This window comes from Chryseobacterium culicis (assembly GCF_900108365.1).
In the GTDB taxonomy this organism is placed as follows: Bacteria; Bacteroidota; Bacteroidia; order Flavobacteriales; family Weeksellaceae; genus Chryseobacterium; species Chryseobacterium culicis.
In genome coordinates this window covers 634,386-749,728 of sequence record NZ_FNWQ01000002.1, presented here as the reverse complement: position 1 = coordinate 749,728, position 115,343 = coordinate 634,386, and the positions used below count along the sequence as shown (strand labels likewise).

Genomic DNA, 115,343 nt, shown 5'->3' with positions numbered 1-115,343 from the left:
ATCTACCAGTTTTCCGTCCCAGACCGAGTGTAAATTGGTCTTCTCCCCGAAATAGGTAACATTAATTTTGTTTCCGCCCAAATCTTCAGCTCTTCCCACGTGAAGTGGCTGCGCAAGATCTCCCATGATGTGAATAAGGAAGATTAAAGCAATTTTTCTGTCTTTTTCAGAAGTGTTTTTATCCTTAATCTGGCTGGAAAGGGTATTTACCTGGGTGTAAAGACTGGGTCCTGCCTGTGCTTTTAAGTTTTGGTCAAAAGCTTTAAAATCAGCCATCGGATCAATATTTACATAATGCCATGATGAAGCCTGTTTCCATACGCCTGTAGTGTCAGATTTGATGAAGTCCGGCCAGTTTGCCCAATAAGCAAGTCGCTCTCTGCCCATCATTTTTTTGATCTCTCTTCTTGCTTTGCGGGAAAGATGGTTTTCTGCAATCTCTGCAATAACTCTGTGCCCGGTTAATCCCCATGCATAAGAATACAGTGAAGAGGCCATGAATGCTAAAATAAGAATTTTAGAATAAATACTTTTCATTTGAATAACAATTTTCAGTCTGCAAAGATACGGCCCGCTTTCGGAATGAGCATGCATTATCCCTGAATTTATTCCATAAGATGTGTTAATAAAATTTAATCTAAATAAAATAGATCACAAGATGGGATGAAAAACGAACAGAAAAAAGGAAAACAGAAGAAAAACGCTTTATCAGTATGAAAGATTTAAACTAAAAAGCATCATCGCAACTTTAAACATTCACCGTCTTAACAATGGCTTTTAAAGCCTAAGCTCCTGAATAGTAGCAGGTAATTTTAAATTTAAAAAACAAGCAAATAGTGGATTTACCGTATTTTCACGGAAATTGTAGTAAATTATTCCTTTTAATGTCAATAAATTATTATTTTTAGGATAAAATTATTGTAAAAATATTTTTTCAAACTTATGAGATATATTATCTTTACAAGTCATAATCAGAGGAAACACTATGTATGAGAATAATATTGTAGATATGCATTACAATAAGCTGCAGACAGATTTCAAGGCTGAAGCTGTGGCGGTTAACCTGTTGAAATACCACCGTGCGGTAAGCAATATCTTCATAGAACGTGTGGGGGTGAATGACAGGGCTTACCTTAAAGATATTAAAAGCATTACCAGCAGTTATCTGGGATTTGATGAGGAAGTATTTACCATAGAGACTTATAGAGAAGGCATATATGACTATCTTCCGGAAGGGCTTTTTCATCCGCCGTCTCTTGGGGCTTCCAGAAAGAATGTAGATACTGTGGTAAGAGAAATACGGAGACAGAAGAAAATTGAAGACGATGCCCGTAAGTTTTTTCGTCCATTTGAACTGGAAGTATTTTTTACGGAGATCAGTGCTTTGCTTAAGGAGTCAGAATTTGATATCACCAGCCCTACGGATTCTTTACTGGAAACGGTAAGTGAGCTTTGGCCCATGATTAAAATGCTGGATAGGCAGAGTGCTTATATTTTTATGCATATTTTACCTTTTTTCCATCAGATCAGAGGAGATAAAAGATGGTTTGAAAGGTGTATGACAGCATTTCTGCAGGTACCGGTAAAAGTAACTTTTTCACCTAATATTATTGATGAGATTGAAAAAAATGATGATTCCATGCTATTGGGAAACTCAAGGTTAGGGGTTACATTCATTCCAAGTGGCCCTCATATGGACGGGCAGAGAAACTGGGTGGTAAATATCGGGCCGATCCCGTATGGAGATATGAAAAAATATATCTCCGGAAGCCCGTTCAGAAATGTACTGAAGGCACTGTATGATTATTTTCTTCCGGTAACGGTAGACGTGGAAGAGAATTTTGTGACAGAAAAGGAAGAATATTCATTCAGTCTTGAGGATGATGAACGAAATGCCAGCCGCCTTGGATACTCTACCTTTCTCTAAATTATTTTATTATATTTACAATTACCAACAAAGTATAAATTCGAAAAGAAACAAATGGAAATTTCTTCAGTAAAAGGTATTTTTTTAAGGTATATCTTAATGCCTTTAATCGCGATTATTATGATGGTTATACTGGGTGTAATCAGGAGAAATAAACCTGCGATCAAAATTAAAGTGATTATTATATACGTGCTTCTGTGCAGCTTATGTCTGGCGGTTCCGGGAGTTTTCGGATTTGCCGGAAATCTTTTTAACCCGTACTGGTATCTGATTGCCCAGGTTATTTACCTTATACTGGGAATTATTCATGTGAATTTACTGCATAAATATTTCAAGAAGCACATTGACTCTCTTGCCATGAGCATTCTGTTTGAATCTATACTTTCTCTGACGTGTATTGCTTTGGGAGGATATTTATTCACCCTGATTTTTAACTGGATGAGCAAAGGAACAGGATATGCCGTAATGGCCGCTACAAGTATGCTGATCTTTGTGGTTCCTATGGTATTTTATTACTGTTATATCCAGTTTATCAGCATTCCTTTTGATATTTATAAAACCTGGAGATATTCACCTGAACAGAAATTACCTGATTTTGAAGGAGCGGATTTTGACAGATTAATGGTACTGAATGTAGAATTAAGTAAAAAACTGGAAGATACCAACCGTTTCAGAATCAAAGCCAAAACACTTCCTACAGGAGTTACTTTCGGAGACTGGTTCTACAGGGTAGTGGATGATTATAACCACAAAAATCCGGGTTCCATCATCCATCTTTCGGATGAAGGAAATGAACCTTATTACTGGATTTTCTATACTAAAAAATCATTTTTCAGTTTCAGAAAATATATAGATTTCGACCACGACATTTCTACAAACAGCATTTCAGAAAATGAAGTGGTGATTTGTAAAAGAGTTATACAGCATGAAGAGGAGGGAGTCGCAAGAAGATCATAAACACAAAAATCTAAAAAGTATTAAACATGATACAGCCTATTAAACATTTTGCAATCAACTGGGTGGATGGGATGAAAGTTTCCCAGAGACATCTTAATGATCAGGATAATTTCTTAATTGATACCATCAGGGATTCCAATTCTCTTGGAATTACTACATATAATTATGGTCTTTTGCCTATTTCCAATGAATTTACAGACCGTACTATTTTTGATGTTCACAACACGGCAACCAATGACGTGCAGCTTGTAATCAAACGTTGCAGCGCCGTTACCATGGCAGGCTACCGTATTGAGCTTACCGACAGAAGAATCAGCGTGAAGTCTTTGGCCAAATCCATGAGTGAAGAGCAGGCAGATGGTGAATATTACATACTGATCTCCGTAAACCCTTTTGATAAGGTACCCTTTGGAGATATTGATCCTGAGGAAATTCCGCCGCGCCATCCAAGTGCACAGCCGAATCACCACATTGAACTTCTTCCTGTAACTTCATTGAACAGCAGCTATTCCGGAGGGAATTATCTTATCATCGGAAAAGTAGATCTGAAAGGAAATATTGCGCAGGTAGATTCCAATTTTATTCCACCTTGTACTTCTGTACAAAGCCATCCTGCTCTGGTAGAATATTACAGCAGCTATGCAAAATCTATCGGAAACCTTCAGCAGTATGCTTTTAAGATTATTCAGAAAGCCTCTCATAAAAATCAGAATACAGCGTTGGCACAGAACGTTAAGTTTCTGTGCACCACGATGGTGAATACTTTTGGAGACATGTATTTCCAGTTCCGAAATATCACACCATGGCAGCCTCCTGTATTTTTGATCGAATCTTTTGCGAGACTGGCGCTTCATTTATACAATTCAACCCAGCTTCTGGTTCCTGCAGAACTGGAAGAAATGCTGAATTACAGCCTGGAATGGAGTGAAATAGCACCTCATACGTTACTGAACCAGCTTTCTATCGTAGCAGAAACCAATTATGATCATCATAACTGTGGTGAGCCTTTGCTTTACATTCAACAGATGTTGAGAAGCCTGGAAATTATTTTCTCAAAACTGAGCGAGCTTGATTACATCGGTCAGAGAAAAGAAAACATTATCGTTAACGAGCAGGAGGTTTCTACAAATACGAACCCGAAAAGAGGGTGGAGTGTATTAGATTAATCCAAACCCTTTCCCATAAAAAAAATCCCGAATTTTCATTCGGGATTTTTTTATGGGAAATAAAAACAGACTATTATTCCGCTTTTTTGTTTTTCTCAAGAAGATCTAACGTATGTTCTACGTGTCCGCCGCCTTTCCATTCATCATGGCCAGGAATTACGAGAACTGCCTGTGAATATTTTGATTTCAGCTTTGCCATGGTTTGCGGCCATTGGGCAACGTTGGCTTCACCGGTGTAGCCCAGATTTTCTGCTGTTCTGCTTTTTACAAGGCATCCGCCGTCCAGTATTTTATATTGGGGAAACCATACAACTACATTATCTGCAGTATGTCCTTCACCGAGAAAATCGACTACAAATTTTTTCCCACCAATACGGTATGTTTTTCCTGTTTCAATTATTTCTGTAGCCATGGCTTTTCCTTCTTTTTTCAACAGTTCATTGGTTTTGGCGGTTGCGTAGGTTTTGATTCCCTTATTATGATAAAAGCTTAAGTCACCGGCTCTGTCTTCATGTGAATGAGTTGCAAATACTGCAATAACAGGAAGATTATGGCGTTTTTGAATGGTATCAAGCAGGCTTTGATACTGCGATTTCTGCCATGGAACATCAAATAAAACAACTCCTTTTTTAGTCACCAGATAAACAGCATTCGCAGAATATTCTTTCCCTCCGAATACCCCGAAAGTTTTATAAACGTAAAAATCAGGTTTAATCTGCGGTTCAATTACAAAATCTCTAACCTGAGCATTAGACAGTTGGCTAAGCAGCATTGAAATCATAAAAAACGGAATGCTTTTCTTCATTTTAAGTGTGATTAATGGTTGGTGTGGGGTTGATTAGTGTAGGACAGTCTATTAACATAAGCATTACTTTATGCTTAAATAATACTCATCCTTTAAATTTTTAATGAAATCTGTGAGCTGTATTGTAGAATTTCGAAGATTATCTCTTCACCAGTATTTTTTCTGTTGCTTTTTTGCTTAGAATTTCTGTTTTGCCATCAATTTCTATCGTCATAGATTTATCAAAGCTTTCTACTTTTAAGACTCTTACTTTGGTATTAAGAAGCAGTTTTCTGTCATTCAGATAAGTGAGAAAAGCATCATCAGATAAAGTGACAGAAGCAAAGGTAACATCTTCACCCGGGACACAGTTGCTGAGCTTCTGCAGATCCTGCGCAATAATATTTCCGTCTTTATCAGGAATTGGTTCTCCGTGAGGATCAAATTTAGGGTGATCCAGAATTTCATCCATTTTATCAAAAAAGAGCTGAGAATGTACGTGTTCCAGCTGTTCTGCAATCTCATGAACATTTTCCCAGCCGAAATTCATTTTTTTAACCAGAAACATTTCGGTAAGTCTGTGTTTACGAACAACCAGTGCAGCTTCACGTCTTCCGTTTTCTGTAACAATTAACGGTTTGTATGTTTCATAGATGACCCACTTTTTCTCCGCAAATTTCTTCATCATGTTATTGACACTCGGCATTTTTACATTCAAAAATTTACTGAGCTCATTAATCGTAACCTTACTTTCATTGTCAACTAAATGAAACAAAGCTTTCAGGTAATTCTCTTCTGTTAGGGTTGTTTTCAAAATGTTAGATGATTTTCATTACAAATCTAACAAAATAAAATGAAAAGTTGGTTCTTGTTATTTTAACTTTTTTTACTTTTACTCTATGAAATTTTCATTCAAAAACGATTATTCAGAAGGGTGCCACCCGAATATTTTACAGGCACTTGTACAGCATAATCTTGATCAGCAGGCTGGCTATGGAGAAGATCAGTATTCATTAAGCGCGAAAACTTTAATTAAAGAAAAAATCAATAACCCGAATTCGGAAGTCTTTTTGGTTTCAGGCGGAACACAGGCTAACTTAATTGTAATTTCTGCAATGTTAAAGCCTTACCAGTGTGCCATTTCTGCTTCTTCAGGACATATTCTTAATAATGAGACCGGAGCTATTGAAGCCACAGGACATAAAATACTAAGTATTGAAACTGCAGACGGGAAATTAAGCCCTTCAGATATAACCCCGATATTAGACGGACACCGTAATATACCGCATCAGGTGATGCCTAAGCTGGTGTATATCTCCAATTCTACAGAATTGGGAACAATCTATCAGGCCAAAGAACTGGAAGAGCTTTCAGCATTTTGTAAGAAAAATAACTTGTATCTCTTCATGGACGGAGCAAGGTTGGGGCATGGTCTGACCGCAGAGATCAGCGATCTTTCTCTGGAAAAAGTAGCGGCTCTTACGGATGTTTTCTATCTTGGAGGAACCAAAAACGGAGCATTAATAGGAGAGGCTATCGTGATTAATAATCCCGCAATCCAGGAGGATTTTGCTTTTAACATCAAACAGAAAGGTGCGCTTTTAGCCAAAGGAAGGCTGTTAGGAATTCAATTTTTGGAGCTGATGAAAAACAATCTGTATTTTGATCTTGCCAGACATGCCAATCAGCAGGCAATGAAAATCAAGAATGCTTTACAGAAAAAAGGCGCTGCATTTCTTTCAGATACCTACACCAATCAGATTTTTCCTATTCTGAATAATGATTTGATAGAAATACTCTCCGAAAATTTTGAATTTTATGTATGGAAGAAAATAGATGAAGAGTCTTCTGCCGTACGTCTTATCACATCATGGAGTACGGGAGACGATGCTGTGGACCGTTTTATTGAAATTATTGAACAGAATTAAAAAAAAAAACAGCCTCTTTACGGGGCTGTTTTTTGTCTTATGATGAATTACTTTTTTAAAGCTTCGCTTACTACTTTACAATCTGCAGGGGTGAGCTTTTGTCCGTCTTTATAGCTTACTTTTTTGTCATCAGCATATTTGGACTGTCCGTCTTCTTCCTTATGATCACCAATTCCTTCTGTCAAAACATTGTCTTTTTGAAGGAAATAGATATCCCTTTTGCTCTTTTTCCCTTCAGAAGTAAATTCATAAGTCAGTTTCAGCGTATCTCCGGATTTGAATCCCGTTACATCTCCTTTTGAGCTGTCTTTTTCGCTGTTCTTATAAGATAATTTTCCGGTAATGGTTCCTAAATTATCATCAATGGATGCAAAAACACTGTCTTTCCCGGTTACCCCGATATAACAGAAAGATTTTGGTCCCAGTGTATCAATTACAGGTTCTTCCACAGCAATGGTGTCTGCTTCTGCTTTAGGAGCCGGAGCTTCTGGCTTTTTATTACAATTAATTAAAAAAGCTGATGCAGCAGCCAATAAGATTAATTTTTTCATATCCTTACTTGTTAAAATCAAATTTCGTATTCCAAAAATAACAATAGTATTTATATATGAAAGAAAATTGTTTATAAATAAGAATAATTTTAATCAGCTTCAAAGAATTATACCTGTTTTAGGCACGAAAAATGATCTACCATGCAAAAATGAATTTAATGAAAAAGCTGGCTAGAGTACTGGGGTACGGGTTATTTATTTTAGGTTCACAATTGATAACCGCACAGGCTCCTGAAAATTATATTTATACTTCCTCGGGAGACCTGCATGCAATTGAAAAAATGATTACGCGGAAAGATATTGGCGGCGTACAGATTGTCTATAACTGGAAGGCTTTGGAAACCTCTAAAGATGTCTATGATTTTTCTGTTATTGAGAAAGATCTGGAATATCTGACAGGACTACATAAAAAACTGTTTATCCAGCTTCAGGACAGATTTTTTGAGCCGCAGGCCAGGTATATTCCTGATTATGTGCTGAGTGGTAAAGAATACGCCGGAGGTCTGGTTCCGCAATATGATAATCCGGGGGAAAATAAGCCTGTTGGAAGCGGATGGGCAGCCCAGCAATGGAATCCTGCTGTCCGGATGAGATTTCAAAAGCTGATAGGAGCGCTCGCCAGGAAATTTGACGGAAAGATTCAGGGGATTAATCTTCCGGAGACAGCGATAGATATTGATATGAAAAAGGACCGAACAGGCTTCAGCTGTGACCGTTATTTTCAGGCTGAACTGGACAATCTGAAGTTTGCAAGAAGTGTTTTTCATCATTCTCATGTGTTGCAGTATGTGAATTTTTTTCCGTGTGAGTGGGAGAATGACCATCAATATATGTCCAGGCTATTTGATTTTGCGTATAAAAACAATATAGGATTGGGCGGACCGGATATTGTTCCGAATAAAAAAGCCCAAATGAAAAATTCCTATCCTTTTTTTAATCAATACAAAGGAAAGCTTTCCCTTGTGGCAATGGCGGTTCAGGAACCGACACTTACGTATAAAAATCCTGCAACTGAAAAACCTTTTACCAAAGAAGAATTTACGGAATACGCAGAAAACTTTCTGGGAGTTCAAATTATCTTCTGGAGTGTGGAATCTCCCTGGCTGAGAGATTCCAAGTAATACTTATACTTTTAACAATCCTCTGAAACCTCTTGCAGCGTAATAGGAATCGGCGCCATTGTGATAGGTAAATACGGTATTATAACGTCTGTCGCAGAAAATAGCGCCTCCCATTTCCCGGATTGCCGCTGGTGTCCTGATCCAGCTTGAGGTTTTCTGATCAAATTTTCCCAATGCCTGTAGATGGCGGTATTGTTCTTCTGTTAAAAGCTCAATACCCATTTCGGAAGCGGTATCAATGACATTATTCTCAGGTTTATTGGCTTTTCTGGCTTCCCATGCCTGATAGTCGTAGCACAAACTTCTGCGTTTCGGGCTTTCCGGGGAACAGTCTGCAAAGTAATATTCATCTGTTTTTTTATTGTAATCTACTACATCGGGTTCGCCTTCTGTGATTTCCATTTCGTGTAAAGACCATAATTTTTCTGGGCTGGCTTCCAGTTTTTGCTGAATTTTTTCCCACTTAAGATCTTTATGACGGTTCATATTTTTTTCAAAACGAGTTTCTAATGTTTTCAAAAGCTCGTTGATTTGTTCCTGGGTTAGTTTCTTTTTCATGTCAAATTTTGTTTTATTGATTGTTGTGTTGTGTTGTGTTGTGTTGTGTTGTGTTGTGGGAAATCGAAGGCGCAAGTTTTGCTAATGAGGGTTTGTTTAAGGCGCAAGGATTTTATCTCCGGTAAAATTTTTGATTTTTATCTTTAAAAATAAATTTATAAAAAAATATGTAAGCTTATCAAAATGCTCAATAGATATTGAGCCGTTAAGAAGGATTTAAGAAATAAAGTATAGTTAAGATCAGTCATTCTGATTTTTAAGCTTAAAGCGAAGCTTATCTTAATGCTCATACTTAATGGTTCAAAAATAAAAGTTTAAAACTTTTGATATTAAAAATTATTGATTAAGAATAGCGATTTTTCTGTCTGCAGGTCTGAAATACCAGGAAATAAGTACTAATACCAATAGTAATACTGCCGGAAAAGTTCTTCCTGCCGTATCACCCACGATAAGATGGGAAATTACAGCGCCTGACATAACGAAGAAAAATCCTGCATAGGCCCATTCTTTCCATAAGAGACGTCCGGGGATTAATATGGCAGTAACGCCCAGAACTTTCCATACCCCAATAATGGTCATCAGGTAAGAAGGGTAGCCGAGATTAGTGAAATTTAGCAGTTCATCTTTACTTTTCAACAGCTGAACAATAGCGGTGGACACCATTCCCAGCGCCATCCAGAGGGTAAATATCCAATAGATGATCTTCGTTCTTTTTTGTAATTGTTGCGGTGTTTTCATGATCGTTTTTTTTTAACATTAGTCTTTTAATCCTATTCCTTCCATGATCTGGGGAATGCATTTTTCAATACGGGCTTCACGGGTTTTGGACTGTTTTGCAGAAGAAAAGTGAAGCAGGTAAGCTCTTTGTCTTCCAGGAGTTAATGCTTTGAAAGCTTTCTGTAATGCCGGATTTTCATCCAGCTTATTTTGAAATTCTTCAGCCATTTCAAACTCTTTTGTTTTCTTCATTTCCACTTTAGCTCCGGATTCTTCTATTTCAACGGCTTCGAACATATAGGCGCGAAGAACCTGCTCCACATCATTAATCTGTTTTACATCCGTAAAACGAATCTGCCGGGCTGCCTGTACATTTTTAGACTGCTGGATGAGAATATGATCAGGGTCTTTCATCAGAGCTCCTTTAAAGAAAAGAAGTGCACAATATTCCTTAAAGCCGTGGATCAGGAAGATATTTTTTCCTTCATAGGTATAACAGGGACAGCCCCATTTTAAATCTTCTACAAGTTCTGTGCTTAATGCAATGGTTCTAAGTTTTTCAAATTCTTTTTTCCATTGTTTGGCTTCATTAAAGAAAAAATTAACTTTTGGATTCATGTTTTTATGATTGAGGGTTTGGTGGGTTTCGGGAGGAGAGTTATTCATCTATTATCTGTTAGCGGCCGCCAAACAGTTCCTGCAAACGGTTATGTGCCCAATTAATACCTTGGGCGAAGGGCATTTTCAGATGCCCGTCTCTATATTCTACCGATTTATAAATGGTCTGAATGGTAATTTTACTTGTTGTATCGGTTAATTTTTCGAATTCTAAAAACTCAATCTGAGCCGGAAACGGAGTGTTTTCCATCTGGAAAGTTCTTACAATTTTTTCGTTCTGAATGATGTCGTGGATCGTACCGTTGGCACTGAAAACCACATCACCTTGCGGGTTGGATGTTTCGAACCGGTAACTTCCGTGCTGCCTGTTTTCAAACTTTGTCACTCTGGTTCCCATCCATTGCTCGAAAAGTTCTGCTTCTGTGTAAGCTTTAAAAAGAAGTTCTACGGGAAGATCAAATTCCCTGGTAATGAAGATTTCCTGTTTTCCGTCTTCGGCCTGAATTTTTGTTTTAAGTTCCATATTCTGAGTTTTCTTGGGTGAGAGAGTATTAGAGTTAGAGGGTTTAGAGTGGGAGAGCTGGGTTTTGTGTTTATTTGGATTGAGTTGTTTTTAAATTACTATTCATTTATCCAATTCATCTTGAAAATCAATACCCCTAAACACGTATCTTGCCTCACGCTTCTCTTTTCTGATAGGCTTTCATTACACTTTCCAGCTTGTTGAATTTTTCATCCCACATTTTGCGGAAAGGTTCTATAAAATCTGCTATTTCTTTCATTTTATGAGGATTAAGATGATAGATAACTTCTCTGCCGTTCTGTTCAGATTTCAGCAGTTCACATTCTGTAAGGATCTGGAGATGCTTTGAAACGGTAGGTCTTGCCGTGTCAAAATTGGAGGCGATGGCTCCGGCTGTCATAGACTGTGTGGCCACCAACATCAATATAGACCGTCTTGTAGGATCTGCGATTGCCTGAAAAACATCTCTTCTTAAATTCATTATGTAGTTATTTGACTACAAATATATGTGTAGTTATTTAACTACGCAAATATTTTATGAATAATTTTGTTTTAATAAAAAAAGCTCAAAAATGTTTTGCCTTACACTTTTGAGCTTTCTAATTTTTACTTTTTAACTAAGAAGTACGCTTACGATCTTACTTCCAGATCTCCGACTATATTGATAGCTTCCTGCAGATAAAGATCTTTTTGCAGATTTTTAACCCATACTTCTGATTTAGTTTTGAACGCGGCATCGCTTTTTTCTCTTTCAATATCCTTTGGATACATGGTGAATTTCAGACCGCTTTCTAATGTTTTTAAAACTTTGAATTTATCATCCTGAACTTTTCTCTGCTGCATCAGATCACTGTATTTTTGCATGCTCAGAGGTACTGTTTTTTCTTTACCCAGATTTTCTCTCCACTGTGCGTATTCAAGTAATAATTTATAATGATCATTTTTAGCCATTCTCTCTGCACTTACTTTCTGCAAAGTCTGGATATTGAGAAGATGCTGTCTGCTGAAATCCGTTCCCGGTATTTTATCCCAGGCTAATGCGTAATCATCATATTTTTCACCGATGTCTCCATACGAGAAAATATCTTTCATAGGAATGTCTGAGCTTACTCCTTTTCTTTGTGTAGACTCTCCGGTGATTCTGTAATATTTCTGAATGGTTAGCTTGATGGAGCCAAAATCTTCCTGGGTATTTAAGAACCTGTTCAGATCTACAAATACCTGCACCGTTCCTTTACCGAAAGAAACGGGAGATCCCATGATGACTGCTCTTCCGTAATCCTGCATTACACCGGCTAAAATTTCTGCCGCAGAAGCAGACAGCTCATTTTGTAGAATCACAAGCGGACCATTCCAGATGGGAGCTTCAGTTTTATTTTTTAAGGTGGTAATTTTTCCGTTTCCGTCCTTCACCTGCACGTAAGGTCCTGCATTCATAAAAAGCCCCAGAATATCTCCAACTTCGGTTAAAGAACCGCCGGAATTATTTCTGAGGTCCAGCACAATTCCCTGTATGTTTTGTTCCTTAAGCTTGATAATTTCTTTTTTAATATCATCGGAAGCATTTCTTCCGTCTTTATCTTCAAAATCAGCATTGAACTTGGGTAAGTTAATGAGTCCGTATTTTTTATCAGATGCGTTTACAACAATACTTTTAGCAAAAGTATCTTCAAGCGTTATTTCTTCACGGATCATGGTTACCTCCTGAATACTGCCGTCTTTTTTCTCTACGGTTAACGTTATGGGAGCCCCCTTTTCACCACGGATTAATCTTATGGCTTCACCGGGAAGCATATCTACTACATTTACCGTTTCACTGTCCGGATTAGATTTTATTTTTAAGATCTTATCACCTTCCGTCAGCTGCTTAGACTTCCATGCCGGCGCTCCTACAGATAATGTCCCGATGTACAGGTTTCCTTTTTTCTCTTGTATTCCTGCACCTATCCCAATAATTTTTCCTTTGAAGTCCGTATCAAAATCTTCTTTGCCCTGCGGTGAATAATAGTTGGTATGCGGATCAAAAATATGAGTATAGACATTGATGTACACCGTAAACCAGTCCATTTTTTTCCTTTTCTTGAACCTGATGAATTTTTCTTCCAGAAGATCTTTTACATTTTCTGTTGCTTTTTTTATCTTTTCTTCCTGGCTCAGAACTTCAGGCTTACTGCTGTTTCCTTTATCTGTAGAATCTTTCATTTTTTCCTCATTCTTCCTGTTCATAGATTCTATTTCCTGCAGGATATTGTATTTCACATATTTCCTCCATTCGTTATACTGCTGCTGCCTGCTGGCCGGTGCATTTTTCAGTTTGGGCTCCAAAGTCAGTATTTCATCTTCTTCCAGATTGATGGGTTTGCTGAAGATATCTTTGGTCATCTGATCAATTTCATCAATCCTTTGATACAATTTATCAACGGTCAGTTGATAAAAGGTCAAATCTCCGGTGTTCAGGTAATCATCCAGTTTGGTTTCATATCTATGAAACTCATCCATATCAGATTGCAGAAAATAGGTTTTTGTAGGATCTATTGATTCAAAATACTGCTTATACACTTCTTTTGAATAGGCATCATTAATAGGCTTTGGACTGTAATGCAGATAAGACAGTACATTCTTTGTATTGACCATGATGATCTGCATCTTTTCTTCGTCACTGTTGGGAGGGCGGAAACCCAACAAGGACATTGAAAGGGGAAGAAGAAGTAAAAAGCGAACGGTTCTAAAATTTTTCAACATATAATATGATTGTGTTCTTATAAATCAGGTGAATGTATGGAAAATATTTAAGTTTTTGTGTAGGAGAGTTTTACGAATTTTCGTAATTATCTCTTTTTATACTGTGCAGCTTCGAAATCGAGAGCTGTATTCATATTTTCATACTATATAAATTAAAAAAAGCCATCTTTGATTACTTCTTATCAATTAACCTCTCCAACTTCTCAATCATTTCCTTCTGCTGCAGCAGCATGCGCTCATAAAGCTCAACCATCTTATCAAGAGGGTTGAAAGTAAAAGTAGGTTGAACATTCACTCCGTTTGAATAGTCGTGTGTATTGAAGGTATTAGAAATAATATTCACCGCCTGCTCCTCATCAAAATTCTCAATCGCTTCTGCGGGAACTTTCAAAATGTGAGCTACCTGCGCCAGAATATCAGATTCTACGGTTTCTTTTTGCTCTAAAAGGGAGATTTTCTTTTGGTTCCAGTCGTCGCCCAGTTCAAAAGCCAATGCTTCCTGTTTGATTCCCAGCATTTCGCGGAAACGCTTTATATTTCTACCCTGATGTATTTTCTTATTTTGCATATCTGTGTAACTCATAATAACAAATATAAAGCTTTAGAACAAAAAAATAAAGCTCTGTTTTAAAATAAATACAATTCTAAATTATCTCTGTTTTGGAATAAATTATCCTTTCCTCAACTGGTTTATCCTCCTGATTATGTTTTGATTTGCTGAAAAATAACAAATATGAAAAGAAAAAGAAGAATGAGCAGCAGCCAATATAATGAACTGCGCAATCGTAACCTTACGGTTTCCCTCAAATCGTTTTCAAGAGCGTATGGCAAAATAGTGTACTTCCCGGAGATAAGAATAGCAGGGAAGTGGGTAGAGCAATGCGGTTTTCGGGCAGGAGAAAAAATACTGGTTACCGTATGCAGAAACCAGATTATCCTGGAAAGGGAAGTAAATTATGGGGAATGAATTTTTTTTGAACCATTAAGAAGAGTAAAGCTTTTAAATAACATTAAGATTCAGATACATTTGAATAAAGCGTTCTGCTTTTAAAATATCTCTGGATATTTCCTTAATACGCTTAACGGCCTAATCTAGTCTTAATGGTTCAAATATTTTACTAGAATTTTTAAACGCAAAGTTTTCAGATGGAGACCTTTATATGTTGAGGAGGCAAAGGATGGGCAAGTAAACTTGCCTGATGAAGCGATGTGGATATTTTTCTTTATTGTTTTATAAAAACTCCGATGTATTTTCCGGCGTATTGTACAACAGAAGTTTTAATATTTTTTTGAGTACAAAAATCCTGATACGCAGAATTGTCGCCAATATCATCACTGATAAATACCGCACCGGGTTTTAATCTTTTATAGATCTGATGGTAAGCCCACATTCTTCCATAGTAACTCTTATCAGAATCATAATGAAAAACATCAAAAGCAGAGACTTTTTTGAAAATTTTAGGCAGCGATTCCCTGTCTGCAAAACGAAATAACTTCCAGTATTTTTTTAGATTTTCAGGAACAACATATCCTACGAAATGATCTCCATCCTGAGCAAGATAGGGCATATCTGAACTGTATAATGTACCATTTCTTTTTTGAAGCGACAGCAGTATTGCTAAAGAAGACCATCCATAAGCTACTCCTGTTTCAAGAACGTTTTGTGCTTTGGTAAATTCGCATGCGTAATAAATAAGCTCCAGAGCACCGGCACCGCCCATTGCAATAGGACATTCTTTTTCTTTTAGGCGTGCTTTTTCCAGAATATCAGCATAGATCTCTCTGAAATGATCTGTATCTATGGAAAAAAGCCTGGAAACGGCTTCTTTTTGAGATACCGCTACGGATGCTGCCCAGATATTGGTTTTTGCTCTACCTTTAAACGGACTTCTTCTATGGATTGTATTTTTAATAATTTTTCTGCCCAGTTCAGGATACAGAGCAGGTCTTTTGAGATAAGCTACAAATGTTTTGATAACGGTGGACATATCACTGATTGTGTTGTGGTTACCAGACAAATGTATTTTTTTTAAATCTATATCAGATTGAGATAGTATTAATTTTCAGAGAAAAAAAGTTTAATATTTTTTAATACGATCATCTGCTGTACATCAGCGAAAATTATTAATTTATTAAACCATTAAATAGAATTAAATTTTAAGTAACGGTAAGGTTTAAAAATAAATTACAATAAGCGATAAGCTTTAGGATGATCTGCAGCTATGCTCTTAATGCGGCAGCCGTTTCCTGATGTAAAAGTAGGAGTTTTTGTTTTTTTCTTTACAGAAATGCCTTTCCAAGAATATATGGAGTACGGCCATAAAAACGGCGATTCTTTTTTGCTTTTTCATTGGGTAGGTATTGGTTTTTATTAGCACACTAAAAAGTGTGTTCTTTGCTTTTTGCAAATGTATAAAATAATTATATAAACAAAAAGATAAATTATGTAATTATCTTGCCGAAAGAGGTGCTCAGGAAATTCCATTATCTTTGTATTCTCAATGTTTCTAAACATAAATCCAATATTATTTGAAGATGAAATTTTTGCTAGACTTTTTATTCCGCGTTTTACAGCTTTTTACAGAACCTTATTTTTTAGCATTTCTTGCAGTTGTTATCATTGCCGTTTTAAAAAGGAAAAATACCCGTAAGAATCTGCGGGTAGGGATCTGTACAGGCCTTGTGCTGATGATTATTTTTATAGGAAACGGTTTTCTGGGGAAATTAACCTCTGTATATCTGCAGAAAAGTTATGCTCATGTATCTGATGCCCAAAAGACGGCTTCTCAGCATCCTGTTATTGTAGTTTTGGGTGGAGGAGTTGTAGATTTTGACAATACGGAAAAGCTGCATACAATGTCTTATTCCAGAATTGTCACTGCCTACCAGCTCTATTACGGATATAAGAAAAATAACCTGCCCTGTAAAATAGTTATTTCCGGAAAGGGAAGGGGCCGTACAAGTGAAGCAGAATTATTCAGTGAAAATTTTAAAAAAATGGGAGTAGCAGATGCAGATATCATTAAAGAAGATAAAAGCATGAATACTTACGAAAACGCAAAATATTCCAGCAGGATTCTAAAGCAGATGGTTCCTTCTGAGATATATCTGGTAACTTCCGGATTTCATATGAAAAGATCCGTTTCTCTGTTTCAGACATTTGGATTGAATCCGGTGCCTCAGGCATCAGATTTTATAGATACTGAAATTACAGTATTCCCGAACAGCTATAATGCTGCATTTACTTTTGTAATGCTGAAAGAGGTATTGGGAATATGGCAGGTAAAGCTGTATAACAGCTTGGTAATGAATGGATAGTGTTTTTATTTACATATCATATAAAACCGGGCACCTATTGTAAGTGCCCGGTTTAGGTTTGGAAAATGGTTTACTTTTTTGTTTTTTTCAAAGAAATTACCGTCTGCAAAACTACAGATGCAATAATAAATACCAATCCAATATAAAAGGCAAGGTTAACTTCTTTGCTTTCTCCAAAAAATAAAAAAGCCATAACTATCGCATACACAGGTTCCAGATTATAAGTTAAATTAACTGTAAAAGCGGGAATTTTCTTCAAAACTTCTGCAAACATCACATATAATCCAACGGTACAAAAAAGCGATAAAACGGCCAAATAAGCCGTGTTTTTCAAGTCAGGGACTATGCTATCTGACTGAAAATAGAGGAGATATACGGGCAAAAATGCTCCCCAGCATAAAGTGCCGGCGATCATCTGATAATAGTTGATGACCTTTGTATCAAAATGATCTACCAGACGCTTGTTGTATATGGTATAAAGAGCACCGAATGCGGATGAAAAAACTCCCAGAATAATTCCCAGCTGATAGGAGGTATCAAAATGAAATATTAAGCTGATTCCCAAAATGGTAAGCATACTCAGCAATAATTCTGACAGCTTGAATCTTTCCTTATCAAGCACAGGTTTGAATACTGCTGTGAAAAAGCTCGTGAGGCAGTAGCATACCACACCGATAGAAATATTGGCGTATTTTATACTTGCATAGAAAAGAAGCCAGTGCAATGTAAGCAGCAATCCTGCTTTTGAAATCTTAATTTTTTCCTGTAAAGGAATTTCTGTTGGAATTTTTAAGAGCTTTAAGATAATGAATAAAATAATGGAGGAGAAGAGGAGTCTGTACCAGACCAATAAACCTTCATTAAGCGTGATCAGTTTTCCGAATACGCCGGTAAAGCCGGCCAAAATTACGGCCAGGTGTAATAATAAATATGATTTTTTCATTAGAAAATGAACTGTAAAAAATTTGGATTACTATTTTTAAGGTGAAGCACAGCTATTCCGGCCGCTGCATCAAGTAACGGCATAGATTGGCTTCAAATGGCATTGAAAATATTAAGGTGCCGGAGGAGGCAGACAGTTCGAGCGGTTCATATTTATCTGTTGAATGTCAAATATAGGAAAATAACGTGTAATTCTACATAAAAAAGACATTAAACTTGTGCCCATCCGGATCTGCAAATACAAAACCATAATAATTTTCTCCAAAGCTTTCAGGCTCTGAAACAATGGTTCCACCTGCTTTTTTTACTTCAGCAGCCCAATCATCAACCTGATTTTTACTTTCCGCAGAAAGGTTGAATATCACTTCATTGGCGCTTTGAGGATCTCCAAATTTCATACTCCTAAAAAACCTGCCTTGTGGCAAGATTTTATATTTTTATGGACTCAGAGGAATTTTAGACTGTGTTTGTATTTAACATAATATAAAGAAAATGAATGAAAGCGTCTGAATAAGGTATGGGTAAAGAAAATTTTCAGAGATTGGATTTTAACACCTTTAAAGAAGGTACACATAATTATGATGAGCCTGAAGAACTTGTAGAAGAACCTGAGGTAAGAGAAATTGTAAAAGGTACGGAAATAGATTTTATCTGCATATTTTATTCTTACGGATATCCGGGGCATTATTTTGTCTGTAACACAAATCCTGATCAAAATAATCCGGCAGTGTACAGTACGGATCATGAAGCTTATTTTTCAGGAAGCCGGAACTAAAGGAAAGTTAGAAGAGTTTCTGGATTGGTTTATGGCCAGAGAAGAGTTCTTAGAAACCGTTACAGGATATTTGGCAGAGAAATATTGAGGATAATGGATTCTGAGCCGCTTACTGTTCTAATTCAGAGAAATTATAAAAATCCTATAATTTATATTATGTTAAATTGTATATTTTTGACCAATCAATTCTGAAGCTTTGACTGGTCATCTTCATGTCAAATTTGATATCCTGCCGCTTTCTCATTCTTTTATGCAAAAATGGCTGAGAATTGCTTCTGAGCCATTTCTGTAAAGTTGATTTGTTTATTTCCCCCCAATTTTATACTTGCGGCGGCGGTAAAATTTCATCACCAAGATCATGAAGAATTTTCTGAACAAGTTGGAAGTCATGTTCACCCGAAGGCTGTACTTGCCCTTCAATTACATCCAGCCCCACAGCCCTTATTAATGTTCCAAAGCCGCTAGGTGATGCCACAGCTAAAGCTTTTAATTCCTGATTTTCAGAATTATTGTGAACCGCATGAGGCGTATTTTGTGGAATAAATAGGTGGTCTCCCGCCTTTACTATACTTTTGCCACCAGGAGTAATGATCAAAGCTTCGCCATCAAGAACATACAATGTTTCCGAATACTTTGTGTGAACATGAAAGGGTGAACGCGATCCTACAGGAAATATTCCTTCAACAAGATCAAAACGTCCCTCTGTATCTTCACTTCCCTGAAGTACAGAAACTTTAGAACCAAATAACCAAAACTGTTTTTTCATATGATAAAAAATTTATTGATAAAAATTATACGTATACCGTTGCTGCAACGGTGTCGAGTTTTTAAACGGGCTTATTCATCGTATTTTTTATAATGCTTTGCTGTAATAATGGCCGCTGGTAATCCTACAAGGATCATATGCCATGCAATACTTGTCAGCGCCAGCCCTATATTAAAAGGTGAAGGAGCAATATGAGTGTTGGGAATGATCAGTAAGTTCATTATTACCCAAAATCCGAAACCATAGATGCAACCGGACGCTATTGGCGACTTACTGAGAAGACGTATTTTAGGATATCCATAAAAATATACCGCTGCAATTATAAATGATGTTATGAGATGAATAACCACTCCTGCCAGTATTTTACTGATGCTCCCGTCAAAAGCTTCTTGCCCGTAAACAGAGCTGGCAATAAACTGGAAAACCTGTATGGGAGTCATTTTAAACCATAAATTAAATACTACGGATGCGGCTAAAATGTCTAATACGGCTACAAGCAGTGTAGAAATCAGTATGGTTTGGAAATTTTTTTTTGTGGTGCTTTCTTTTTGATGTGTTATCATTGTATTGATTGTGCTTATTATTATTATTATTATTATTATTATTGAATCTTTTTATTTGCTTTTGATTTCCTGAACAGGTTTGACAAAAACAACAATTGTTGAAATTTTTCCGTCACGAAAAAGAAAAACATCCTCCCCTGTTACAGAATTACCCAAAGTCCACAATGCTTTTGCTGCACTGTTGAGGAACACCGTATCTTCTGCCATAATAAACTTTTTCCCGGGCATTTTTTGATGAAACTGTTCAATTGCGTTATTAAATTCGGTAATACCTGAATTTTCGAAGTTTGATTCAATAATGCGAAAGTCTGAATTGTAAGTTTTTTCCATCAGCCCTATCCTATCTTTTGAATCCTTTGTATTTAATATTTCAAAATGTTTTTTGATTAATGTGGTGAATATTGTTTTTGTTTCCATAGTTTCTGTTTTGTGTTGCGCGTACGAAGTAAATGGTATCATTGTTAAGCCGATGAATACAGCCAGAGAAACACATTTTCTTTCCAGATTTTGTTGTATGTTTAAATGTTTCATATTATTTTACTTTGAGTTATCATTAAATTAATGACCGATCGGTCATTTTAATTGTAAAAAAAATTATCCTTCCTTTTCCATTATCTTTTTTGTTGATTATTTTTAATTATTTAGTAAGCTTAATTCACCTTGCTGAAATATAAAATACCTACGGCTGGTTTAATTCTTCTGACCGTACTTCTTTTACACCCGAGTAAATTTCAGAACAAATATATGACCAATCGGTCATATATTTGTAAACTGTATATTAATTATTATTGAATTAATGTGATCTTTTCAGCAGGCAGATCAGTGTTTCCCTCATGATCTGTCCAGGATACTCCTGTTACAGAGATTGTATCACCAATTTTATATTGTTTGTAATTTTTTCCGCTGTTCCCGAGGTTATTGATGCTGACAGCAGTTACATATTTTTTACCATTAGAATCGACAATGGTGGCTGTATAACCGTCTTTTCCGTTTTCAATTAAATCTATTACACATCTTACTGCTGAGAAAGACTGTATTGCTAAGTATAATATTACTGCTTTTTCATAATCGCGATTTTGAAAAGTCTTAAATCGTTTTTCTAAACGTCTTAATTTTTGAGCAATACAAAGCATCCTGATAGGTACTTTTTTTATTTAAATGGTGTTGAAATACTGGTGAAACAGTAATAATAAAAACTTTCAAACCACATTACGGTTATCCGTAACGAAGATATAAATCTTTGCCATAAATATGTAAATTATTAGCGACTGTTTGTGTTGCTGGATTAGTAAGCGCAAAAAGCGTTGAAGTTAAAAAGGAAACTAAAGAGATAAAGGCCGTTTCCGAATCAAAGTATCACCCAATCACAATTACTTCATCATGTGGTTATACTCAGGTAATTGAGGTTACTGCACAAGATGATCCACAATGCTGGATAGTTGATGCTCAACAAATGGAAGACGATTGCACTGCTCCTTTTACTAATCCGATTTTGGCAGGAATGTGGCCATAAAACAACTAAAACTTTAAGATGCGTACATACTTTTTAATTTTACTATTACTTCCCTTTGGGTTTGTTTACTCTCAAAAAAATGACAATTCATTGTCCGACATTGAGGTTCAATATGAATACTCTTTTGTTAGAGATACAACAGACACCGACCCAAGCCATAGGTTAAAAGAACTAATGATATTGGATTTTAACCCAAATTCATCAATTTATTACAGTCAGCAATATATGGCCGTAAAAAAAATTTTTGACCAGGCAACTGTTGATGCGATGAATAATAAAAATGTAAATATCAATACAGGTGATTTACCTAAATACAAAATTGGATACACTGTTTATAGAAAAGGTTCACAGATATTTGTGACTGCGAATATAAACAAGGACTTCTTCACATTTGAGAACAATTATTTAAGTTGGGACACTAATTATACAGATGTTAAAACTATACTTGGATATAAATGCAATAAGGCTACAACTAAATTTAATAATAGAATTTATACAGCTTGGTACACAAAAGACATTCCCATATCTGAGGGGCCGTATAGATTCAAAGGTTTAACAGGTCTGATATTAGAAATCAATGACGAAAAGAGTTATCACGCGTTCAAAGCAATAGGTATTGAAAAGAAACAAGTTGAAATCAAACCTTTGCAAAAAGGAGTTCCGGCGACAAGGGAACAATATCTGAAAAAGAAAGAAGAATTTAAAAGTAATCCGTATCCTGAAAGAAAAAATCTTCCCAAGGAAACAAGGGATAAAATGATTGAAGCATTTAAAAAAGATAATAATTCAATCGAAAGCTAAAAAAAGTACCTGTTATGCAGGTGCTTTTTTTTCGGGTTATAAATCTATATTATATTGTTCGCATTTCTCAATTTCACCCATAAAAAGCTCCAAAATCCGCAGATTTTGGAGCTCATATTACAGACAGCTTTTGGGCTTACCGGTTATTTCTTGATTATTTTAGTGAAAATATTATTTCCTTTTAAAAGGTAATTTCCAGATGGACAGCCTGTAAGATCAATATTGTTTTTTCCTTTATTTAAAGTGATGTTTTTAATGATTTTACCAGAGAGATCATACAGATACGCGTTTTCATTTTCAGCAGACTCTACCGTTATGACTCCTGTTGTCGGATTAGGATAAGCCGGCATCTTTGGTTTTGCTGAAACTTCTGCTGTTGATAAATAACACCCGGAATTATAGGAATCTCCGATAATGTTAAAACCCTTGTTAATCAATTGGGCTCTTGCCATAATGGCTTGTGGCGTAGAATATACAAGTCCTGTTGCATCTATTGTTCCTGAGGTGATGGTTGAATTGGTCCATGTTGGATTATTAATGAGTGCAACCAGAAAATTGCTGTAATTTGTACATGATAATCCCGCATTTTTGAATCCGAAATAGATGGAATTCCAGCTAAAATTCTGAAGCCTGATGTTCCAGGTAGAAATATCCTGATTAAAATTCGAAGCACCGTCAAACATATTAAAGCCGTCATAATAACTCACCTTGCTTACATCCCAGTTCCCAATGGGCTGATTGAATGATACTGCCTTTTCAAACATATGCTCAAAATCTGTTACTTTACCTGTATTCCAGTTATTAAGCGGCTGATTAAAAGCGGCTGCATTATAGAAGGTATAGCGGAATGTTGTGGCATTCTTTGTATTCCATGAATTCAGGGGCTGGTTAAAAGCGGCTGCATCAGAGAACATGGACGAGAAATCTGTTCCTGAAATGGTATTCCAAGCAGAAATATTTTGGTTGAAATTTGACGCATTAGAGAACATGCCGCTAAAATCGGTTACTTTCGCTGTATTCCAGCTTCCAATATTTTGATTGAATAGAGTTGCGCTGTTAAACATACCTCTCATATTTGTAATTGTGCTGGTGTTCCAGTTAGAAAATGAGCTGTTCCCGACTAACGAAGGACAATTAAGAAACATTTCCGATATGCTGCTAATTTGTGTGAGATTTGGAGTATCTGCAGCAGTAACATCAAGTTTCGTACAGCTTGCAAATCCCCTGTCGAATTGCTGAAGCCAAATGATGTTTCCCCACTGGCTGACCTCGATAAGCTCCTGATTTCCGCTTGGGCTTACAATACCTGTGTTGGCTCTAAATCCATAAAATAATCCGCTGCCGTTGGAAACCTTCAATTTGTAGGTTGCCTGTACCGGATTTGTATTCGAGGGCGTACCGAAAGAAATTGTAATCGGACTGTTACTGTTAGAAGTTACAGAATTCATGATTCCGCTATGCTGTGGAAAACCTACCTCTTCCCAGCTGATCGTGTAGCTCGTTCCGGTACCTCCAAAAGATATGGAATTATCAATTGTGCCATTGGCATTAGGCTTCCACAATGTGATAAATTCTGTCTGCGCATAGGATATAAAAAAAAGGAAAAGAAAAATGGTTATCAGTTGTTTTTTACACATCGTTTAAAAAGTTGTTTTAAGGTTTAAATTGGTTTTTTGTAAGACAATAAATTTCCCGGGATTCTCATCTTATTTCTAACACGAAGATATTGACGCACAGCGACAAAACACGTCGTATTAAAATTTTTATTACTTTTTTTTACATGTTTTTTGATATAATTTTATAGCGGAATAGCTCAAAAAAAAACAGCTATTATTAGTGATAATAGCTGCAGTTTTTTTGATAAGATTGATCTATATGGATATCCTCACTCCGGCTGAAATAGTAATTCCAGGTAACGGACTTAGAAATTTTAACTGAGAATTTTGCAGTCTGGCCTCAGAGTTCAGCAGATTATTTCCTGTGATATAATATTCCAGATTGCCAAATCCTAAGCTGCTGTCTTTGTATGCCAAACGGATATTCAGCAATGAAAATGCAGGCATGGGAAGTTCCGGGTTAATATTTTTTCCCAAATATTTTTGCTGCAAATAATGATCTAAACTTACATTCAGGCTGAAGTGCTGTATATTTCCTTCAAGACTGAATCCAAAACGGCTTGTCGGCATATTAGGCATATAATCGCCGTCACTCCATTTTCTGATGGAACTGTCAGCTACACTTATATTTCTTACCAGATCATAATAGCCGCCTATCTCCCACTTTCCTGCTTTTCCCAGATCTGCCTTATAAGCCGCCTCCGCTTCCATTCCGTTGATTTCTGTATCATCAGAACGCCATTCTTTCACCAAAAATACTTCTCTGGAAAGCCCTGTGTGGGCAAGATAAATATATTTTTTGTAAAAAGTATGGTATACATTAGCAGAGATCCGAAGATTTTTCAGATTTAAGCCTCCTCCTATTTCAACCGTATTTGCAGACTCCTTATCCAGTCTGTCATCTCCATTTTCTTCAGTAAGAATTGCAAAATGATTATTTCCCGAATAGAGCTCATTTACTTCCGGTGCTCTTTCAGAATGGCTGTATTGTACTTTCAGATATCCCTTTTTGAAAATATTCCATTGAGCGGCGCTGTGAAACTGATGGAGGGTAAAGTCTCTGTCAGTAAGTTTTCCACCGGAAAGTCCGCGGCTTCTGGTGTATTGAGGATCTGCTTCCGCCCTGCGCTGTACATGATCATTTCTATATCCCAGATCCAGCTGGATGAAGGTAAAATCAAGATGCTGCATGGTAAATATTCCGATTTCACGGCTTATATTATTAGGTAAATATCTCTGGCCTCCGGTTCCGTCCATCGCTCTGTACTGTACTTCGAGCCCCGTAGTTCCGGTGAGGAATTTTAATTTTTGCTGTGTAATTTCCAGCCTTCCGTTGTGTTGGTTCACTTCAAACTGATTGGCTCTGTAACGGTCAAGAAGCTCTGCGTTTTTAGAAAATACTCCCATGTAATTCAGCTTAATACTGGAAATTGGAAAATTGGAAAACCTGTACCCCGATTCAAGCATGGCTTTATGGGATAAACTTCTGATATTAACAGGAAGATACTCTATTTTTTGCTGGGGTTTTCCATGAGTGTGTTTGGGAAGTTTAGCAATTGCATATCCCGGTACTCCGAAATAGGAGTAAGAGTTCTGATATGCTCCTCCTGCATAAAAAGATTTGCCAATATAGCTTGTGCCTGCGTAGAATGAATTGCTTTCGGAATGACTATTGGGGATAATTCCGTCTTTAGTTGCCACATAATCCCGGATCCCGTTTACTTCACTTTTATAACGGTCTTTTGAAGGATCCTGACCGGGAATGTACAGGTCATTTTTTGGGTTGGGATAGTTTTTACCGTCTGCAGGATTATAATATGTAGGGCTGAATGTGTAAAGATCATCTTCAGAAAGTTCGTACTCTATCATATGATCCTTAGCAAACTGGCTGATGTAAGGGAAAAGACTTTTGTTCAGGATGCGTCTGGAATCTACCTCTACCTGGCACAAAGACTGCAAAATGCTGTTGAAACCCACCATATCAGGATTGTAACATCTGCTGTCCTTAGACTGTCCCGGAATTCTTATCATTTCCTGCTTCTGATTGCCTGCTCCTACAGTCCAAACCCAGTTTTTAGCGATAGTTCCTTTGGCAGAAAATGCCTGCCTCTGCCCGCTATTGGTTCCACCTTCAAGAAGTCCTTTGAAATTAATCCTTTTATCCGGTACCTGTTTTGCAATGTAGTCGGTTTCAATATCAATGGCTCCGCCAATAGCTTTACCCCCATATAAAACCGATGCTGAATTTTTGTACAGGGTAATGCTTTGGACATTGTTCATTTCTATATCCGTATTAAAATCCGGACTTATTCCCGAAAGATCATTGACGGAGGTTCCGTTTTCCAGTATTTTTACGCGGTTTCCACTCAGACTCCGGATCACGGGAGCTCCGGAATGGGGCCCATATCCCGAATTTTGAATTCCCGGAATTTTACTTAATGTCTCTCCTAAGGTGTTGGATTGAATGAAATCAAGCTTTTTTCTTGAGATATTAACAGAACTGTAATTCGTCTTTCCCTGTATCTCAACAGATTCTATATCCTTTACGACTTTTTTTCCGGGGTTAAGTTTCTGCGCCTTCAGAATGGATGGGCAATACACCATTGTACTTCCCATTAAAAAATAAACGGCCTTTTTCATGTGCATATACTTTAATGATCCGGCAAAGCTAGATAATTAAAACCATTAATGCAACAAAGTTGCTTTAATGGTTTTTCTGAAAAATTGATATTAAAGTATAAATCACTGAATACTAGTACGTATTGTTTTTAACATATATTTTTTCTTCGGCGCATAAAAATGCCGCTCCTTCCGGAGCGGCTGAACTATTACATTAATATTATATTATAAACTCACCTTGTTTCAAAATCCATTAATCAGGATATTTTACTGCATCTGTAAGCTCTATCGGATTGTTGTATTTTTTCAGGCGGGACTGGATGGTTTTTGTCATTTCTCTGAAATCAGGCTTTACCTCCTTCCCTTTTTCATCTATAAATTTTGCCTGTACATTGCTTGATTTCATCTCTCTTAAAGGATCATTATAATAATCTAAAGATACTTTCTGCAACTGTTTCTGCGGAATGGTAAGAGCTCCCTTATACATATTTTCGAAGTCCAAAGTTTCTGTCCTTTTCTTTATAGAATAGAGACTGAACTTATACGAACCCGTAGAATCTTCCATCTCAATAATCAATCCTGGCAGGTTTCGGAAGAGGTAAGGTCCTGCTTGTATAGGAACATCCTGAGTATACCAGGCCTCCCAGGTTCTTCCTTTATATTGCAGCACTGCTTTTCTGCACAGGTATGTATCTATTTTTTTGGTTTCGGGCTTCAGTTCCCAGTTTAATTTTACCAGTTCTTTTACTTTGTAGGTATCCCGGAAATAAAAGTAATATTTAGAGCTTACATTTTCCTCCTCGTTAATCACCAAAAAACTATTATCCCCTATTGCGGGGCCTTTAACTCCTGCAGCTCTGATTGAATCTGCCTCATATTGCTTTTCGGCCAAAAATTTTGATTGATTTCCCTGAACAAAAAGCAGCATGTTTTTGGTAGTTTTCTCCGGGCTTAGAGCATCTTCCCTGTAGGTAAGAAGATAATCAATCCTGAAATTCTGAGCATAAAAAGGACAGGATAGAAAAATAAGCACTAAACTGAAGCTTTTAAAAATTTTATAATACATATTGATTTACATTTAATTAAATTCTGTGGTGTATGGATTATAATTGCAATTAACCGTATAACCGTTTTTGCTTTTTTCAGGAACAAATGTTGTTGTGCAGCAATACCGGAATTCACAAACATTACATGGCTCTATATTATCTCTTTTAATATTCCATAGTTTTGATAATTTTTTTACCGTGTCTGTTTTTATCTTTTCAAAATCATCCAAAATATTTCCGTAGCTGTTTTTATCAGAAACATTATATTTTATATTTCCGTTACCGTCAATAAAGATGGTTTTGAACAATGCTAAATTATAATTTTTTGCCACATTATAAGCGTTAATGCTTATAGCGAGATCATAAAGGTTAAACCGGGTTAAGAATAATTTGGAATCATTACATGTGACATAATTTCTGATAATATCGTCACTTTTTACAGTTTTTTTTCTCGGAGCATTAAACAAGGTGATCGAGGTAATGCGCTTATGATCATAAACTTTTTTATGTATTTTCTGATGGGGCATAGAAAGCGATAAATTAATTACTCTGGAATATTCCAAAGATGATAATATCCGCAAGACCCGTTCCATACAGTCATCACTATCAAAATGCAGGTGCAGTCTTTTAATGCCCAGCTGCTGAATGTTTTTCGCAACGGTGTCCAGGTTAGCATACATATGATCTGATACAATAACTGTAGTAAAAAGAATATCTGATGTATCTTCATTGGTACTTATATCAGACAGCTCGGGAAAAGATGCATTGCTGGAATAAAAAATAAATTCTTTTTTCTCCAGAAAATGTAAATATTCCTTTGCTATTTTATGTCCGTTATATTCTTCAAGAACATCGCTTACCTTTCTTCCTCTGATATCTTCCACAAAATCTATCAGGGTGTTGGGGATGAATTCTATCGTTTCCCTCTGAATATCATATATGGCGCTTCTCTCAAAACCTTTTACCAATATACAGCAGGAAAAAAAGTTGATGTATTTATCTTTATTGTTCTGTATATAAATTGATCCCATCTTTGTATAGTCTTAAACAGTAGATTTCAGATTGATGAATGGCTGTGGTGACTGGCCTGCTCAGGTTATTTCTTCTTGCTTTTTTAGTATCCGGAAATGGATAGATATTTGAAAAAACAACAGGGAATAATTCTTTCTTATGCTTTAATTCTTGTATTAAGCTTTTTTTCATGTGTTCATGGTTTTTAAACAATGTGCAACTTCATAATGAAGGTTATAATTACATGGCAGTGAAGTCATTCTAAACTGCCCGGAAGGATTCACTTCCAGAAAATAATACTCGCCGTCATCAGCCTTGATCATATCTACCGAACCTGTATTCAAGCCTATTTTCTGCATCAGGGCGGTTATTTTCTTATCTACAGAATCCGGGAGATTATAAGACACATATCTGTTGGGACTTTCATAGTTGACCTGCCTGTAATCTGTTTTGGTCTGACTGTCGTTCTGAGAAAAAATAGCCATGCTGTAATTCTTTCCGTTGAGATGGAAAATTCTGAGCTCATATTCTTTGTTAATCATTTCCTGAAATAAGCTTGGAAAGAAATTCTTATAGCTTTTAATCTTTTTCTCGCTTAACTGAGTAGTGAAAAAAAAGAAGGCTTTATCATCAATGCCGATAACTGATCCTTCGTTAATGGATTTTGTGATATAAGGCTGGTTGTAGTTTAAGTCATCAGAATTGTTGGTAATGTATGTTTTAGGAATTTTAATTCCTGTTTCATGGGCTGCCATTAAAGTTCCTATTTTAGTCATGGACTCTAATTTTTGATAATGGTTAAGCCATTTTTTATCCTTTAGAAATTCAAAGAAAATATTTAATGTTGAAATATACTCAGACTCCAGATAATTCAAAAGTTCTATATTTTTTTCGGTTTTTATATTCTCTTTATACCTGTTAAAGAACCCGAATTTTCTAAACCAAACGCATTTGATTTCTGACATATCCACTTTTCCAAAGAAAGAATTTTCTACAATCAATTTAGGTTGTGGCTGTAATTCAACATACATTTTTGTTTTTCCGGTAAAGAGGTCTAAGTCATTAATTCTTATATACTTTTCACCAAGAATCGATAAGTGCTCCATCACCCAATTCGTATCATCATCTTTGGGGGTAGATAAAATTAAAATCATGCTATAATAATTTGAAAAAAACTAGTTGAAGTCGTGATCAGTACTGAGATTTGTTCAGTCTGAAGACTTTTCCGACGGAATTGCAGAAAAGACAAAAAAAGTCACCCCAATAAAATTGAGGTGACCATTTTTAACTTGTTATTACTTACGGTCCCAAGAAGAATCATCAGCTGTACCTCCATTATAAATAAGGGTAATACAGTTGCCTAATTCAGCATCTTGAATCGTAAGATTTTGTAGACCTGCATAAACAGTTTTTAAATCGCCTAATTTTTTACCTTTTAAGGATTCTAGGGATTTCTTAGAATTTTGATTTTCTTTTTTCATGGTTAAAATGTTAAAGATTAAGTCTCAAAAGTATAGAAAAAAATAATACAAAATTAAGGCACTGGTGATTTTTTTATTATGTTAAATGCTTTGTACAAAGGAATTTCCGCTTCAATTCAACAACAGGTGAGATTTTTTTTCGGGTCAGAAAAACAATTTTTAGACACTGAAAGGTGTTCTATTTTAGAACGTTAACCCATGAGTTTTATCATGTAATAATTCGTCTTAATTTTATTGAAATTTTGATTTATTTAGAAGCAAGAAACCATAAAAAAAAATTTTTTGCAAAAGATTTTTTTTTTCATTTGATTACTTTTTTATTAATAAATGTTCAGGATTCCGGGGGTAATTTTGTACATCTGGTAAAATTTCAGAGCGATAATGGTGAATATGGAATCACCAAAATTGAAAGAAACAGCAAATTTTAAATTGAAACCAATCAAAATGACTATAAAACAAGATTTGATAGCAGACCATGTAAATTCTGTTTACGATCTCATATCCCTACAAGAAAGAAGCTGCCCTTTCAGGCAGCCTCGTAATTTTTAATGTCAATGCTTACTTATTAGCAAGTAGAACCGCATTCAAGCAATCTGATGTGGATTACACCATTTACAACACACTGTGTCTGGCATAACGCATTAGTAACAACGGTACCTACACCGCCAACTACTCCACCAACTGTAGAACCTACCCCGCTGACAACACCGCCAACAACAGTACCTACACCGCCGACTACTCCACCAACTACACCGCCTAGTCCTCCGATAAGTCCTCCGATTGGATCTAGTAATCCGTTACCTGAAATAGTTTTTAATTCGTTTCTGTCTAATTTTTTTAAGTTTTTCATAACTATAATTTTATATGATTATTACTTCACGAATATATGAATAATAATATTACAATTGCAAATTATTTTGAATAAATTAATTATATGTTTTTATTATTTAATATTTCATTAATATAAGTGTATTTTAATAAAAATATGGTTTTCACTTATATGTGATTGATTTACTAAATGTTAAAAATAATAACTCAATTTGTGAAATTTAGAGTTATTATTTTCGTATTAATTTATGATTATCAATGATTATTGTTTAATGCGTGTGGTACCTCTTAGTTCAGATCAAAAACAACTCTTCGGGCTGATAAAACTGACGTTTAAAAAGATCAAAATATTCACGCTTTAGCAGGAACTGCCAAAAAATGATTCAAATTTTCTCATATCCTACAGTAAAACATGCCAGAGTGGTTGGTATCGGAATCAAATTTTGTATTTTTGCTGACATACTTTTATCAATGTCAATTTTTTCAAATAATATACGCTTTTTAAGAGCCAGAAGAAAGCTCTCTCAACAAAATGTAGCCGACGAGCTGATGATTTCCAGAGTTCGTTATTCCAAATACGAAAACGGAATTTCCGAACCTCCTATTGAACTGCTGGTTAAAATATCAAAGTATTTTCATGTGAGCATTGACCTGATGCTTTCTGTAGATCTTGAGAAACATCCGGTAGATGAAATGCTGAAACTTCCGGATAACAGGATTGTTCTTCCGGTTGCTGTAGATAATCACGGAAATGATACCATTGAAATTATTCCTCAAAAAGCTTCAATGGGATATCTGGAAGGTTACAGTGATATTGAATATATTGAGAGCCTGCAGCGTATAGCACTTCCTTTTCTTACCAATGGAAAATACAGAGCATTCCCTGCAGATGGTGACTCTATGCCGCCATTCAGGAATGGTTCCTATATTGTAGGAAAATATGTGGAAGGAATCAGTGAACTGAAACAGGGAAAGACGTATGTCTTTGTAACTCTGAATGATGGAATTACCTATAAACGCTTTAAAGAAAAGAAAGAAAATGCCATCTGCGTAAGTGCGGATAACTCTTTTTATGAGCCCTATGATATTCCGTTTGAAGAAGTGGTTGAGATCTGGCAGTATGCTTCGGGAATTTTCCCTGAAGATTTTGAGCCTGGCGAGTATGAAAGCTATAATTTTAAAGAAATGTTCCGCGAACTTAGACAGGACATCCGGGATCTCGATAAAAAGGTTTCCGGACGGCGCCGTAAACAGTCTTAGTATTGGCAGATACTTATACTCTATCGTACTCCTGGTTCTATGAGCCAGGAGTATATTTTTCAGGATTATATCATTTAGAGATGATCAGAAAGCTCAATCCATACGGGGGCATGATCACTGCTTTTTTCCCAGCCCCGGACGTGGCTGTCTACTCCACCGCCCTGCAGACGGGGCTGAAGGTACGGACTCAATAAAATATGATCCAGCCTTATTCCTGCATTCCTATCATAAGCTTTATACAGGTAATCCCAGAAGGTATATATCTTTTCATCAGGATAAAGATTCCGTAAAGAATCCAGCCAGCCTTTTTTCTGAAAGTCCTTAAATGCTTTTCTCACTTCATTTCTGTAAAGCGCGTCATTTTCCCAGCGTTCAGGCTTGTAAACATCAACAGGTTCCGGAATAATATTGAAATCGCCTATCAGTATGGCAGGCAGCTCCATTCTGATAAGTTGATTGGTGCGTCTTTTAAAACGTTTAATCCAGGATAATTTATAATCGAACTTAGGGCCCGGATAAGGATTTCCGTTCGGGAGGTAAAGGCAGCATATAACCATTTGATCTATAATAGCTTCTATATACCTGCTTTGAATATCTTCCGGATCGCCCGGCAGGGACCTTTGCACTTCTGTTATTTCTCTGTCTTTTGCAAGTATAGCTACTCCGTTCCAGCTTTTTTGCCCGTTCCAGATTGCCTGGTATCCCGCTTTGTTGATTTCCTGTACAGGGAAGCGCTCCTGAGGTGCTTTTAATTCCTGAAGGCATACGATATCGGGTGAAGCTTCATTCAGCCATTTCAGTAAAACGGGCAGCCGTCCGTTAACTCCGTTGACGTTATAGGTTGCGATCTTCATATGGTGGTTTTTAGAAAGTCATATTTTTTCAATTATGGCAATAATTATTCCACTATAATGGTTGATTATGGAGTGTTTAAGTGAATGATAATCTAAAAAAAATATTTTTTGATAAATAATTTATGTATCATGAAGTAAAAGTTCAATATATTTGTGAAGCAAGATGTAGTTCATTTATATATTAATAACCCTCAATGAAGCGATATCCTACTTTTTTATTAGCATTATTATTTCCAGTCACGATGTATAGCCAGCAAAATTTATCCGCTGATGAATTGTTTTTGAAGGCCCGCAATACTGCATTTGAACAGAAAGATTATCCGGCATCTATTGCGCTTGCAAGGCAGGCACTGGAAAAATCTCCTGATTATACTGATATTTCGGTTTTTCTGGGAAGACTGTATACTTGGAATAAAGATCTTTCTTCAGCAAGAGCGGTATTTGAGGAACTGGAAAAAAAGGGTGTTCAGGATGAAGACTATTTTCTGGCCTATGCTTCATTAGAGTATTGGAATGATCAGAATACAAAGGCTATTGATATTTTAAATAAGGGGCTTTCCTACCATCCGAAATCGGAGGCATTGCTTCTGCTGAAAGCGAAAGTATATTATGGTATGGATGATTATACGGAAGCGGATAAAGCCGTAACAGCTCTTCTGGCTGTAAATCCTAAAAATACCGAAGCAAGGGCTCTTGCAGTACGAATAAGTGAATTTACTTCTAAAAATGCCGTGGGCATTACCTATAACTACTCCCATTTTGATAAACAGTTTGATGATGACTGGCATATTGTAGGAGTGAGTTATAAGAGAATTACTCCTATCGGTTCTGTGATTCTCCGTGGAAATTATGCTAACAAATTTGCTCAGGGCGGCACCCAGATTGAGCTGGAGGCTTATCCGAGGCTTTCTAAGATGTTTTATCTCTATGTAGGCGGCGGATATTCTGATGATGTGGGCCTTTTTCCAAAATACCGTACCGGAGTTTCTTTAAATGCCAATCTTCCCCATAGCTTTGAAGCTGAGCTGGGCTACCGTCAGCTTTATTTCACGAACAGTATCTGGATGTATACCGCTGCTGTAGGAAAATACTACAAAAACTTCTGGTTTAATCTGCGCACTTATATTACACCGGACAGTAAGAATATCTCACATTCTTATACCGGAACTGTAAGATATTATACAAAAGGGCCACAGGATTATTTTGCTTTTCAGATCGGGACCGGGATAAGTCCGGAGGAAAACCGTAATAATCTTCTTGAAAACGAAACTTTTAAGCTTAAAACCTTTAAAATAGGAGCTGAATACAATTTTTCCCTTCATTCCAATCTGTTCTCTGTAGGAACAATGTATTATAATCAGGAATACAGACCGGGTGAAAAAGGAAATCAGTTTGATCTTACTTTAGGGTATACGAGAAAGTTTTAAAATTTAGATTTCGTTTTTTTCTTAAAATTTACCATTACCGAATCCGGCATCAGTTTTTTAGCAGAATAAAATTTTGCATTCATGCTTTTAAACTGATTGAATCTGCTGTTGATTTTACTTAACGCATCAGCATCATTAGAAGGATCTTCTTCAAGATTTTTCAGGGTGAAAAGCTGGCCGTCATGGAGATAGTAATTTTCAGAAACAAAATCAATAAGCTGATTTTTGCTCTGCATCATAGGAATTCCTGTCTTGCTGATTTCGGAGTCCTGAGAGAACCCTCTTCCTACCCATGTTACAGTAGAAGGCGTGCTAATCTGATAATTATTTCTGTAGTAGGCTAAAATAGAAGGAGCTATATCAAAATGACTTACGGTTTTATTAAAGCGTTTTGCTTCTTTTAACAGTGGTGAGTAGATCAGTAAGGGCACATGAAACCTGTCAATCTTTGACTGTAACGTGATTTCAGGCATACTGTGATCTCCCGTAATGATAAAAATAGTATTTTTAAAATCCGGGCGTTTACTGTAGTTATCAAAAAAGCCTTTGATGGCATCATCGGCATTAAGTACCGAGATCAGCTGATCTTTGTGAGCAGATGCCCATTTTTTCTGTTCAGCAGTCAAAATACCGGAATTCAGCCTTTGATAATACCTTTTTTCATAGTAATTCTTATTGTTGATTAAAAATGGATTATGTGTTGAAAGGGTAAGGATCATATTAAAATAAGGTCTGTTCTGAAGCTTTTGCTGTTGCAGCATTTTTCCCAAAACTGCCTGGTCTTCATATCCCCAGCTTTCTCCGTTATTCGCAGGAAGTTTGCGGTAAGGATTGTTGAAACTGGCTTCGTCTACAATATGATCTATTCCGCTGTAGTCTAAAAATTCGCGGTAGCGGTCAAATGACACATGACCTCCGTAATAAAATCCTGTTTCAAATCCGTTGGCTTTAAGAAGATTGTAAAGATTGAAATTTTCCGGTATTTTTCTCATTTCGAGAAAACCGTTCTTCCCGAAAGGAAGCGAACCTGTCAATGAAGGCAGGGCACCAAAAGTTCTTCCCGCCGAGCTTAAACTGTTTTCCCAATAAAGTCCTTTATGAGAAAGCGAATCAAGATAAGGAGTAAAGTTGCCGATATATCCTTTTGGAGAAGTATAAGCATGCCCGAAACCTTCCATTACAAGGATAACGAGATTGGGAATTTTCTCTGAAGCTGCAAAATAAGGCCCCAAAAAATCCGGGGTATTTTCTTTTCTCCAGAAAGGAAAATTTTTATCAAGCATTTCTGAATTGGTAATAAAATCTTCATTTTCATTCAGAAATTCATTCAGTTCCGGATGGTCACTGATAAAATTATCTTCATTGGACTGAAAGAAATAGGCCCATTTGCTTTTCGCAGCATTTTGGTTAAAATCGCTCTCAGCGGTAAATGTTTTTGACTCCAGGATTGTAGAAGGTATAAAAAAAGCGGCTAATCCTATAATCAGTACTACAATTCCGGGATATACAGATTTTACAGCTGTTTTACCTGCGATCCATATAGGAATAAGAGAAGCTGCAATGAGAATCCCGAGCAGCGCAAAATTTTTAAAATTAAGCATTCCGCTTGCCTGCAGAATCTGTTTCATTTCTTCTGTGCTGTAGTATAAAAGATCTGCCCCCAATACATTATGGGTTTCAGAAAAATACAGGAATAACAGATACTGGATAACAATTATCGCAGGAAATGCCACAATGGCAAGTATTTTTGCCCAGCCTTCCCTAATGAAATTGATCAGGAGAAAAATAATTCCGCTGCAGAAAGCCAGTTTAAGGGCAAAAATTATATTCTCTCCAAAAAGGTGCGCAGCAAGACCTTTGGTGTCAAATGTTGGAAAGGTATACCTGTACCAAAGCCATTCTGCAGTAACCCCAATTAAAAACAGAACAAAGAAAACCATAGCCAGCAGCCCCCATTTTTTTAGTCCGGACTGCAGGATAGCCAGTATTCTTTCTTTTAAAGGCAGATTCCTGGTGCTCTGACTGAACCCCTGCCTTGTCATTTCGCCCCATCCATGAGATTTTTTGAAATAATCTACAAATCCGTTTACGCCGGCTTTTACCACGATAGGATGAAAGTAAAAAGGCTCAGAAAAGGCTGTTATAATAAGTGCGAGAAAATCTTTTCTTTTGGTATATACCTGATGGCTTACAAGGTCTACAAGGATTGCATAAATGGAATAAAGAAATCCCATTGAGATGACCAGCGCAAAGAGAACCATGAAAAAAGGCCAGTTGATAATTCCCAGTACTAAAAAAATGATAAAGATGATATAGCCTGAAAATTCGATAAGCGGACCCAGAAATTCAAAGAAAAACCAATAGGGAAGACTGACCATGCCTAGTTTTCCGTATTTGGGATTGAACATTAGTTTTCTGTGCTTCCAAAGGGTTTCCATTGTTCCGCGCATCCATCTGTTTCTTTGCTTTTTCAGAATATCTTTTGTTTCCGGAACTTCTGTCCAGCACAAAGGATCAGGAATAGTAAGCACTTCGTAGGGCTCATTCTTTTCTTCCATGTACTTTCTCATCCTTACTACCAGCTCCATGTCCTCTCCTACTGTATTTTTATCATAGCCTCCGCATGCCAGCACAATTTTTCTGTCAAACACCCCGAAAGCACCGGAGATCAGGATCAGTCCTGAGGCCCGTGACCATGCCATTCGGCCAAGAACAAAAGCTCTTATGTATTCCAGTGCCTGTGTTCTTCCCAATAGGGTTTTAGGCATATTAACACTGATAACTTTACCATTTTCCACCACGCAATTATTGGCCAGCCGAATCACACCGCCACAGGCAATGAATTTTTTATCGGTCTGTTCCAGCATAGGTTTTGCAAGTTTTAAAATTGCATCCTGTTCCAGAATACAGTCTACGTCAATACACACCAGGTATTCTCCTGAAGAAATATTGACTCCCACATTCAGGGCATCTGCTTTCCCTCCGTTTTCCTTATCCACTACAATCAGCTTTTTAAAGGCCGGATTTTTACTTTTATAGATTCCCCGTACGGACTGGGTCTCTATTTTTCCCTGAATAAAATACGCTACAGACTCAAGCTCATAAGCTTCCACAAGTTTCTGCATGGAATCATCCTTACTTCCGTCATTGACGATAATGATTTCCAGGTTATGATAATACAGCGACAATAAGGAACGAACGTTTTCTACAATGGTCATTCCTTCGTTGTATGCGGGGGCAATAACACTGAATACCGGAGCATTGGGATTAGCGGCTATAATGCTGTAATCCGTAAAGGTGTTTTCTTTTTTATAGCGGAGGACAGCACCAAGTGCATAAATTCCTATCCATCCATAGATCAGGGCTACAGCGGTTCCGTAAATGAGAAACAGCCAAATAACAACTTCATAAATGATGTGTGAGAATTCTAACATATTCTTTCCTGCAGTGCGTATTTAATAATTTGAGTTAATTCTTCAGAGGTAGTTTCTTTTCCGGAAATTTCTTCCATATATTCCTGTTTATCCAGTGAGCATAATGCTTCGGCAGCATAAACTTTAATAGATGAGTCGGGATTATTCAGGAGCTGGTCTTTAAGGAAATCCGTACAGCATTGGTCTTTGGACTTTTTCATGACTTTAAGAATTTCTTTCTGAACTTCAACAGGCTGATGGGAGTATACTTCCATGAGATGAACAATCGTTGAAGCGTTTTCCAGCGACAGTAAAGTCTGTACTGCCTGTACCCTTACATCTACTGAAGGATGGCCCAATAAATCAATTACTGTAGGATAAAGAGAAAGGATCTGAAATTTTCTTAATAATTTAAGGGTGAAGATAACGACCGAATCATTAGAACTTTCCATCCAGTTCCTGATAAGATCACCAGAGTTTTCCGGAATGCTGGTGATTGATATAAGCAGACGGAGCTGCTGCCATTCTGATATTCTGGAGGAAATACTGCTGAGGAAATGAAGACCTTCAAACCCCTTGAAATTCACCAGCGCATATTGTGCCTCCTGGTAGACCTGTGCTGAGGGATGTGTTAAAAATGAGGCTATTTTCGGCAGTGCTTCTTCTGCGTTCATTGCTGTAAGCTCCTGTATTCCTCCTGCAATTAAATGTTCTTTTTTTTGATTCAGCTTTTTGGACGCGTCTTTCTGCAGGTTATATTCCCTGAACAGATTTGTAAGTTTATTCTGTGCAGCTCCGGAAAATTTTTTCTCAGATTCTGCCAGTTTCTGGAGGAATAAATTCCTGAATAAAGGATTATCGGATACGGCCGAAAAGCTTTGATCCGCAGGCACTTCTTCTTCACCGTACACAATCACTTCTGAAATTCTTTTATTGATCATTCCTGACCATTTTGAAATATGAACAGATTCCCGGTACTGATAAAAGCTGTAGATCAGTACAATAATGATCAGCAGGAGTACCAGCGAAAGCATGCCCAGAAAGACGAGGAAAAGAAAATGTACAGAAGTGGTGAGAAACATGCGTATCGTTTTACTTTACAGAAAATCTTTTTATTCTTAATATCAATTCATTCGGGCTGAACGGTTTTACGATAAAATCGGCCGCGCCGAGGTCAAAAGCGTTCAGTACCACTTCTTCCTGCCCCATACTGGAAAGCATGATCACAGGTATTTGCTTGCCCATGGTTTTAATGGCAGAAAGTATTTCTATTCCGGAAGCAAAAGGCATCATAATATCCGTAATAGCGAGATCTACCTCCTGATTTTTAAGAGTTTCAATTGCATCTTTTCCGTTACGGGTAAGAATGACTTCATGCCCTTCTTTTAATAATTTGTGCTCTATCGTTTTTAGAATCAGTTCATCGTCTTCAGCGATTAGAATCAACATAGTTTTAGTTTTTTATGGTATTAAATCTTTAATTAATTGTAGTCCTGTGGTTATTTCCCGGGTAATTTCCTGTTCCATGGAAGCAAAGTCCATCGCAGGTTCTGCTTTGTTTTCCCAATGAGCAGTGCATTCCATAAGCTTAATTAATCCTGCAGTTCCTGCAGTTCCTTTGAGCTTGTGAAGCACGGATTTTAACGAAACGGCATCTTTTTCGGCAGTCAACTTTTTAAGATTCTCTTCAGCCTGTGCCAGCTCCTGTACCACAAGGTTTAGGAATATGTGTCTGAAATCTTCATCATCATCGCCAATGTGTTCATTCAGAAGTCTGATATCGAGATGCTTTTCGTGATCCTGATCCGGGAAATTTTCCGAGGAGCCATTTTTATTCACCATGTATTTTTTCAGCATTTCCAGCAGGTCATTCTGCTTTAGAGGCTTCGGAAGAAAATCGTTCATCCCGGAATTCAGGCATTTTTCTTTTTCACCCAGCACATTTCCTGCCGTTACTCCAATAATCGGAATGTGAGAATAGCCAGGCAGCAGACGGATTTGTTTTGTTGCCTCAATACCATCCATTACCGGCATCTGAACGTCCATTAAAATAATGTCGAACATTTTTTCTTTGCACTGTTCCAATGCCTGTAGGCCGTCTGTAGCTTCTGTAAGAACGGCTTCCGGAACCAGTGAACGCATCATTCTGTTGTTCAGAACCATATTTACAGGATTATCATCCACCAGTAAAACCTCTGGTGATTTCATCAATTCGGATATTTCATTTTCCGGCTGCTCATGGATGATTTTGATCTCTTTTTCTGTATTCTTCACTGCCTTTCTCAATGTTTTATAGAGCTCTTCGGATTTGATAGGCTTCAGCAGGAAATACGAATTGTCTTCCTGACGGAAAGAATTGATGAGATCATGTTCTTCAGATGAGGTATGAAGGATGATGAGAGGTGAAAGCTCATTTTGTTTGTTAAAAAGTTCCCTGATTTTTTCAATCGTTTCGATCCCTGAAATAACAGGCATATGATAATCCATCAGAATCACATCGAACCGTTCTCCGGCCAACAGTATCTGAAGCGCTTCCATTCCATTGGCAGCCAGCTTTGAATCAATATTTTTGTAGGCGAGCATATGTTTGAGAATAATTCTGTTGGTCTCATTATCATCCACAATAAGGACCCTGTTTATTTTCAGGTCTTCCTCCTCGCTACGGTCTGTTGTCTCGTATGGAATCTGAATATCAAAGAAGAAAACAGAGCCTTTTTCCACTTCACTGATGAGGGAAAGGCTGCTTCCCATATATTTCAGAATGTTATTCGAAATGGTAAGCCCTAGGCCGGTTCCGCCATAACGTTTACTGATCGAGCTGTTTTCCTGGGTAAATGCATCAAAAATATGCTGTTGCTTTTCTTTGGGAATACCAATTCCGGTATCCCGTACAGAAAATCTCAATGTAATATTTTGACTGCTGATATTCAGTTTTTCTACTTTAAGTTCAATTTCTCCCTGTGCTGTAAATTTTACCGCATTTCCCAGAAGATTGATCAGGATCTGCTTCAGTCTTGACTCATCTACCCAAATGGTTTCAGGAAGTCCCTGCTCTATATTTAGCAGCAGCTCTATGTTTTTTTTCTGTGATTGGTAGAGAATGACATTGATTACCTGGCTTACAATATCATAGACATTAGATTTTTCAACCAGAAGATCCATTTTTCCGGATTCAATTTTAGAAAAATCCAGAATATCATTGATGATGTTTAAGAGATTTTCCCCGGATTCATTGATGTAATTGAGGTACTGTGACTGTATTTCGTTTAACGGAGTTCTGAGCAGCAAATCAGAGAAACCGATGACCCCGTTCAGTGGTGTTCTGATTTCATGGCTCATATTGGCTAAAAACTCGGATTTTGCCTTGTTGGCCGTATCTGCCATTTTTTTAGCATTCTTAAGCTCTTTGTTAATCCTTACGGATGCGGTAATATTTTGTGCAGAGACGATGATTCCACCAATGACATCATTGGAAAGGTACCAGGGAGTAACCTGTATATTATAATGCTGAATGACTTCCCTGCCAGGAATCTCTATGGCCATGTCTTCATTTCTGTAAGCTTTTCCTGCCAGCGCATCCTTATATATTTTTATCCTTTCGTCCGGTACATTGGGCGAAATTTTAAACATGTTCTCTCCAATAAGCCTGATGTCGTTCATCTGGAATTCATCTTTCCAGCTTGTGCTTACAGAAAGGTAATTCAGATCCTTATCAAACATCGCAACGGTTGCGGGAACGTAGGTCACGAATGACTGCAGCATAGCCTCTTTGGTTGCCAGCTCAAGATAAATATTTTTAAAAGTATTAATATCCTGTATGATCCCGAACACTCTGGTACATACTCCTTCTTCAAATTCCGGGATTCCTTTTACTCTTACCCAGATCATAACGCCGTCATTGCGTACAAGCTGTAGTTCTTCATCATAAGGAATACCTTCGTTTACTGCTCTTTCAAATAATTTTTTGAGCTTTTCTCTGCTGTTTTCCCTGTAAAAGCCCAGTGCGTTTTCGAGATCGGGCTGAAATGTTTTATCTATTTTATGAATATCCCTGGTAGACTGTGACCAGGTTACCGTATTGTTTTTAAGATTGACTTCCCAGCCTCCCACCTGGGCTACAGCGCTTGTCTGTTCCAGCATTTTTTTGGTATGAATGAGATCCTTTTCAAGACTCATCCTTTCGGTAACGTTCAGTGCGGTGCTTACTACATAGGGATTTCCTTCCTTGTTGATTTCCACTAGGTTGTGGTACATCCAGATTACTTCTTCCCCTCCCTTGGTTTTCAGGATCATTGTTCCCAGATCTTCCTTGTTTGCATTAATCCTTTCAAGGTATTTTTCAAGCAATGGCCAGTTTTTTTCGGGAACAAGATCTTTTAAATTCAGTTTTTCCACTTCTTTTGCAGAATACTGAAGGGTTTCTCTTCCTTTTTCATTCACAGCAATGATATTTCCTTCCATATCATGCATGCTCATCAGTCCAATGGCATTTTCAAAGAAGCTTCTGAAACGGCGTTCGGAGCTTTCAAGCTTTAGCTTTTCTTCAATCCGGTTTGTGATATTAATTCCGAAACAGAAAATTTCAGAGTGATTCTGATTCATTTTCAGCGACCACTCCACAATGATGGTCTGGTTATCATCAATATTGGTGGAAGTGGTAAAAGTTGTCTCTTCATCCGCATTGGGGAGATTTTCAGACACTACCTGCAGCTGAGCGTTACGATTGCCCAAAACGTCCAGAAGATTGCTGTTGATAATCTGACTTCTCTTTAATTGAAATGCTTTTTCAAAGGCAGGATTGGCATCTTTCAGTATGAAATTTTTGTCCAGAACGCAGATCAGATTATTGGAAATGGTAAACGTTTGCTGAAAATATTCTGCATGGATGTTTTTCCTTTTTCCCATGAGTATTTTCGTGATGGCTTCTCCAATTTTTTTCAGCGTTGATATCTGTTCTTCTGTAATAGTTTTGGGTTTATAATCAATAACACAGATGGTTCCCAATGCAAATCCTTCATCATCAATAAGGGGTACACCGGCATAAAAACGGATTCCGCCAGCCAGAATAATTGCGTTATCAGAAGATCTTTCATCCAATAAAGTATCATTTATGATGACAATATCTCCGCTTGCAATAGAATATTGGCATACTGTATTTTTTCTGTCTACAAAATCCAGGGCTAAGCCTACACAGCTTTGAATGGTCTGGGTTTCACTTTCCATCATGGCAATAAGGGATGCCGGGCAGTCTGTTACCAAGCATGCTGTTTCAGCAAAAATATCTAACTGGGGATCTTTTTCCAGATTTAAAAGATCAAAAAACTCCAGTTTCTTTATTCTATCTTCTTCATTATCCGGAAGTGGGTACTTCTTCATAGGTTATTTCATCGGTTAGAGATTTTATTTCTTAGTTATTAAAAAATGATAATCAGTTACTTAAAACTAAATTTTATTACTGAAGATTATTCCTTTAATAAGTTAACCAAAATACGAAATAATTTGAATTATATTGAAGTAAATTTTACAATAAAGGTATATGTATGATTAATTCGAATAATTGCGGATGAATTTTGAATGTCGATATAAATTCAGATCCTAAATGACGAAAAAACAAGGCGGACATAATCAGTCCGCCTCGCATCTCCCAAATAATTAAATATGAAAAAATATGAATGTTTATACTGTACAGGCTTTCAGCATGAGGTCATGCAGATCTGTATTCTTAATAAAAGGCTGTAAAAGTTCATTACCGGGGCCGTAGGCGGCTACTTCAACGTAATCTCCGGAATGATCCATGCTGATCCATCCTACAGCGTTTCTGCTTTTCTGAATTTCTGAATACAGCTTAAAAGGCAGTTTTTTATAATTGTAAAGTCCTTCTTCCTCTTTTTCGAGGCCGTTATAAAAGCTGAGAATATGTTGGGCTTCATTATCATTCAGGATTATTTTATTTCCTTCATAAATCCAGTCTTTTACCGTCTTCAAAGAATATTCTTTGTGAATATTGTTAAGAATATATTCATTGGTATACCGGTAATCTGCAATACTGTTGAAATTTTTTGTAGCATCATTTCCATAAATTGTTCCAGGATTGGCATTTCCATGGTCTGTGGTGATGATCACTAAAGTATTTCCGTCTTTTTCTGCAAAATCCATTACCGTTTTGATCGCATCATCAAATGCCAGCTGATCATGAATGAGTGCCGCCACATCGTTGGCATGGGCGGACCAGTCTACTTTTCCGGCTTCTATCTGAAGAACAAAGCCTTCAGGATGATCTTTCATCTGATTGATGGCAGTATTTGCCATTTCAGCAAGAGTCGGAGTATTTTTCAGATCAGGGAGATGATATCTGTCAATACTATAAGGCAGTGCTCCTGTACTGAATATTCCTAACAGTTTTTCTCCTTTCCTGATATTTTTCAGATCAGCTTGTGTTTTCAGGATTCTGTATCCTTTTTGAAGATAGACGGAATAAAGATCTTTTTTATCTTCTCTTTTGGCGGGATTGAAAAACTCGTCTCCGCCGCCTAAAATTACATCCAGCTCCAGATCAGCATACATTTCAGCAATTTGAGGTTCAGCATTTCTTTTCGAAGAATTGACACAGAATCCTGCAGGAGTGGCATGAGTAATGGTAACCGTAGTTACACATCCTGCTTTTTTTCCTGCTTTTTTATACTTCTGCCATATAGGAAGATGTCTTTCTCCGTTAGGACCCACATTAAGAGTCCCGTTTTTTACTCTTATCCCACCTCCGAATGCCGAACTGGCGGCGGCAGAATCTGTTACAACAGAACTTGCCGAAGCCGTATCCATTAAAGCGCGGCTTACCTTTCTGTCATGATACAAATTTAGCCAGCTGCTCCCCTTTCCTAAAATATTCCGTGAATACAGATCAGCCATTGAAAGTGTTCCAAGGCTCATTCCGTCACTTACCATGAAGATGATATTCCTGGCTTTTCCTTTCTGATGGAGTTCACTATTTTTCCCGAAGCTCCAGAGATCGGATGGTGATAAGGTCAACAGCCCTGAAAGTAATGCTGAGCCTTTTATAAATTTTCTTCTGTCCATATTGTTTTCAAAATAAGGCTGAAAGGTATTGTATTTTAATTTTTATTGAAACTTAGTTGCATTAATTTAAGGTTAAATTTAAATATGCTCCGGGAAAGGATCTTCAAAAGGTGTTTTTTGATCAAACAGTTCCTTTTCTGAATCATCAATAAGACAGTATTGAAGGTCTGAAAGCATTTGATCTTTATCTAAATTCTGTCCGATAAACACAAGCTCATTGATTCTGTCACCCCATGTTTTGTCCCATCTGCTTTCTATAAATGCCTGGTTTTCTACAAATGAAGGATATTGAACGCGATGATTCAGAGGCATGCTGCACCACCATACTCCTGCTTTTTCAAGCCTGAAAGAACCTCCTGCCTGAGAAAAATTCAATGCATCACCAGGCCTTGAAGCCAGCCAGAACAATCCTTTAGCCCTGATGGCTCCTTCCGGATAATGATGATTCAGAAATTCCCAAAGCCTCATGGGATGAAATGGCTTTTTATCCCTGAAAACCATTGAACTTATACCGTATTCTTCCGTTTCCGGAGTATGATGATCAGACTGTAATTCTTTTTGCCAGCCTGCTGAAGCCTGTGCCTGATCAAAATCAAAAAGCTTTGTATTTAAAATCTTTTGAGGGTCAATTTTTCCGAACTCTGAATGCAGCAGAACCGCCTCCGGGTTCAGTTTCTTTATCGCTGCAGTTAAAAACCCCAGTGTTTCAGTATCTATAAGATCTGTCTTGTTCAGAACAATTACATTGGCAAATTCGATCTGATCGGTCAGCAGATTTACAATGGTTCTGTAATCTCCTTCCATATCCGTAAGATGGCGGTCCACCAGCAGTTCACCGGAACCAAAATCTTTTATAAAATTAAAACAGTCTACCACCGTTACCATTGTATCTACGTAACTGAAGCGGGAAAGATCTATTCCGCTTTCCTCGTCAATATAAGTAAAGGTTTGAGCCACAGGAATCGGTTCGCTGATTCCTGTACTTTCTATAAGCAGATAATCGAAGCGGTTTTCGTTTGCCAGTCGTTCCACTTCCACCATGAGATCTTCCCGGAGTGTGCAGCAAATACATCCGTTACTCATTTCAACAAGCTTTTCTTCTGTCCTTGAAAGGGTATTCTGATTTTCAACAAGGCGGGCATCAATATTGATTTCGCTCATATCATTTACAATAACCGCTACTTTTAATCCCTCTCTGTTATGCAGGATATGGTTGAGTAAAGTGGTTTTACCAGCTCCCAGAAAACCGCTGAGTACCGTTACAGGAAGTTTCTTTGTCATGTTTTAATGTTTATGATTTTTAAAATTGATAATATGGCCGGTAATGAGGCCGGCAGCCCCCACATAAATCAAAGGAATATGAACTTCAAAAATGAAATCGGTGAGTATAGAAATGAAGATCAGGGTTATGGATATCCAGAACAGAAATTTTAACCAGCGGTTTTCCATTTTCTTTGTTACTCTGAATACTACTGCGGCCCCGATAACAAGGAAGGCCAAATCTATATAAGGATTGTGTGATATTCCCAATGGAACAATCAGCAATAATGGAAATACAATACAATGAATCAGGCATAAAACAGCAGCGGAGATTCCTACAGCATCAAGAATTTTTGATTTCATAATAGTATGGATTAATTTTTCTTATCGTAACTTTGTTGCAAAAGTAGACATAAAAAATTAAATAACGCAACTTTGTTGCATTAAAATATGAAACAGGTTAGAAATACACATGCTAAAACTGAGATTTTGAACCTTATCAATGGTTCAGATGTGGCCCTTACCCATTCTGATATTCAGAAAAAACTGGGAGATCTGTGTAATAGAGTTACTATTTACAGGGTATTGGAAAGACTTGAAAACGAAGGTGCTATACACAAGATCGTCAATATAGACGGTGTGGTGAATTTTGCCAAGTGCAGCGGGAAATGCACCCACGAACAACATTTTCACAATCATGTTCATTTTAATTGTAAAGAATGTCACTCCGTGACGTGTATTGAAAATGCGATTCCGGAAATCAGTTTGCCGGAACACTTTATTGCACAGGAATATAATTTTATCATCAGTGGTATATGCCCGAAATGTGCTGATGCCTAAAAATACAACAGGCAGAAAACAAAACTGCTTTCTGCCTGTTTATTTTTTTTTATAAATTATTATAATGCAGAGATATAGACCTCTATTTTGGTTCCGTCATAATTGAAGGTACCGTCAGAATTTCTTTTGCCTAGCACCCATTTCATATCTACAGGCACATTCCATGCAGAACCTAATGAAAATCCGTTGACAGATCTTATTTCATTTCCTTTTCCCGTGGTAATGGCGGAATGAAAGAAGGTCTTATCAATAAGCCTGTAGAAACCAATAGCTTTTCCTGCCGGAATGGGAGTGTATCCGTCCCATTTTTCTCCTGCCGGATAATTGAATAATGTTAACCACTTTTGTCCTGCAGATTCCGCAAGCTGGCCAGGACTTATTCCGGCACCGCGCATATACAGTGCATAAGCTACTACATCATGACAAACTCCATTATTGTATTTGGAAATATTTTCCTCCCCCGAGAGAATGGCATGAGCAACAGGTGCCCTTTCTGATTTGGATAGCTGAGCCTTTCTGGCTCCTTCCGGTGTAATAAATGACATAGTGTAATATTTTGTTTGGTGAGGTAAAGATACAGCTTTAAAATTTAATCACGATTGCAGGAAATTTAGGATGTTATTTACTTCGGCTTTAGCCCGCCTCTCCTCATAAAATTAATTACAGCTTTTCTAACAATAGAACATACACTCGTAGCTGAAAAGCTTTCCGTCTTTAAACGTAAAAATAAAAAGTCCGGCATCTCCATTCTGGATATAATACTGGTGCGGGGAAGCAATCCAGCGTGAAGAGAGTAAATCGCCGAAACGCATCACAAAGTTCTTTTCCTCATAATGGGAATCCATGCGTTCATTTCCTAAAACTACCGCTTCCCCATTGCTGAAGGACATTTTATAAATACTTCCGGAAACTTTTCCTTCATATTCTTCAAAAGCTATAATCATGTCAGAACTTTTATAGAAATATTGAGGTTCCCAGCCGCACTCAGGGGTGTTGGGAATATCTTTTACTTTCTGCATCTCCAGCTGTTTTGCCTGGAGATCTGTAATTTTCCCGTCAAAAAGTGGTGTATTCTTCCATAAAAAATGCATGTTTAATGCTTTCAGCTTCTTTTCGTAGACTTCTGTTTCAGGCTTTTTTGCCAATTGCTCTGCCAGAATAAGTTCAAAATCAATATCTACTTTTGGGTTTTCTATGCCTGCCTGGGTGTAAGATTCTTTCCAGTACTGTAATGCCTGTTTAAGGTTTTTATCCTCAGTCCATGCCATTTCACGTAATCTTCCTGCCTGAGCCAGTTCTTTTTCCTTGTTTTTACCCTTCACGGACAGATATTCTTTCAGAACTTTATCATAAGTGAGTTCGTTTCCTAGATACTTCATTTGAATATACTCGGGATTTTCGTGGAAATGATCACCCACATATACCCAGCCATCCTGATATAAAGGAACATAATCAATACAGACCATTTCATTTAGGGCTGCTCTTCTCGTTGCTGAGCTTTCTGTAGTGGGAGCCTTTCTAACACGGAGTTCAGATACCTGCACATAAAAATGCGGGCATTGATACCCCTGTGATCCTCTGTAGAAATACTGTTCGGGCTCACCAGCAGACTTCTTACCCCGCATGGATTTCTGGAGCGGCTGGCGGTCTATAAAACCAATATCTCCATTGCTGACCTGTACTTTGTATTGGGTTTGGGTAGAATCTAAAATATAAACGGGAGCTTCCGTGGAAAATATTCCCATAATATCTTTATTTTTTCCGTTTTCGCGATAAAGATGTCCCCATTCTGAGGTGTAAACCGGTTGAGCTCCGGCACTTTGAGCCTGGATATTGTAAAAAAAGCACTGGAAAATGCCAGATGCCAATAGTATCTTGTTCAGCATATTGTATTGGGTGGCTGTAAAATATTTATATTTTTTAGCAGTTAGGTTTATTAGTTATCTCTTCAAAAATAATCAAAAATAAGAGTTGGTCCTAAAGTTATTGTTATTCAGAATGGGTATAAATTCCATCCTAATCAACTGCTTCCGTTGGGTAGCGTAAATAAAAATACTATTTTTATCGCCCAAAAAAGTAAAGATTCAATATGCCAACTGATGCTTCTCATAAGCTGATTCCTATGACAACTTTCGTGCTGGAATATTATTCGCATGAAGGATATGCCGATCTTCAGATTCTGAATCTGATGAACAATTATGCCAATTTTTTAAAGAAGCGTTTGACTCTTGGAATGTTTGTTCCCGTGGATAAAAAAGGAAATATCCTGAAAGAACCCAAAAACTATTCTGAATGGAAATCCCTGGATCATAATAACGGAAAAAGAACCGATACTACTGGTTTTGAAGAATATGCCGAATATCAGAAAGCGGAGCAGAACTGTATATTTGAAGCATTCAAAGTAGATTACAACGGATATTCAAAAGTGAGAATTGTTACTGAATATGACCCCTCAATTGAATTGTCTTTTAATAAAAATGATCTGATCCCTTCAGGATTTAATGATGTAGAATCACTTACTGTTTTTGATGATATTTTTTTAACATCCAGTGCATTAAAAGCAATAGGAATCCTCAGGTAAAATGGGATTTAAATTACTGTTTTTCCTACAGATTTCTTTTTAAATTCTGAAGGAGACATTTCTTTATAGGCCCTGAATATTTTATTAAAATGACTCGCATCATTAAAGCCCAGCTTATCTGCAATCTCACTGATGTTGTAATGACTTTGGAGTAAAAGTTTTTCTGCTGTTTTTATTTTCTGCTGCATAACATGCTGCTGTACAGAGAAGCCTGTTTGCTTTTTGGTATACATACTGATATAATTGGGTGAAAGCATAAATTCTTTGGCAAGATTTTCAATTTTCATTTTATCTGCATCCAAAGCATTGACATTAATATAATACAGGATTCTCTCTATTCTGCTTGCATTTTGTACAATCCACTTTTTGGTGCTGGCATTCATGATGTTTCGGATCATGATGGTCATAATCCCTGAGAAAATATCGGTGGTAATTTCTTTATTATACGTGTTCTTGTGACTGAATTCGTACAGAAGAATCCGGGCAAGCTGTAACAGGTGTTCCCTATCTGTTTTATTTTTAATCACTGATTCACAGACGAAAGAATGATCTTCCATCAGCAGCTGAATTACTTTTTTGAGCTCATTCTTTTTATTAGACAAAAGATTTTCCCAGATATACTGCTCCGTAAATTTAATATAAATGAATTTTGTTTTGCTTTTAATAGAAAATTCATGACCGTCGCTGGGTCTCAGGAAAAAAATATCTCCTTTTTTGTAAGGAAAAGTAATACTGTTGAGATGATGAAACCCTTTTCCATTTTCGATAATCACCAGCTCATAAAAGTTATGATTGTGATATTCTATATCCCAGGTTTCCTTTTCAACAGTGAAAACATTAAAAGAATTGAAATTGACAATTCGCTTCATAAAAAGAATGGATTTTTACAAATTTACCATTAATTTTTACAATAAATTATGTTGGTTTATTGATGAACTTTGTCCTGTCAATATATTCAAAATGAAACACATAAAACAATCCGTACTGCTGGTTGCTTCAGCAATCGTTTTAATGTCCTTTTCTGATCTTCACAACGGTGATAAAACAGATAAAAAGCAGCAGCATACACCACAGGTCTCAACTAAAAAGTACTGGCCTAATGGAGCTCAATTGGTTATTTCCGTGTCAATGCAGTTTGAAACAGGAGGCCAGCCGGAAGGTGCAGAAAGCCCTTTCAGCGGAACTCCCCTCCCTGCAGGACACCCCGATCTTCCGGCAGAAAGCTGGTATCGCTATGGAGCGAATGAAGGCATTTACCGTATGCTGGATTTATGGAAAAAATATAATATTAAAGTAACATCCCACGTAGTAGGAACAGCTGCCGAAAGGTATCCTGAAGTGGCCAAAGCCATAGCCAACGGAGGGCATGAAATTGCAGCCCATGGTATTGCCTGGGACCATCAGTGGAATAAAAATTATACTGATGAGCTGAATTTTGTGAAAGAAGGTGTAGACGTTGTTGAAAAGATTACAGGTCAGAAAGCTGTAGGTTATAACGCCAACTGGCTCAGAAGAAGTCCGAATACCCTTCAGGTATTACAGGAACTTGGGTTTCTGTATCATATCGATGACTTAAGCCATGATGAGCCTTTCATTACCAAAGTAAACGGGAAAAAATTGGTTGTCATTCCTTATACCTTGCGTAATAATGACATTGTCAATATTGAAGGGAAACACTGGAGCCCTGATCAGTTTCTGGCACAGCTGAAATTTGAATTTGACCAACTGTATGAGGAAGGAGCATCAAAGAGAAGAATGATGAGCATCAGTTTTCATGACAGAATTGGCGGAACTCCTGCCATGGTACATGCAATGGAGAAGTTTATTAAGTATGTCAAAGCAAAGCAGGGTGTCGCTTTTATGAGAAAAGATGACATTGCTAAAATGATAATGAATGATCCCAATACTCCTGTTGACAACAGTGAAGAAAAATATAATAATAAGTAATGAAAACGGAGGCTTGATATGTGGTTACAAAGTACTTTTATAAACTATATAACCCACAGCTTATGCTTCTGTCCTCCATCCAAAAACATCTCTATGAATACAAAAAATACAAAAACAGCCTATTTTTTCCTTCGTGTATCTATGGGAATCAATTTCCTGGGACACGGTTTGGTTCGTCTCGTTAAACTGCAGGACTTTGCATCGGGAATGATGAAAGGTTTTGAAACAAGCTGGCTTCCCCAGCCATTGGTACATCTCTTTGGAGTCACCCTTCCCTTTCTGGAATTTTTTATCGGATTACTGTTGACCATTGGTTGTAAAACCCGTATTGCTGCAATAGCCGGAAGTTCTCTGATTATCCTGTTGCTTTTTGGAAGCAGCACTGTAGAAAACTGGGAAGCAATGGGCATTCAGATGATCTACGCAGGATTATTTTATATTCTGATCAGTAGAATGAATGACAATTATCTGGCTTTGGACAGAAAATCATAAAAGAACATTGTAAGAACCGGGAAAGTAAAGAAAGCGAAAAAGAACTCTGATATTTTCGTATTGTGATCTTTATTTTTCCGGTTTTTCCCGTTATCTGAGATTATGTTACATCTTTCATAGATTCAGCTACCCTGTTTTTATAATTATGCCCGAATTTTGCATCATCAATAAAAGCAACTGAAAATATTCTGTTTATTTTCAATGCAATACATCACCTTAAAATAGAAAAAAGATGCAAACTATACTGGGAGCCAATGGACAGATTGGCGAAGAACTGGCAAGAGAACTGAAGAGAAATTATACTTCGGACATCCGTATTGTCAGTAGAAATGCCAAAAAAGTGAATGATACGGACACTATTTTTTCCGCAGATCTATCAGACAGAAAAAAGGCGGTTGAAGCAGTAAAAGGAAGCGAAATTGCTTACTTTACCCTGGGTCTTCCTATGGATACGGAGCTTTGGGAGAAACAGTTTCTGAACATCATGAAAAATGTTATTGAAGCCTGTAAAATAAATAGTACCAAGCTGGTGTTTTTTGATAATACCTATATGTATCCTCAAAGTAATGAGGTTTTAACAGAAGAAACCCGATTTGATCCTGTGGGAAGAAAAGGAAGAGTAAGAAAGCAAATGACAGAAATGCTTTTAAAAGAGATGGAGGCCGGAACAATAGAAGCTGTTATTTGCAGAGCACCGGAATTTTATGGTCCCGGAAAAACACAGAGCATTACGAATAGTTTTATTTTCAGTGCCATTAAAGAAGGTAAGAAACTGAAAGTCCCATTGAGAGATGATAAGCTGCGAAGCCTTATCTGGACACCTGATGCCAGCCGGGCAACCGCTTTAATCGGAAATACTCCCGATGCTTACGGGCAGACATGGCATTTACCGGTAGATGATCATCAACTGAATTATAAAGAATTTATAGCACTGGCTTCTCAGATGTATGGAAGAGAATTCAGGTATTCAGTTATTCCGAAAATTGCTTTTACAATAGGATCTTTATTCAATAAAAATGCAAAAGAATTATTGGAACTGCTTCCAAGATATCAGTATGATAATCTGTTTGACGATTCAAAATTCAGAAAAAGATTTCCCGGATTTACGGTAACTCCATACAGACAGGGAATTGAACAGATCAAAAAAGAACAGCCTGCAGAAGGATAATCCTGCTGAAATAACTAACTTAGAGACAGAAACATCCAGACGAAAGTCTTTAAAATCCTACTCCTGCTGAAGGGATGAAAAATCAAAGAATTTTGACGGGGTGGTAAAAAAAGATAGACAATGAAGGCTCCTGAAAAAATAACCTCCATCACCGCATTACACCAATACCTAAAGCTGAAAAAGCCTTCCCATCCATTGGTGAGCGTGTTTGATTTTAATCAAGTACATGTAGATCCGGAAACCATTCTGAGTGCGGTAACCACAGATTTCTATGTCATTTCCCTTAAAAAAGACTGTGCAGGAAGATGCAGATACGGACAGCATTATTATGATTTTGAGGATGGAATCATGTATTTTATTGCTCCCCATCAGGTTCTTCATTTTGAAGACATTCTGCTCTCTGAGGTGAAAGGAAATGTACTTGTTATTCATCCTGATTTTCTGCACGGATATCCTTTAGCCCGCACCATAAAAGATTATGGCTATTTCTCCTATATGGCTAATGAAGCCCTGTATCTCTCAGAAAAAGAGGAAAAATCTGTAACGGACATCATAAATAATATCAGCAGAGAGATAGAAACCAATATGGATGGTTTTACCCAGGATTTATTGGTCTCCAACATAGATTTGCTCCTAAAATATTGTGACAGATTCTACAACCGCCAGTTTTTAACCCGGAAAAAAGCGAATCATGATCTTTTAACCCAGCTTGAAGCTTTACTTGATGATTATTTTAAAAATGAAAAACTGCTGATTAACGGCATTCCAACAGTACAGTTAGTGGCTGCACAGATGCATATAAGTCCTAATTATCTGAGTGATATGCTGAGAGTGCATACCGGGCAGACAACACAGCAGCATATTCAGAACAGAGTGATTGAAAAAGCAAAGGAGATGCTGTCTACCACCGGAATGTCTGTTTCTGAGATTGCTTACCGTTTAGGATTTGAACATCCTCAGTCTTTTCACCGTTTATTTAAAAACCAAACTACAGTTTCTCCACTGGAATTCAGAAAATCTTTTAATTAATGATCCCGCGATGAAAAATATCTTATTAATTGTAACAAACGTAGATCAATATGCCAGCGGCCATCTTAAAACCGGAGTATGGCTGAGCGAACTTACCCATATTTACGAATCAGCAAAAACAAAAGGATGGGCAATTACCATAGCTTCTCCTAAAGGAGGAAATGCTCCTGTTGATCCGGAAAGCCTGAAACCACTCGTACTTGATACGATTTCAAAAAAATATTATGAAAATCCGGAATTTATGAACGAACTGGCTCATACAAGAAGTCTTGATGAGATAAAGGATAAATCTTTCGACTGTATTTATCTTACAGGAGGGCACGGAACGATGTATGACTTTCCTGACAATGTAACTTTACAGGAAATCCTCAGAAATCACTACGAAAATAATAAAGTGGTAGCTGCAATCTGTCACGGTGTCGGAGGCTTACTGAATGTACGGCTTTCAGACGGAGAGTATATGATTAAAGGCCGGAATATCACTGGATTTGACTGGTTTGAAGAAACATTAGCCAGAAGAAAAAATGAAGTGCCCTTTAATCTTGAAGCAGCTCTTAAGGAGCGTGGTGTACACTACAAAAAAGCACTGATTCCTATGACCTCCAATGTGGTGGCTGATGGCAGTCTCATTACAGGACAAAACCCTTTCAGCTCTAAAGAAATGGCTAAAGCAGTTGTTTCTGAGTTGGAGAAATAGAGATTCAGTTTGCGTTGATTGAGTAAAGGAACATTAATATCTTAAAGTATTAAAATAAAAAACGCAAAGTTTTAATGGTTTCAGATTTTTACTGAAAATGAGTAATGACATTGTCAATAGACGGCATCATTGATTTTCCCCTTTGATCCTCAAACTCAGGTAAAACATTAAAATCTTTGCGTTTAATTAAAACACACCTTTTTCCGAAGGTTTATGATAAAATTGATTTTGTTATGGTAACAAGACTCATCAGGATCACCACTATTCCTACTGCCACAAACATTTTCTTTGTCGGAAGTTTGGAAGTAAGCATAGCAGAAAACGGCGCTGTGAAAACACCACCCAGCAAAAGTCCTAAAACAATATTCCAGTGATGAATGCCAATTGTAATAATAAATGTAACAGCACTTGTGATGGTCAGTAAAAATTTGGCAACGGTAGAACTTCCTACTACATAACGGGGAATTCTGCCCTCCTTAATCAGTGTTCCGGTTACCAGTGGACCCCATCCGCCTCCTGCAAAAGAATCAATAAAACCTCCTGCCAATCCTAATACCCTGAGATTGGTTCTTCGTTTGGTTTTAACTCGTCCTGATTTTTTATCTTTGAAGGCGTTTCTCAAGATATTAATCCCAAGATATAACGTGTAGCAGGCAATAATGGGCTTAACAATATGAGCGTAATGTTCGCCATAATGAGACAAAGTCAAAGCCCCGATTACAGAACCTACAACAGCCAGCGGGAATAATACCCATACCATTTTTTTGTTGACATTTCCCAGTTTGTAATGACTGAAGCTTCCAGCTGCCGTGGTAAAAGATTCTGCAGAGTGAATACTTGCACTTACAACGGGAGGCGGCACATTCAACAGTAAAAGAATAGTAGTACAGATCACACCATAGCCCATGCCCATAGATCCCGCGACAATTTCTGCCATAAAACCGGCAAACAGCATCCAATAAAAAATATGTCCGTCCTTATTTAAAAAATACTGAATATCACCGGCAAGATTAAACTGGTATACCACAAGTCCGAATAACCCCAAAAGAAGCAATACTCCTATAATGGCAAGGTAAATATTGGCTTTTCTCTGTGCGGTTTTGGTTATATTAATCAGCTTTTCAATTTCTCTATCAGGTTTTGAGGAAGCCTCTCCGTCAGACAGATATGCTGTCGTGATTTTGTTAAGTTCTTTTACTTTATAATTAAAATCCCCTGTCAGCTGATTTCTTATATGCTGCATATTATCCAGGACGTGATCCATTTCATCAGGAATCACTTCTGTAAAGGTTTCCCGTAATCTTTTAGCAATGGTAGGAGATTTTCCATTGGTGGAAATCGCAATTTTAAGACTTCCTTTTCTGACAATGGAACCTAAATAAAAATCGCACAAATCCGGCTTGTCTGCAATATTGACCAGTACATTTTTTTTCTGGGCCTTTTCTCTGATTTCCCCTGCTAATTGAATATCATTGACCGCAATAATAGCAAGATCGGCACCATTAAAATCATGATCATCATATGCTCTTTCATGTAAGATTATATTAGAAAATTGATGTTGTAAGGTTCTCACTTCGGGAATAATCTCTTTTGCTACCAGTTTAATAGAAGTTTCCGGTGAATTGCCCAGTACAGATTCCAGTTTTTCGAGAGCAACCTTGCCGCCGCCAATGATGAGCAGGGAAAGATTTTCAAGTTTTAAAAATATGGGATATAATGAATTGCTCATGCTGATTACAGTTTTAAGTCATAAGTAAAAGCGAGATAATATAGCCCTCCGATTTCAGGACCCGCTGCATACTGGTAATAACGTCTGTTCAGAAGATTGGTAGCCCCTATTTTAATGTTTGCACGAATTTCCGGAAGCTTCCAGGTGGCCTGAGCATCAAGGGTGTAGTATGCAGGAATTGCTCCGGATGCTAAAGGACTTTCCCACATAAAACCGCTCTGCCATCTTGCCACAAGGGTAAATCCTATATTTTTAACAATCTCCCTGTTTCCTACACTTACATTCACCATCCATTTCGGGGTATTGAAAGCGGTGATAAATAAATCTGAAGCATTGTTAGAGGCAAGATTATTATAAGAAACATTCGTATTTACATTATAGTTTCCTGTGATATTATAACGGATTCCTAAAGAGGTTCCATAGCTTTTGTAGGTACTGTTGCTGTTGGTATACACCCTGTATCGGTCCTGTTTGCTTCTGTCAAGCATTGCAAGTACAGCAGCATTGCTTCCTACCTGACTGTTTTTTGGAACAGCCACTTCTACCTGTCCAAGAAATCCTTCATAAATGTTGTAATAGAAATCCCAGTCAAGCACCAGCTTATTATTGAAAAAAGTTGACTTATACCCTACTTCAAATGAATTGATTTTTTCCGGCTGTAATTTCTGCAGACTGGCTACGGTTAAAAGCTGCTTGTTATCCTGAGCGGCCTGAGCCTGGGTTTTTCCCGCATCTATATCTTTGTTCACTGCTGAGGTAAACTGATCAATGGAAGCCAGCGTATAGGAATTTTCCAGATAGCCCAATCCGTCATTTACTTTGGAAAGGCCGCCTACCCTTCTTACATTTCCGTTATTTACAAATGATAAAGCTTCAAACAGTGATGGAAAACGGTAGCCGTTCTGGAATGAAGCTCTGAAATTATGTTCTTTAACCGGAGAATAAACCACACTGATTCTCGGGTTCAGTTTCGCTTCAAATTCCGGATTTCTGTCGATACGTAAAGCAGCATTGATTTTTAATTTATCATCAAAGAAAAGCTTGGTAATCTGTGCAAAAGCACCATATTTCTGATAAATAACATCTTTTCCAAAGGTACCGTTGGCTAAAGGAATATTTCTCTCATTAACAGGACGGTTAAAGTCAACAAAATTGTTCCCATCCGGAGTAATACTGTACAAACGGTAATCTACGCCTGCAAGAAGATTGAAGATTTTCACAAATCTGCTGAAATCATAAGTAAGTTCCCCCTGATAAAAGCGGGATTTCTGCTCAAGTTTTGCTCCTCCCGTTGACGGAGCCCCTGCTACCCCTCCATTCGCGGAATCCCAGTTATTGATTCCGATAATGGTATTTTTGAGCTGCTCAAAGGCTTGCGTTCCCGGTACAGCTCTGTTCTTATCTGCTTCCTGACGGGCTAAGATGAATGCGTCGTTAAGATTGGCACCTGCATTCAGGTTGTTCTGAAGGGCGGTCTGGAATATATTTTTCCAGTTGGTATTGGAAAGATTGGTGAGATCAAGGTTATCTGCCAAAGGTTTAAGATTGTAGGAATCTCCCGTGTTTTCTATAGATACATACGCTCTGAAAGTCAGTTCTTTTCCCGTCAGCTCTATCTTGTGGTTTTGAACAGTAGCGTTCTGCAGACGGATTTTATTTCCTCTTTGAAAAGTTCCGTCCAGTAAGCCGTAACGATACACATAAGAAGTTCTCCACTGATCTCCGAAACGGTAGTATAATCCAGCATCAAACTTAATATTTTTCACATCCGGACTTACCAGGTCTTTCTCCAGATAGCCTGTTCTTGAAACGTTGAATGTAGTAGGTTTCCCATTGTAATCCACTTTTACAGCGACACGGTTGTTTCTTTCGTCACCGTATTTATTCCAAAGGTCTTCTGCCGGATTATTGGCCAGTGCAAAATTAGGATTGGCTGTAACAAGCGATCCTGAATTCTGATCCGTCAGGTTATTGGAAATCCAGTCTGTACCGCTGAAATAAGAGGCATTGACTTTCACTGCAAAGTTTTTATTGATCACCTTCGCAAAACGGATAGCACTTTCTCCCAGAGAACTTATTTTGTGGTTAACATTGTCTACATGATTCACTCCACCTCTGAAATAAACACTTATTCCTTCAGAGGTAAACGGATCTTTGGTCTGTAAGCTTGCCAGTCCGTTGATGGCATTCATTCCGTACAGGGCTGAAGCGGCTCCCGGAGTGACTTCCATAGATTGGATATCCAGCTCAGTAGGTCCTATGGCATTTCCAAGAGGTACTCCCAACGTTGCCGACTGTACATCTACTCCGTCTACCAATTGCATAAAACGGAAGTTATTAGGCGAATTAAATCCCCTCGAATTAGGAATTTTCAACGTAAGACTTGAGGTCAAAAGCTGTAATCCTTTTACATTTTCAAGTGTTTCATAGAAGGATGCTGCTGGACTTTCTCTGATGGTTTTAATGTCAATTTTTTCGATGGCTATCGGCGATCTTAATATCTTTTCCGGAACTCTGGAGGCCGAAATTACCACATCGTCTATGATCGTGTTCTGAGGGTTCAGTCCTACGGTTATTTTGTTAGACGGTGAAAGGATTTCTACCGTCTGACTGGTGAAACCATCTTTCTGAATGACTACCCGGAACGGAATGGTAACTCTGGTTCTGAGCTTAAAATTACCGGACTGATCCGTTAATGCAGTATCCTGAGTGTTTTCAATCTGTACTTTTACGGAGTCCAGGCCTTTGCGTGTACCTGTATTTTTGATGCTTCCGCTGAGCTCTATAAGCTGCTGCTGGGCTTCTGCCAGGTTAAAAAATAGAAATGTGAATGCGATAATACCCGCTTTTGGCAGAAAATTTCCCTGCTTTTTGTTTTTCATTTTGCTTCATTTTTTAGGTTGAGAATGAAGCTGTCTGAATTTTTTACTTCTATGATGAAAGTCTTCTATATTAGTTAATATTACAATTGGAGGGCTTAGAATTCCCCTCTTTTGGAGGGGTGGCGAAAATTCAAAGAATTTTTGACGGGGTGGTTTAAGCCATTAATAGTATTGCTGACTTCCATGATTTAAAAACTTCAAACAGCTTTGTTTGTATTGTTATTTTAAGAATCAACAACACATACACATTCGTCTGCCTAAAAGAAGTGGTTGAGTTTTTTTGTTTTTTTTCAGATCATCATGAAAATTAGCCATATAATTAATTTAAGGTGTGTAAATAACGGTATGAAAAATCACCAAATGTTTCTTCTGCAAGTCTTTTCTGTACATATATTCCGAAAAGCTCATCCAGCGTGGTCAGAATTTCTTCTTCGCCAATGTTTTCTTTAAATTTTGTATTCAGTCGCATTCCTAAGCGGTCTCCACCGATGTGAAGATTATATTTCCCATAAGCGGTGCCCACAAATCCGATTTCAGCATTGGGAGATCTTCCGCAGCCGTTTGGACAGCCGGTCATACGGATGGTAATATCTTCTTCCAGCAGTCCATATTTTTCAAGAATAGGTTCTATTTTAGTCACCAAAGAAGGTAAATAACGCTGTGCTTCCGCCAAAGCCAGCGAACAGGTGTTCAGGGCCACGCAGGCAACAGAGTTTTTACGTAAGGCACTTGCTCCATGGGTATACTCTGAAATTCCGTGTTCTTTTAAAATATTTTCAATTTCAGGTTTATCTTTTTCCTCAATATCAGCCAGAATAAGGTTCTGGTTGCAGGTAAATCGGAAATTGGCTTTACCCGTCTGTGCGATTTTTAATAATCCTGATTTTAAAGGATATTCTGCGGTGTTAAGGATTCTTCCGTGCTCTACAAATACCGTATAGAACCACTTTCCTTCATGATTCTGAATCCAGCCATAACGGTCTTTTCTCTGTTCAAACTTAAATTCCCTGGCAGGTTCAAAGCTGAATCCTGTTCTTTTTTCTACTTCTGTTCTGTACTGGTCGATACCCAATTTATCAATCGTGTATTTTAATCTTGATAATTTTCGGTCGCTTCTGTTTCCGAAGTCTCTTTGTACGGTGATGATTTCGTAGACTGCTTTTAATACTTTTTCTTCGGTATCCACAAATCCAAGGATGGATGCAAGACGGGCGTAAGTGGCTTCATTTCCATGAGTGGCTCCTAATCCACCTCCTGCAGCGATATTGTACCCTACAATTTTATCATTTTCGATAATTGCGATCAGGGCAATATCATTAATGAAGACGTCCACATCATTATTGGGCGGAACAGCTATTCCTATTTTCAGTTTTCTTGGAAGGTATCTGTCCTGATACAATGGATCCTCTTCGGCTTTACGGTCTACCAGAAGTTCGTCATCAATCCAGATGTCATAGTAAGCTTTGGTTTTAGGAAGGCACATTTCGCTGATTTTACCTGCCAGTTCATAAGCTTCCTGCTGCAAAGGCGATTCCGAAGGATTGGCAGTACAGGTTACATTTCTGTTAACATCTCCACAGGCCGCTATAGAATCCAGATGCTTCAGGTTGAAGCTCTGAATGGTAGGTCTTAAATGAGATTTTAAGATACCGTGGAGCTGAATGGTCTGTCTTGTCGTTACTTTAATGGTGCCCGTAGAATGATCCTCTGCTGTTTCATTCAGTCCTACCCATTGTTCAGGAGTTAAAAAGCCGCCGGGAAGCCTTAATCTGATCATGTAAGAATACAGCCATTCCAGTTTTTTGGAGACACGCTCTTCCCTTCGGTCTCTGTCGTCCTGTTGGTACATTCCGTGAAATTTGATCAGAGTCTGGTCATCTTCCCTTATGGCTCCGGTAAATTGATCAGCAAGGCTCTCTTTTAAAGATCCTCTGAGCCCGTTGCTGCTGGTTTTGATCCTTTCTACCGGTGAAAGGTTTTCTTTATCATTGTTCATAACTGTTTTCTTTAATTTTTACGAATACTTCTTTAATACACATCTTTAGCATATCTGCCGCTCATCTCCATATCTTCCAGATACAGCACGGCGTCTTCTCTGCTGCGTTTTCCTTCATTCTGAATAATGGTAAGAAGTGTTTGTTCTACATCATAAGCCATGGGTTCTTTGGCTCCGCATACGTACACCGATGCTCCGCCTTCCAGCCAGTAAAATACTTCCTGAGCTTTTTCTTCCAGCCTGTGCTGAACATATACTTTCTCAGCGGTATCTCTTGAAAAAGCAAGATCTAAATGTGTTAAGCTGCCAGTTTTAAGAAAATCCTGAAGTTCTGCCTGGTAAAGAAAGTCTGATACAAAGTTTCTGTCGCCGAAAAAAAGCCAGTTTCTTCCTGCTGCACCTGTAGCATCACGTTCCCAAAGAAATGATCTGAAAGGTGCTATTCCTGTTCCCGGACCGACCATGATGATATCTTTATTTGCTTCCGGAAGTTTGAAATGTCCCGCCTCCTGAATATAAAATTCTATTTCTTCTCCTTCTTTGAATTCGCTTAGAAAACCACTGCATAATCCGTTGTGTTTCTGATGATCAATAAAGAATTCTGATTTGGCAACAGTAATATGAATATCCGTATCACCATGAGCTTCCACAGAGGAAGATATTGAGTAAAGACGTGGGGCTTGCGCTGTCAATATCTGAATGATGTCTTCAAACTCATCTGCATTTTTTACCGGATAAATCCTAAGCAGATCAAGAAGGCTTAATCTTACTTCCGGGATGGAATGTCCCGTTATTTTTGCATATTGAGCCACCACGGATTTAAGGAGATAACTGATATTAAGATGCTTGTGCAGAAGTTCTTCTACAGCATCTGTAATTTTTGTTGTTTCTACCTGTTTCTTTGGATCAATTCCTGTGAGAGCAATAATTTCATGAACTACTTCCTTTGAATTGAATGGAATCACTCCCAAAGCGGCACCAGGTTGGTAGGCAAGCGCTTCTTCGGTTTCAATTTCAATATGGTAAGTTTCTTTTTCAGACGTAATATCATTTAGATTGATGATGGCTGAAACTTTTCCCAGATATTTCTTTCTTCCGGTAGAAGCCTTTGGAGCTGAAGTGTTTTTTGTACTCTGACCAGCATTTTTATTGACAGTGTCTAATACATGCTCTATCCAATGAGAAGCTTCCTGCTCGTAATCAATATCACATTTTTTTAATGGAATAATACGCTGAGCACCCAATATTTCAAAACGCGAATCTACATCTTCTCCGGTTTGGCAGAATAAAGGATAGCTGGTATCTCCCAAAGCCAATACCCCATATTTTAGTCCGCTGAGATTTATTTCATTTTCATAAATATAATCGTAGAACTTTTTGGCAAGGGCTGGCGGTTCGCCTTCTCCCTGAGTGCTGATGACTACAAAGAAGAACTCTTCTTTAACCAAATCTTTAGGCTTGTATTGGGAAAGGTCTGCCAGTTTTACCTGAAGTCCTTTTTTCTTCACGATACCTGCAAGGGCTGTAGCGAGTTTTTTACTGTTTCCGGTTTCCGTACCGTATGCCAGCGTTATTTTTTTTACCGCATTCTGTGTAGTACTACTCGTTTCCTGTGGCGGCAGAACGGCTGTGAGTGACGATCCTCCTGCAATTCCGGCCAGATATCCACTGGCCCAGATGGCTTCTTCTCTGGAGAGATCTGCGGATATTTGTTTTAGTACGTTTAATTTAGTTTCAGACAGCATATTCAAAGAAATTTTGAGTGGTTGGGATGAGACTTCCGTTTTCTACTGATTTGAAATAAAGACCTTCCTGCTCAGCATTTTTGAGCCATGAAAATTCTTCATGGAGGTTCACAACTTTACCCACCACTACCAATGATGGGGATGCAAAGTTTTTATCTCCGAATTTTTCATTAAAATCATCAAAGGATGAGGTATATACCTTTTGGAAAGGGGTTGTAGCCTGTTCAATGACTGCAATTTTTTTATCACTCGAGATCTGAAGTTCTTTCAGCTTTTCAACAAGTGGGGTAAGATTTCCTTTAGACATATAGAAAACAAGGGTATCATCAGTCTGGGCAAGTTCTTTCCAGTATTCCTCACTTACGATCTCTGATTTATAATAAGTCAGAAAACGGACGGATGTGGAATATCCTCTTGCTGTTAAAGGCATTCCTGCAAAGGCTGCAGCCCCTAAAGCGGCTGTAATTCCCGGAATAATTTCGTAAGGAATATGATTTTGTTTTAAAGCCTGCAACTCATCCAGAATATTGGAAAATATGGAAACGTCTCCTCCTTTCAATCTTACAATAGTTTTATTCTGACGGGCATACTCCACCAATAAAGCATTGATATGAGACTGAGGGGTGGAAGCATTTTTGCTGCATTCTTTTCCTACATAAATGATTTCTGTGTTTTCATTAACGTAGGTTTCCAGAATTTCCGGGCTTACAAGACGGTCGCATAAAATGACGTCTGCTTCTGCGATAGCTTTTACTGCTTTTACAGTGATGAGGTCAGGATTGCCGGGCCCTGCACCGATAAGGTAGACCTTTGGTGATTTTATATTTGTTTTCATTGAAGTAGGTGTTAATTAAGGATTTAGAAGAGTCCTTCTACAGAAAGGTATCTTTCTCCGGTATCATAATTAATGGTAAGGATTTTAGCGTTTGGCGGTATTTCCGGTAATTGTTTGGCGATGGCTGCTAAAGCGGCTCCTGTAGATACCCCTACAAAAAGTCCTTCTTTTTTAGCGGCATTAACAGCGTATTCATAAGCTTCCTCCTTGCCTACTGTAATCACTCCATCTAAAAGGGTAATATCCAGGATAGAAGGCACAAACCCGGCTCCCAATCCCTGTAACGGATGCGGTGCAGGGCTTCCTCCGCTTAGTACGGGGGATAGTTCGGGTTCTACAGCAAATACCTTTACATCAGGATATTTTTCTTTTACCGTTTTTGCGATTCCGGTAATGTGTCCTCCGGTTCCTACTCCTGTAATGATATAATCGAGTCCGTCCGGAAAGTCTTTTAAAATTTCCTGAGCGGTGGTTTCTATATGTACTTTTACATTGGCAGGATTGTCAAACTGTCTCGGAATCCATGAATTGGCAGTTTCTTCAGCCAATTCATTAGCTTTTTCAATAGCGCCTTTCATTCCTTTTTCTCTTGGAGTAAGCACAAATTCAGCACCGTAAGCTTCCATAATTTTACGGCGTTCTATACTCATGCTTTCCGGCATAACAAGGATGAGTTTGTATCCTTTTACAGCGGCTGTCAAAGCAAGTCCTATTCCCGTATTTCCGCTTGTAGGCTCTATAATGACGCTGTCTTTATGTAATAATCCTTTGGCTTCTGCATCTTCAATCATGGCCAATCCGATTCTGTCTTTAATGCTGCCGCCAGGATTGTTTTTCTCAAGTTTGATCCAGATTTCATGATCTGAACCGAAGAGCTTATTAATTTTTACGACGGGCGTATTCCCAATCGTTTCTAATGCATTCTGAAATTTCATATCAATGTACTTTTTATTTTTGTTTTTTTAGATGACAAAGGTTAATGATTCCGGTAAGGAACTGTTATCCTTTATTTTTATTTCGCTTTTATGGTAAACCAGAGAATTTGCAGGAACATCCTGTGTAATCCATACATTTCCTCCTATAATGCTTTCTCTTCCGATAGTGGTCTGCCCGCCCAGAATGGTTGCTCCCGAATAGATAATCACATCATCTTCTATATTGGGATGCCTTTTCTGATGGGCTTTTTCTTTGGAAACATTCAAAGCTCCGAGGGTGACTCCCTGATAGATTTTGACATTGTTTCCGATAATGGTTGTTTCTCCGATCACTATTCCTGTTCCATGATCAATAAAGAAAGACTTTCCTATCGTTGCTCCCGGATGAATATCAATTCCGGTTTTACTATGGGCGTATTCTGAAATGACACGCGGTAAAATCTTCAATTCCTGACTCCAGAGCTGATGCGAAATACGGTAAACATATGTGGCAAAAAAGCCCGGATATGCCAGGTACACTTCTTCCAGAGAATCAGCAGCAGGATCAAACTCTACAATAGATGTAGCATCGAGAACCAGCAGGCTGTATAATTCCGGTAAAGCTTCAAAAAAATTTCCGGCCTGCTGCTGAGCAAGGATTTGATCTCCTGTGACCGTATTGATAAGTTCTGAAAGTGTTTCCTGCAGGGTTTCAAAATTTCGTTTCAGCTGATCTTCCGTATTGTCATTCTGAGGCAGGAAAAGTGTTTCATACAGATCCTTTACCCATTTTTTGGTCTTTATTTTATCAAAGAATCCATGACTATTATTTTGTTTGGTCTGATGAATTCTTTGTATTAATTGATCGGAAATTGCCATTGTTTTATTGAATTATACAGGCCGCTACCGTTGAATTGGACGTTTCATCCACCAAAATAGCCGAGCCCGTTGTTTTATTATGGGTAAAGCTGTCATACACCAGCGGCTGTGCCGTACGGAGGGTAACTTTTACAATTTCATTCAGTTTAATTTCTCCATCCACCTGTTCTCTGACAAGGGTATTGACGTTGATCTTGTAGTCTACCTCTTTTACCACTGCTTTTACCAGTCTGCTGTTTTGCTGCAAAAGGTATTTATTGCCTGGCTGCAGCGGTTTCTGATCCAGCCAGCATAACAAAATTTCAAGATCTTTTTCCACCGCCGGAATTTGTTCTTCCGTAACAAAAATATCTCCCCGGCTGATATCTAAATCATGATCAAGGTGAATAACGGCAGGCTGTCCCTCAAAGGCTTCTTCCTTCTCTATACCATTAATCTCAATTTTGGTAATTTCAGTAACCAGATCTGCTGGAAGAACGTGGATTTTATCGCCTTTTTTGAATTTTCCGCTTAATATTTGTCCGGCATATCCTCTGTAATCATGCAGTTCATCAGTTTGAGGACGGATTACGTACTGTACCTGAAAGCGGTTTCCGTTATTTTTTTCTTCATTGATTGTTACTTCTTCAAGGTATTCCAGAAGAGAATTCCCTGCGTACCAGTCTGTTCTTGAAGATTTTGAGACGATATTATCTCCTTTTAATGCAGAGATCGGAAAGTAACTTACGTCATTCAAACCCAGATTTTCTGCAATTTTCGAATATTCTGATTTAATGTTTTCAAAAACTTCTTCGGAATAATCTACCATATCCATTTTATTAATGGCTACAGCAACCTTTTTCAACTGTAATAAAGAAGCGATGATGGAATGTCTTCTGGTTTGCTCGATTACTCCTTTTCGGGCATCAATCAGAATAACCATCAGATCTGAGTTGGATGCTCCTGTGATCATATTACGGGTATACTGCACATGCCCGGGAGCATCAGCAATGATAAATTTTCTTTTTGCTGTTGAGAAGTAGCGGTAAGCAACATCTATGGTAATCCCCTGCTCTCTTTCTGCACGCAGACCGTCTGTTAAAAGGGCGAGATCTACTCCGTCTTCGTTTTTATTTTTTGAATGCTTTTCAAGGACTTCCAACTGGTCCTGCAAAATACTTTTGCTATCGTAAAGCAGCCTGCCGATAAGGGTACTTTTACCGTCATCTACGCTTCCTGCTGTTATAAATCTTAATATGTCCATTCGATTGTAATTATAAATAATGAGTAATGGGCAATGAGTAATATTGTGCTGTTTAAGAAGTAAAAGTTGTTTTTCTACTACTTATTATTCATCGCTGATTGCTTATCTAAAAGTATCCTCCTTTTTTCCGGTCTTCCATCGCGGCTTCTGTTACCCTGTCGTCTATTCTGGTCTCGCCGCGTTCTGATATTCTGGTTGCTACAATTTCTTCGATTACGGCATCTATTGTTGTGGCATTGGATTCTACGGCTGCTGTGCAGGTCATGTCACCTACGGTTCGGTACCGGATTTTCCTGGTGGTAATAATATCTTCCGGATCTAAGACTACATGGGAGGAATTGGCAAGCCACTGTCCGTTAAAGTCGATTACTTCTCTTTCATGAGAGAAATAAATGGAGGGGAGCGCAATTTTCTCTCTTCGGATATAATTCCATATGTCAAGCTCTGTCCAGTTGCTTATCGGGAATACTCTCACATTTTCTCCTTTGTGAATTTTTCCGTTGAAAATATTCCAAAGCTCAGGCCGCTGAAGCTTAGGATCCCACTGCCCGAATTCATCACGAACGGAGAATATTCTTTCTTTTGCTCTTGCTTTTTCCTCATCTCTTCTGGCACCTCCAATGCATGCATCAAATTCAAATTCTTCAATCGTATCAAGAAGTGTATAGGTTTGCAGCCAGTTTCTGCTTGGAAATTTACCTTTAGCCTCCGTCAGCTTTTTGCTTTGTATGGTATCTTCTACCTTCCTCACTACGAGATTGACATCTAGCTGTTTTACCAGCTGATCCCGGAAATCCAATACCTCCGGAAAGTTATGCCCGGTGTCTACATGAACAAATGTAAACGGGATTTTCCCATGAAAGAAAGCTTTTCTCGCAAGATGGGCCAGTACAATGCTGTCCTTTCCTCCGCTGAATAATAAAGCCGGACGTTCAAACTGACCTGCTACTTCTCTGAATATATAGATAGATTCTGCTTCAAGCTGATCTAAATAGTTTAATTGATGTATTGACATTTTTTTATTTTTTATTGATGAATATGCAGACCGCATTCTTTTTTGCTGGCATCTTCCCACCACCATCGGCCAGCTCTGAAATCTTCACCTTCTTTGATGGCTCTGGTACACGGTTCACATCCTATGCTTACAAACCCTTTCTTATGAAGGTGATTATAAGGTAAATGATGATCCTTTACATATGCTGTTACCTGTTCCGTAGTCCAATGAAGGATGGGATGAAATTTTATGATCTTATTATCCGGATCCCATTCCAGTTGAGGCATATTCTGTCTGTTGGCAGAGTGTTCCGCTCTCAGACCGGTGATCCATACTTCGTACCCTTTCAGTGCTTTTTTTAAGGGATGAACTTTCCGGATGGTACAGCATGCTTTCCTCTTCTCTACCGACTGATAGAATGAATCAGGACCATTTTCTGTTACCAGCTTGCTAAGCTCTTCCATATCCGGATAGTAGGCTTTGATGTTCTTTTTAAAGAAGGCCTTTGTAGAAGCCCATGTTTCATAAGTTTGTTCGAAAAGTCTTCCCGTATCCAGGGTAAATATTTCAATATTTAAATCTTTTATCAGATGAGTGATGACCTGATCCTCATAACTGAAACTGGTTGAGAAGATTACTCTACCCGGAAATCTTTCAGTCAGTATTTGCAGTGCATTGGTTTGAAAAGAAGCCTCCTGAGCCTCTTTTACAAGATTTTCGAATTCATTTTCCAGACTGTTATTCATTTTGAATTGAGATTTAAGTTTTGCAAATATATATAAAATTCTATAACTCCTATCAAAATGGTAGAATTTAAATAAAAAAAATTTTATTCCTTAGCGATAAACTTAGTAAGAGTAGCCTCCATCATGCTTGTTCTGGTCTTTTCACGAACAATCATTAATTCTTTTCTCAGATAGCAGACTGCTTCGTCCACACAATCGTCACATGCTTCATAAAAATTTAGGGAAACGCACGGTGTAAGTGCAATAGGTCCATCGAAAATACGGTAAATGTCTGCCAGTGAAACCTCATCAGGTGATTTCAGAAGGTAGTATCCCCCTACTTTACCCTGTTTGCTGTTGACAAGTTTGGCTCTTTTAAGTTCAAGGAGAATTTGTTCCAGAAATTTTTTGGGGATGTTTTCGTCCTGTGCAATAACGGAAGTCGGCAGAAAGCCCTGGTTATAATTCCTTGCTAATCTGACCATTGCTTTAAGCGCATATTTGCAACGTTTCGACATCATAATTTCTGCAAGTTATGATAAATTATCTGATAAATGAAATGTTTTATAGTGAAGAAGCACGAAGTGGATGTTTGAGAACCACCCCGTCAAAAATTCTTTGAATTTTTACCACCCCTCCACAGGAGGGGAATTCCCGGTCTTTCATTTGTAATATGAGACCTGTTTACTCTTTCTGTAAAATAAAATAAGCCAGCTCTCTGTCTTCTCGTGCAAGATTTTCAGTTCTGTTGAAGCCACTTTTCAGAAGTACTTTTTGAGATCCGATATTGTCAAGATCGGTTACAGCCACAATATCTTTTTGGTGATTAAGAGAGGAACAGTATTCAACAAGTGCTTTACATACTTCTGTTCCGAGACCTTTTCCCCAATAGTTTTCTCCTATGGTATACCCTATTTCTATTTGTTCCGGGTTGTCCAGGAATACTCTTGCAAGACACATTCCTACAAAATCGTGGTTTTCAGCATTAAATATTCCCCATCTGCTGAAGGATCCTTCTTTATAATCTGCCAATGCTTTATCGAACATTTCTTTGTATTCCTCCTGGGTTTTGTACGGAAGGTACCGGGTTACATTTTCATTTTCGAAAAGATGAGAGAATAAAGGGAATTCTTCCGGAGTAAATTCGCGGATAATGATGATGTCGCTTTTATAGTACATTGAAATGGCATAATGAAATTAGGCAATACGATAAAATTACATAAATAAACTCAGAACCCATCATAAAAATCTAAACTTTCTTGTAACAAAGAAGTCTTTCAGCGATACAAATCGTACATTAAACCTCTAAATAAAAAACTATTCCTACTATGTTTTCAGCAGCCACCTATCAGGAGAGAAGAACCGTATTACAAACCAATGTAGAAAACGGAATTCTATTGTTTTTGGGAAATATAGAAAATCCCGTGAACTTTGAGCATAATCCTTATTATTTTCGTCAGGACAGCACGTACCTATACTATTTCGGAATTCAGGAGCCGCGTATAGCAGCAGTTGTTGACATTGATGAAGATAAGACCATCATTTTCGGCGATGAATTGAGTATTGATGATATTGTGTGGATGGGCAGACAGGAAACCCTGAAAGAAAAAAGTCTGAAATCTGGAGTACAGGAAATCTTGCCATATACGGAACTGTCTTCATATCTTGCAAAAGCACTGGCTTCAGGCAGAAAAGTGCATTATCTCCCTCCCTACCAGTCTGCCAATAAAATTTTGCTTTCAGATCTTCTTGGAATTACAATTTCAGCCTTACAGCCTTCTGTAGAAATGATTAAAGCTGTTGTAAAGCAGCGTTCTGTTAAAGAAACCCGTGAAATTGTACAGATAGAAGAAGCCGTTACAGTTTCTAATGAAATGCATTTGCTTGCGATGCGACTGGCCAGGCCGGGAGTAAAGGAATATGAAATTGCCAATGCCATTCAGTACCTTGCAGCCAATAAAGAATGCCATATGTCTTATCCTCCCATTGTAACGGTAAACGGAGGTATCCTGCACAACCACTACCGTCTCAATACCATGAAAGACGGAGATCTTTTCCTGAATGATTCAGGAGCGGAAACTGCAATGGGATATGCCGGTGACCTTACCAGAACGTTTCCTGTAGGCAAAGCTTTTACAACCAAGCAAAAAGAAATGTATGAAGTCGTTCTGAATGCTTTTAATAATGCCCAGAGTCTTTTGAAGCCGGGCGTTCGTTTCAAAGACATTCACCTGAAAGCAGCCCAGAATCTGGTAGAAGGTCTTATTGAGCTTGGATTAATGAAAGGAAATGCTGAAGAAGCGGTCAAAAAACACGCTCACACCCTGTTTTTCCAGTGTGGGTTAGGACATATGATGGGTCTTGATGTACATGATATGGAAGATCTTGGAGAACAGTATATCGGCTACACGGAGGAGGAACCTAAAGATACCCAAACATTTGGATTGAAATCTTTACGTTTAGGAAAAGAACTGGAATCCGGATTTGTGGTAACGGTTGAACCGGGTATCTACATGATTCCTGATTTGATTGACATGTGGCAGGCTGAAAGCAGAAATGCAGACTTTATTAATTATGATAAAGTAAATGAATACCGAAATTTCGGTGGAATTCGCGTAGAAGATGACTTTCTGATCACAGATGAAGGGTACAGACTCTTAGGAAATGGACTGATTAAGACTGTGGAAGAAATTGAAAATTACAGAGCCGAATACTTGGCTTAATAAAAATTCCCCGGTGCAATCCGGGGAAAATAAGTGTCAAAACCTATAAATTTTTATAGTGGTGTAAAATGATGTAGTTTAAAAGTAACAATGCATGTGCCAAATTAATCACTAATTTATGAAATGTGATTTTTGTGGTACCTTTTCTATGTTATATTTCTGATAACTTCTATTTTTATAAGATTATTATTACATTTGAGTGAATAATTTCTAAAATCATTCATGAAACTACCACGCTCCTATTATTCCAATCCCGACGTTCTCTTTATAGCGCAGGATCTTTTGGGAAAAGTACTTTTCACTGAGATCAATGGTGAAACTACGGCCGGAATCATTGTAGAAACAGAAGCCTATTTTGGCGTACATGACAAAGCTTCCCATGCTTACGGAGGCAGGCGTACAGGCCGTACTGAAACATTGTACAGTGAGGGCGGAGTTTCTTACGTGTATCTATGCTACGGAATCCACCATCTTTTCAATGTTGTGACTTCTGTGCAGGATGAGCCTCATGCAGTTCTGGTAAGAGCGATAGAACCTTTGATCGGCAAAGAAATTATGGAATTGAGACGAAATATGCCCGCCACTAAGCCATCCATTTCTGCAGGACCGGGATCAGCATCCAAAGCATTGGGAATAGACCGGTTATTCAACAGGAAGGATTTAACGGAAAACGAGATATGGATTGAAGACCATGGTATTTCGTATTCATCCGACGAAATTATTGCAGGCCCCCGTATTGGTGTTGCTTACGCACAGGAAGATGCTCTTTTGCCGTGGCGTTTTTTTGTCAAGGGAAACAAATATGTAAGCAAGCCCAATAAAGCATAATCAGGATTTGTAAACCGAATCATAAAACGCTTTATAGTGCGTAATGAGACTATCAAGAGAAAAACCACGGTTTAAGCCGCTGGTATTAGGCAAAACCCAAACTTTTGATCCACAGAAATTTTCAGGCTGTTCGCCCCAGGTAATTTCTTTCTTTTTAGAAAAAGCTTGGTAGGCCGCCTTGCCAAGAAAAGCAATATATTTCGGTTGGCTGGCTGTAATTTTTGATTTAAAACTTTCCAGAGATTCATCAAATTCTTCCTTAGCAAGCTCATCTGCACGGGAGGTTGCTCTTGCCACAGCAGTGGTCAATCCATATCCGAAATCCAGAAGAGACGTGTCATTCACCGCCTCTATTTCATAAGGTGTAAATCCTGACTGATGGAGTACTTTCCAAAAACGGTTACTCCTTCCTGAAAAATGATGGCCGTCATTGGATGATTTCAACCCGGGATTGATTCCACAGAAAATAACGGTAAGGTGTGGTTTAATAATATCTGTCAGCATAATTGATGTGAAATTGATACATTCGTGAAAAATGTGTTGGTAATTCTAATAGAAAACGTTTATTTTTTCCGGTCTTTGCTGTTGCATTCAGAGATAGAAAAAGAACAGCAAATAAATACTGTTCTCTACATTATTTGAAATTCTATTATCTTAATTCTTACTTAAGTTTTTCTCTTATAAAATCTTCAAGCTGCTTACCGTGAAGGTTTTTTGCTAAAATAATACCCTCGCGGTCAATAATAACATTAAAAGGAAGTTCATCTACCTCATAGAGTTTTGCTACCGGGCTTTTCCAGAATTTTAAATCGCTGATCTGTATCCAGTTGATACCAAACCTGTCAATTGCTTTCTGCCAGCTTTCCTTATTCTTGTCTAAAGAGACTCCCAGAATTTCAAACTGATTGTTTTTCACCTGTTCCGAATAAGATTCATACATCGTTTTCAGCAGGGGCTGTTCCTCTACGCATGGAGCACACCATGTTGCCCAGAAGTCAATCAGAACCAGCTTACCTTTTAATGCAGAAAGAGAGAATGAGGTGCCATCTGCCCTGTTCATTATGATTTCCGGAGCTTTTTTTCCTATTTCTATTGTATTTTGAGCAGTGGCAGATCCTGAAAACAGGCTAAAAAACAGGATGGTACAGAAGGTCTTCATATTAATCATTGGTAGGGTAATCTTTATCCAGCCAGTCTGTTTTAATATTTTTCGGAAGATTTAAAAGCTTCGCATTTTTGAAGCCCATTTCCATAAGTAACGCAAAAGCCGGACGTATATTAGGGCATTTTACAAAAGGACAGCATCCACAGTAAATCACAATTTCTCTGTTCTTAGGAATATCTCTAAGATAATTTCTTAGTTTTTCCAGATTTTCAGGTTCATGGGTCGGTCCAATATCTACAGAACCTTTGATGATAGCTTCAGGGCCAACTGAGATGATCACCAGATCTTTTGTTGTATGCTTTTCAATTCTGGAGGCCAGTAAAGCAGGGTCCATAAGCTGGCTGTCTTTCCACGGATCCTGTTTTTGCTGTGCCTGGCTGAAAACCGAACAGACCAGACATGCCATGATAAACAAATACTTCATACTTCTATTTTTCGCAAAGATAAGAGGAAAAGTTTAGAGTTCATGGCTGAATTGCTGTAAGGATGTGTATTGATTTTTTAATATGTAATCCGGTAACAAATAATTTTATACATTTATAGAACGTATTGCTGAATAAAAACACTTTTAACAATGGAAGAAAGATTCCAGCCTGATGCCATCATCATCGGAACCGGACTGGCAGGGCTTACTGCTGCCATGGAAATTACAAATAGCGGAAAAAAAGTACTGCTGTTGGATCAGGAAACGGAGCAGAATATTGGCGGCCAGGCTTTCTGGTCATTCGGAGGATTATTTCTGATCAATTCGCCCCAGCAAAGAAGAATGGGAATTAAAGATTCCTATGAGCTGGCATTACAGGACTGGAAAGGAACTGCCGGATTTGACCGTCCGGAAGACTACTGGCCCCGCCAGTGGGCTGAAGCTTACCTGAAATTTGCAGCTGGTGAAAAGTATCGATACATTTCCAGACTGGGGATCAGACTTATGTTTATGGTAGGCTGGGCAGAACGTGGTGATGGTTCGGCTACAGGTCATGGAAATTCCGTACCGCGTTTTCATGTCAGTTGGGGAACCGGTACGGGCGTAGTAAAACCTTTTGTGGAAAAAGCTTATGAAGCTCAGCAAAAAGGGCTGCTTCAGATGAAATTCAGACATCGCGTCACCGAACTTACAGAAGAAAACGGGAAAATAAAAGGGGTTAAAGGAGATATTCTGGAAAATGACACGCAAGAAAGAGGAGCTGAGACCAACAGAAATATCATTTCCACTTTTGAATACACCGCTCCGAACATCATCATCGCTTCCGGAGGAATTGGTGCCAATCATGAGCTGGTAAGGAAAAACTGGCCGGAAAGGCTGGGAAAAGCACCTGAAAATATGATATGCGGCGTTCCTGCTTATGTAGATGGGAAAATGATTGGCATTGCAGAAAATGCAGGTGCTCACATTATAAATCCAGACAGAATGTGGCATTACACAGAAGGCTTGCAAAACTGGAATCCTATATGGCCAAACCACGGAATCCGTATCCTGCCGGGACCATCTTCCTTATGGTTTGATGCCAAAGGGAAACGGCTTCCCGCTCCTTTTCTTCCGGGATTTGATACATTGGGAACTTTAAAATATATTCAGGAAACGGGATTTTCCTATTCCTGGTTTATTCTGACCCAGAAAATTATTAAAAAAGAATTTGCGCTTTCCGGCTCAGAACAGAATCCGGATATTACCAATAAAGACTACCCTCTTTTTCTGAAGCGTATTTTTGGTAAAAAAGCCCCTGGTCCTGTAGAAGCTTTTAAAGAGCACGGAAAAGATTTTATTGTATCAGACAATCTGGAAGACCTTGTGAAAAGAATGAATGAACTTGCCGGAAATAAACTTTTACATTATGAAAGAATAAAAGCTCAGATTGAAGCCAGAGACAGAGAACTGGACAACAAATTTTCTAAAGATACTCAGGTTAATTACATCCGGAATACCAGAAATTATTTAGGGGATAAATTAGGGCGTGTAGCCTCTCCCCATAAGATCTTAGACGCTGAAAACGGGCCTTTGATCGCTGTACGTCTTAATATTTTAACCCGTAAAACATTGGGCGGAATAAAAACCAATCTGAACGGTCAGGTATTGAGAGAAGATGACAGTATCATTGAAGGGCTCTATGCTGCAGGAGAAGCGGCGGGCTTTGGAGGAGGCGGAATGCATGGCTACAGAGCTTTGGAAGGTACTTTTTTGGGCGGCTGTATTTTTTCAGGAATGAAAGCCGGAAAATACATTGCGGGATTATAAACTTAATAATATGGTTGGGTATGAGCAGTTATTTTGATGAAAAAGTTATCTGGATCACAGGAGCATCATCAGGCATCGGAGAAGCGCTGGTAAAAAACCTGGCAAAGAGCAGCAATGCAAAGATTATTCTTTCGTCCAGAAAAGAAGAACAGCTTCATTCGGTGGTTGGGAAAGCTGGTTTGAATAAAGATCGGTATGCGGTAATCCCTTTAGATCTTAAAGATTATAAAGAAATGCCTTCCGTTGCAGCAAAAGCAATGGAGCCGTTCGGAAAGATTGATATTTTGATTAACAATGCCGGACTTTCGCAACGTTCGTTAGCTCTAGAAACGCATATTGAAGTGGATAAACAGCTTATTGATATTGATTATATTGGTACAGTAGCTCTTACAAAGGCTGTCCTACCTTATATGATCAGAAATAAAGGAGGACATATTGCTGTGGTGTCCAGCCTTATGGGAATATTCGGAGCTCCTATGAGAAGCGGATATGCAGGTGCCAAGCATGCTTTGCATGGTTTTTTTGATGCATTACGGGCAGAAGTATTCAGTCAGAACATTAAGGTTACCATCATTTGTCCGGGTTTTATACAAACTGAGATTTCTATTAATGCGGTTACCGGAGACGGTTCGTTGCAGGGAACAATGGATGAAGCAACAAAGAATGGAATGCATGTCGCTGTTTTCGCCAAAAAGATGCTCTCCGCCATTGAAAAACAGAAAAAGCAAAAAGCCATAGGCGGTAAAGAAGTACTAGCCGTCTATCTGAAGAGATTCTTTCCGGATCTACTGGCGAAGATAGTCCGTAAAGCTAAAGTGGTATAAAGAAAAAAGCACCATTCAATTATGAATAGTGCATTTATAGTCCATTAGCAGCATCTGTGGATCTCTCTATCAACCTCCCGGAACCTGTGCTTTCTCATAGATCAGTCCTTCATTTTTCAGTTCTTTCCAGAAGTCAGAAGGAATATTGGTATTGAGAGCTTTCATATTATCTTTCACCTGTTCAGGCTGGCTGGCTCCGGGAATGATGGATGCAAATTCATCAGAAGCCAATACGAAGTGAAGCGCTGCATCAATAAGGCTTATATTATATTTTTCTGCAATGGAGGATATTTTTTCCCGTTTCTCATACATGCCTTTTGGAATTACATCCTTGTAATTATAACGTTCCCTGCCTGCTATGTATCCGGAATTATATCCTGCTCCTGAAACTAGCTTTACACCTGCTTTCCGTACTGCGGGAAGAAGTCTGTCCACAGCATCTTCATGCTCAAGAATTGAATATTGGGTTGCTGAAAGACAGATATCCGGATCCGCAGACTGAATACAATCCAGAATAGGCTCAATTTTATTAACGCCCATTCCCCATGCTTTTATCACGCCCTGGTCACGGAGCTCGGAAAGAATTTTGAAAGCACCCTTTTGGGCCTGTTCCAGAAAGTAAGGATAGCGGTCACCTACCTGATCTTCAGACAGATCATGAATATAAACAATATCAATATGACTTAATCCTGTTCTTTCCAGACTTTCTTCTATAGATTTTTGTATAGCATCCGCGGTGTAATCATGAAAAAAATCGTAGTTAAGAGGATTCTTCCACATGGTAGGAGGTACATCGGATTCAGGAACCTGATGGAAAAGCCTTCCCACTTTAGTTGAGAAAATAAAATCATCCCGGTCTTTATCTTTAAGAAAGTTTCCAAATCTCCTTTCACTTTTGGTAAGTCCGTACCATGGAGAAGTATCATAATACCGGATCCCAGTGTCCCAGGCACTCTGTAGAATGTCGTGAGCCTGTTCATCTGTAATATTTTCAAATGCGGTTCCTATTGCTACACCTCCTATTCCAAGTCGGTGCTTTTCTGTTAAAATGTGTGATTTCATACGTGAATATTTAAAGTGTTGGATGATGGGTAAAATACAAACATCGTGCTGTCCCGGAATAAAATGTTAAAAAGAAAATAGGTGCCGAAGAATGAAATTCTCAGTGAGAGCGTACTGTAAGGCGATACAGTTACTTTTTACATTATGTTAAATATTTGTTTTATAGCTCTTTTGGTCTTGTTATTGAATGAAATTCAGTACACCATTTGAAATAATCACATATGAAAAAGCATATTCTAATCGTAGGAGGAGGATTTGCGGGCATTAACCTTATCAAATCGCTCAAAAATGACAAAAGGTTCAGAATAACCCTTGTTGACAAGAACAATTATCATTTTTTTCCGCCACTTATCTATCAGGTAGCGACTTCGTTCATAGAAGCTTCTAATATCAGCTATCCTTTCAGAAAATTGTTTTCAGAGAATAAAAATGTGAAATTTCACATGGGAAGCCTGCTCAGGGTGAATCCTGAAAGCAGAACCATTGACACTGATACCGGAACTCTCAGCTATGACTATCTGGTGCTGGCATTGGGAACCGAATCTAATTTCTTCGGGATGGAAAATGTGAAAAGATGTGCCCTTCCGATGAAAAATATAGAAGAAGCGCTTTACCTGAGAAATCATATCCTGCTGACGCTGGAAGAAGCTGCCAGAAATAAAAATATTAAAGAAGCCGAAAAACTTCAGAACATCGTTATTGCGGGAGGCGGTCCTACAGGAGTAGAATTGGCAGGAATGCTTGCGGAAATGGGAAAATATATTGCCCAGAAAGAATATCCGGAAATCAAACTGGGACTTTCCAATCTTTATCTGATTGATGCTCTACCTACCCTGCTTTCACCGATGAGCCAGCTTGCTCAGAAAACAGCTTATGAAAAACTGAAAGAATTAGGCGTAAAAATTCTTCTGAATGTTTCCGTAAAAGATTACACAGACAATAAGGTGATCTTAAGTGACGGAAGCTCTATAGAAACCGAAACCCTGATCTGGACTTCAGGTGTTATTGGCAAAGAAATTCCTGGACTGCCGGAAGAAACTATAGGAAAAGGCAGAAGAATACTTGTAGATGATTACAATAAAGTGGTTGGAACTGCCAATATTTATGCCGTAGGAGATCTGTGCCTGATGCTGTCTGAAGAAAAATATCCTAAAGGACATCCACAGCTCGCCCAGGTTGCCATTCAGCAGGGTAAGAATCTGGCAGCTAATTTTAAACGGATAGAAGATGGTAAAGTCCTTGAGCAGTTTCGCTATCATGATAAAGGAAGTATGGCTATCATATCCAAATACAATGCAGTGGTAGACCTTCCGAAACATTCCTTTAACGGTTTTACGGCATGGCTTACATGGCTTTTTATCCACATTATTCCGCTGGTAGGGTTTAAAAATAAAATTCAGCTGGCTGTAGACTGGTTTAGATTATTTATTACCAATAATCCGTCCATCAGGCTCATTCTGTTTCCGAAAAGAAATACAGGAAACGGATAACGATAAAAAATAAAAACACTTAAATTGATCATATTATGAAAAATCAGAGAAGACCTCCTTTTTTTGGAGAAACAGTAGTGATTACGGGAGCTTCAAGCGGTGTCGGCAAGGCTGCGGCAGAAGCTTTCGCAGAGCAGGGAGCAGATCTTGTATTGGCAGCCAGAGGTGAAGAAGCCCTTACGGAAACTGCAGAATTATGCAGAAAACTTGGTGCCGCGGTCATCGTTGTTCCTACAGATACTTCTGTTGCTGAAGAAGTCCAGAACCTTGTAAAAGAAGCCCTTGAATTCACAGGAAAAATAGATTATTGGGTCAATAATGCGGGAGTGCTTGCATTTGGTAAATTTGAAGAAATTCCAGTAGACGTAAATGATCAGATTGTGAAAACCAATCTTTTGGGGTATATGCATTCCGCACATGCGGTGCTTCCTGTTTTTAAAAAGCAGAAAAGAGGGGTGCTGCTTAACAATATTTCAATCGGAGGCTGGATGCCTGCGCCGTACGGAACAGCTTATACAGCTTCTAAATTCGGAATCCGCGGAATGGTAGAAACCCTGCAGGGGGAAGTATCAGATTTTCCGGATATTCATATCTGTGCGCTTTATCCTGGTTTTCAGAAATCTGCCGGGATAGAACATGCTGCTAATTATTCAGGAATTAAGCTCAGTACCCCTCCGCCTTCTTTTGATCCCCGTCAATTGGCTGATGCTATTGTAAAAACAGCTAAAAATCCTACTGATGCCTCTTATCCGGACTGGTCAGCGGTAGTTTTTAAAAACCTATATGAAATATTCCCGGGAGTGATCCGCTATGTGTCTTCTGCAGGAATGAGAATGGTCATGAAGAAAGCCAATAAAGAGGAAAATACATCGGGAAATACCAAGAAGCCTTCTGACGGAAATATGAGCATTGACGGAAAGACATTATTCTCTTTTTCGAGGAAACCGCTAGTACTGGCAGCCGCCGGAGTCATTGGAATACTGGCTGTTGGAGCGCTTTTTTCGGGAAAATCTAAAGAAATAAGATAAGACTGATAGAAATAAACAGTCATCAGTATAGTATGAAAAAGGAGTGATTACTATGTTTTTTTGTGATATATTTCATAAATTTACGCAACTGTATCAAATCTGATGGCAGCATAAAATGTTTCGGCGGTGAAAATTCACAACAAAAAAAAATACCTCAGTTTCCTTAAATTTAAAAGAGATTTCCAGAAATACGGATTAGAAAAAGCGCGCAGTTATGAGCTTATTCTGCACTGGCTGAACAACAGGCTGAGCAGAAATCAGTTTCTTGTTCTTTCGGGAATTCTGGTAGGCTGTACAGCTGGTCTGGCAGGAGTGATTCTGAAAACCCTGGTACACAATATTCATTATTTCATTACCAATAAGGTTCATTTTGAGTATCAGATATTATTTTATATTGTTTTTCCTTTTTTGGGAATTGTTCTGACTACGATGATCGTTCTGACAATATTTAAAGGTCAGGACCGTAAAGGTATCGGAGCAATTTTATATGAAATTGCCCAGAATTCCAGCATTGTGGCTTCCGTTAAAATGTATTCTCAGGTCATTCAAAGTGCTGTAACCGTAGGATTGGGAGGGTCAGCAGGACTCGAAAGCCCTATTGCGGTTACCGGAGCTGCCATTGGCTCCAATTATGCACAAACCTACAGACTGAGCTATAAAGAACGTACTTTACTGCTTGCTGCAGGAGCTACTGCAGGTATTGCATCTGCATTCAATGCTCCTATTGCCGGGATTATGTTTGCTTTTGAAATTCTGCTAACCGGAGTCGTTTTTACAGATTTTATTCCATTGGTGGTTGCAGCTGTCTGCGGAAGTCTTTTGTCAAGGATTTTACTTCAGGAAGATGTTCTTTTCAGGTTTTATACCAGAGATCCGTTCAATTATAAAAATGTTCCGTATTATCTTATTTTAGGAATTGTTACAGGATTATATGCCCGTTATTTTGTTATTATTTCTCAAAAAGTTGAGCATTTTATAAAGGGTCTTCAGCTGTCGAAAATGCGTAAAGCAATGTTTGGCGGTGCTGTACTTTCCCTGTTATGTGTTCTGTTTCCTCCTTTGTTTGGAGAAGGCTATGAAACGGTAAAGGCTTTTACTAACGGAAATACCTACTCTATTATCGAAAACAGCTTTTTCAGATATTTTGAAATCGGAGACTGGACGATTATCGTCTTTTTGGTTCTGGTATTGCTTTTAAAGGCATTTGCAACATCATTTACCATATTCAGCGGCGGGAACGGCGGAAACTTTGCTCCTTCCCTTTTTGCAGGAGGAACTTTAGGGTATTTGTTTGCATTGGTTTGTCAGCATATTGGTTTCACGGACGTTCCGGTAACCAACCTTGTACTGGTTGGGATGGCGGGTGCCATGAGTGGTGTGCTATATGCCCCGCTTACGGCTATATTTCTGATTGCAGAGTCAAGTTTTGGATATGATTTATTTATCCCGTTGATGATAGCCTCCATCATCTCTTATCTTATTGCCAAATGGTTTTCCCCGATTTCTCCGGAATTAAAATCATTGGCCGATGAAGGAAAAATATTCACGAATAAGCATGATAAAAACCTGCTTTTTGCCTTAAGGACCGAAGATTTTATTGACAAATATTCACAGACTATTAATGAAAATGCTTCCGTTACCGAACTTTTTGAAATGGTGAAAAACGGTGATAAAAATATCTTTGCGGTAGTGGATGAAAGCAGAAAACTGAAGGGAGTTCTTACGCTGGATGATATAAGACCTTATTTATTCAATAAAGAAATTGAAAATTCTCAGACGGTAACCCAGATCATGAAAGCTCCGCCAGCTGTTCTTCACCGAGAAAATAAACCTCTGGATATTCTCCAGACCTTTGATGATACGGGAGTTTGGAATCTTCCGGTAGTGAATGACAGCAATGATTTTATTGGGTTTATTTCGAAATCATCAATATTAATGAGCTACAGACAGCTTCTGAAAGAATACTCCGATTAATATTAAAAACAGAATATAACAACTGGAAAACTGAATTCCCATCCTTTGGAGGGGTGCCGAAAATTCAAAGAATTTTTGACGGGGTGGTTAGCGTTGCCAAATAACAAAAAAATCCGTTCATGGCTGAACGGAATTTTTTTAGTCTATACTGAAAGTTGAAAAAATCAGTTGCTTGCATTATTCAGAAGATCAATATCCTCCTGATCCAGAACAAGTTTTGGCGCATTAAATAGTGTTTCGAGCTGTGATGCGCTGGTCGCACTTACAATGGGTGCTGTGATCAGTGGGTTGGAGAGAAGCCATGCCAGCGAAACTGTTCCCTGATTGGTATTGTGTTTAGCGCTCACCTGATCAAGTGCTTGTAAAACTTCAAGCCCTTTTGGATTTAAATATTTTCTTACTCCTTCACCTCTGGCACTTTTTGCAAGATCTTCTTCATTGCGGTACTTGCCGGTTAAGAAACCTGCAGCCAGAGACCAATACGGAAATACGCTTAAGCCAAACTCTTCTGCCAAAGGCGCATAATTTTTTTCAAAGCCGTCTCTTTCCATCAGGTTATAATGCGGTTGTAAAGCAGCATATTTAGGAAGATTATTTTTTTCAGCAGCTTCAAAGGATGCTCTCAAACGTTCCGGAGATAAATTGGAAGCCGCAATATAGCGTACTTTTCCGGCTTTAATAATCTCATCATAAGCTGAAAGGGTTTCTTCTACCGGAGTGGTATTGTCATCAAAGTGCGTATAATAAAGATCAATATGATCCGTCTGAAGCCTTTGCAGAGACTCATCTACAGATTGTAAAATATGTTTTTTACTGATATCATAACCATGCTCTTTAGTTTCTGAACCTACTTTCGTTGCCAGAACAATCTCGTTACGGTTACCTCTGCTTTTCATCCATTTTCCGATGATCTCTTCAGACTGTCCGCCCTTTCCGTTCACCCACCATGAATACGTGTCTGCAGTATCTATAAAATTAAACCCGGCATCGGTAAAGCGGTCTAATATATCAAATGACTGTTTCTCATCCAGCGTCCATCCAAAAACATTTCCTCCAAAATTAACCGGCGCAATCGTTAAATCAGTGTTTTTGATTTTTCTTTTTTCCATAAAAATAATGTTTACTAAGTGAACTCTAAGGTAAGGAATATTAACCTACAGAGAGATTTAAAATGACCATTCCGGCTATAGTTATTATAAATGGAAATGCTGATGCTCCCTGAAATTTTTGGTTAAAACTTCCTGAAATGCACAAAGATGAAAAGTAAAGAACCAATTTCTTTTTTGCATACTCTATCTACAGTGAAATTGACTGAGGTTCAAAACGTTCCTGCTTCTTAAAGAGATCTGTTGTAATAAAACCTTGCGCCCTGATGCATTATACCGTAATTGATGCTAAAAATAAAAACAGCCCATGTAAAAAGCTGTTTTTATTATCTATCAATTAAAAAATACGGTTATTTTTCAACCTGTGGAATCTCAATAGCGGTAAGCTGAAGCCTGTATTCCTCTAACTGCGGGTTGATTGTGGATAAACCGTTGCTGAAGTATGATGATGCTTTAAAAAGCTCATGATAATAGGCAATTCCTTCGAGAACATTTTTCCTGAAAGCATTCCATTTTTTGGTCTGAGAATGGGTAATCTGTACTGCAGATTCTGAAATCTCCTTTTTCAGGTAATCCACGTACATTTTCAATTCGTTGATGAACATATTCGGGCGCTGGCTGTCGGAAATAATATTGGTATTACCATAAATATGTTGTACCATTTCCGAAAGAGAAACTTCTTTGTCAAAAAATGCAATATTGGGTCCCGGGCAGATCACTACGCCCTGCTTCTCCCCTTTAATTTCAAGATTTTGCTCCAGGTAAGCAGAGTTTACAAGTCCAACACACAGGCAGGCTTTATCGGTAATTTCTGATTTTCTTTTATTGAATTCTTTTTCAGTTAAATTTTCCCTGATGCCGGACAGCTCTTTCAGTTTGATATCCTGATATTTTCTGGATGCGGTACAGGTTCCTTCCTGAGAAAATTCTTTGTTTAATGCCAGAAGTTTTTTGGGGCATGAGCTTCCATATTTGCCTTTTGCTTCTTTTTGATGCTTCAATACATCATTAGATGTTCCCTTTACGGTATTGAACGGCACTCCTAACGGCGAAATATTGCTCAGATAAAAATCCTGCTCTTTAGCTTGTAAAAGTAAACTTCGGGTTTCTCTGTCCACAGAAGTTGCTTCCGGAACCAGTAAAAAAGGAGAGCCCCATCCTACGCTGTCTACGTTGTAATAAGCCAGTAAAAACTCATGCTCTTCTGAAGTTCCCACTCCCCCCTGAACGGTAATTTTCATTTGTAACGGCTCATGAACAGTGGGTTTTCCCTTTTGTTCCAAAGCAGCCGTCATTAAGGCATGAGCAGATTGTATCAGATCGTTTTTTTTCTGCTTAAATTCTTCCATAATCGGCCCAAGAAGCATTCCTTCGGTAGCAAAGGCATGGCCGCCGCAATTTAATCCGGATTCTATTCTGTATTCAGAAACCCATAATCCTTTTTTAGCCAGGAAATTTCCCTGAATCATAGCAGAACGGAAATCACTTACTTTAAGAATGATCTTCTTTTTGATCTTACCATTTTCATCCGGGAAAAAGTCATCAAATTCTTCCATATAGCTGTACAGACGGGGATTCATGCCTGCGGAAAGCACCATTGATGATGATAATTTGCTATTGGCAAAACCACGCAGTGAAGCATGCGCATCGTTATACATCACAGGAAGCTGCTCATTATTCTGATAATTGTCTTTATCTACTTTCGTCATGATATTGACGTCAATACTTCCCGGTTGTATAGTTTCAATAAAGCTTTTGATCGTAGAGCTCCAGTTGCTGTTTTGAATCAGATTTTGAAGGCTGTTTTTAAGATCTGAGGTATTGGGAAGCATAGCGATGAAGTCTTTCAAAGCCTCTTTATTTTTGCTGATTTCCTGTTTGAAAGATTCAAATTTTTCATTCACGATATCATCTACCATATCCAGATAAGCTGTCACTCTTTTTGCTCTGTAATCCTCTGTTCTTGTTGAGATCCCGAAATACTCAAGGTTGAACTTTTGGCTGTAAAAGTTCTTCATTTTTTCCAGAATTTCATCATCAATGATAGAGATTACGGAAGAAATTCCATACTGAGCAACACGAATAGGGCTGTCTATGGTGTAAGCCAGTCCCATTACCGGAATATGGAAATTGTGCAAAGGTTTTTTTGTCATAAAGTTTTGATAAAAGTTCTTTTGTTATTCATCTAAAAATCCTTTACAACTATTCACTTCCTAAAAATATTATTTTAAAATGAATTATGCATTAAATAGTATTTGTCAATATGTAAAACATGTCAAATGTCATGTTTCGCTCTTCATTAACGCAAAATAACAATGATTCGGGTGCTTATTTTGAGAAGGCAAAGAAGTTTATTTTTAGTCATAATCATAAAAAAGACCATTCGAAAGAATGATCTTTTTTATTGATATAGAATTTATTTAATACTATTCTGCTTTGTTTTTAAGCATCATAAGAAGACTGTAAGCTCCTTTCTGTACAATTTTCTTATCCTTTAAAAAATCGGCTTTTAAAATCTCTGTAAACTGGTCATCTGAAATTCCGGTTACTATGGGAATCATTTTATAGTTAAATTTTCCCAGGTCTTCAAAAACATAATTTTTGTTTTCAAAGGAAACTACCGCTTCGTTGGGAAGGCCTTGTGTATAACGGCTGCTGATATTCACTTCGGCATTTACGTACATTCCTTTTACCAATTCAGTATTCACAGAAGATAATTTGGCGATTGCCGTTGCAGAACCTCTGTTTTCAATACTCGGAACTACACTGACAATTTTGGCATTGAACTTTATTTCGGGATTTTGATTGTTGTATACCAGAATTTCCTGTCCTGCTTTTACATCATTCATATCATTTTCAAAAATCTTTAGCTCTAAAAGTAATCCAGCCGGATTAATCAGCTCAAACAAAGTGTCTGCGGGGTTGATATACTGTCCGTTATTGACGAGAATTTTGCTTACAAAACCTGTAAAGGGAGCGTAAATATTGATTTTACTTCTGATATTTCCTGTACTCAGGCCTTTTGCATTGATTCCGATGATTCTCAGCTTTTCTTCAAGCCCTTTTAAGGTGGCATTAAGTGTAGAATAATCAGCCTGAGCAGTCTGCATGGTTTTATCGCTGCTTGCTTTGCTTGTATTCAGCTCTTTCTGACGGTTGAAATTCAGTCTTGCGGCTTCAAGCTGGGCTTTTGTCACCAGATAATCCTGCTGCAGCTGTATAAACTGCGGATCTTCTACCACAGCAAGCACCTGGCCTTTGTTGAAATGGCTTCCGTTAATCACATTAATAGACTTGATGTGTCCTCCCATAATACTGGAAACCGAACTGATGTGCGATGGCGCAATTTCTGCTTTTCCGTTCAATCTTATCAGTTTTTGCATATTCCTGTTCTGAATAGCGGTGGTTGTCAGTCCTACTGACTGAATCTGTTTTTCTGTAAGATGAACGGAGTTTTTATTATTTTTAGAAAACTTGGTGTTTTCATACACTGTTTTTTCCTCTTTTTTACCTGAACATGAAGATAAAGTAAGGATGAAAGCAAGGCTGTATAGGGATATATTCCTGAAATGCATGATGGTATTATTTTGAAATTAAGAATTGAAGTTCAGCTCCGATCTGATTGAGCTTTTCCAGCTGGTCTATATAATCTGACTTGGTTTTTACGGCCTGATTTACCAGTATTACCCAATCCAGATAGTCTATTTCTCCCGCTTCTATCTGTTTCTGTGCTGTTTTTAAAATAATTTCAGATGTTGGGAGCTGTTTTTGTTCATAATTTTCAATGATGCGCTGTTGGTTCATGTAATTATTCAACTGCTGATTCAACCTGTTTCTGAGCTCAATTTCTTTTCTCTGATACTGATTTTCCGAGATGGCAATTTTAGCCTGTGCTGCTTTTGCCAAAGCCCTTTGTCCCTTGGTAAACAATGGAATTCCTACACCTACCTGAACCGAATTAAACCTGTTATTGTTGATGTTTTTCATACTCTGATTGGTGTATCCGACAAGAAGGTCCGGAAGCAGTCTGCTTTTTTCAAGCTGTACTTCTGCCTCTCCTACTTTGATTTGCTGCTGCAGATATTGAAGCTCAGGATGCTGCTTCACCATTTCTTCCGAAACCTGAAGGCTAATATTCATCACAGGCTGATCGGCGACGGGCTGATAAGGACTTGCGGACTGTAGTAACAACTGAAGCTGAAGCTTTGCGATATTCAGATCATTTTCAAGCGAATTGAGCTGTACCTTTACCTGCTCTTTCTGGATTTCAGCAGTGGATTCCTCCAGAATATTAGCCTCTCCTTTCTTTAGTCTTAATCCAGCCTTGTCTGCAAAATTATTATACAGCTGACTGATGTATTCCAAAACTTTTTTCTTCTCCTGAAGTACCAGTATTCTGTAAAAAACATCTGTAACTTCTTTGGTGAGCTGCGTTTTGGTCAGATTCTGACTGATAACACTGGCAGACCATTCAGCATCCAGCATTTGTTTTCTTTTTGAATATACAGTCGGAAAGCTGAATCTTTGAGAGATTCCGAATGAATTATCGGTTTCCTCTCCCTGAATCTGTCCAAAACCACCGGTAATTTCCAGTTGGGGAATATCAAGATAACTGGCTTTCAGTTTTTCCTGATAATCTGATACCAACTTTGAGTTTTTAAGCGTACCATTCTGCTGGTATGCTTTTTCCAAAGCCTGATCATAAGTAATGTTTTCCTGAGCCTGATTGGTTCCGAAGGATAATAACAACAAGAAAACAGACAGTTTTTTATAGTTAAGTTTTTTTGAGAATTTCATTTTATTTTTATTAATATGTTCAAACAGGACGTATAAAATTGGAAGGACAAAAAGGGTTAAAAGGGTTGCAAGCATCAACCCTCCGATAACAACAGTTGCCAAAGGTCTCTGTACTTCGGCTCCTGCACCGTTGCTGACCGCCATGGGAAGAAATCCTAAAGAAGCGACAAAAGCAGTCATCAAGACCGGGCGGAGCCTGATTTTTGCCCCTATAAGCACAATTCTGCTGGTGTTGGTTATTCCATTATTTTTCAATCGGTTAAACTCTGATATCAAAACAATTCCATTAAGTACGGCAACTCCAAACAAAGCGATGAATCCTACCCCGGCACTGATGCTGAAAGGCATTCCTCTTAACGCCAGAAAATAGATACCTCCAATTGCAGATAGCGGAATGGCTGTGTAGATCAGCAGACTGTGTTTTACAGAACCGAAAGCAAAGAACAGTAGCAGAAAAATCATTACTAACGAAACAGGAACGGCTATGCCTAATCTGGCTTTGGCTTCATTCAGATTTTCAAAGGCACCTCCATAAGAAATGGTGTATCCCGGTGACAGTTTGAGACTTTTACCCGCTTTTTGCTGAAGCTCTTCTACGATGCTCTGAACATCTCTTCCTCTGGCATTAAATCCTATAATAATTCTTCTTTTGGTATCCTCTCTCTGAATCTGATTCGGACTGTTTTTAAGTTTCACTTCAGCAAGTTGAGACAATGGAATCTGCTCTCCTGAAGGTGTAGGAACGAGAAGATTCTGAATGCTGGTAATGTCTTTTTTATATTCATTATCCATCCTTACAACGATATCAAATTTCTTCTCACCTTCATACAAAGCACCTGCAGTCTGGCCGGCAAAGGCCATATTGATGACTCTGTTGATATCTGCTACAGAAATATTGTATCGTGAAAGCTCAGAGCGGTTATAATCGATCACAACCTGCGGAGCACCTACTACGGGTTCAATATAAAGATCCTGAGCTCCTTTTACGGTATTGATAATGCTTCCCATCTTTTTTGCATAAGTGGCAAGGCTGTCCAGGTCTTCGCCGTAAATTTTGCATACCACATCCTGTCTGGCTCCGGTCATCAGTTCATTGAAGCGCATTTGGACCGGAAACTGAAAGCTGGTTGTAAGTCCCGGAATAACGCTTAATGCTTTACTCATTTTATCAGAAAGCTCAGGGAAGGATGCTGCTGAAGTCCATTCTTTTTTAGGTTTCAAAACAACAATCATATCTCCGGAATCCATCGGCATAGGTTCAGTAGGAATTTCGGCACTACCGATCTTCATTACCACCTTTTCCACTTCAGGAAACTGTGTTAAAAGAATGTGTGCGGCCTGTGTGGTTGCTTTCTTGGTTTCACTGATGTTACTTCCCTGTAGTACTCTCATTTCAACAGCAAAATCGCCTTCTTCCAAAGACGGAATAAACTCCCCTCCCATTCCGGAAAGGGTGAAAACAGCGCCTGCAAACAGAATGAATACACCTGCAATAATAGTTTTTCTGAATTTCAGGGCTTTTATCAGCAGCTTTTGATGTCCGCTTTCCACTTTGCCCATGACGCGGTCTGAAATATTCTCTTTTTCTTTTTTCTTTCTGCTTAATACCAGTGCGCTCATCATCGGAATATAAGTCAGGGAAAGAATAAATGCGCCAATCAAAGCAAAAGCAACGGTCTGAGCCATAGGCTTGAACATCTTTCCTTCAATTCCCTGAAGCGTAAAAATCGGAAGATAAACAATTAAGATGATGATCTGTCCGAAAACGGCACTGTTAACCATTTTTGTGGCAGAACGGGAAACCTGGTCATCCATCTCTTTTTGACTGAGCATATTGTCTTTACCAAAATACTTTTTATGGGCAAGCTGATGCAGCACGGCTTCTACAATAATAACAGCTCCGTCTACAATAAGTCCGAAATCCAATGCTCCCAGACTCATCAGATTTCCTCCAACCCCGAAAATATTCATCATAATAATGGCGAAAAGCATGGCTAAAGGAATCACAGAGGCTACGAGTAATCCTGCTCTGAAATTTCCCAAAAATAAAACCAGAATAAAAACAACAATTAAAGCTCCTTCCATCAGGTTGGTTTTAACGGTACTAATGGTGTTGTTCACCATTTTAGCACGGTCAAGAAAGGGCTCAATCACCACGCCTTCCGGTAATGATTCCTGAATTTTTTCCAGTCTTTGCTTGATATTTCCGATCACTACATTGGCATTTTCTCCTTTCAGCATCAGGACAATTGCTCCGGACACTTCTCCGGTATCATTATAAGTCATAGCGCCATACCTTGTCGCATAACCAATCTTGACAGATGCTACATCTTTTATATGAACAGGAATACCATCTTTGGTTTCCGCTACCTGAATGCTTCCAATATCTTCTGTACTTCCCAGAAGTCCTTCGCTACGGATAAACAGAACGGTTTCTTTCTTTTCAATGTAGGCACCGCCAGTGTTCTGATTATTCTTTTCCAACGCTGTAAAAACATCATTGATGTTGATGTTAAAAGCTTGTAATTTATTAGGGTTAATGGCAATTTCGTATTGCTTCAGTTTTCCTCCGAAACTGCTGACATCTGCGACACCTTTAGTTCCGAGAAGCTGCCTTCTGACCACCCAGTCCTGAATGGTTCTCAGTTCAGTTTCATCATACACATTTTCGTATCCTTTCCTGGCTCTTACCACATATTGGAAAATTTCACCCAGTCCGGTTGAAATAGGTCCTAATTCAGGCTTTCCGATTCCGTCCGGAATATTATCCTGAACAAGCTGCAAACGCTCCTGAACCTGCTGACGTGCCCAATACACATCTGTATTGTCATCAAAAACTACAGTCACTAACGAAAGTCCAAAACGTGAAAAGCTTCTAAGCTCTTTAATTCCGCTAATGTTACTGGTAGCCTGCTCAATAGGAAAGGTTACAAGCCGTTCTATATCAGCGGCCCCATAAGAAGGAGCTGTAGTGATGATCTGAACCTGGTTATTCGTAATATCCGGCTGGGCGTCAATAGGAAGTTGGGTGGTTTCATAGACTCCAAAAAGGATGAGTGCCCCTGTAAACAGAGCAATGATGAGTTTATTCTTTACAGAAAACTCAATGATTTTATTTAACATGGAAAAATAATTATTGATAATCCGGAATGCTTTACAAAGCTGAAATTTCTCTGCAACTCAAGCCTTCAAACAAAATGTCTTCAGTCAATTTAGTTCAGATGTAAGCATTCATACAATGCATTACGGATTCATTGATAGGTAACAAGAATAGATTACTTTAAGTATAAAACATAAAGCAGTAATTTTCAATGTAAAGGTTGGTTAAGAAAGCCGCGGAGGCTGGAAAATCTGGGAAAGATATTGATTGGAGAATCCTTTTTCCTTGTAGATACTGCATTTCTTTGAAGCAGTAATTTCCTTAGGTTTTTGTATTTCAAATGAAAGTTCGGGAAGCTGCGCGTGCACCGTTAATACGATTGGCGGATTGATAAATGGCAGTTTTTGATCAGAATCCCAGTCGGAATCGTGTTTGTGATTATCATAGTGCTCTATAACAAACTCTGAAAAGCTTCCGTGATATTCCATAAAGTGCTCAACAAACATAGGTACCTTCAGTACTTCCCCCGCATTGGTGGTAGCCAGTACATACATCATTGAACATAATATGGAAAACCATTTTAACATGGATGCAAATATAAGGCTTAAATTTTTCCTGAGGAGTCTCAGATATTAATTTTTTGAGAATTTTAGCCAGTTTAAAAGCAGTTTAAATAGATAATAACTCTTCGTAATCATGTTAGATTTGTCAAACAAAAATCAAAGCCTTGATTTCAATCTGCTCAATGTCTCCTGCAATAAAGGTGGCAATACATCCAAAAGCTATTGATGAAAAGGCCAGGCTTAATCCCTGTCCGGATATAGCCCCGGTTACTTTTTAAAACGGAGTTCTTACATGATCTTTATCTACAACAGATGGAAGTTTTGCTGTAGAAAACCAGCTGAAAAGTGGAAGCAGCGCGATTAAGACAAAAGCCGGCAGAATATTATATTCTTTACTCAGTGCAATGCTGACTGGTGCCCCAGTAGCTATCCCGGCATACATGGCAATGCCATTTCAGGTCATTACTTTTCCGGAACTGGAAGCTCCTGCTAAGCTTATTCCCCAGGTTAATGCTCCGGTAACCAGAAAGCTCTCACCGATCCCATGAATGATCCTTGCCATCACTAAAACAGCAAGTGCCGCAACCGGGTGGGCTTTCAGTAACAAAAAAGGCAGAAAGTTGTCAGTCGATATTTAGAAAACCATCAGTAAGCTGTTTCCACTGCATTTTGGCAGTTCCCATCATGCCTCCGGCGGCAATGGCAAGATTTCTTATAATATCAAGAACGTTAGCATTGAGATTGGGTCTTTCATTTCTTCCGTACACTGCAGCTTTCAGATGGGCAGGGTTTCTGGAGATCATAAAAGTAGAACTGGACGCAGCACTGTAGAAATGTGCGATATGTTTACTTTTTTTATGCTGAGGATTTCTGGAGGGCCTGCAGATCATTGATATGCTTTCCGAAAAGCTGTCCTGATAGAAACACATATCCGTGATTTCTACCCAATCATATCCTTTGGCTTCAGCTTCTCCGGGCCCCGGTATGTCAATCCGGATAAAATCTCCTTTCTGAGGTTCACGGTCTACAGCATTTCCATTGGAGTCATAGAGTTTAAATCCGGCAAACTCCTCACCGGAATACTCTTTCCATTTATTGACTGAAAAGAATCGCTCTTTCAATATTTCAAACTTCAACGGAATCAATTCCTGCCTGAACAGCATTCTGCTTTCCGTATCATGGAAACCACCGAATTTTTGTGTAGGAACTCCCTTGAATGTTTTTGGACCCATGCAATTATATGTTTTGGAAAAACTACTACAAAAACCGTACTGATTTTATGCGCAGAGTCATAAAAATGCTAAACACTTGTTTGATTTTAAGCCTAAATAAGCCTTATTTCAGGAATAATTCACTTTTAGTGAATTTTTAATTCAACGGAAAAAACCGCACACAATTCATCAGATGGCGAATTATCTTCAATAGCGGATATTTTTATACAAAGAATTCAATAATCTTAAAAAAAATTAAAATCATTTAAAGAATAATTATTTTTAGTTAAAATAAATAATTTTTAAAAAAAATGAACTTATAGTGTCTTGTATAACGGGATTTTTGCTTATATTTGTGAATCGAAATAATTTTTTTTCATCATTTGTGTTTTTTTAAGGTCTTCATTCGTGGAGACCTTTTTATCTTCAATAATCCCATAATTGAATATAGCCTATGGAAGTGGAATATGAATGCAAATGTGAAATATTCTGCTTTTTAATTGCTCTCATTGCTTTTCAACAAAGGAATGCTGGAAGTTTTAAGGGGTTGATAAATCTCTTTTTTACTTTTTTTTAACCGTTTCTGTATATACTGTAAACTGCGGTCAGATTGTTTTAACGAAATCTGTGGGGCGGAACTGCATTACAGAATAAAAACTTCTGGTGTATGCCTGCACACTTTTGTACCCAACATTGTACGCAGTTTCAGAAACAGTGAGATTACCCGAGCTTAAAAGTTCCAGACTTTTAATGATGCGAAGCATCTGCTGGTATTTAATTAAAGTAAGTCCGGTTTCTCTTTTGAAAATACGCTCGAGAGTACGGAGAGACAAAAGTGCTGCATCACTGAGGTCTTCCATTTTAATTTCATGCTGATAATGATTGTGAAGGTATTCCATGACTTTGATCAGACGCTTATCCCTTGGAACACTGATATGAAGGGTAAGAGAATGCTCTACAAACCTGGGAAGCTCATTGAAAAGAGCCTGCAAAAATAGATATTCGTCCTGATCTGATGTCATCAGTTTAGACCATTTTTCTGCATATTTTATCATTTCCTTTAAAACGGGCGGAACAGAGAATACATTTACTTCCTGATAAAAGTGCGCTTTTGTGCTTACATCTGCAAACATGATCATCAGTTTGATCTTTTCAGAATGCGAATTGGTTTTATGGACAGCAAGAGGAGGAATCCACACTGCATGGTTCTGTGGAAGAAGGTATATTTTTTCTTCTATGGTGATATACTGGAAGCCGCTTTCTACATATACCAGCTGACCTTTCTGATGGTGATGAAGAATATCATCATGAACCCAGTTTTCTTCAAACCATACGAAATAGGGTTTCTTCAGTTCATCTATTGCTACCATTTCATTGCTTTGCATGTCGTTTCAGGTTAAAACTTTGGCAAAATTAAACAAAATTACTGTGCTAATTTTGTGCAAAAGTTTTTATTATGATGAAGAATGAAGTAAAAAAGAATGCTTCGTATGTTTTATTAATCATTAATGTTCTGGTGGTTATACTAATCTCCAGTAACCTCCGGTCACCCATTGTTGCGGTTGCTCCGGTACTGGCAGAAGTGAGAGATGCTTTGAAGCTGGATAATTTTCAGGTGAGTCTGCTGACTTCTATTCCTTTATTTATGTTTGCCTCATGTTCGGTATTGGTAAGCCGTTTTTCTAATAAATTGGGAATCAATAAGCTGCTGATGTATTCTGTGGTTATTTTAAGCTTCGGACTGTTTCTCCGGATTACAGGATCTCTCTGGCTTTTGTTCTTAGGGTCAGTATTGATCGGTTTAGGAATATGTATTGGAAATGTGGTCACACCGGGATATGTGAAGAATAATTTTCCTAAGCAGATTGCTCTTATGACAGGAATTTTTGCAGTATCTATGAATCTTACCGCGGCTTTAGCTTCAGGATTCAGCCTGAAGATCGGGGAACTGACGGGTTTTGGATGGAAAGGTTCTCTCGGAATCTGGCTTGTGATTGCTGCTCTGGGTTTTCTGGTTTTATCATTAGAATTTATTTGCAATAAAAGAAGCCCTAATCAGTCCGCAACTGCGCTCAGTACTTCGGATTTTAATATGTTTAGATCTGCTCAGGCATGGAATATCAGTGTTTTTATGGGATTACAGTCTCTATTCTACTATTGCCTGGTGGCGTGGCTTCCCTCATTTCTTGCTGATTACCATATGCAGGGGGAAAGCGGCGGATGGGTATTCTTTGTGATTCAGGTTACGATGATTCCTGTAACGTTTTGCTGCCCGATTATTGCCAGTAAAATGAAAGATCAGCGGTGGATGATTCTTTTTATATGCGCATTAATGTTTGGAAGTACAATGATGTTTGTCTTCCTGAAGTCCCAGTGGATCTATGTGAATGCTGTAATGATAGGAATTTCCAATGGTTTGTCTTTCAGTCTGTCTATCCTGTTTTTCTCTACAAGAACGAGAAGCAGTATCAATGCGGTTAAAATATCAGGAATGGCGCAGTCTGTAGGTTATGTGATTGCGGCATTCGGGCCTCCGCTGTTTGGAAAGCTGCATGACTGGGATGTGTCCTGGAACAGCTCATTCTATTTATTAAGCTGTGCAGTACTGCTTATGCTGTATTTCGGATTGAAAGCTGCCAGAAATAAGCATGTGGAAGATTAATAAACTGCCGGATTTTTACAAAAAAAGGATAGAATTCTCTTCTATCCTTTTTATTTTGGAGCTTTGTATTCAAAAACTAAAAATAAAGTTCCACTTCTTCTCCGTCATCCAGGATCAGACATTTTTTCTCAAGTCCATTTTCAAGGATCTGTTTTCTGGTATACTTCCTGTCTTCCCTGCAGTGGCTTACAGCTTCCAGATGGGTTACCCAAACAGTAGACTCCGGAGCGTATGTACAGACTTTTATAATGTCTTCACTCGTCATAATAATAGGATCTCCTACGTCAAAAGTAGCAGCTCCCCCCGCTACAATGATGTGCTGCGGCTGATGTTGATCTATTTCAAGAGCAATTTCGTCATACCAGATCGTGTCTCCTGCAATATAAACGGTTTTGTTATCTTTTTTAAAAACGAATCCATTTACGATTCCCATTTTCTCTCCGATTTCTCCGGTTCCGTGGCGGCCTCTGGTGGTAGATATTTCAATGTTATTCCATTGCAGCCGGTCATGTACGGTTATGATATTCGTAAATCCCTGTTCTGCTATGTGATCCGCAATGACATCGGAGCAAATGATGGGTATATTTTTATCTAAAAGTTCTACAGCATCTTCATCCCAATGGTCAGGATGAAGATGGGTTACAGCAACGGCATCAATCCTTTTTAATTTTTCATGTAATTCTTCTCTGCTGAAAGGCAGCTCTACAAGGGGATTCAGTAATTTACTTTCTGTCATAGGCATTTTTCCCCTAGACCCTTTTTTTCCAAGCATTGGATCTACAAGGATGGAAAGTCCATCTAAATTCAATACCAATGTAGCATTACGCCATAATTCTAATTTCATTTTGAGTATTTTTGTTGAACAAAGATATTACCTGGTAAGAATAAAACAATCGAAGGTTACCAAAATGTTAACCATAAATATTCATTTGACTGATGAATTTTGAAGAATTTAAAAACTGCGGATTAAGAAGAAGCCTGAATATCCTTTCAGGGAAATGGAAACCTCTGATCCTTCATAATCTTTTTGAAGAAGATCAGGTGCGTTTTGTAGAACTTTGGCGGAATATGCCGCGTGTTTCCAAGAAAGTGCTGGCAGAGCAGCTGAAGCAGCTGGAAGATGATCGTATTATTGAACGGATTGAAGTTTATAATTTTCCGCCGGAAGTATATTACAGGTTAACGGAAAGAGGGCAAAAGCTGGGACCTATTCTTTTTCAACTTCATTCGTGGGGAAATGAACTGGGATAAAACGATTTAAATTTTATTTATATCTTGGCGAAAATTTAAGTGTATAAAACTAATACCGGATCTTACAAATGAAAAGAATGATTATTTTGATATCCTGTGTGCTAAGCGCATGGGTAAGTGCACAAACAGCACCAACGCCAACTGTTCAGCGATCAAACACCACATCCCGCGGACTTACAGTCAGTTCCAGAAAAGGAACGTTAATTGAGAAAAAAATCATCAATCTGGGAAGGTTTAAAAACCTCAATATCCAAAAAATTATAACGAAAGATGTTTCAGATAATGCATCAGAAACCTTATTGGGAATGATGTATGAGTATGAAACTTTTGATGAAATTTCAAAAAAAACACTCACTATTGATAAAAATGAATTAGGAAAACTGATTCAGGCTCTTCAGTATGTAGAACAGAAAGAAAATGACAAGACCCATCAGGAAATTAAATACAAGTTTGTTACCATGAGCAATATTGAATTCGGAAGCGTTTATCGTGAAAAGGTTTCATTATGGGTTCATTATATAAAAATTCCTTCTCATTATTTGAATCAGAATATACTGGAATTTACTAAAGATGAACTGAAAGAATTGATTGCTATTCTGAAGAAAGCCGAAACGGAACTTTAAAAATAGGTGTGCCGGCATTCAATATGAAAACCTAATAGGTTCCCAGAACCTATTAGGTACATTTAAAAAAATTAAAAATAATTATCTGAAGAGGATCATTTTATCTGAACTGATCCAGAACTTCCGTTATATTCTGATAGACAAAATTCAATTCTTCTGAGGTAATGCAGTACGGCGGTACGAGATAAATGACATTTCCCAGCGGTCTCATGATAATCCCTCTCTGTAAGAATTCATTATAAAGCTTCTTCCCTATTTCATTGAAATACGAAGTATCGTTCCCGGTTTTAAAATCGAAAGCTAAAATAGTTCCGATCTGTCGAACCTTTTCTACATGAGGATGCAAAGCAAGTGCTTTTACAAACTCTGAATGCTGATGAGTGATGCGGTTGATATTCATTTGAGTTTCGGTGGTGAGTAATAGTTCCATACTGGCAAGTGCTGCTGCACAGGCTAAAGGATTGGCGGTAAATGAATGCCCGTGAAATAAGGTTTTGTAACGGTCATCAGAAAGAAAAGCATTATAAATTTCATTGGAGCAGGTGGTGATTCCCATGGGCATGGTTCCTCCAGTCAGTCCTTTTGAAAAACACATGATATCAGGTTTTTGCGTAAGATAGTCTGCTGCGAAAAGCTTGCCTGTTCTTCCAAACCCGGTAAAAACTTCATCCTGAATCATAAGAATTCCTTCTTCCCTGCAGCATTTCATCAGCTGGCTTAAGTCTTCTGCTTTATACATCAGCATTCCGGCCGCCCCCTGAACCAGTGGTTCGTAGATAAAACAAGCTACTTCCTCAGCATGTTTTTTAATCTGTGTGCGTAAACTTTCCAGGTTTTCAGGATTGGGGGTATCAATAAAAATAACTTCAAATAGCATGCTTTCGAAAGGTCTTGTCCAAAAGCTTTTTCCACTTACGGACATGGCTCCGAAGGTATCTCCGTGATAGGCATTTTTAAAAGCTAAAATCTTTGTTTTCTTTTGTCCCTTATTATAGGCAAACTGAATACACATTTTCAAGGCGACTTCTACTGCGGTAGAACCGTTGTCCGAATAAAAAACTTTTTCTTGGCCGGCAGGAAGCAACTTCAGTAAATTTTCTGAAAGCTGTACAGCAGGCTCATGGGTAAACCCTGCAAAAATCACCTGTTCCAGCGTATTCAACTGCTCATAAACACGTTGTGCAATATGAGGATGAGAATGACCGTGCAGCGTTACCCACCATGATGAAACGATATCCAGATATTGTTTCCCTTCATGGTCATAAAGATACACTCCTTTTCCTTTTACAATAGGAATAATGTCATCGGCGGTTTTCATCTGTGTGTAAGGATGCCAGTTTACCCTTTTATCTCTCTGCTGCAGGCTGATCTCTTTTGTCATCGTATTCATAATTTGATATAAAAAGTTAATGAGTGATAATTTTTAATTTCAACGCTGGGATCGCTAAGTTATTCAATTTGCATCCTGTTGTTTTGCTTTCGAAAAGCCGTTTCACTCAGCAATTAGAAAAATTCTTCCTTGCTGAATAGAATGCTTTTACGAACGGAATATTTTCAGAATTAAAAATTTTCGTTGCGAAACTTAGCGTTAAAAACTAATCATATACTGATATGAAAATTGAAATGAGTGATGGAATTGGATTTTACAATAATTTAGTTGAATATGTTGAAATGTTGGATTGACCGCAAAGGAACAAAGTTGTATCATATACTGCGAATATTTTAAGGCGCAAGAATATTTCGACTTCGCTCAATATTAGATTTTCAGCAAGGAATGTTTTATAATTTTCCCGTAGATTTTTTATATCATGTGTTTAATTTACACAATCTGCAATAGATAAAAATTTGCAATGTTAAATTTTATCGGAGATAAAATCCCTGCGCCCTCAAATAGTACTTACTACAAAAGGTTTTGCGTCTTTGCGTTTTCCAACTTGTACAGCAGTTTATAAAAATTCAAAAACCAATTTTATAACAAGCGCTATAATAACAATAATCCAACTCATCACTCATCATTTATCATTTATAATTCATAATTATCTAACAGCATGTTTCTTTTTTCATCATAGGTTTCAGTCCTAAAGTCTGAAGCATCTGCATATCTTCAGATACGCCGGGATTGGGCGTTACCAGTAGCGTTTCCCTTTCTCCTGTGAAAATGGAATTGGCTCCAGCCATAAAGCACCATGCCTGTTCTGTTTCTGACATTTCAATACGTCCGGCACTCAATCTTACCATGGAAGACGGCATTACAATTCTTGCTGTAGCAATCATTCTCACCATTTCCCAGGTATCTACTTTTTCATTATCTGCTAAAGGTGTTCCTGCTACTCTGGCCAATGCATTGATGGGAACGGACTCCGGATGTTTTGGCATTGTTGCTAAAGTGAGAAGCATTGAAATTCTGTCTCTGTGGGTTTCACCCAATCCGATAATCCCTCCGGAACATACGGTGATTCCTGCTTTTCTTACGTTGTTAATTGTATTGATTCGGTTGTCAAAAGTTCTGGTGGAAATGATCTCTTCATAATACTGTTCGGAAGTATCAAGGTTGTGATTGTAAGCGTATAATCCGGCTTCCTGAAGTCTTACCGCCTGTTCTTCAGTAAGCATACCCAGTGTGCAGCAAACTTCCAGCCCTAATTCGTTTACACCTTTTACCATATCAATTACTCTGTCAAAATCGCGGTTATTACGAACTTCACGCCATGCTGCTGCCATACAGAATCTTGAAGATCCTGAATCTTTTGCTTTTTGTGCGTGGGCAATGACGGTTTCAGTAGGCAGTAAAGCCTGTACTTTTATATTGGTGTGATAACGGGCTGCCTGTCCGCAGTACGAGCAGTCTTCCGGACATCCGCCGGTTTTAATGGATAATAAAGTGGAAATCTGCACTTCAGACGGGTCATGCCATTCACGGTGTACGGTTGCAGCTTTATAGATCAGTTCCATCAGAGGAAGATGGTAAATTTCCTCGATCTCTTCTTTAGTCCAATTGTTTCTTAATGTGGTTGTATCCATTATCCTATTTTTGTTATTGTTAATTGCTTGGCAGCATTTTGTATAGATTCTTTATCAGTAGTCCTGATTTCTGGGATTCTTATAATTTGTGTTTCTTTTTCGATAAAACTGCAGATTACCCTTTCTGTATCTTCGGGAAATTCTCCGTTAAGAATTAAATAATTCAGCTGTATTTCCCTTTGCCGTAAAGCGATGATCGACAGCAGGCTGTGATTAATGCATCCTAAATAGTTTCTTACTACCAACGCTGCCGGAAGGTTGAGCTCTTCAATAAGATCTATCATGAAAGTGGTATCCGATATCGGTACCATAAGTCCACCGGCCCCTTCTACAATCAGCGGGCTGGATGTTTTTGGGAGTTGAAAATCATTCAGACTGATGGTAATATTTTGTGCTCTTGCGGACTGATGGGGTGATGCAGCCAGCTGTAAACGGTAAGTTTCCGGGTGGCAAAATGCGGTATCTGTCCATGCTTCGATCTTATGACTATCTGTATAGTGAAGATCTCCGGACTGTATGGGTTTCCAGTATTCTGTTTTAAAATGCTGAACCAGAACGGCTGAACAGACTGTTTTTCCTATTTCGGTTCCTATTCCTGTTATAAATAATTTCATTTTTATTGTGATTCGGGATTCGTGTTCCGGGTTTTGAATGTTATTTCTTTAGTTTTCAATAAATTCCTTTAATAATTTCTGTCAGTTTTACAATTTCCTCTGCTGTATTAAAGCTGTGGAGACATATTCTTAACCGTTCACTTCCTTCTTTTACTGTTGGGCTGTATATAGCATAGGTTAAAAATCCTTCTTCGGATAAATTTTCCTGTAATTCTTTCAATCTTTGGTTATCCGGTATTATAATAGCTTGAACCGGGCTTGTTTCGGCGGATGGCGATGGTAGGTTTTGGCTTCGGAAAGTTTTGATATTGTTCTGAAGCTGAATGGCCAGGTGATGATTTTGATCTAAAAACTCATACCCTGTTTGGATACTCATCCACTGAAAATCCTGTGCTGATGTCGTATAAATGAACGGACTTGCAAAGTTGATCAGGTAAGACTTTACCGTCTCATTACACAGAATTGCTGCGCCATGAGTTCCTAGAGCTTTTCCGTATGTTACAACAGCTGCTAAAACCTGATGCTGCAATTGATATTTTTCAATCAGTCCATATCCGAACACTCCGAATGCATGGGCTTCATCAACAATCAAAGATGCCTTATATTCCTCTGCAATGGATGCAATTTCCTTGACAGGTGCAAAATCTCCTTCCATAGAGTAAAGACTTTCTATCGCGATATAACAATGACTTTCCTGTCTTTTTAAAATGTTTTCAAGATCTTCAATGTCATTGTGCTTGAATTTCATTTTTTTAGCATTCGAAAGTTTACATGCATCATGTACTGAACGATGAATCTGTTCGTCAACAATAACTACATCATGACGGCTGGGAAGTGTAGAAAATAAAGCCAGGTTGGCATTATATCCCGATGGAAAAAGTAATGCAGACTCAAACTGTTGTTTTTGAGCAATCTCATTTTCCACAGAAACGGCAATATCACTGTTTCCGCTAATCAACCTTGAACCTGTGCTTCCGGAAAGCAGCTGGGGGTTATCCATTACCTTTTGCAGCAGCAAATGTTGGAGTTCCCTGCTTTTTGCAAATCCGAAATAATCATTGGAATAGAAGTCTATCCCATCGGATGGAAGCCGTAAACGTCTCAAGGTTCCCTGTTCTTTTCTTTTATCAAGAGATTCCTGAAAATGGGAGCTGTTACTAAGCATAGTTCAACTGAGCTACTTCCTGCGTAATTGCACTGATCCACTCCTCATGCAAAGCTTTTTCAATTGCCAGAATATGGTCTGCATGGTGTTTCCAGGCTGATGAAAACTCATTAAGCTGATGGATCATTTCTTCCAGATGTCCTTCTTCTTCCAGAATAATAGATTTTACCATGATTTTAGAAGAAGCTTCTGTAAGTACCTGCTGATATACCGGATAAAGCTCATCTGCACGAACTTCAATAGCATACGTTACAAAAAGATAGGCTGCATACTTTATATCAGTTTTATCAAGATTAAAAGCTTTCTGAAGGTACCTGCAGGCTTTCATATCCAGCGAATGAAGGTACTGGCTGGTAGCAACGGGTGCCAGAAGTTCTGTACTTTCGTAGGTTTTGCAGAGTTCAGGATCTATTTTTCCGATTTGTTTTTTTAAATAATAAGCATGGCGGTGTTCTTCCGCAGCGTGTTTCAGCTGGATTTGAGAAACCAGGGTTGGATGTTCACATTTTGATATTTTTCTTGCACCGGCATTTTCCATAAATGAAAGCGTGTTCAGCCATCTGGCATGGGTGCTTCCATCCTGTACAATTCTTTTTAACAGATGATGAAATTCCATAGATTTTTATTTTGATCTCAAAAGTAGTATATTGCCGGATGGTTGTATGGTGCCAGTTTTGATATTATGGATAGTCCGGTTAAAATTCCCTACGAAAGTTTTATAAAAATTGATAGAAATTCAGAGACTTCTATCTATATGCAGATTGCCAATCAGCTCATCAATGCTATTCAGAGAGGCTTTTTGCCTTTCGGCACAAAGCTTCCGGGAACAAGAACATTCAGTGAAATGCTGGAAATCCACAGAAATACAGCAGTTGCCGTGTACGATGAACTGTCTGCGCAGGGCTGGACGGAAAGTTTACCCAACAAAGGAACATTTATCATTGGAAAGGATCAGGAAAAACCTGTAAAACTGAATGATTTTGAGCAAAAAAACCTCCAAAAATACCCGGTTTCCACTGGCTTTTCGTTCAAAACTTCTAATATTCTGGATAATCCTTTTGAACATTCGGACTGTGAGTATGTCTTTAATGATGGGGTGCCGGATATCCGTTTAACGCAGATAGGACAGCATTCCCGGTTTTACAGTTCTATTCTGAAGCGTAAATCCAACCAAAAAGCATTGGGACACTACAACCATGATGGAAGCGAATTTTTTAAAGAACATTTGTCTCAATATCTGAATCTTTCGCGTGGACTTCCTATTTCTAAGAATAATCTTCTTATTACCCGCAGCACCGAAATGAGTATTTATATTGTTTCCGAAATTCTTCTTTCTGCCGGGGATATCGTATTAGTGGGAGCTTTAAGCTATTTTTCCGTTAATATGATCTTTATGAAAGCCGGGGTTGATATTGTTTCTATCCCTATTGATGAGGAAGGAATTGTAGTGGAAAGCGTACGGGAAGCCTGTAAAAAGCAGAAAATCCGGATGCTTTATCTTACTCCACACCACCACTATCCTACTACTGTTGCTTTGAGTGCTCAGAGAAGATTTGAATTACTTGAATTGGCCAACGAACACGGATTTATTATCCTGGAAGACGATTATGATTATGAATTTCATTACGACAAAAGTCCGATTCTTCCGTTAGCCAGTGCAGATACCAGCGGAATGGTAATTTATATTGGTTCTTTCGGCAAATCTCTGGCTCCGGGGTTCAGGACAGGATTTATTGTTGCGCCTGAGAATCTGATGACAGAGATGCGTAAATATCTCGGAATTATTGACCGTCAGGGTGATATTCTGATGGAAAGGGCCCTTGGAGAAATGATTGCAGAGGGGGAAATCAACCGATATCTGAAAAAGTCTTTAAAAGTATATCAGGAAAGGCGTGATTATTTTTCTGAATTGCTGAAAGAGAATCTGGGTGATTTTATAACGTTCCAGAAACCTTCCGGCGGCCTGGCCATATGGCTGGAATGGAATATTCCTCTGAATCTGATGCAGCTGAGCCGGAATTGTGCAAAGGATAATCTTTTCATTCCTAAAACACTCTTGTATCAGAATAAAGGGATCACGGCCATGCGTCTGGGATTTGGAGATCTTAATTTTGATGAGATGAATAAAGGGATTGAAGTTTTTTCGAAGAATGTGAAAGAATTGGTTGGGTAATTAAATTTCTCTCAGATTGAGGGATTTTGCAGATTTTTTATAGATACTTATAAAGTTTGTGAAAAATTATATCTTATTTCTTGCTGAAAATTTCACATTGAGCTAAGTAGAAATATTCTTGCGCCTTAAAAAAAATACAAAGAGATTAAAAAACTTGCGCCTTTGCGTTCCAAAACTAAGATACTCTTCTGATCAAAGTTTTTTGGAAATCGCAAAGGCGCAAGTTAAATTATAATACTTTATTTTAAGACGCTAGGATTTGATCTGCGATAAAATTGATGCTGGATATTTTTATTTTTGAATGAAAAAGTAAAAGGGTTATCTCAATATTCAAATGATTTGACTTTTGTCATTGATTAAGTCGAATCTTCGATTTCTGATGAAGGAAGAATCTCAATAATATTTTTTATGAGATTCTTCACTACATTTCTGAACTACGTTTTCAGACTTTCAGTCTGTGTTGAGAATGATACTTTTGAAATAACCTCTTCTCCTTATTAATGATGAGTAGGAAAAACTATTTTGTTTTTCTTATGTTTTGGTTTCTTTTTTTTCTTATTCAAATAGATGATAAAACCGGTAATCGGGAGTGACAGAGCGATCATTGCTGCCAGAAAATAGATAATTCTGGTGCTCAGTCCCAGGATGCTTCCGGTGTGAAGATCATAATTTCTTTCTCTTAATGCAGTTCCATATCCGATATTTTTGTTTTTATAAGATTGGGATTTTACAATCTTTCCTGAATATTGATCAAATGTAAATTGTTCATTTCGATACTGCCTTCCGTCATAAGTCAGCTCAGCATAATAGGTTCCTTCTTCCGATCTAGGAAAATTCACAAGGGCTGATTTCTTGTCTTTCAGTCCTTTTTCCATGGTATTTCCGATGAGATTGAGAACATCTTTACGGTTTGAAAATTCCCCAGAAGGGATGGCACTTTTGGCTTTCTTTTCTGTGGGAATGTTTCCGTTCAGTGTGTTCTTTACCCATTGGTCTACATCTTCAAAGCTCCATATCAATGCGGAATAAGAGATTAAGAGTAAAGGAATAATGGCATAGAATCCCAACACATTATGAGCGTCATAATTAATCCTTTTCCAATTGGCGGATATTTTAATGAAAAACATACCTTTCAGCATGGCTTTACTCATGTTGCGGGGATACCATATCACAAGTCCCGATAAAAGGATGACAGCAAATATCAATGTGGAATAGCCGGTAATCGTTTTTCCTATTTTCTCGCCCAGCAGAAGTCTTCTGTGAAGATCCAGTATAATTTCAAAGAAATCCTTTTTGGCATCTTCTGCTTCCTGTACTTTTCCGGTGTAAGGATCTACATAAATTCGATAATAATAAAGATAAGTTCCCCAATACGTCCATGCTTCGTTATCCATTTTTAAGGTACGGAATATATACGTTCGTGAGGGATCAGAAGGTATGACTACCCTTTTGACTTTCAAATCTTTTGGAAGTGCTTTTTCTGCTTTTTCCGTAAGTTCAGCCAGTGAAAGTTTTTTTCTTCCGATGTTTTCAACGTAATATCTGTTGGGGTGAACAATATGTTTTAGTTCTTCTTCAAAAGCCAGGATACATCCTGTAGCGGCCATGATTACAACAATAAGCCCGGACGTTAGTCCGAGCCATAGATGTAACTGATAGGCAATTTTTCTAAACCTCAGCTTCATTGTTAAAATTTAAAGCTTACCTCAGCAACAAAATTACGGGGCATCTGAGCGACCACCACTCCCTGCCCTGCAAAGTACTGTACGTTGCCCAGGTTATTCATTTTAAACCCTAATCTGTATCTTTCCTTTTCAAGAGAAATGGAAGCGTTCACTAAAGTATAAGCCGGGAATGCAAACTGTCCGGTAACGGTCTTATTTCCGGTAATCTGTTTTCCGACACGGTTGACTCCGAAACCAACTCCAAGTCCCTGAAGTCCTTTGATTGGAAGGATATAACTGATCCATGAATTGAATACATTCGCAGGACCTGCAGACTCAGGACGACGCCCGTCTACCGCCGGATCCGCTTTTTCGTATCTGCTGTGGTTATAGCTATATCCGGCCATAATATTTAATCCCTGAACAGGATTCATGATGGTTTCTATTTCAATTCCTTTACTTCTCTGTTTTCCGTCCTGAACAACGATGTTGTATTCTTTTCCGTCACGGATTACACCGCTTCCTCTCTGAATATTATCCACAAGAATATCATAATATCCAATGGTGAAATTAATTTTGTTTCGCCACATATTTCCTTTAATTCCCACTTCCCACTGATTCGCCATCTGAGGTTTCATCTCACCGCTAATGTCCGGAAGCTGCTGTGCAACAGGGGCTGTATAGCTGAAACCATTCATGTAGTTACCGTAGGCAGATAACTGATCTTTCAGGATCTGGTACACGATTCCTACTTTGGGAGACCATGCGGTCTGATTAAAATCACCGGTTCTGGTATTGGTGCTCAGGTTCAGCTGTCCCTTACTTTCGTAATGATCCATACGTAAGCTTAAAAGCGTAATCAAACGGTCTGTAATATAAGTAACGTTTGAAATATAAGCTCCATAAAGGTTTGATGCAGAATTATTTCTTACCAGAGGAGCTGTGGAAGTCTGGATTTTCTGCAGCACAAGATCTCTGGTGATATTGGCATAACCTGCTAAAGTTTGCCCGTTGATATTATCATACACCACAATCGGGGAATGGTTGTTGTTGATGGTCTGATTTAAATAATCCAATCCGATCAGCACTTTATTTTTGATGCTTCCAATTTTAAATTCACCATTAAAGTTCTGCTGGATACTGGTAGAAGAAGCTTCTGAATTCTGCCACTGTACATTACGTTCCAGCATCGCGTCACTGGTATTCCCTCTGATAAACTGATATTGATATAATCCTTCTGTTTTTCTGAAGTTTCTTGAAAGCAGGGTTTGTGAAGTCCATTGATCTGAAATTTTATAATTGGCCTCAGCTTTTACGTTGATAGATGGTGCCTTTAAAGTGATATCATTATTGGAATACGATTTTTTCCAGTCGAAGCCTAATTCATCCGGATTGTGGGCGAAGTAAGGTCTTGTTCTCGCAAGGAAAATAATCGGTGTATTGGTTCCCTCATAATTGTAGATCTGAGCGCCTAAGCTGAATTTCAATCTGTCATTTACTTCATAGCTGATGGTAGGAGCCACAAAGAATGATTTTCTGAACTCAGAGTCTCTGAATCCGTTTTGATACTGATAAGCGGCATTCAGACGGAATAACATTTTTCTGGATTCTGTCATTGGGCCGTACACATCAGCGGTCACACGGTTCAGGTTATAGCTTCCCATCAGATAAGAAGCTTCTCCTCCGAAATAATCTTTCGGTTTTTTGGTCACAACATTAATTAAACCTCCGAAAGAAGTTACAGCGCCTCCGTACAGTGTTCCTGAGGGGCCTTTAATCACTTCCAGGCGTTCTATATCAGCAGGATCTATTTCTCCATTGGTAGTCGCAGGAACACCGTCTACCATAGATACCTTGGTAGGAAATCCTCTAAGGCTGTAGTAAAAACTTCCGTCTCCGGAACCTCTTCCCGGACTACCCTGCATTTTTACCATACCCGGAACGTTTTTCAGTACTTCCGAAATATCGTAAGTAAGCTGTTCCTTCATGATCTGCTGGTTGATGCTGGTATAAGCCTGTGGATTTTCAAGTGTTTTCAAAGGCATTTTTGCCACTGAAGTACTGTCTTTATCCAAAAATTTATTTCTGCTCACTGCGTATACGGTAATTCCTTCAATCACATTATTGTGTAAAGGAGCGTAGATTGCAGGGATTTCATAGACATCTTTCTGAATTTGGATGGGCTCCCTCATCAGTTCAATGTCATTTAAAACCACCTGAAGCGTATATTCTCCAGGTGGCACATTTTCAAAGTAATATTCTCCTAAATTATTGGTTTTTGCCTGATAAGACGTGTTGACAAGCCTTAAAACAGCGTTTTTTACCGGTGCTTTTTCAGACAGCATGATTTTGCCATGAATTCTGTCGCCCTGCTGTGCAGAAAGCGAGTTGGAAGATAAAGCAAGACCAAGAAGTAATATAAGGGTTTTAGATGTTTTCATGCTGTAAGTTTTGTAACAGGGGATAGTTTATTTTACCGTTTTGTGATAATGGGAATGATTCTATACGTTCTGTGCGTACATATTGCGGGTTGATGCGCAGTTTATTTTTAATGGTTTCGGTGATGATCTGAGGATCTATTTCCGGATTGTCATACAATACCACGATTTTTTTATCATGGGCATTCAGACATACGAAGGTATTGCCCTGCATTTCATTTTTAAGGATAAATTCTACCTCATCAAGATTGAGACGTATGCCGAAAAGCTTCATGATCCGTTTTATTCTTCCTGTGATGTAATACATTCCGTTTTCACCTTTTCTGGCGGTATCTCCGGTATGCAGTACGGAAGGCTGTTCGTAGGTAGCAAGATCCTCCAGCTTATTGGCATAGCCTCCGAAAATACTGGCATGAGAAAAGAGCAATTCATCCGTTTCAGGATCAATTTTGAAGCTTCCTCTTTCCACCACATTTCCGATTGATGTTTCTTCTTCCAGCAATCCTTCCGTAGTAAGGTAAGCCATTCTTCCTCCTGCTTCAGTCTGTCCGTATTGTGCAAAGAATTCTTTTTTAAATTCATGGCAGTAAGAGAAAATCGTTTTTCTCAATTCAGCGTTAATCACTCCTCCGGTATGGGTAAAATACCTAAGACTTGGAGAATCTTTTCTGAAAAATCCTATTCTGTTCAGGTTTTCATAAAGATAGGGAACTCCGCCCAACGTACTATAGCTGTACTCCTCCATTTCATCCCAAAATGCTTTCTGCATAATGTCTTTATCTGTACACACGATTCTTCCGGCGCGCATACAGTTGGTGGTGAAAATAGAGAATCCATAGACAAAGTTGATCGGAACATTTAAAGGAACCACATCCGTTCTCTGAACCGGCATATACTGAAGGATGCTCAATGCGTTCTGATAAAGACTTTCATCAGATAATTTTACCAGTTTCGGAACACCAGTTGTTCCAGACGTACTCAAAAGGATTTTGATGTCAGGATGAATGGTAACTTCACTCCTATAATCATCCTTTGCAAAGATGCTGATGTTATCTGAGAATGCTTTCAGACTGTATCCTTCAATAGCATCTCTCTGTGGATCAAAGATGTATTTCGGACGGTACTCTGCCTCAATACGTTCTTTGAATTCTTCATGCAGTTTCTGTCCCAGTACCGCAATCGTGTGGGCTGTTCCGTAAAAATTAAGCAGCACCTCAATGCTGGACAGCTGATTGTCATTGTACAGAAAGAGCAGCCCTTTTTCTACCGGGTTTAAGCCTAAAGACCGGTGCAGTGTTCCCACCGGTATTGTTGTACCGGTGGAAGCATCTGTAAACCCCAAGTTCTTATTGGCAATTATATTTTCTAAAATTTTCATAGGCTTAGTTTTCTACGAATACTTCGTATTTTTTCATTTTTTCGCGAATCTTTCCGACGGTTCCCATCTCCAGAATATCATTAAAATCAAATTTGATCTGATAAAACTGTTCAAGTGCTTCTACGATCAAAAGGTGAGACATAGAATCCCATTCCGGGATTTCCTGATACGTTAGCTGCTCATCTACCAATTCTTTTTTTATAGCAATGGCAGAGGCGATAATTTCATAAAATTCTTCTGTAGTGTTCATTTTAAATTTTTATAGTTTTCCATTTTCCATTTTTAAAAATCATGAGGAATAGCACAGCCAAAACAATTTCCGAAGAAACGATAGCAGTAAATATTCCTTTCAGTTCCCACTGAAATCTTACGCCTAAGAGATAAGCCAGCGGAAGCTGAATCACATAAAACATCACGAGGTAAAGCAGGGTAACCTGCAGAATATTTCCTGCCGCATTCAGAGCACGGCTGATCACCATAGTAAATCCTAAAAGCAGATATGCCATAGATACCACATGGATGTACTGCACCGCATATCTGGCGACCTCCGGTTCTGTGGTAAAAAATTTCACCACATATTCCGCAGCAATCTGCCAGAATAGAGCTACGAGTACCAGATACGTCATATTGATAGTTCCGGCTCTCCAGACTGTTTTTTCAGCACGTTCAGGCTCTCCGGCACCCAGATTCTGACCTGTAAGAACTCCGGCAGCATTTCCTATTCCCCAGGCAGGCATCGTAGCTACGGAAGCAATACGCTGGGCAATGATATATCCTGCAAGCGCTGTCGTTCCGAAAGTGGAGATGATCTTCACCATAATCAGCCAGCTGGATGTAGGAATGATGTACTGAACCAATCCCCCAAAAGCAATCTTCAGAATCTTTTGCAGTAACGGAATGTCAAGCTGAAAAGGAACTCTGATGCTGATGCTGGTTTTTCCAGAGATAAAAATAAATGCCTGATATAAAACACCTAAAAGCCTCGATAAAACTGTAGCATATGCCAATCCCATCAATCCGAAAGCAGGAATAAATCCTAATCCGAAAACAAGGACCACTGCAAAAATGATATTGGAAATATGGCAGATCCAAAGTGATTTCATGGCAATATCGGCATCACCGGCCCCTCTGAAAAGTCCATTGACAGACAGACGGAGAATTACAAGCCCGATACTCAGGAAGACCAGTCTTGAGAAAGAAATTCCATCCGTTACCGTACTGACATTGATTCCCAGAAAATCAACAATTTCTGATGCGAAAAAGCAGGAAATCCCACCAATAAGCACTGCAAAAAACAGCGCCAGCAAGATGATGTATTGGGCGGTTCTTCCCATTCCTTCTTGATCTTTTTCACCCGCTCTTCTGGCGGTAAGGGTTGCTGCAGCAATTCCCAAACCTACGGCAATGGCATAAGCGAAGTTGATGTAGTTATCGGTAATTCCCACAAGACCAAGAACTTTGTCGCCTAATTTTGCAATAATCAATAGATTGACACTCACAAAAACAGATTCCATGACAAGTTCCATCACCATGGGAATAGCAAGACTAAAGATGGAACGGTTGATACTTCCGGAAGTCAGCTCAACTTTCTTTCCGGCTATGGCTCCATACGTAAAAACCGCTCCTTCTTTTAGGATATGCAGGAATTTCCTCATACTGCTGCAACTGAATTTTTATTGGCAATCTGATACAGCGGATTAGGCAGTGCTCCGTCTTTTCTCGGAATGGCAAATGCTTTGTTTTCACTGTAACCGTTATTTTTCAGACGCAGACTGTTGATATAGAATCTTTTGAATGCCGGCACGTACAGGTCATACTTTTCGTAGCGTTCCTGAAGGTGGGTATTCTCAGCTTTATAATTTTCTACACATTGGTGAACCAGTTCCCAGAATGTTTCTTCATTAAAGTTGGAATAGGTATGTAGCGCATTCGACAGGTATCTGAAGAAAGCATCAAAAACTCCCAGCAAAATAAACAATGGAATATTTTCTTTATTGGAAGACTGAATCAAACCATCTGCAAGGTGTGCGGGAAGTTTTTCTCTGGCTTCTGTGGTAAGTACAATATCATCCACAAAATCTTTGATGACGATTCTCTTCGGAACTCCGTTCTTCAGAACCACCATTATGTTTTCTCCGTGTGGCGTTACACATAATGAATGCGTGTAATAAATGTGTAATAATGGGGTAAGGTAAGCATCAAGATAGCTTTCAATCCATTCCTTGATACTCACACCTGCTTTTTCAGCAAATGCCTGAACCAATGGAACTCCATTTTCATCTACATACAGTAAAGAGGCCATAGTTACCATTTGTTCGTCTTCTTTCAGATAATTTTCAGCACTTTCTCTCCATAATGCGCCAAGGAATTCATTATACTGATAAGGTACGCCGGCAATCGCTCCATACTGTGGATGCAGATACGTGATGGCAGCTTCTTCTCCCAGGAAAATAGTTTCTTTATTCTCCAGATAAGCATCATCTTTAATTAAGCCTTTTACCCAATCTGTAATAGCCGGAGCAATTTTCATCTGCTTAGGTGATAATCCTCTGATATTCCCTGTGCTCAGAATAGAAACAGCGGTTTTCAGGTATCTTTTTTTAGGATGATTTACATTGAATAAAGTACGGATACTCTGCTGCGGACTGTAAGTATCGCTACCCTCACCCAATTGGATTAAAAGTCCTGAAGCAATATCTCCCGCAAAATGAATCTGAAGCTTATGCTCCCACTGCCATGGATGTACAGGGATAAAATGATAATCTTCAACAACTTTTCTTTTGCTCAATAGCTGCTGCTGAAAATCATTATATAGATCCTCTCCTATTTCAGAACGGTAAAACTCATCTCTGTTAATGTGTTCCAAAGACTGGAATGATGATCTGCTTTTATGCGAAGCCAGCCAGATCACTTTCAAATTTTCATCGGCTTCAGGGGCAAATGTTTTCAGGTCTCTTGGAGAAAAACCTAACCGGCTTTTGTTCACAATGACCCACGGATGTCCGGTCATATTGTGCTCCACCGTCTGATAATCTGCATCCGCAAGCTCTTTTGAAGACATCACTCCTCTTGATAAGATTAAAGCATCACAATACAAAGTATGCAGTAATTCTTCCGTATATCTTGCAATGGTATAAGGATCCAGATCGAATACAGACTGCATTTCCAGGAAGAAAGCTGCTACATCTACTGAAGACAAATCTTCACCGTTTTCTGTTTTTGTAATGCTGTCTTTATCAATATGCCAGTAATCCATCATTCTTTCCTGTCCTCGGAAGCTGTAGATAATATTTTCAACTCCGGTTTCAAGGGTAAAAACAGTGTATCCGTTTTTATTTTCAAAGGTTACTACAGGTTTCAGAAGCTCTTCGTGCATCAATTCTGCGATGGTTTTGGCCATTAGGTTTCTGTTGGCCTGGTTCCAGTTTTCCTGGCTTACTGTATTTTTTAAGTGGGTGTTCATTTTTTGATTAAATTTTGGCAGTTGGTAAATCAGCATATTTTTCTACATCGAAATCCTGGAAAGCAATTTTCTTTTCAATTTTATAATGCTCTCTTCCCAAAATATCATTGATGATGTAGGAATTACGGTACGCAGCCATTCCAAGATCTGTAGAAATATAGCTGTGGGTATGAACTTCGGCGTGAAGTACATAGATTTCACCGGCGTTGTGGTCTATTGAATAATTTCTGTTGACATCAAACAATCCGCTGGAATCTCTCTTGATTCTATCCTGAATATTCTTTAAGAAGGCAGGCTCATGGTAACGGTATCCTGTTCCCAAAATCAAGTAATCAGCTTCCTGGTCATAAGGTACTTCCTGTTCCAGTTGGGTAAACTCAAGACTGATGAAATCCGGATTGCTGTAGTCTACTCTGTTCAGCTGGCTGTTAGGAATAATTTTAAGATTAGGATCAGCGTTGTCAATATTCAGATCATAAATAAAATCGTAGATATCATTGATCAGATCATAATTGATTCCTTTAAACTGAGCCTGCTGCTTGCTTAAAATCGTTTTCCTTGCAGATTCACTTCTGTTGTAGAAATATTCTACGTAATCAGGGGATGTAAGTTCCAGGGTCAGTTTAGAATATTCCATAGGGAAAAATCTGTCCGGACGGGAATACCAACCCAGATGTGTTTCTTCGTTCCTGTTTTGAAGCAGGTCATAAAAAACTTCTGCTGAACTCTGGCCCGAACCGATAATCGCTATTTTTTTACCCTGAGACAAAAGCTCATCTTTTCTATACAGATAAGAACTGGTGTGAATAACACGGGAATCATCCTTCGGAATAAAAGAAGGAATATATGGCTGTGTCCCTGTTCCTAAAATCAGTCTTTCCGTTTTGAAAACCGTAGTTTCTTTGGTTTTGGTTTGAATCGTAGTTACATGATATAAACCCTCTTCATACGTAATATCCACCACCTGAGTAGAAAAACGGCATTGCGGAAGCTGTTCAATTACCCATTGGCAGTAACGGTTGTATTCTTTTCTCGGAATGAAAAAATCTTCTCTGATAAAAAACTTATACAGTCTTCCGGTTTCCTTCAGATAATTCAGAAGGCTTAAAGGATTCGTAGGATCCGCCATGGATACGCAGTCACATAAAAATGGTGTCTGCAGGGTTACATGGTCAATCATCAGTCCCGGATGCCAGTCGAAACCATCTCGCTGGTCCAGGAAAAGGGTTTTCAGTTCCGAAATCGGATGGGATAATGCGGCAAGTCCCAGATTGAAAGGGCCTATCCCTATTCCTATTACATTGTATACGGCTTCGTTAGTCATTTTTTGTGATGTTTGTGGTGATTTGTACCTCTTTATTCTGTGGAAATTTTTCCCAGTACCATTCTCTGTAACAGAAGTTCAGATTGGCTTTTTTATGAGGCATTTCTATTACTTTATCTACTTTGAAGCCTACATGGGCTTTATTCATCATAGAAGCAAGCGAGTCTACAGATCCTTCGCCTACCATTTTTCCTACCTGTGGCTGTGCAAAAACATAGTCAACCATAGATTGAGTAGATGGGGATACAAATTTCTTTTTAGGATCAACTGGTGCAATGAACTGGTGTGTACCGTAATCAGTAGGCAGAACATCGTAATAATCACCTACCATATCTCTGCAGGCCCAGTACACCTCAATATTACATGATGGTTCATCATTTCCTGCGATGATATAGCTGTGCGCTTCATCACTTGGAAGCATCAGCCTGTAATACGTTTCCAGCTCATCAATAGGCCAGTTCATCTGCCAGATTTTTACGGCATGTTCGCGGTTAAACCATTCATGAAGCATTTCAAGGTCATTTTCCAGATCTATAGGACGCATGCTCATGGTCACATCTTCTTTCTGGAAGTATCTTTTAAAGAAAACTTCTGTTCCCTGCGGATTG

The 115,343-nt window shown here is 38.3% G+C and carries 105 protein-coding genes (2 of these 105 cut by a window edge); 29 read left to right on the top strand and 76 right to left on the bottom strand.

The genetic code is table 11. From position 1 onward, the window contains the following. On the bottom strand, positions 1–537 hold the 5' portion of the coding sequence (locus BLW74_RS09710) for a S1/P1 nuclease (protein ID WP_089692604.1). 255 nt of this gene lie to the left of the window's left edge; only the first 537 of its 792 coding nucleotides appear in the window; its start codon is at positions 535–537; the stop codon falls past the left edge of the window. A gap of 448 nt (positions 538–985) precedes the next feature. Here BLW74_RS09710 and BLW74_RS09705 point away from each other — a divergent pair, with 448 nt between their 5' ends. The 3 genes from BLW74_RS09705 to BLW74_RS09695 are packed head-to-tail and all read left to right on the top strand — an operon-like array spanning position 986 to position 4,050. Next, a complete protein-coding gene (locus BLW74_RS09705) occupies positions 986–1,927 on the top strand; it encodes a type VI secretion system baseplate subunit TssG (RefSeq protein WP_089692220.1) in 942 nt (313 codons plus the stop codon). A gap of 54 nt (positions 1,928–1,981) precedes the next feature. Then, the gene (locus tag BLW74_RS09700) at positions 1,982–2,884 is read left to right on the top strand and encodes a TssN family type VI secretion system protein (protein ID WP_089692219.1); all 903 of its coding nucleotides are present in this window, start codon (positions 1,982–1,984) and stop codon (positions 2,882–2,884) included. Positions 2,885–2,910: 26 nt separating this feature from the next. Further along, positions 2,911–4,050, top strand: coding sequence for a hypothetical protein (locus BLW74_RS09695; RefSeq protein ID WP_089692218.1), 1,140 nt, complete (start codon positions 2,911–2,913; stop codon positions 4,048–4,050). A 73-nt stretch (positions 4,051–4,123) separates the two neighbouring features. On the opposite strand, the gene blaIND is transcribed toward BLW74_RS09695, so the two are convergent. Further along, entirely contained in the window at positions 4,124–4,855 is a 732-nt protein-coding gene (gene blaIND / locus BLW74_RS09690) for an IND family subclass B1 metallo-beta-lactamase (protein ID WP_089692217.1), read from the bottom strand. 139 nt (positions 4,856–4,994) lie between these two features. Then, complete coding sequence (locus tag BLW74_RS09685) at positions 4,995–5,648, bottom strand: metal-dependent transcriptional regulator (protein WP_089692216.1); 654 nt, start codon at positions 5,646–5,648, stop codon at positions 4,995–4,997. A gap of 85 nt (positions 5,649–5,733) precedes the next feature. On the opposite strand from BLW74_RS09685, the gene BLW74_RS09680 reads away from it, so the two are divergent. Then, complete coding sequence (locus BLW74_RS09680; protein ID WP_089692215.1) at positions 5,734–6,762, top strand: threonine aldolase family protein; 1,029 nt, start codon at positions 5,734–5,736, stop codon at positions 6,760–6,762. 47 nt (positions 6,763–6,809) lie between these two features. Here BLW74_RS09680 and BLW74_RS09675 read toward each other — a convergent pair whose 3' ends face one another. Continuing rightward, positions 6,810–7,313, bottom strand: a complete 504-nt coding sequence (locus BLW74_RS09675; protein WP_089692214.1) for a hypothetical protein — start codon at positions 7,311–7,313, stop codon at positions 6,810–6,812. A 158-nt stretch (positions 7,314–7,471) separates the two neighbouring features. Here BLW74_RS09675 and BLW74_RS09670 point away from each other — a divergent pair, with 158 nt between their 5' ends. Beyond that, positions 7,472–8,434: a hypothetical protein gene (locus BLW74_RS09670; protein WP_185116348.1), complete on the top strand. Its 963-nt coding sequence runs from the start codon at positions 7,472–7,474 to the stop codon at positions 8,432–8,434. Between the two features lie 3 nt (positions 8,435–8,437). On the opposite strand, the gene BLW74_RS09665 is transcribed toward BLW74_RS09670, so the two are convergent. The 7 genes from BLW74_RS09665 to BLW74_RS09635 all read right to left on the bottom strand — a co-directional run bounded on the left by BLW74_RS09665 (position 8,438) and on the right by BLW74_RS09635 (position 14,175). Continuing rightward, positions 8,438–8,992 (bottom strand): DUF4256 domain-containing protein, encoded by a 555-nt coding sequence (locus tag BLW74_RS09665; protein ID WP_089692213.1) that lies wholly within the window; start codon positions 8,990–8,992, stop codon positions 8,438–8,440. Between the two features lie 336 nt (positions 8,993–9,328). Beyond that, positions 9,329–9,730, bottom strand: a complete 402-nt coding sequence (locus BLW74_RS09660) for a DoxX family protein (RefSeq protein WP_089692212.1) — start codon at positions 9,728–9,730, stop codon at positions 9,329–9,331. An 18-nt stretch (positions 9,731–9,748) separates the two neighbouring features. After that, positions 9,749–10,327: a YdeI/OmpD-associated family protein gene (locus BLW74_RS09655; RefSeq protein ID WP_089692602.1), complete on the bottom strand. Its 579-nt coding sequence runs from the start codon at positions 10,325–10,327 to the stop codon at positions 9,749–9,751. 58 nt (positions 10,328–10,385) lie between these two features. Beyond that, positions 10,386–10,850 carry an SRPBCC domain-containing protein gene (locus tag BLW74_RS09650; RefSeq protein ID WP_089692211.1) on the bottom strand — a complete coding sequence of 155 codons (465 nt, stop codon included), beginning with the start codon at positions 10,848–10,850 and terminating at the stop codon, positions 10,386–10,388. 154 nt (positions 10,851–11,004) lie between these two features. Beyond that, on the bottom strand, positions 11,005–11,331 hold the full coding sequence (locus BLW74_RS09645) for an ArsR/SmtB family transcription factor (RefSeq protein ID WP_089692210.1): 327 nt from the start codon (positions 11,329–11,331) through the stop codon (positions 11,005–11,007). Positions 11,332–11,480: 149 nt separating this feature from the next. Further along, complete coding sequence (locus BLW74_RS09640) at positions 11,481–13,592, bottom strand: carboxy terminal-processing peptidase (protein ID WP_089692209.1); 2,112 nt, start codon at positions 13,590–13,592, stop codon at positions 11,481–11,483. Between the two features lie 172 nt (positions 13,593–13,764). Continuing rightward, positions 13,765–14,175, bottom strand: a complete 411-nt coding sequence (locus BLW74_RS09635) for a helix-turn-helix transcriptional regulator (RefSeq protein ID WP_089692208.1) — start codon at positions 14,173–14,175, stop codon at positions 13,765–13,767. A 150-nt stretch (positions 14,176–14,325) separates the two neighbouring features. Between BLW74_RS09635 and BLW74_RS09630 the strand changes: the two genes are divergently transcribed. Continuing rightward, complete coding sequence (locus BLW74_RS09630; RefSeq protein WP_089692207.1) at positions 14,326–14,559, top strand: SymE family type I addiction module toxin; 234 nt, start codon at positions 14,326–14,328, stop codon at positions 14,557–14,559. 256 nt (positions 14,560–14,815) lie between these two features. On the opposite strand, the gene BLW74_RS09625 is transcribed toward BLW74_RS09630, so the two are convergent. Further along, positions 14,816–15,580 carry an O-methyltransferase gene (locus tag BLW74_RS09625; RefSeq protein WP_089692206.1) on the bottom strand — a complete coding sequence of 255 codons (765 nt, stop codon included), beginning with the start codon at positions 15,578–15,580 and terminating at the stop codon, positions 14,816–14,818. Positions 15,581–16,127: 547 nt separating this feature from the next. Here BLW74_RS09625 and BLW74_RS09620 point away from each other — a divergent pair. Further along, positions 16,128–16,910: a YdcF family protein gene (locus BLW74_RS09620; RefSeq protein ID WP_089692205.1), complete on the top strand. Its 783-nt coding sequence runs from the start codon at positions 16,128–16,130 to the stop codon at positions 16,908–16,910. Between the two features lie 70 nt (positions 16,911–16,980). On the opposite strand, the gene BLW74_RS09615 is transcribed toward BLW74_RS09620, so the two are convergent. Further along, positions 16,981–17,853: a DMT family transporter gene (locus tag BLW74_RS09615; RefSeq protein ID WP_089692204.1), complete on the bottom strand. Its 873-nt coding sequence runs from the start codon at positions 17,851–17,853 to the stop codon at positions 16,981–16,983. A gap of 193 nt (positions 17,854–18,046) precedes the next feature. Beyond that, positions 18,047–18,250, bottom strand: coding sequence for a VOC family protein (locus tag BLW74_RS09610; protein ID WP_228424848.1), 204 nt, complete (start codon positions 18,248–18,250; stop codon positions 18,047–18,049). Between the two features lie 143 nt (positions 18,251–18,393). Between BLW74_RS09610 and BLW74_RS09605 the strand changes: the two genes are divergently transcribed. Then, complete coding sequence (locus BLW74_RS09605) at positions 18,394–18,627, top strand: hypothetical protein (protein WP_139265721.1); 234 nt, start codon at positions 18,394–18,396, stop codon at positions 18,625–18,627. 319 nt (positions 18,628–18,946) lie between these two features. On the opposite strand, the gene BLW74_RS09600 is transcribed toward BLW74_RS09605, so the two are convergent. The 4 genes from BLW74_RS09600 to BLW74_RS09585 all read right to left on the bottom strand — a co-directional run bounded on the left by BLW74_RS09600 (position 18,947) and on the right by BLW74_RS09585 (position 21,089). Beyond that, positions 18,947–19,393 (bottom strand): cupin domain-containing protein, encoded by a 447-nt coding sequence (locus BLW74_RS09600; protein ID WP_089692202.1) that lies wholly within the window; start codon positions 19,391–19,393, stop codon positions 18,947–18,949. 71 nt (positions 19,394–19,464) lie between these two features. Then, positions 19,465–19,956 carry a hypothetical protein gene (locus BLW74_RS09595; RefSeq protein WP_089692201.1) on the bottom strand — a complete coding sequence of 164 codons (492 nt, stop codon included), beginning with the start codon at positions 19,954–19,956 and terminating at the stop codon, positions 19,465–19,467. A 51-nt stretch (positions 19,957–20,007) separates the two neighbouring features. Next, positions 20,008–20,373: a hypothetical protein gene (locus tag BLW74_RS09590; protein ID WP_139265720.1), complete on the bottom strand. Its 366-nt coding sequence runs from the start codon at positions 20,371–20,373 to the stop codon at positions 20,008–20,010. A 368-nt stretch (positions 20,374–20,741) separates the two neighbouring features. Next, positions 20,742–21,089, bottom strand: a complete 348-nt coding sequence (locus BLW74_RS09585; protein ID WP_089692199.1) for a hypothetical protein — start codon at positions 21,087–21,089, stop codon at positions 20,742–20,744. Positions 21,090–21,487: 398 nt separating this feature from the next. On the opposite strand from BLW74_RS09585, the gene BLW74_RS09580 reads away from it, so the two are divergent. Beyond that, positions 21,488–22,270 (top strand): GLPGLI family protein, encoded by a 783-nt coding sequence (locus tag BLW74_RS09580; RefSeq protein WP_089692198.1) that lies wholly within the window; start codon positions 21,488–21,490, stop codon positions 22,268–22,270. Between the two features lie 143 nt (positions 22,271–22,413). Here the strand turns inward: BLW74_RS09580 and BLW74_RS09575 are convergent, their stop codons facing one another. From BLW74_RS09575 to BLW74_RS22225, 8 genes are all read right to left on the bottom strand, one after another. Continuing rightward, positions 22,414–23,907, bottom strand: coding sequence for a BspA family leucine-rich repeat surface protein (locus BLW74_RS09575; protein ID WP_089692197.1), 1,494 nt, complete (start codon positions 23,905–23,907; stop codon positions 22,414–22,416). A 234-nt stretch (positions 23,908–24,141) separates the two neighbouring features. After that, entirely contained in the window at positions 24,142–26,526 is a 2,385-nt protein-coding gene (locus tag BLW74_RS09570) for a TonB-dependent receptor (protein WP_089692601.1), read from the bottom strand. A 232-nt stretch (positions 26,527–26,758) separates the two neighbouring features. Next, positions 26,759–27,571 carry a GLPGLI family protein gene (locus BLW74_RS09565; protein ID WP_089692196.1) on the bottom strand — a complete coding sequence of 271 codons (813 nt, stop codon included), beginning with the start codon at positions 27,569–27,571 and terminating at the stop codon, positions 26,759–26,761. A 12-nt stretch (positions 27,572–27,583) separates the two neighbouring features. Beyond that, the gene (locus BLW74_RS09560; protein WP_089692195.1) at positions 27,584–28,582 is read right to left on the bottom strand and encodes a hypothetical protein; all 999 of its coding nucleotides are present in this window, start codon (positions 28,580–28,582) and stop codon (positions 27,584–27,586) included. Further along, positions 28,554–28,754, bottom strand: coding sequence for a hypothetical protein (locus BLW74_RS09555; protein WP_089692194.1), 201 nt, complete (start codon positions 28,752–28,754; stop codon positions 28,554–28,556). Before BLW74_RS09555 ends, BLW74_RS09560 begins: the two co-directional genes overlap by 29 nt. After that, a complete protein-coding gene (gene gwsG, locus BLW74_RS09550; RefSeq protein WP_089692193.1) occupies positions 28,751–29,716 on the bottom strand; it encodes a grasp-with-spasm system ATP-grasp peptide maturase in 966 nt (321 codons plus the stop codon). Before gwsG ends, BLW74_RS09555 begins: the two co-directional genes overlap by 4 nt. Before the next feature lie 141 nt (positions 29,717–29,857). Then, positions 29,858–30,043 (bottom strand): hypothetical protein, encoded by a 186-nt coding sequence (locus BLW74_RS09545; RefSeq protein ID WP_089692192.1) that lies wholly within the window; start codon positions 30,041–30,043, stop codon positions 29,858–29,860. Positions 30,044–30,608: 565 nt separating this feature from the next. Further along, on the bottom strand, positions 30,609–30,893 hold the full coding sequence (locus tag BLW74_RS22225) for a bacteriocin-like protein (RefSeq protein WP_139265719.1): 285 nt from the start codon (positions 30,891–30,893) through the stop codon (positions 30,609–30,611). A gap of 449 nt (positions 30,894–31,342) precedes the next feature. Here BLW74_RS22225 and BLW74_RS09530 point away from each other — a divergent pair, with 449 nt between their 5' ends. Then, positions 31,343–32,131: an XRE family transcriptional regulator gene (locus BLW74_RS09530; protein ID WP_089692600.1), complete on the top strand. Its 789-nt coding sequence runs from the start codon at positions 31,343–31,345 to the stop codon at positions 32,129–32,131. Between the two features lie 74 nt (positions 32,132–32,205). Here BLW74_RS09530 and xth read toward each other — a convergent pair whose 3' ends face one another. Continuing rightward, positions 32,206–32,985 carry an exodeoxyribonuclease III gene (xth, locus tag BLW74_RS09525; protein WP_089692189.1) on the bottom strand — a complete coding sequence of 260 codons (780 nt, stop codon included), beginning with the start codon at positions 32,983–32,985 and terminating at the stop codon, positions 32,206–32,208. Positions 32,986–33,179: 194 nt separating this feature from the next. Between xth and BLW74_RS09520 the strand changes: the two genes are divergently transcribed. Beyond that, positions 33,180–34,412 (top strand): YaiO family outer membrane beta-barrel protein, encoded by a 1,233-nt coding sequence (locus BLW74_RS09520; protein ID WP_089692188.1) that lies wholly within the window; start codon positions 33,180–33,182, stop codon positions 34,410–34,412. Here the strand turns inward: BLW74_RS09520 and BLW74_RS09515 are convergent. From BLW74_RS09515 to BLW74_RS09485, 7 genes are all read right to left on the bottom strand, one after another. Beyond that, complete coding sequence (locus tag BLW74_RS09515) at positions 34,409–37,846, bottom strand: sulfatase-like hydrolase/transferase (RefSeq protein ID WP_089692187.1); 3,438 nt, start codon at positions 37,844–37,846, stop codon at positions 34,409–34,411. The genes BLW74_RS09520 and BLW74_RS09515 overlap by 4 nt on opposite strands. Continuing rightward, positions 37,840–38,907 (bottom strand): HEAT repeat domain-containing protein, encoded by a 1,068-nt coding sequence (locus tag BLW74_RS09510; RefSeq protein ID WP_089692186.1) that lies wholly within the window; start codon positions 38,905–38,907, stop codon positions 37,840–37,842. Before BLW74_RS09510 ends, BLW74_RS09515 begins: the two co-directional genes overlap by 7 nt. Before the next feature lie 10 nt (positions 38,908–38,917). Then, entirely contained in the window at positions 38,918–39,274 is a 357-nt protein-coding gene (locus BLW74_RS09505; protein WP_089692185.1) for a response regulator transcription factor, read from the bottom strand. Positions 39,275–39,286: 12 nt separating this feature from the next. Beyond that, positions 39,287–43,201 carry a response regulator gene (locus BLW74_RS09500; RefSeq protein WP_089692184.1) on the bottom strand — a complete coding sequence of 1,305 codons (3,915 nt, stop codon included), beginning with the start codon at positions 43,199–43,201 and terminating at the stop codon, positions 39,287–39,289. A 300-nt stretch (positions 43,202–43,501) separates the two neighbouring features. Further along, a complete protein-coding gene (locus BLW74_RS09495; protein WP_089692183.1) occupies positions 43,502–44,899 on the bottom strand; it encodes an alkaline phosphatase in 1,398 nt (465 codons plus the stop codon). Between the two features lie 78 nt (positions 44,900–44,977). Next, a complete protein-coding gene (locus BLW74_RS09490) occupies positions 44,978–46,180 on the bottom strand; it encodes a GTP-binding protein (protein ID WP_089692182.1) in 1,203 nt (400 codons plus the stop codon). Positions 46,181–46,183: 3 nt separating this feature from the next. Then, positions 46,184–46,522 carry a MerC domain-containing protein gene (locus tag BLW74_RS09485; RefSeq protein WP_089692181.1) on the bottom strand — a complete coding sequence of 113 codons (339 nt, stop codon included), beginning with the start codon at positions 46,520–46,522 and terminating at the stop codon, positions 46,184–46,186. A gap of 87 nt (positions 46,523–46,609) precedes the next feature. Here BLW74_RS09485 and BLW74_RS09480 point away from each other — a divergent pair, with 87 nt between their 5' ends. Further along, on the top strand, positions 46,610–46,999 hold the full coding sequence (locus BLW74_RS09480; RefSeq protein WP_002979333.1) for a Fur family transcriptional regulator: 390 nt from the start codon (positions 46,610–46,612) through the stop codon (positions 46,997–46,999). Between the two features lie 59 nt (positions 47,000–47,058). Here the strand turns inward: BLW74_RS09480 and BLW74_RS09475 are convergent, their stop codons facing one another. Further along, positions 47,059–47,544: a hypothetical protein gene (locus BLW74_RS09475; protein ID WP_089692180.1), complete on the bottom strand. Its 486-nt coding sequence runs from the start codon at positions 47,542–47,544 to the stop codon at positions 47,059–47,061. Between the two features lie 126 nt (positions 47,545–47,670). Continuing rightward, positions 47,671–48,885, bottom strand: coding sequence for an SH3 domain-containing protein (locus BLW74_RS09470; RefSeq protein ID WP_089692179.1), 1,215 nt, complete (start codon positions 48,883–48,885; stop codon positions 47,671–47,673). A gap of 203 nt (positions 48,886–49,088) precedes the next feature. Between BLW74_RS09470 and BLW74_RS09465 the strand changes: the two genes are divergently transcribed. Next, positions 49,089–49,580: a hypothetical protein gene (locus BLW74_RS09465; protein ID WP_089692178.1), complete on the top strand. Its 492-nt coding sequence runs from the start codon at positions 49,089–49,091 to the stop codon at positions 49,578–49,580. Positions 49,581–49,588: 8 nt separating this feature from the next. Here the strand turns inward: BLW74_RS09465 and BLW74_RS09460 are convergent, their stop codons facing one another. Beyond that, positions 49,589–50,449 (bottom strand): AraC family transcriptional regulator, encoded by an 861-nt coding sequence (locus tag BLW74_RS09460; protein ID WP_089692177.1) that lies wholly within the window; start codon positions 50,447–50,449, stop codon positions 49,589–49,591. A 91-nt stretch (positions 50,450–50,540) separates the two neighbouring features. Between BLW74_RS09460 and BLW74_RS09455 the strand changes: the two genes are divergently transcribed. From BLW74_RS09455 to BLW74_RS09435, 5 genes are all read left to right on the top strand, one after another. Beyond that, positions 50,541–51,527, top strand: a complete 987-nt coding sequence (locus BLW74_RS09455) for a polysaccharide deacetylase family protein (protein WP_089692599.1) — start codon at positions 50,541–50,543, stop codon at positions 51,525–51,527. A gap of 93 nt (positions 51,528–51,620) precedes the next feature. After that, entirely contained in the window at positions 51,621–52,019 is a 399-nt protein-coding gene (locus BLW74_RS09450) for a DoxX family protein (protein WP_167358406.1), read from the top strand. A gap of 232 nt (positions 52,020–52,251) precedes the next feature. Then, positions 52,252–53,187, top strand: coding sequence for an NAD-dependent epimerase/dehydratase family protein (locus BLW74_RS09445; RefSeq protein WP_089692175.1), 936 nt, complete (start codon positions 52,252–52,254; stop codon positions 53,185–53,187). 120 nt (positions 53,188–53,307) lie between these two features. Further along, positions 53,308–54,216 (top strand): helix-turn-helix domain-containing protein, encoded by a 909-nt coding sequence (locus BLW74_RS09440; RefSeq protein WP_089692174.1) that lies wholly within the window; start codon positions 53,308–53,310, stop codon positions 54,214–54,216. 10 nt (positions 54,217–54,226) lie between these two features. Beyond that, positions 54,227–54,913, top strand: coding sequence for a type 1 glutamine amidotransferase domain-containing protein (locus BLW74_RS09435; protein WP_089692173.1), 687 nt, complete (start codon positions 54,227–54,229; stop codon positions 54,911–54,913). Positions 54,914–55,124: 211 nt separating this feature from the next. On the opposite strand, the gene BLW74_RS09430 is transcribed toward BLW74_RS09435, so the two are convergent. The 12 genes from BLW74_RS09430 to BLW74_RS09375 form a co-directional block, all read right to left on the bottom strand. Further along, entirely contained in the window at positions 55,125–56,642 is a 1,518-nt protein-coding gene (locus tag BLW74_RS09430; protein ID WP_089692172.1) for a TSUP family transporter, read from the bottom strand. Between the two features lie 5 nt (positions 56,643–56,647). Next, positions 56,648–59,524 carry a TonB-dependent receptor gene (locus tag BLW74_RS09425; protein ID WP_089692171.1) on the bottom strand — a complete coding sequence of 959 codons (2,877 nt, stop codon included), beginning with the start codon at positions 59,522–59,524 and terminating at the stop codon, positions 56,648–56,650. A 319-nt stretch (positions 59,525–59,843) separates the two neighbouring features. Further along, a complete protein-coding gene (locus tag BLW74_RS09420; protein WP_089692170.1) occupies positions 59,844–61,520 on the bottom strand; it encodes an NADPH-dependent assimilatory sulfite reductase hemoprotein subunit in 1,677 nt (558 codons plus the stop codon). 32 nt (positions 61,521–61,552) lie between these two features. Beyond that, a complete protein-coding gene (locus tag BLW74_RS09415; RefSeq protein WP_089692169.1) occupies positions 61,553–63,265 on the bottom strand; it encodes a diflavin oxidoreductase in 1,713 nt (570 codons plus the stop codon). Next, the gene (gene cobA, locus BLW74_RS09410) at positions 63,255–64,100 is read right to left on the bottom strand and encodes a uroporphyrinogen-III C-methyltransferase (protein ID WP_089692167.1); all 846 of its coding nucleotides are present in this window, start codon (positions 64,098–64,100) and stop codon (positions 63,255–63,257) included. The genes BLW74_RS09415 and cobA overlap by 11 nt, the downstream gene beginning before the upstream one ends. A gap of 23 nt (positions 64,101–64,123) precedes the next feature. Beyond that, positions 64,124–65,035, bottom strand: coding sequence for a cysteine synthase A (gene cysK, locus BLW74_RS09405; RefSeq protein ID WP_089692165.1), 912 nt, complete (start codon positions 65,033–65,035; stop codon positions 64,124–64,126). Positions 65,036–65,062: 27 nt separating this feature from the next. Beyond that, complete coding sequence (epsC, locus tag BLW74_RS09400; protein WP_089692163.1) at positions 65,063–65,893, bottom strand: serine O-acetyltransferase EpsC; 831 nt, start codon at positions 65,891–65,893, stop codon at positions 65,063–65,065. 4 nt (positions 65,894–65,897) lie between these two features. Beyond that, positions 65,898–67,136, bottom strand: a complete 1,239-nt coding sequence (locus tag BLW74_RS09395; protein WP_089692162.1) for a sulfate adenylyltransferase subunit 1 — start codon at positions 67,134–67,136, stop codon at positions 65,898–65,900. A gap of 106 nt (positions 67,137–67,242) precedes the next feature. Next, positions 67,243–68,151, bottom strand: a complete 909-nt coding sequence (gene cysD, locus BLW74_RS09390; RefSeq protein ID WP_262487319.1) for a sulfate adenylyltransferase subunit CysD — start codon at positions 68,149–68,151, stop codon at positions 67,243–67,245. 11 nt (positions 68,152–68,162) lie between these two features. After that, on the bottom strand, positions 68,163–68,876 hold the full coding sequence (locus BLW74_RS09385) for a phosphoadenylyl-sulfate reductase (protein WP_089692160.1): 714 nt from the start codon (positions 68,874–68,876) through the stop codon (positions 68,163–68,165). 83 nt (positions 68,877–68,959) lie between these two features. After that, positions 68,960–69,376 carry an RrF2 family transcriptional regulator gene (locus BLW74_RS09380; RefSeq protein WP_089692158.1) on the bottom strand — a complete coding sequence of 139 codons (417 nt, stop codon included), beginning with the start codon at positions 69,374–69,376 and terminating at the stop codon, positions 68,960–68,962. 163 nt (positions 69,377–69,539) lie between these two features. Beyond that, positions 69,540–70,034, bottom strand: a complete 495-nt coding sequence (locus tag BLW74_RS09375; protein ID WP_089692156.1) for a GNAT family N-acetyltransferase — start codon at positions 70,032–70,034, stop codon at positions 69,540–69,542. A 149-nt stretch (positions 70,035–70,183) separates the two neighbouring features. On the opposite strand from BLW74_RS09375, the gene BLW74_RS09370 reads away from it, so the two are divergent. Both BLW74_RS09370 and BLW74_RS09365 read left to right on the top strand, forming a co-directional pair. After that, entirely contained in the window at positions 70,184–71,578 is a 1,395-nt protein-coding gene (locus tag BLW74_RS09370) for an aminopeptidase P family protein (protein WP_089692154.1), read from the top strand. Positions 71,579–71,800: 222 nt separating this feature from the next. Then, complete coding sequence (locus tag BLW74_RS09365) at positions 71,801–72,406, top strand: DNA-3-methyladenine glycosylase (RefSeq protein ID WP_089692152.1); 606 nt, start codon at positions 71,801–71,803, stop codon at positions 72,404–72,406. Here BLW74_RS09365 and mug read toward each other — a convergent pair whose 3' ends face one another. From mug to BLW74_RS09350, 3 genes are all read right to left on the bottom strand, one after another. Next, positions 72,407–72,910 (bottom strand): G/U mismatch-specific DNA glycosylase, encoded by a 504-nt coding sequence (gene mug, locus BLW74_RS09360; RefSeq protein WP_089692150.1) that lies wholly within the window; start codon positions 72,908–72,910, stop codon positions 72,407–72,409. A 157-nt stretch (positions 72,911–73,067) separates the two neighbouring features. After that, positions 73,068–73,565, bottom strand: coding sequence for a TlpA family protein disulfide reductase (locus BLW74_RS09355; RefSeq protein ID WP_228424846.1), 498 nt, complete (start codon positions 73,563–73,565; stop codon positions 73,068–73,070). Between the two features lies 1 nt (position 73,566). Then, positions 73,567–73,995, bottom strand: a complete 429-nt coding sequence (locus BLW74_RS09350) for a rhodanese-like domain-containing protein (RefSeq protein WP_089692147.1) — start codon at positions 73,993–73,995, stop codon at positions 73,567–73,569. A gap of 150 nt (positions 73,996–74,145) precedes the next feature. Between BLW74_RS09350 and BLW74_RS09345 the strand changes: the two genes are divergently transcribed. Both BLW74_RS09345 and BLW74_RS09340 read left to right on the top strand, forming a co-directional pair. Further along, the gene (locus BLW74_RS09345) at positions 74,146–75,804 is read left to right on the top strand and encodes an FAD-binding dehydrogenase (protein WP_089692145.1); all 1,659 of its coding nucleotides are present in this window, start codon (positions 74,146–74,148) and stop codon (positions 75,802–75,804) included. Positions 75,805–75,824: 20 nt separating this feature from the next. Next, complete coding sequence (locus tag BLW74_RS09340; protein ID WP_089692143.1) at positions 75,825–76,628, top strand: SDR family oxidoreductase; 804 nt, start codon at positions 75,825–75,827, stop codon at positions 76,626–76,628. Positions 76,629–76,697: 69 nt separating this feature from the next. Here the strand turns inward: BLW74_RS09340 and BLW74_RS09335 are convergent, their stop codons facing one another. Further along, positions 76,698–77,690, bottom strand: a complete 993-nt coding sequence (locus BLW74_RS09335) for an aldo/keto reductase (RefSeq protein ID WP_089692135.1) — start codon at positions 77,688–77,690, stop codon at positions 76,698–76,700. 221 nt (positions 77,691–77,911) lie between these two features. Between BLW74_RS09335 and BLW74_RS09330 the strand changes: the two genes are divergently transcribed. From BLW74_RS09330 to BLW74_RS09320, 3 genes are all read left to right on the top strand, one after another. After that, entirely contained in the window at positions 77,912–79,180 is a 1,269-nt protein-coding gene (locus BLW74_RS09330; RefSeq protein WP_089692132.1) for an NAD(P)/FAD-dependent oxidoreductase, read from the top strand. Positions 79,181–79,215: 35 nt separating this feature from the next. Then, on the top strand, positions 79,216–80,208 hold the full coding sequence (locus BLW74_RS09325; RefSeq protein ID WP_089692129.1) for an SDR family oxidoreductase: 993 nt from the start codon (positions 79,216–79,218) through the stop codon (positions 80,206–80,208). A gap of 126 nt (positions 80,209–80,334) precedes the next feature. After that, positions 80,335–82,182 carry a chloride channel protein gene (locus BLW74_RS09320; protein ID WP_089692126.1) on the top strand — a complete coding sequence of 616 codons (1,848 nt, stop codon included), beginning with the start codon at positions 80,335–80,337 and terminating at the stop codon, positions 82,180–82,182. 164 nt (positions 82,183–82,346) lie between these two features. On the opposite strand, the gene BLW74_RS09315 is transcribed toward BLW74_RS09320, so the two are convergent. The 9 genes from BLW74_RS09315 to BLW74_RS09285 form a co-directional block, all read right to left on the bottom strand. After that, the gene (locus BLW74_RS09315; protein ID WP_089692121.1) at positions 82,347–83,291 is read right to left on the bottom strand and encodes an aldo/keto reductase; all 945 of its coding nucleotides are present in this window, start codon (positions 83,289–83,291) and stop codon (positions 82,347–82,349) included. A 347-nt stretch (positions 83,292–83,638) separates the two neighbouring features. After that, entirely contained in the window at positions 83,639–85,441 is a 1,803-nt protein-coding gene (locus BLW74_RS09310) for a hypothetical protein (RefSeq protein WP_089692118.1), read from the bottom strand. A gap of 273 nt (positions 85,442–85,714) precedes the next feature. Further along, positions 85,715–86,863, bottom strand: coding sequence for an efflux RND transporter periplasmic adaptor subunit (locus tag BLW74_RS09305; protein WP_089692114.1), 1,149 nt, complete (start codon positions 86,861–86,863; stop codon positions 85,715–85,717). A gap of 7 nt (positions 86,864–86,870) precedes the next feature. Continuing rightward, positions 86,871–91,208: a CusA/CzcA family heavy metal efflux RND transporter gene (locus BLW74_RS09300; RefSeq protein WP_089692110.1), complete on the bottom strand. Its 4,338-nt coding sequence runs from the start codon at positions 91,206–91,208 to the stop codon at positions 86,871–86,873. Positions 91,209–91,409: 201 nt separating this feature from the next. Beyond that, the gene (locus tag BLW74_RS09295; protein WP_089692107.1) at positions 91,410–91,742 is read right to left on the bottom strand and encodes a hypothetical protein; all 333 of its coding nucleotides are present in this window, start codon (positions 91,740–91,742) and stop codon (positions 91,410–91,412) included. A 280-nt stretch (positions 91,743–92,022) separates the two neighbouring features. Beyond that, positions 92,023–92,190 (bottom strand): hypothetical protein, encoded by a 168-nt coding sequence (locus tag BLW74_RS22415; protein ID WP_167358405.1) that lies wholly within the window; start codon positions 92,188–92,190, stop codon positions 92,023–92,025. Between the two features lie 12 nt (positions 92,191–92,202). Further along, the gene (locus BLW74_RS22410) at positions 92,203–92,355 is read right to left on the bottom strand and encodes a hypothetical protein (RefSeq protein ID WP_167358404.1); all 153 of its coding nucleotides are present in this window, start codon (positions 92,353–92,355) and stop codon (positions 92,203–92,205) included. A 16-nt stretch (positions 92,356–92,371) separates the two neighbouring features. After that, complete coding sequence (locus tag BLW74_RS09290) at positions 92,372–92,980, bottom strand: hypothetical protein (RefSeq protein ID WP_089692104.1); 609 nt, start codon at positions 92,978–92,980, stop codon at positions 92,372–92,374. A gap of 584 nt (positions 92,981–93,564) precedes the next feature. After that, positions 93,565–94,344: a helix-turn-helix domain-containing protein gene (locus BLW74_RS09285; protein ID WP_089692101.1), complete on the bottom strand. Its 780-nt coding sequence runs from the start codon at positions 94,342–94,344 to the stop codon at positions 93,565–93,567. A 71-nt stretch (positions 94,345–94,415) separates the two neighbouring features. Here BLW74_RS09285 and BLW74_RS09280 point away from each other — a divergent pair, with 71 nt between their 5' ends. Beyond that, positions 94,416–95,621 carry a CynX/NimT family MFS transporter gene (locus tag BLW74_RS09280; RefSeq protein ID WP_228424844.1) on the top strand — a complete coding sequence of 402 codons (1,206 nt, stop codon included), beginning with the start codon at positions 94,416–94,418 and terminating at the stop codon, positions 95,619–95,621. Between the two features lie 76 nt (positions 95,622–95,697). Here the strand turns inward: BLW74_RS09280 and BLW74_RS09275 are convergent, their stop codons facing one another. After that, a complete protein-coding gene (locus BLW74_RS09275; RefSeq protein WP_089692099.1) occupies positions 95,698–96,465 on the bottom strand; it encodes an MBL fold metallo-hydrolase in 768 nt (255 codons plus the stop codon). Between the two features lie 92 nt (positions 96,466–96,557). Here BLW74_RS09275 and BLW74_RS09270 point away from each other — a divergent pair, with 92 nt between their 5' ends. Together BLW74_RS09270 and BLW74_RS09265 are read left to right on the top strand one after the other, a co-directional pair. Beyond that, complete coding sequence (locus BLW74_RS09270) at positions 96,558–96,872, top strand: winged helix-turn-helix transcriptional regulator (protein ID WP_089692097.1); 315 nt, start codon at positions 96,558–96,560, stop codon at positions 96,870–96,872. Positions 96,873–96,949: 77 nt separating this feature from the next. Beyond that, positions 96,950–97,495, top strand: coding sequence for a helix-turn-helix domain-containing protein (locus tag BLW74_RS09265; protein WP_139265718.1), 546 nt, complete (start codon positions 96,950–96,952; stop codon positions 97,493–97,495). Between the two features lie 100 nt (positions 97,496–97,595). On the opposite strand, the gene bioA is transcribed toward BLW74_RS09265, so the two are convergent. The 5 genes from bioA to BLW74_RS09240 form a co-directional block, all read right to left on the bottom strand. Next, complete coding sequence (gene bioA / locus BLW74_RS09260; RefSeq protein ID WP_089692092.1) at positions 97,596–98,885, bottom strand: adenosylmethionine--8-amino-7-oxononanoate transaminase; 1,290 nt, start codon at positions 98,883–98,885, stop codon at positions 97,596–97,598. A 650-nt stretch (positions 98,886–99,535) separates the two neighbouring features. Then, positions 99,536–100,516: a biotin synthase BioB gene (gene bioB / locus BLW74_RS09255; protein ID WP_089692088.1), complete on the bottom strand. Its 981-nt coding sequence runs from the start codon at positions 100,514–100,516 to the stop codon at positions 99,536–99,538. Beyond that, positions 100,516–101,130, bottom strand: a complete 615-nt coding sequence (bioD, locus tag BLW74_RS09250; RefSeq protein WP_185116347.1) for a dethiobiotin synthase — start codon at positions 101,128–101,130, stop codon at positions 100,516–100,518. Before bioD ends, bioB begins: the two co-directional genes overlap by 1 nt. A gap of 55 nt (positions 101,131–101,185) precedes the next feature. Continuing rightward, positions 101,186–102,295 (bottom strand): aminotransferase class I/II-fold pyridoxal phosphate-dependent enzyme, encoded by a 1,110-nt coding sequence (locus tag BLW74_RS09245; protein ID WP_089692081.1) that lies wholly within the window; start codon positions 102,293–102,295, stop codon positions 101,186–101,188. Further along, on the bottom strand, positions 102,288–102,911 hold the full coding sequence (locus tag BLW74_RS09240) for a hypothetical protein (RefSeq protein ID WP_089692078.1): 624 nt from the start codon (positions 102,909–102,911) through the stop codon (positions 102,288–102,290). The genes BLW74_RS09245 and BLW74_RS09240 overlap by 8 nt, the downstream gene beginning before the upstream one ends. Before the next feature lie 66 nt (positions 102,912–102,977). Here BLW74_RS09240 and BLW74_RS09235 point away from each other — a divergent pair, with 66 nt between their 5' ends. Next, complete coding sequence (locus tag BLW74_RS09235; RefSeq protein ID WP_089692596.1) at positions 102,978–104,468, top strand: aminotransferase-like domain-containing protein; 1,491 nt, start codon at positions 102,978–102,980, stop codon at positions 104,466–104,468. 497 nt (positions 104,469–104,965) lie between these two features. On the opposite strand, the gene BLW74_RS09230 is transcribed toward BLW74_RS09235, so the two are convergent. The 8 genes in view from BLW74_RS09230 to BLW74_RS09195 are tightly spaced (at most 7 nt apart) and all read right to left on the bottom strand, a layout consistent with a single transcriptional unit that may run on beyond the window. Continuing rightward, a complete protein-coding gene (locus BLW74_RS09230; RefSeq protein WP_089692075.1) occupies positions 104,966–106,153 on the bottom strand; it encodes a PepSY-associated TM helix domain-containing protein in 1,188 nt (395 codons plus the stop codon). 2 nt (positions 106,154–106,155) lie between these two features. Further along, a complete protein-coding gene (locus tag BLW74_RS09225) occupies positions 106,156–108,573 on the bottom strand; it encodes a TonB-dependent receptor (protein WP_089692072.1) in 2,418 nt (805 codons plus the stop codon). Then, a complete protein-coding gene (locus BLW74_RS09220) occupies positions 108,560–109,948 on the bottom strand; it encodes an AMP-binding protein (protein WP_089692069.1) in 1,389 nt (462 codons plus the stop codon). The genes BLW74_RS09225 and BLW74_RS09220 overlap by 14 nt, the downstream gene beginning before the upstream one ends. Positions 109,949–109,952: 4 nt before the next feature. Then, positions 109,953–110,198, bottom strand: coding sequence for an acyl carrier protein (locus BLW74_RS09215; protein ID WP_089692066.1), 246 nt, complete (start codon positions 110,196–110,198; stop codon positions 109,953–109,955). A 1-nt stretch (position 110,199) separates the two neighbouring features. After that, on the bottom strand, positions 110,200–111,603 hold the full coding sequence (locus BLW74_RS09210) for an MATE family efflux transporter (RefSeq protein ID WP_089692063.1): 1,404 nt from the start codon (positions 111,601–111,603) through the stop codon (positions 110,200–110,202). Beyond that, the gene (locus BLW74_RS09205) at positions 111,600–113,411 is read right to left on the bottom strand and encodes an IucA/IucC family protein (protein WP_089692595.1); all 1,812 of its coding nucleotides are present in this window, start codon (positions 113,409–113,411) and stop codon (positions 111,600–111,602) included. The genes BLW74_RS09210 and BLW74_RS09205 overlap by 4 nt, the downstream gene beginning before the upstream one ends. Before the next feature lie 7 nt (positions 113,412–113,418). Then, a complete protein-coding gene (locus tag BLW74_RS09200; RefSeq protein WP_089692059.1) occupies positions 113,419–114,735 on the bottom strand; it encodes a lysine N(6)-hydroxylase/L-ornithine N(5)-oxygenase family protein in 1,317 nt (438 codons plus the stop codon). After that, positions 114,728–115,343, bottom strand: partial view of a GNAT family N-acetyltransferase gene (locus BLW74_RS09195; protein WP_089692056.1) — the final stretch only. It continues 1,793 nt past the right edge of the window; the window shows 616 of its 2,409 coding nt (coding positions 1,794–2,409); its start codon lies beyond the right edge, outside the window — the gene reads right to left on this strand; it ends in the stop codon at positions 114,728–114,730. The genes BLW74_RS09200 and BLW74_RS09195 overlap by 8 nt, the downstream gene beginning before the upstream one ends.

Bases quoted from the DNA above. Each gene is read 5' to 3' on its own strand.
- BLW74_RS22225 (WP_139265719.1), bottom strand. From the start codon at position 30,893: ATGAAAAACTTAAAAAAATTAGACAGAAACGAATTAAAAACTATTTCA.
- cysD (WP_262487319.1), bottom strand. From the start codon at position 68,151: ATGTCAATACATCAATTAAACTATTTAGATCAGCTTGAAGCAGAATCT.
- BLW74_RS09570 (WP_089692601.1), bottom strand. From the start codon at position 26,526: ATGAAAAAGGCCGTTTATTTTTTAATGGGAAGTACAATGGTGTATTGC.
- BLW74_RS09655 (WP_089692602.1), bottom strand. From the start codon at position 10,327: ATGAATCCAAAAGTTAATTTTTTCTTTAATGAAGCCAAACAATGGAAA.
- bioD (WP_185116347.1), bottom strand. From the start codon at position 101,130: ATGAAATTATTTATAACAGGAATAGGAACCGAAATAGGAAAAACAGTC.
- BLW74_RS09460 (WP_089692177.1), bottom strand. From the start codon at position 50,449: ATGAAGCGAATTGTCAATTTCAATTCTTTTAATGTTTTCACTGTTGAA.
- BLW74_RS09345 (WP_089692145.1), top strand. From the start codon at position 74,146: ATGGAAGAAAGATTCCAGCCTGATGCCATCATCATCGGAACCGGACTG.
- BLW74_RS09470 (WP_089692179.1), bottom strand. From the start codon at position 48,885: ATGCTGAACAAGATACTATTGGCATCTGGCATTTTCCAGTGCTTTTTT.
- BLW74_RS09575 (WP_089692197.1), bottom strand. From the start codon at position 23,907: ATGTGTAAAAAACAACTGATAACCATTTTTCTTTTCCTTTTTTTTATA.
- BLW74_RS09615 (WP_089692204.1), bottom strand. From the start codon at position 17,853: ATGAAAAAATCATATTTATTATTACACCTGGCCGTAATTTTGGCCGGC.
- BLW74_RS09200 (WP_089692059.1), bottom strand. From the start codon at position 114,735: ATGACTAACGAAGCCGTATACAATGTAATAGGAATAGGGATAGGCCCT.
- BLW74_RS09430 (WP_089692172.1), bottom strand. From the start codon at position 56,642: ATGAGCAATTCATTATATCCCATATTTTTAAAACTTGAAAATCTTTCC.
- BLW74_RS09335 (WP_089692135.1), bottom strand. From the start codon at position 77,690: ATGAAATCACACATTTTAACAGAAAAGCACCGACTTGGAATAGGAGGT.
- BLW74_RS09315 (WP_089692121.1), bottom strand. From the start codon at position 83,291: ATGGAAAAAAGAAAAATCAAAAACACTGATTTAACGATTGCGCCGGTT.
- BLW74_RS09660 (WP_089692212.1), bottom strand. From the start codon at position 9,730: ATGAAAACACCGCAACAATTACAAAAAAGAACGAAGATCATCTATTGG.
- BLW74_RS09225 (WP_089692072.1), bottom strand. From the start codon at position 108,573: ATGAAAACATCTAAAACCCTTATATTACTTCTTGGTCTTGCTTTATCT.
- cysK (WP_089692165.1), bottom strand. From the start codon at position 65,035: ATGAAATTTCAGAATGCATTAGAAACGATTGGGAATACGCCCGTCGTA.
- BLW74_RS09205 (WP_089692595.1), bottom strand. From the start codon at position 113,411: ATGAACACCCACTTAAAAAATACAGTAAGCCAGGAAAACTGGAACCAG.
- epsC (WP_089692163.1), bottom strand. From the start codon at position 65,893: ATGGCAATTTCCGATCAATTAATACAAAGAATTCATCAGACCAAACAA.
- BLW74_RS09325 (WP_089692129.1), top strand. From the start codon at position 79,216: ATGAAAAATCAGAGAAGACCTCCTTTTTTTGGAGAAACAGTAGTGATT.
- gwsG (WP_089692193.1), bottom strand. From the start codon at position 29,716: ATGATTTTAATTTTATCTACCCCCAAAGATGATGATACGAATTGGGTG.
- BLW74_RS09265 (WP_139265718.1), top strand. From the start codon at position 96,950: ATGATTATTTTGATATCCTGTGTGCTAAGCGCATGGGTAAGTGCACAA.
- BLW74_RS09475 (WP_089692180.1), bottom strand. From the start codon at position 47,544: ATGTCATTTATTACACCGGAAGGAGCCAGAAAGGCTCAGCTATCCAAA.
- BLW74_RS09555 (WP_089692194.1), bottom strand. From the start codon at position 28,754: ATGAAAAAAAGCTTAATACAAGAATTAAAGCATAAGAAAGAATTATTC.
- BLW74_RS09305 (WP_089692114.1), bottom strand. From the start codon at position 86,863: ATGCATTTCAGGAATATATCCCTATACAGCCTTGCTTTCATCCTTACT.
- BLW74_RS09355 (WP_228424846.1), bottom strand. From the start codon at position 73,565: ATGAAGACCTTCTGTACCATCCTGTTTTTTAGCCTGTTTTCAGGATCT.
- BLW74_RS09675 (WP_089692214.1), bottom strand. From the start codon at position 7,313: ATGAAAAAATTAATCTTATTGGCTGCTGCATCAGCTTTTTTAATTAAT.
- BLW74_RS09350 (WP_089692147.1), bottom strand. From the start codon at position 73,995: ATGAAGTATTTGTTTATCATGGCATGTCTGGTCTGTTCGGTTTTCAGC.
- BLW74_RS09365 (WP_089692152.1), top strand. From the start codon at position 71,801: ATGAAACTACCACGCTCCTATTATTCCAATCCCGACGTTCTCTTTATA.
- BLW74_RS09435 (WP_089692173.1), top strand. From the start codon at position 54,227: ATGAAAAATATCTTATTAATTGTAACAAACGTAGATCAATATGCCAGC.
- BLW74_RS09705 (WP_089692220.1), top strand. From the start codon at position 986: ATGTATGAGAATAATATTGTAGATATGCATTACAATAAGCTGCAGACA.
- BLW74_RS09220 (WP_089692069.1), bottom strand. From the start codon at position 109,948: ATGAAAATTTTAGAAAATATAATTGCCAATAAGAACTTGGGGTTTACA.
- BLW74_RS09680 (WP_089692215.1), top strand. From the start codon at position 5,734: ATGAAATTTTCATTCAAAAACGATTATTCAGAAGGGTGCCACCCGAAT.
- BLW74_RS22415 (WP_167358405.1), bottom strand. From the start codon at position 92,190: ATGTATGCCGGGATAGCTACTGGGGCACCAGTCAGCATTGCACTGAGT.
- BLW74_RS09245 (WP_089692081.1), bottom strand. From the start codon at position 102,295: ATGCTTAGTAACAGCTCCCATTTTCAGGAATCTCTTGATAAAAGAAAA.
- BLW74_RS09230 (WP_089692075.1), bottom strand. From the start codon at position 106,153: ATGAAGCTGAGGTTTAGAAAAATTGCCTATCAGTTACATCTATGGCTC.
- BLW74_RS09290 (WP_089692104.1), bottom strand. From the start codon at position 92,980: ATGGGTCCAAAAACATTCAAGGGAGTTCCTACACAAAAATTCGGTGGT.
- blaIND (WP_089692217.1), bottom strand. From the start codon at position 4,855: ATGAAGAAAAGCATTCCGTTTTTTATGATTTCAATGCTGCTTAGCCAA.
- BLW74_RS09235 (WP_089692596.1), top strand. From the start codon at position 102,978: ATGGATAGTCCGGTTAAAATTCCCTACGAAAGTTTTATAAAAATTGAT.
- BLW74_RS09450 (WP_167358406.1), top strand. From the start codon at position 51,621: ATGAATACAAAAAATACAAAAACAGCCTATTTTTTCCTTCGTGTATCT.
- BLW74_RS09510 (WP_089692186.1), bottom strand. From the start codon at position 38,907: ATGTTTCTCACCACTTCTGTACATTTTCTTTTCCTCGTCTTTCTGGGC.
- BLW74_RS09560 (WP_089692195.1), bottom strand. From the start codon at position 28,582: ATGGGATCAATTTATATACAGAACAATAAAGATAAATACATCAACTTT.
- BLW74_RS09215 (WP_089692066.1), bottom strand. From the start codon at position 110,198: ATGAACACTACAGAAGAATTTTATGAAATTATCGCCTCTGCCATTGCT.
- BLW74_RS09500 (WP_089692184.1), bottom strand. From the start codon at position 43,201: ATGAAGAAGTACCCACTTCCGGATAATGAAGAAGATAGAATAAAGAAA.
- BLW74_RS09565 (WP_089692196.1), bottom strand. From the start codon at position 27,571: ATGTATTATAAAATTTTTAAAAGCTTCAGTTTAGTGCTTATTTTTCTA.
- xth (WP_089692189.1), bottom strand. From the start codon at position 32,985: ATGAAGATCGCAACCTATAACGTCAACGGAGTTAACGGACGGCTGCCC.
- BLW74_RS09505 (WP_089692185.1), bottom strand. From the start codon at position 39,274: ATGTTGATTCTAATCGCTGAAGACGATGAACTGATTCTAAAAACGATA.
- BLW74_RS09425 (WP_089692171.1), bottom strand. From the start codon at position 59,524: ATGAAAAACAAAAAGCAGGGAAATTTTCTGCCAAAAGCGGGTATTATC.
- BLW74_RS09270 (WP_089692097.1), top strand. From the start codon at position 96,558: ATGAATTTTGAAGAATTTAAAAACTGCGGATTAAGAAGAAGCCTGAAT.
- bioB (WP_089692088.1), bottom strand. From the start codon at position 100,516: ATGGATACAACCACATTAAGAAACAATTGGACTAAAGAAGAGATCGAG.
- BLW74_RS09610 (WP_228424848.1), bottom strand. From the start codon at position 18,250: ATGAAATTTGGAGATCCTCAAAGCGCCAATGAAGTGATATTCAACCTT.
- BLW74_RS09210 (WP_089692063.1), bottom strand. From the start codon at position 111,603: ATGAGGAAATTCCTGCATATCCTAAAAGAAGGAGCGGTTTTTACGTAT.
- BLW74_RS09480 (WP_002979333.1), top strand. From the start codon at position 46,610: ATGAAACAGGTTAGAAATACACATGCTAAAACTGAGATTTTGAACCTT.
- BLW74_RS09300 (WP_089692110.1), bottom strand. From the start codon at position 91,208: ATGTTAAATAAAATCATTGAGTTTTCTGTAAAGAATAAACTCATCATT.
- BLW74_RS09440 (WP_089692174.1), top strand. From the start codon at position 53,308: ATGAAGGCTCCTGAAAAAATAACCTCCATCACCGCATTACACCAATAC.
- BLW74_RS09600 (WP_089692202.1), bottom strand. From the start codon at position 19,393: ATGAAAAAACAGTTTTGGTTATTTGGTTCTAAAGTTTCTGTACTTCAG.
- BLW74_RS09640 (WP_089692209.1), bottom strand. From the start codon at position 13,592: ATGTTGAAAAATTTTAGAACCGTTCGCTTTTTACTTCTTCTTCCCCTT.
- BLW74_RS09670 (WP_185116348.1), top strand. From the start codon at position 7,472: ATGAAAAAGCTGGCTAGAGTACTGGGGTACGGGTTATTTATTTTAGGT.
- BLW74_RS09295 (WP_089692107.1), bottom strand. From the start codon at position 91,742: ATGATGTATGTACTGGCTACCACCAATGCGGGGGAAGTACTGAAGGTA.
- BLW74_RS09665 (WP_089692213.1), bottom strand. From the start codon at position 8,992: ATGAAAAAGAAACTAACCCAGGAACAAATCAACGAGCTTTTGAAAACA.
- BLW74_RS09530 (WP_089692600.1), top strand. From the start codon at position 31,343: ATGTCAATTTTTTCAAATAATATACGCTTTTTAAGAGCCAGAAGAAAG.
- BLW74_RS09340 (WP_089692143.1), top strand. From the start codon at position 75,825: ATGAGCAGTTATTTTGATGAAAAAGTTATCTGGATCACAGGAGCATCA.
- BLW74_RS09625 (WP_089692206.1), bottom strand. From the start codon at position 15,580: ATGTCCACCGTTATCAAAACATTTGTAGCTTATCTCAAAAGACCTGCT.
- BLW74_RS09385 (WP_089692160.1), bottom strand. From the start codon at position 68,876: ATGAATAACAGTCTGGAAAATGAATTCGAAAATCTTGTAAAAGAGGCT.
- BLW74_RS09580 (WP_089692198.1), top strand. From the start codon at position 21,488: ATGCGTACATACTTTTTAATTTTACTATTACTTCCCTTTGGGTTTGTT.
- BLW74_RS09590 (WP_139265720.1), bottom strand. From the start codon at position 20,373: ATGGAAACAAAAACAATATTCACCACATTAATCAAAAAACATTTTGAA.
- BLW74_RS09375 (WP_089692156.1), bottom strand. From the start codon at position 70,034: ATGTACTATAAAAGCGACATCATCATTATCCGCGAATTTACTCCGGAA.
- BLW74_RS09695 (WP_089692218.1), top strand. From the start codon at position 2,911: ATGATACAGCCTATTAAACATTTTGCAATCAACTGGGTGGATGGGATG.
- BLW74_RS09240 (WP_089692078.1), bottom strand. From the start codon at position 102,911: ATGGAATTTCATCATCTGTTAAAAAGAATTGTACAGGATGGAAGCACC.
- BLW74_RS09635 (WP_089692208.1), bottom strand. From the start codon at position 14,175: ATGAGTTACACAGATATGCAAAATAAGAAAATACATCAGGGTAGAAAT.
- BLW74_RS09380 (WP_089692158.1), bottom strand. From the start codon at position 69,376: ATGATGTCGAAACGTTGCAAATATGCGCTTAAAGCAATGGTCAGATTA.
- BLW74_RS09595 (WP_089692201.1), bottom strand. From the start codon at position 19,956: ATGATAACACATCAAAAAGAAAGCACCACAAAAAAAAATTTCCAAACC.
- mug (WP_089692150.1), bottom strand. From the start codon at position 72,910: ATGCTGACAGATATTATTAAACCACACCTTACCGTTATTTTCTGTGGA.
- BLW74_RS09280 (WP_228424844.1), top strand. From the start codon at position 94,416: ATGATGAAGAATGAAGTAAAAAAGAATGCTTCGTATGTTTTATTAATC.
- BLW74_RS09465 (WP_089692178.1), top strand. From the start codon at position 49,089: ATGCCAACTGATGCTTCTCATAAGCTGATTCCTATGACAACTTTCGTG.
- BLW74_RS09415 (WP_089692169.1), bottom strand. From the start codon at position 63,265: ATGCTGTCTGAAACTAAATTAAACGTACTAAAACAAATATCCGCAGAT.
- bioA (WP_089692092.1), bottom strand. From the start codon at position 98,885: ATGAATACGATGACAAAAGAGATCAGCCTGCAGCAGAGAGATAAAAGG.
- BLW74_RS09545 (WP_089692192.1), bottom strand. From the start codon at position 30,043: ATGAAAAAAGAAAATCAAAATTCTAAGAAATCCCTAGAATCCTTAAAA.
- BLW74_RS09330 (WP_089692132.1), top strand. From the start codon at position 77,912: ATGAAAAAGCATATTCTAATCGTAGGAGGAGGATTTGCGGGCATTAAC.
- BLW74_RS09650 (WP_089692211.1), bottom strand. From the start codon at position 10,850: ATGGAACTTAAAACAAAAATTCAGGCCGAAGACGGAAAACAGGAAATC.
- BLW74_RS09485 (WP_089692181.1), bottom strand. From the start codon at position 46,522: ATGAAATCAAAAATTCTTGATGCTGTAGGAATCTCCGCTGCTGTTTTA.
- BLW74_RS09455 (WP_089692599.1), top strand. From the start codon at position 50,541: ATGAAACACATAAAACAATCCGTACTGCTGGTTGCTTCAGCAATCGTT.
- BLW74_RS09645 (WP_089692210.1), bottom strand. From the start codon at position 11,331: ATGAATTTAAGAAGAGATGTTTTTCAGGCAATCGCAGATCCTACAAGA.
- BLW74_RS09420 (WP_089692170.1), bottom strand. From the start codon at position 61,520: ATGAACAATGATAAAGAAAACCTTTCACCGGTAGAAAGGATCAAAACC.
- BLW74_RS09395 (WP_089692162.1), bottom strand. From the start codon at position 67,136: ATGGACATATTAAGATTTATAACAGCAGGAAGCGTAGATGACGGTAAA.
- BLW74_RS09490 (WP_089692182.1), bottom strand. From the start codon at position 46,180: ATGACAAAGAAACTTCCTGTAACGGTACTCAGCGGTTTTCTGGGAGCT.
- BLW74_RS09520 (WP_089692188.1), top strand. From the start codon at position 33,180: ATGAAGCGATATCCTACTTTTTTATTAGCATTATTATTTCCAGTCACG.
- BLW74_RS09700 (WP_089692219.1), top strand. From the start codon at position 1,982: ATGGAAATTTCTTCAGTAAAAGGTATTTTTTTAAGGTATATCTTAATG.
- BLW74_RS09310 (WP_089692118.1), bottom strand. From the start codon at position 85,441: ATGACAAAAAAACCTTTGCACAATTTCCATATTCCGGTAATGGGACTG.
- BLW74_RS09275 (WP_089692099.1), bottom strand. From the start codon at position 96,465: ATGAAATTAGAATTATGGCGTAATGCTACATTGGTATTGAATTTAGAT.
- BLW74_RS09370 (WP_089692154.1), top strand. From the start codon at position 70,184: ATGTTTTCAGCAGCCACCTATCAGGAGAGAAGAACCGTATTACAAACC.
- BLW74_RS09585 (WP_089692199.1), bottom strand. From the start codon at position 21,089: ATGCTTTGTATTGCTCAAAAATTAAGACGTTTAGAAAAACGATTTAAG.
- BLW74_RS09515 (WP_089692187.1), bottom strand. From the start codon at position 37,846: ATGTTAGAATTCTCACACATCATTTATGAAGTTGTTATTTGGCTGTTT.
- BLW74_RS09495 (WP_089692183.1), bottom strand. From the start codon at position 44,899: ATGGACAGAAGAAAATTTATAAAAGGCTCAGCATTACTTTCAGGGCTG.
- BLW74_RS09285 (WP_089692101.1), bottom strand. From the start codon at position 94,344: ATGCAAAGCAATGAAATGGTAGCAATAGATGAACTGAAGAAACCCTAT.
- BLW74_RS09445 (WP_089692175.1), top strand. From the start codon at position 52,252: ATGCAAACTATACTGGGAGCCAATGGACAGATTGGCGAAGAACTGGCA.
- BLW74_RS09620 (WP_089692205.1), top strand. From the start codon at position 16,128: ATGAAATTTTTGCTAGACTTTTTATTCCGCGTTTTACAGCTTTTTACA.
- cobA (WP_089692167.1), bottom strand. From the start codon at position 64,100: ATGAAAACAAATATAAAATCACCAAAGGTCTACCTTATCGGTGCAGGG.
- BLW74_RS09630 (WP_089692207.1), top strand. From the start codon at position 14,326: ATGAAAAGAAAAAGAAGAATGAGCAGCAGCCAATATAATGAACTGCGC.